Annotated in this window: 105 protein-coding genes, 1 pseudogene and 1 other annotated feature (2 of these 107 cut by a window edge); of the genes and pseudogenes, 40 read left to right on the top strand and 66 right to left on the bottom strand. The window is 40.3% G+C overall.

The features are described 5' to 3' along the window. Nucleotides 1-247: the final stretch of a murein transglycosylase A gene (gene mltA, locus EXH44_RS10600; RefSeq protein ID WP_162857443.1), read on the top strand. The gene continues 857 nt to the left of window position 1, outside the view; 247 of the gene's 1,104 nt are visible here — the last part of the coding sequence; its start codon lies beyond the left edge, outside the window; its stop codon occupies nt 245-247. 32 nt (nt 248-279) lie between these two features. On the opposite strand, the gene mnmC is transcribed toward mltA, so the two are convergent. Beyond that, nucleotides 280-2,280, bottom strand: coding sequence for a bifunctional tRNA (5-methylaminomethyl-2-thiouridine)(34)-methyltransferase MnmC2/FAD-dependent 5-carboxymethylaminomethyl-2-thiouridine(34) oxidoreductase MnmC1 (gene mnmC / locus EXH44_RS10595; RefSeq protein WP_162857442.1), 2,001 nt, complete (start codon nt 2,278-2,280; stop codon nt 280-282). A 287-nt stretch (nt 2,281-2,567) separates the two neighbouring features. Between mnmC and purR the strand changes: the two genes are divergently transcribed. Both purR and EXH44_RS10585 read left to right on the top strand, forming a co-directional pair. Continuing rightward, nucleotides 2,568-3,578: an HTH-type transcriptional repressor PurR gene (gene purR, locus EXH44_RS10590; RefSeq protein ID WP_162857441.1), complete on the top strand. Its 1,011-nt coding sequence runs from the start codon at nt 2,568-2,570 to the stop codon at nt 3,576-3,578. Nucleotides 3,579-3,590: 12 nt separating this feature from the next. Continuing rightward, nucleotides 3,591-4,187 carry a DedA family protein gene (locus tag EXH44_RS10585; RefSeq protein WP_162857440.1) on the top strand — a complete coding sequence of 199 codons (597 nt, stop codon included), beginning with the start codon at nt 3,591-3,593 and terminating at the stop codon, nt 4,185-4,187. Between the two features lie 181 nt (nt 4,188-4,368). Here the strand turns inward: EXH44_RS10585 and EXH44_RS10580 are convergent, their stop codons facing one another. The 4 genes from EXH44_RS10580 to pheS all read right to left on the bottom strand — a co-directional run bounded on the left by EXH44_RS10580 (nt 4,369) and on the right by pheS (nt 8,807). Further along, nucleotides 4,369-4,899: a C40 family peptidase gene (locus EXH44_RS10580; RefSeq protein ID WP_162857439.1), complete on the bottom strand. Its 531-nt coding sequence runs from the start codon at nt 4,897-4,899 to the stop codon at nt 4,369-4,371. 53 nt (nt 4,900-4,952) lie between these two features. Then, on the bottom strand, nt 4,953-5,249 hold the full coding sequence (locus EXH44_RS10575; RefSeq protein WP_135675390.1) for an integration host factor subunit alpha: 297 nt from the start codon (nt 5,247-5,249) through the stop codon (nt 4,953-4,955). A gap of 15 nt (nt 5,250-5,264) precedes the next feature. Then, the gene (gene pheT, locus EXH44_RS10570; protein ID WP_162857438.1) at nt 5,265-7,652 is read right to left on the bottom strand and encodes a phenylalanine--tRNA ligase subunit beta; all 2,388 of its coding nucleotides are present in this window, start codon (nt 7,650-7,652) and stop codon (nt 5,265-5,267) included. A 165-nt stretch (nt 7,653-7,817) separates the two neighbouring features. Next, a complete protein-coding gene (gene pheS / locus EXH44_RS10565; protein ID WP_162857437.1) occupies nt 7,818-8,807 on the bottom strand; it encodes a phenylalanine--tRNA ligase subunit alpha in 990 nt (329 codons plus the stop codon). A gap of 307 nt (nt 8,808-9,114) precedes the next feature. Here pheS and EXH44_RS10560 point away from each other — a divergent pair, with 307 nt between their 5' ends. From EXH44_RS10560 to EXH44_RS10540, 5 genes are all read left to right on the top strand, one after another. Then, complete coding sequence (locus EXH44_RS10560) at nt 9,115-9,795, top strand: TIGR00153 family protein (RefSeq protein ID WP_162857436.1); 681 nt, start codon at nt 9,115-9,117, stop codon at nt 9,793-9,795. Nucleotides 9,796-9,807: 12 nt separating this feature from the next. Next, complete coding sequence (locus tag EXH44_RS10555) at nt 9,808-11,070, top strand: inorganic phosphate transporter (protein ID WP_162857435.1); 1,263 nt, start codon at nt 9,808-9,810, stop codon at nt 11,068-11,070. A 73-nt stretch (nt 11,071-11,143) separates the two neighbouring features. After that, complete coding sequence (locus EXH44_RS10550; protein WP_162857434.1) at nt 11,144-11,752, top strand: TIGR04211 family SH3 domain-containing protein; 609 nt, start codon at nt 11,144-11,146, stop codon at nt 11,750-11,752. A 151-nt stretch (nt 11,753-11,903) separates the two neighbouring features. Beyond that, nucleotides 11,904-12,407 (top strand): IS256 family transposase, variant Zn-binding type, encoded by a 504-nt coding sequence (locus tag EXH44_RS10545; RefSeq protein WP_244238729.1) that lies wholly within the window; start codon nt 11,904-11,906, stop codon nt 12,405-12,407. Between the two features lie 27 nt (nt 12,408-12,434). Beyond that, the gene (locus EXH44_RS10540) at nt 12,435-12,839 is read left to right on the top strand and encodes a hypothetical protein (protein ID WP_162857433.1); all 405 of its coding nucleotides are present in this window, start codon (nt 12,435-12,437) and stop codon (nt 12,837-12,839) included. A gap of 59 nt (nt 12,840-12,898) precedes the next feature. Here EXH44_RS10540 and EXH44_RS10535 read toward each other — a convergent pair whose 3' ends face one another. The 4 genes from EXH44_RS10535 to udk form a co-directional block, all read right to left on the bottom strand. Continuing rightward, nucleotides 12,899-14,074 carry a sugar transporter gene (locus EXH44_RS10535; protein WP_162857432.1) on the bottom strand — a complete coding sequence of 392 codons (1,176 nt, stop codon included), beginning with the start codon at nt 14,072-14,074 and terminating at the stop codon, nt 12,899-12,901. Between the two features lie 115 nt (nt 14,075-14,189). Further along, a complete protein-coding gene (locus EXH44_RS10530; protein WP_135673731.1) occupies nt 14,190-15,398 on the bottom strand; it encodes an aromatic amino acid transport family protein in 1,209 nt (402 codons plus the stop codon). A gap of 165 nt (nt 15,399-15,563) precedes the next feature. Beyond that, on the bottom strand, nt 15,564-16,148 hold the full coding sequence (gene dcd, locus EXH44_RS10525; RefSeq protein ID WP_162857431.1) for a dCTP deaminase: 585 nt from the start codon (nt 16,146-16,148) through the stop codon (nt 15,564-15,566). An 8-nt stretch (nt 16,149-16,156) separates the two neighbouring features. Continuing rightward, nucleotides 16,157-16,810: a uridine kinase gene (gene udk, locus EXH44_RS10520; protein WP_162857430.1), complete on the bottom strand. Its 654-nt coding sequence runs from the start codon at nt 16,808-16,810 to the stop codon at nt 16,157-16,159. A gap of 101 nt (nt 16,811-16,911) precedes the next feature. Between udk and EXH44_RS10515 the strand changes: the two genes are divergently transcribed. From EXH44_RS10515 to sucD, 5 genes are all read left to right on the top strand, one after another. Beyond that, on the top strand, nt 16,912-17,541 hold the full coding sequence (locus EXH44_RS10515; protein WP_162857429.1) for a LysE/ArgO family amino acid transporter: 630 nt from the start codon (nt 16,912-16,914) through the stop codon (nt 17,539-17,541). Nucleotides 17,542-17,795: 254 nt separating this feature from the next. Further along, a complete protein-coding gene (sucA, locus tag EXH44_RS10510; protein WP_162857428.1) occupies nt 17,796-20,603 on the top strand; it encodes a 2-oxoglutarate dehydrogenase E1 component in 2,808 nt (935 codons plus the stop codon). Nucleotides 20,604-20,666: 63 nt separating this feature from the next. Further along, on the top strand, nt 20,667-21,887 hold the full coding sequence (gene odhB, locus EXH44_RS10505) for a 2-oxoglutarate dehydrogenase complex dihydrolipoyllysine-residue succinyltransferase (RefSeq protein WP_162857427.1): 1,221 nt from the start codon (nt 20,667-20,669) through the stop codon (nt 21,885-21,887). Nucleotides 21,888-21,979: 92 nt separating this feature from the next. Beyond that, nucleotides 21,980-23,146, top strand: a complete 1,167-nt coding sequence (sucC, locus tag EXH44_RS10500) for an ADP-forming succinate--CoA ligase subunit beta (RefSeq protein WP_162857426.1) — start codon at nt 21,980-21,982, stop codon at nt 23,144-23,146. Continuing rightward, entirely contained in the window at nt 23,146-24,018 is an 873-nt protein-coding gene (gene sucD, locus EXH44_RS10495) for a succinate--CoA ligase subunit alpha (RefSeq protein ID WP_162857425.1), read from the top strand. The genes sucC and sucD overlap by 1 nt, the downstream gene beginning before the upstream one ends. A 65-nt stretch (nt 24,019-24,083) precedes the next feature. Here sucD and EXH44_RS10490 read toward each other — a convergent pair whose 3' ends face one another. The 11 genes from EXH44_RS10490 to EXH44_RS11150 form a co-directional block, all read right to left on the bottom strand. Beyond that, the gene (locus tag EXH44_RS10490) at nt 24,084-25,193 is read right to left on the bottom strand and encodes a methionine biosynthesis PLP-dependent protein (RefSeq protein WP_162857424.1); all 1,110 of its coding nucleotides are present in this window, start codon (nt 25,191-25,193) and stop codon (nt 24,084-24,086) included. Nucleotides 25,194-25,247: 54 nt separating this feature from the next. Continuing rightward, nucleotides 25,248-26,060 carry a 4-hydroxy-tetrahydrodipicolinate reductase gene (dapB, locus tag EXH44_RS10485; RefSeq protein ID WP_162857423.1) on the bottom strand — a complete coding sequence of 271 codons (813 nt, stop codon included), beginning with the start codon at nt 26,058-26,060 and terminating at the stop codon, nt 25,248-25,250. 158 nt (nt 26,061-26,218) lie between these two features. Beyond that, nucleotides 26,219-30,703, bottom strand: coding sequence for a chromosome partition protein MukB (mukB, locus tag EXH44_RS10480; protein WP_162857422.1), 4,485 nt, complete (start codon nt 30,701-30,703; stop codon nt 26,219-26,221). Continuing rightward, nucleotides 30,703-31,416, bottom strand: coding sequence for a chromosome partition protein MukE (gene mukE, locus EXH44_RS10475; RefSeq protein ID WP_162857421.1), 714 nt, complete (start codon nt 31,414-31,416; stop codon nt 30,703-30,705). The genes mukB and mukE overlap by 1 nt, the downstream gene beginning before the upstream one ends. Before the next feature lie 48 nt (nt 31,417-31,464). Then, the gene (gene mukF, locus EXH44_RS10470) at nt 31,465-32,796 is read right to left on the bottom strand and encodes a chromosome partition protein MukF (protein ID WP_162857420.1); all 1,332 of its coding nucleotides are present in this window, start codon (nt 32,794-32,796) and stop codon (nt 31,465-31,467) included. A gap of 121 nt (nt 32,797-32,917) precedes the next feature. Continuing rightward, nucleotides 32,918-33,820, bottom strand: coding sequence for an ATP-grasp domain-containing protein (locus EXH44_RS10465; RefSeq protein WP_162857419.1), 903 nt, complete (start codon nt 33,818-33,820; stop codon nt 32,918-32,920). Next, nucleotides 33,817-34,539, bottom strand: a complete 723-nt coding sequence (gene nfsA / locus EXH44_RS10460) for an oxygen-insensitive NADPH nitroreductase (protein WP_162857418.1) — start codon at nt 34,537-34,539, stop codon at nt 33,817-33,819. Before nfsA ends, EXH44_RS10465 begins: the two co-directional genes overlap by 4 nt. Nucleotides 34,540-34,603: 64 nt before the next feature. Next, a complete protein-coding gene (gene mtgA, locus EXH44_RS10455; RefSeq protein WP_162857417.1) occupies nt 34,604-35,371 on the bottom strand; it encodes a monofunctional biosynthetic peptidoglycan transglycosylase in 768 nt (255 codons plus the stop codon). Further along, nucleotides 35,358-35,666, bottom strand: a complete 309-nt coding sequence (gene trpR / locus EXH44_RS10450; protein ID WP_135673566.1) for a trp operon repressor — start codon at nt 35,664-35,666, stop codon at nt 35,358-35,360. Before trpR ends, mtgA begins: the two co-directional genes overlap by 14 nt. Before the next feature lie 88 nt (nt 35,667-35,754). Beyond that, nucleotides 35,755-36,393: an outer membrane lipoprotein periplasmic chaperone LolA gene (lolA, locus tag EXH44_RS10445; protein ID WP_162857416.1), complete on the bottom strand. Its 639-nt coding sequence runs from the start codon at nt 36,391-36,393 to the stop codon at nt 35,755-35,757. Between the two features lie 73 nt (nt 36,394-36,466). Further along, nucleotides 36,467-36,598: a hypothetical protein gene (locus EXH44_RS11150; protein ID WP_279638095.1), complete on the bottom strand. Its 132-nt coding sequence runs from the start codon at nt 36,596-36,598 to the stop codon at nt 36,467-36,469. A 105-nt stretch (nt 36,599-36,703) separates the two neighbouring features. Here EXH44_RS11150 and EXH44_RS10440 point away from each other — a divergent pair, with 105 nt between their 5' ends. From EXH44_RS10440 to can, 3 genes are all read left to right on the top strand, one after another. Continuing rightward, on the top strand, nt 36,704-37,273 hold the full coding sequence (locus EXH44_RS10440) for a YceB family lipoprotein (RefSeq protein ID WP_135673570.1): 570 nt from the start codon (nt 36,704-36,706) through the stop codon (nt 37,271-37,273). A 110-nt stretch (nt 37,274-37,383) separates the two neighbouring features. Further along, nucleotides 37,384-37,593: a cold shock domain-containing protein gene (locus tag EXH44_RS10435; RefSeq protein WP_135673572.1), complete on the top strand. Its 210-nt coding sequence runs from the start codon at nt 37,384-37,386 to the stop codon at nt 37,591-37,593. A 136-nt stretch (nt 37,594-37,729) separates the two neighbouring features. Then, on the top strand, nt 37,730-38,425 hold the full coding sequence (can, locus tag EXH44_RS10430) for a carbonate dehydratase (RefSeq protein WP_162857415.1): 696 nt from the start codon (nt 37,730-37,732) through the stop codon (nt 38,423-38,425). A gap of 36 nt (nt 38,426-38,461) precedes the next feature. On the opposite strand, the gene lpcA is transcribed toward can, so the two are convergent. Then, nucleotides 38,462-39,046, bottom strand: coding sequence for a D-sedoheptulose 7-phosphate isomerase (lpcA, locus tag EXH44_RS10425; RefSeq protein ID WP_162857414.1), 585 nt, complete (start codon nt 39,044-39,046; stop codon nt 38,462-38,464). A gap of 152 nt (nt 39,047-39,198) precedes the next feature. On the opposite strand from lpcA, the gene frr reads away from it, so the two are divergent. After that, a complete protein-coding gene (gene frr / locus EXH44_RS10420) occupies nt 39,199-39,756 on the top strand; it encodes a ribosome recycling factor (protein WP_135673599.1) in 558 nt (185 codons plus the stop codon). An 80-nt stretch (nt 39,757-39,836) separates the two neighbouring features. On the opposite strand, the gene xseA is transcribed toward frr, so the two are convergent. The 9 genes from xseA to EXH44_RS10375 all read right to left on the bottom strand — a co-directional run bounded on the left by xseA (nt 39,837) and on the right by EXH44_RS10375 (nt 53,711). Beyond that, entirely contained in the window at nt 39,837-41,300 is a 1,464-nt protein-coding gene (gene xseA, locus EXH44_RS10415; protein WP_162857413.1) for an exodeoxyribonuclease VII large subunit, read from the bottom strand. A 93-nt stretch (nt 41,301-41,393) separates the two neighbouring features. After that, on the bottom strand, nt 41,394-44,414 hold the full coding sequence (locus tag EXH44_RS10410) for a type I restriction endonuclease subunit R (protein WP_162857412.1): 3,021 nt from the start codon (nt 44,412-44,414) through the stop codon (nt 41,394-41,396). A 99-nt stretch (nt 44,415-44,513) separates the two neighbouring features. Continuing rightward, a complete protein-coding gene (locus EXH44_RS10405; protein WP_208717145.1) occupies nt 44,514-46,082 on the bottom strand; it encodes a Fic family protein in 1,569 nt (522 codons plus the stop codon). Between the two features lie 180 nt (nt 46,083-46,262). Beyond that, on the bottom strand, nt 46,263-47,546 hold the full coding sequence (locus EXH44_RS10400; RefSeq protein WP_162857410.1) for a restriction endonuclease subunit S: 1,284 nt from the start codon (nt 47,544-47,546) through the stop codon (nt 46,263-46,265). 13 nt (nt 47,547-47,559) lie between these two features. After that, nucleotides 47,560-49,923: a type I restriction-modification system subunit M gene (locus EXH44_RS10395; RefSeq protein WP_162857409.1), complete on the bottom strand. Its 2,364-nt coding sequence runs from the start codon at nt 49,921-49,923 to the stop codon at nt 47,560-47,562. 498 nt (nt 49,924-50,421) lie between these two features. Then, a complete protein-coding gene (locus tag EXH44_RS10390; RefSeq protein WP_162857408.1) occupies nt 50,422-50,634 on the bottom strand; it encodes a Gfo/Idh/MocA family oxidoreductase in 213 nt (70 codons plus the stop codon). A gap of 238 nt (nt 50,635-50,872) precedes the next feature. After that, the gene (locus EXH44_RS10385) at nt 50,873-51,271 is read right to left on the bottom strand and encodes an alpha/beta hydrolase family protein (protein WP_244238728.1); all 399 of its coding nucleotides are present in this window, start codon (nt 51,269-51,271) and stop codon (nt 50,873-50,875) included. Nucleotides 51,272-51,640: 369 nt separating this feature from the next. After that, the gene (locus EXH44_RS10380; protein ID WP_162857407.1) at nt 51,641-53,023 is read right to left on the bottom strand and encodes a heavy metal sensor histidine kinase; all 1,383 of its coding nucleotides are present in this window, start codon (nt 53,021-53,023) and stop codon (nt 51,641-51,643) included. After that, the gene (locus tag EXH44_RS10375) at nt 53,013-53,711 is read right to left on the bottom strand and encodes a heavy metal response regulator transcription factor (RefSeq protein ID WP_162857406.1); all 699 of its coding nucleotides are present in this window, start codon (nt 53,709-53,711) and stop codon (nt 53,013-53,015) included. The genes EXH44_RS10380 and EXH44_RS10375 overlap by 11 nt, the downstream gene beginning before the upstream one ends. Before the next feature lie 190 nt (nt 53,712-53,901). On the opposite strand from EXH44_RS10375, the gene EXH44_RS11140 reads away from it, so the two are divergent. The 3 genes from EXH44_RS11140 to EXH44_RS10360 all read left to right on the top strand — a co-directional run bounded on the left by EXH44_RS11140 (nt 53,902) and on the right by EXH44_RS10360 (nt 56,736). Further along, nucleotides 53,902-54,540, top strand: coding sequence for a DUF6803 family protein (locus EXH44_RS11140; RefSeq protein WP_238398854.1), 639 nt, complete (start codon nt 53,902-53,904; stop codon nt 54,538-54,540). A gap of 179 nt (nt 54,541-54,719) precedes the next feature. Beyond that, nucleotides 54,720-55,175: a DUF411 domain-containing protein gene (locus EXH44_RS10365; RefSeq protein ID WP_162857405.1), complete on the top strand. Its 456-nt coding sequence runs from the start codon at nt 54,720-54,722 to the stop codon at nt 55,173-55,175. A gap of 13 nt (nt 55,176-55,188) precedes the next feature. Beyond that, nucleotides 55,189-56,736, top strand: a complete 1,548-nt coding sequence (locus EXH44_RS10360; RefSeq protein ID WP_162857404.1) for a multicopper oxidase family protein — start codon at nt 55,189-55,191, stop codon at nt 56,734-56,736. A gap of 319 nt (nt 56,737-57,055) precedes the next feature. On the opposite strand, the gene EXH44_RS10355 is transcribed toward EXH44_RS10360, so the two are convergent. The 5 genes from EXH44_RS10355 to EXH44_RS10335 all read right to left on the bottom strand — a co-directional run bounded on the left by EXH44_RS10355 (nt 57,056) and on the right by EXH44_RS10335 (nt 62,526). After that, nucleotides 57,056-58,392 (bottom strand): IS3 family transposase gene (locus EXH44_RS10355; RefSeq protein ID WP_162857403.1). Its coding sequence is split into 2 segments (ribosomal slippage): nt 57,056-57,939 and nt 57,939-58,392, totalling 1,338 coding nucleotides; the frame shifts between segments, so codons are not numbered across the junction. 53 nt (nt 58,393-58,445) lie between these two features. Then, nucleotides 58,446-58,610 carry an alcohol dehydrogenase catalytic domain-containing protein gene (locus EXH44_RS10350; RefSeq protein ID WP_013746103.1) on the bottom strand — a complete coding sequence of 55 codons (165 nt, stop codon included), beginning with the start codon at nt 58,608-58,610 and terminating at the stop codon, nt 58,446-58,448. Between the two features lie 452 nt (nt 58,611-59,062). Then, nucleotides 59,063-61,255, bottom strand: coding sequence for a copper-transporting P-type ATPase (locus tag EXH44_RS10345; RefSeq protein ID WP_425266844.1), 2,193 nt, complete (start codon nt 61,253-61,255; stop codon nt 59,063-59,065). Between the two features lie 307 nt (nt 61,256-61,562). Beyond that, nucleotides 61,563-62,309, bottom strand: a complete 747-nt coding sequence (gene copM, locus EXH44_RS10340; RefSeq protein ID WP_005612070.1) for a CopM family metallochaperone — start codon at nt 62,307-62,309, stop codon at nt 61,563-61,565. Nucleotides 62,310-62,379: 70 nt separating this feature from the next. Then, on the bottom strand, nt 62,380-62,526 hold the full coding sequence (locus tag EXH44_RS10335) for a hypothetical protein (RefSeq protein ID WP_005823944.1): 147 nt from the start codon (nt 62,524-62,526) through the stop codon (nt 62,380-62,382). A gap of 190 nt (nt 62,527-62,716) precedes the next feature. On the opposite strand from EXH44_RS10335, the gene EXH44_RS10330 reads away from it, so the two are divergent. Continuing rightward, a complete protein-coding gene (locus EXH44_RS10330; protein WP_005823942.1) occupies nt 62,717-63,103 on the top strand; it encodes a Cu(I)-responsive transcriptional regulator in 387 nt (128 codons plus the stop codon). Between the two features lie 85 nt (nt 63,104-63,188). Here EXH44_RS10330 and EXH44_RS10325 read toward each other — a convergent pair whose 3' ends face one another. Beyond that, entirely contained in the window at nt 63,189-63,803 is a 615-nt protein-coding gene (locus EXH44_RS10325) for a cation diffusion facilitator family transporter (RefSeq protein ID WP_039195096.1), read from the bottom strand. A gap of 71 nt (nt 63,804-63,874) precedes the next feature. On the opposite strand from EXH44_RS10325, the gene EXH44_RS10320 reads away from it, so the two are divergent. Both EXH44_RS10320 and EXH44_RS11135 read left to right on the top strand, forming a co-directional pair. After that, nucleotides 63,875-64,273: a Cd(II)/Pb(II)-responsive transcriptional regulator gene (locus EXH44_RS10320; RefSeq protein WP_162857402.1), complete on the top strand. Its 399-nt coding sequence runs from the start codon at nt 63,875-63,877 to the stop codon at nt 64,271-64,273. A gap of 14 nt (nt 64,274-64,287) precedes the next feature. Next, nucleotides 64,288-64,653, top strand: a pseudogene (locus EXH44_RS11135) (arsenic resistance protein); the annotation flags it as partial. A 52-nt stretch (nt 64,654-64,705) separates the two neighbouring features. Here EXH44_RS11135 and EXH44_RS10310 read toward each other — a convergent pair. Further along, nucleotides 64,706-65,527, bottom strand: coding sequence for a zinc-dependent alcohol dehydrogenase family protein (locus tag EXH44_RS10310; protein ID WP_162857401.1), 822 nt, complete (start codon nt 65,525-65,527; stop codon nt 64,706-64,708). Between EXH44_RS10310 and EXH44_RS11130 the strand changes: the two genes are divergently transcribed. Further along, nucleotides 65,433-65,678, top strand: coding sequence for an efflux RND transporter permease subunit (locus tag EXH44_RS11130; protein ID WP_005653491.1), 246 nt, complete (start codon nt 65,433-65,435; stop codon nt 65,676-65,678). The genes EXH44_RS10310 and EXH44_RS11130 overlap by 95 nt on opposite strands. A 49-nt stretch (nt 65,679-65,727) precedes the next feature. On the opposite strand, the gene EXH44_RS10305 is transcribed toward EXH44_RS11130, so the two are convergent. The 6 genes from EXH44_RS10305 to EXH44_RS10280 all read right to left on the bottom strand — a co-directional run bounded on the left by EXH44_RS10305 (nt 65,728) and on the right by EXH44_RS10280 (nt 70,582). After that, nucleotides 65,728-66,138, bottom strand: coding sequence for a hypothetical protein (locus EXH44_RS10305; protein WP_005631033.1), 411 nt, complete (start codon nt 66,136-66,138; stop codon nt 65,728-65,730). A 1-nt stretch (nt 66,139) separates the two neighbouring features. Further along, nucleotides 66,140-67,087, bottom strand: a complete 948-nt coding sequence (locus EXH44_RS10300; protein ID WP_231965573.1) for a hypothetical protein — start codon at nt 67,085-67,087, stop codon at nt 66,140-66,142. A 483-nt stretch (nt 67,088-67,570) separates the two neighbouring features. Further along, the gene (locus EXH44_RS10295) at nt 67,571-68,464 is read right to left on the bottom strand and encodes an aminoglycoside O-phosphotransferase APH(2'')-If (RefSeq protein ID WP_021424053.1); all 894 of its coding nucleotides are present in this window, start codon (nt 68,462-68,464) and stop codon (nt 67,571-67,573) included. After that, a complete protein-coding gene (locus tag EXH44_RS10290; protein ID WP_162857400.1) occupies nt 68,464-68,628 on the bottom strand; it encodes a hypothetical protein in 165 nt (54 codons plus the stop codon). The genes EXH44_RS10295 and EXH44_RS10290 overlap by 1 nt, the downstream gene beginning before the upstream one ends. Beyond that, on the bottom strand, nt 68,615-69,895 hold the full coding sequence (locus EXH44_RS10285; RefSeq protein WP_162857399.1) for a site-specific integrase: 1,281 nt from the start codon (nt 69,893-69,895) through the stop codon (nt 68,615-68,617). The genes EXH44_RS10290 and EXH44_RS10285 overlap by 14 nt, the downstream gene beginning before the upstream one ends. 150 nt (nt 69,896-70,045) lie before the next feature. Then, complete coding sequence (locus EXH44_RS10280; RefSeq protein WP_162857398.1) at nt 70,046-70,582, bottom strand: single-stranded DNA-binding protein; 537 nt, start codon at nt 70,580-70,582, stop codon at nt 70,046-70,048. A 163-nt stretch (nt 70,583-70,745) separates the two neighbouring features. On the opposite strand from EXH44_RS10280, the gene uvrA reads away from it, so the two are divergent. Together uvrA and EXH44_RS10270 are read left to right on the top strand one after the other, a co-directional pair. Further along, nucleotides 70,746-73,574: an excinuclease ABC subunit UvrA gene (gene uvrA / locus EXH44_RS10275; RefSeq protein WP_162857397.1), complete on the top strand. Its 2,829-nt coding sequence runs from the start codon at nt 70,746-70,748 to the stop codon at nt 73,572-73,574. A gap of 85 nt (nt 73,575-73,659) precedes the next feature. Further along, nucleotides 73,660-74,040 (top strand): YacL family protein, encoded by a 381-nt coding sequence (locus EXH44_RS10270; protein WP_010786782.1) that lies wholly within the window; start codon nt 73,660-73,662, stop codon nt 74,038-74,040. A gap of 89 nt (nt 74,041-74,129) precedes the next feature. Here EXH44_RS10270 and EXH44_RS10265 read toward each other — a convergent pair whose 3' ends face one another. Next, nucleotides 74,130-74,507, bottom strand: a complete 378-nt coding sequence (locus EXH44_RS10265) for a hypothetical protein (RefSeq protein ID WP_162857396.1) — start codon at nt 74,505-74,507, stop codon at nt 74,130-74,132. An 18-nt stretch (nt 74,508-74,525) separates the two neighbouring features. Between EXH44_RS10265 and EXH44_RS10260 the strand changes: the two genes are divergently transcribed. After that, nucleotides 74,526-75,179, top strand: coding sequence for an IS1595 family transposase (locus EXH44_RS10260; protein WP_162856388.1), 654 nt, complete (start codon nt 74,526-74,528; stop codon nt 75,177-75,179). Here EXH44_RS10260 and EXH44_RS10255 read toward each other — a convergent pair. Further along, nucleotides 75,176-75,787 carry an IS256 family transposase, variant Zn-binding type gene (locus tag EXH44_RS10255; protein ID WP_244238727.1) on the bottom strand — a complete coding sequence of 204 codons (612 nt, stop codon included), beginning with the start codon at nt 75,785-75,787 and terminating at the stop codon, nt 75,176-75,178. The two genes, EXH44_RS10260 and EXH44_RS10255, sit on opposite strands and share 4 nt — an antisense overlap. Before the next feature lie 146 nt (nt 75,788-75,933). Then, entirely contained in the window at nt 75,934-77,532 is a 1,599-nt protein-coding gene (purH, locus tag EXH44_RS10250; RefSeq protein WP_162857395.1) for a bifunctional phosphoribosylaminoimidazolecarboxamide formyltransferase/IMP cyclohydrolase, read from the bottom strand. 160 nt (nt 77,533-77,692) lie between these two features. Here purH and EXH44_RS10245 point away from each other — a divergent pair, with 160 nt between their 5' ends. The 6 genes from EXH44_RS10245 to tsf all read left to right on the top strand — a co-directional run bounded on the left by EXH44_RS10245 (nt 77,693) and on the right by tsf (nt 86,147). Continuing rightward, nucleotides 77,693-78,274 (top strand): TetR/AcrR family transcriptional regulator, encoded by a 582-nt coding sequence (locus EXH44_RS10245; RefSeq protein ID WP_162857394.1) that lies wholly within the window; start codon nt 77,693-77,695, stop codon nt 78,272-78,274. Nucleotides 78,275-78,295: 21 nt separating this feature from the next. Next, entirely contained in the window at nt 78,296-79,501 is a 1,206-nt protein-coding gene (locus EXH44_RS10240) for an efflux RND transporter periplasmic adaptor subunit (RefSeq protein WP_162857393.1), read from the top strand. A gap of 11 nt (nt 79,502-79,512) precedes the next feature. Continuing rightward, entirely contained in the window at nt 79,513-82,617 is a 3,105-nt protein-coding gene (locus EXH44_RS10235) for an efflux RND transporter permease subunit (RefSeq protein WP_162857392.1), read from the top strand. Between the two features lie 159 nt (nt 82,618-82,776). Next, on the top strand, nt 82,777-84,141 hold the full coding sequence (gene glmU, locus EXH44_RS10230) for a bifunctional UDP-N-acetylglucosamine diphosphorylase/glucosamine-1-phosphate N-acetyltransferase GlmU (protein ID WP_162857391.1): 1,365 nt from the start codon (nt 82,777-82,779) through the stop codon (nt 84,139-84,141). Nucleotides 84,142-84,472: 331 nt separating this feature from the next. Then, nucleotides 84,473-85,195, top strand: coding sequence for a 30S ribosomal protein S2 (gene rpsB / locus EXH44_RS10225; protein WP_135673184.1), 723 nt, complete (start codon nt 84,473-84,475; stop codon nt 85,193-85,195). 100 nt (nt 85,196-85,295) lie between these two features. Beyond that, nucleotides 85,296-86,147 carry a translation elongation factor Ts gene (gene tsf, locus EXH44_RS10220; protein WP_135673182.1) on the top strand — a complete coding sequence of 284 codons (852 nt, stop codon included), beginning with the start codon at nt 85,296-85,298 and terminating at the stop codon, nt 86,145-86,147. 62 nt (nt 86,148-86,209) lie between these two features. On the opposite strand, the gene tsaB is transcribed toward tsf, so the two are convergent. The 9 genes from tsaB to ttcA all read right to left on the bottom strand — a co-directional run bounded on the left by tsaB (nt 86,210) and on the right by ttcA (nt 97,321). After that, nucleotides 86,210-86,905: a tRNA (adenosine(37)-N6)-threonylcarbamoyltransferase complex dimerization subunit type 1 TsaB gene (gene tsaB / locus EXH44_RS10215; protein ID WP_162857390.1), complete on the bottom strand. Its 696-nt coding sequence runs from the start codon at nt 86,903-86,905 to the stop codon at nt 86,210-86,212. 52 nt (nt 86,906-86,957) lie between these two features. Further along, nucleotides 86,958-88,028, bottom strand: coding sequence for a 3-deoxy-7-phosphoheptulonate synthase AroG (gene aroG, locus EXH44_RS10210; protein ID WP_162857578.1), 1,071 nt, complete (start codon nt 88,026-88,028; stop codon nt 86,958-86,960). Nucleotides 88,029-88,169: 141 nt separating this feature from the next. Further along, on the bottom strand, nt 88,170-89,030 hold the full coding sequence (gene ypfJ, locus EXH44_RS10205; RefSeq protein WP_162857389.1) for a KPN_02809 family neutral zinc metallopeptidase: 861 nt from the start codon (nt 89,028-89,030) through the stop codon (nt 88,170-88,172). A gap of 49 nt (nt 89,031-89,079) precedes the next feature. Continuing rightward, nucleotides 89,080-91,785, bottom strand: coding sequence for a DNA translocase FtsK (locus tag EXH44_RS10200; RefSeq protein ID WP_162857388.1), 2,706 nt, complete (start codon nt 91,783-91,785; stop codon nt 89,080-89,082). A gap of 9 nt (nt 91,786-91,794) precedes the next feature. Beyond that, complete coding sequence (gene lrp / locus EXH44_RS10195; RefSeq protein ID WP_111750773.1) at nt 91,795-92,277, bottom strand: leucine-responsive transcriptional regulator Lrp; 483 nt, start codon at nt 92,275-92,277, stop codon at nt 91,795-91,797. 150 nt (nt 92,278-92,427) lie between these two features. After that, entirely contained in the window at nt 92,428-93,642 is a 1,215-nt protein-coding gene (locus tag EXH44_RS10190; protein WP_162857387.1) for an aromatic amino acid transport family protein, read from the bottom strand. Between the two features lie 170 nt (nt 93,643-93,812). After that, a complete protein-coding gene (gene xthA / locus EXH44_RS10185) occupies nt 93,813-94,616 on the bottom strand; it encodes an exodeoxyribonuclease III (RefSeq protein ID WP_162857386.1) in 804 nt (267 codons plus the stop codon). Nucleotides 94,617-94,686: 70 nt separating this feature from the next. Further along, on the bottom strand, nt 94,687-96,063 hold the full coding sequence (locus EXH44_RS10180; RefSeq protein ID WP_162857385.1) for a Na+/H+ antiporter family protein: 1,377 nt from the start codon (nt 96,061-96,063) through the stop codon (nt 94,687-94,689). A gap of 58 nt (nt 96,064-96,121) precedes the next feature. Further along, nucleotides 96,122-96,257, bottom strand: a sequence feature (His leader region). Nucleotides 96,258-96,370: 113 nt separating this feature from the next. Then, nucleotides 96,371-97,321: a tRNA 2-thiocytidine(32) synthetase TtcA gene (gene ttcA, locus EXH44_RS10175; protein ID WP_162857384.1), complete on the bottom strand. Its 951-nt coding sequence runs from the start codon at nt 97,319-97,321 to the stop codon at nt 96,371-96,373. Nucleotides 97,322-97,487: 166 nt separating this feature from the next. On the opposite strand from ttcA, the gene EXH44_RS10170 reads away from it, so the two are divergent. Together EXH44_RS10170 and EXH44_RS10165 are read left to right on the top strand one after the other, a co-directional pair. Continuing rightward, entirely contained in the window at nt 97,488-98,054 is a 567-nt protein-coding gene (locus tag EXH44_RS10170; protein ID WP_162857383.1) for a UbiX family flavin prenyltransferase, read from the top strand. Further along, nucleotides 98,055-98,510, top strand: coding sequence for a PNPOx family protein (locus EXH44_RS10165; protein ID WP_162857382.1), 456 nt, complete (start codon nt 98,055-98,057; stop codon nt 98,508-98,510). Between the two features lie 7 nt (nt 98,511-98,517). On the opposite strand, the gene apbC is transcribed toward EXH44_RS10165, so the two are convergent. Genes apbC through EXH44_RS10150 form a run of 3 tightly spaced genes read right to left on the bottom strand, consistent with a single transcriptional unit; the run spans nt 98,518 to nt 101,839 of the window. Continuing rightward, the gene (gene apbC / locus EXH44_RS10160) at nt 98,518-99,615 is read right to left on the bottom strand and encodes an iron-sulfur cluster carrier protein ApbC (RefSeq protein ID WP_162857381.1); all 1,098 of its coding nucleotides are present in this window, start codon (nt 99,613-99,615) and stop codon (nt 98,518-98,520) included. Nucleotides 99,616-99,626: 11 nt separating this feature from the next. Next, nucleotides 99,627-101,177, bottom strand: a complete 1,551-nt coding sequence (locus EXH44_RS10155; RefSeq protein ID WP_162857380.1) for a peptide ABC transporter substrate-binding protein — start codon at nt 101,175-101,177, stop codon at nt 99,627-99,629. A gap of 8 nt (nt 101,178-101,185) precedes the next feature. Next, nucleotides 101,186-101,839, bottom strand: coding sequence for a YchE family NAAT transporter (locus EXH44_RS10150; RefSeq protein ID WP_162857379.1), 654 nt, complete (start codon nt 101,837-101,839; stop codon nt 101,186-101,188). Between the two features lie 133 nt (nt 101,840-101,972). Between EXH44_RS10150 and rsuA the strand changes: the two genes are divergently transcribed. The 4 genes from rsuA to leuD all read left to right on the top strand — a co-directional run bounded on the left by rsuA (nt 101,973) and on the right by leuD (nt 106,220). Beyond that, nucleotides 101,973-102,665 carry a 16S rRNA pseudouridine(516) synthase RsuA gene (gene rsuA, locus EXH44_RS10145; protein WP_162857378.1) on the top strand — a complete coding sequence of 231 codons (693 nt, stop codon included), beginning with the start codon at nt 101,973-101,975 and terminating at the stop codon, nt 102,663-102,665. After that, nucleotides 102,665-103,858 (top strand): Bcr/CflA family multidrug efflux MFS transporter, encoded by a 1,194-nt coding sequence (locus tag EXH44_RS10140; protein WP_162857377.1) that lies wholly within the window; start codon nt 102,665-102,667, stop codon nt 103,856-103,858. Before rsuA ends, EXH44_RS10140 begins: the two co-directional genes overlap by 1 nt. A 338-nt stretch (nt 103,859-104,196) precedes the next feature. Next, nucleotides 104,197-105,603, top strand: coding sequence for a 3-isopropylmalate dehydratase large subunit (gene leuC / locus EXH44_RS10135; protein WP_135673155.1), 1,407 nt, complete (start codon nt 104,197-104,199; stop codon nt 105,601-105,603). Between the two features lie 11 nt (nt 105,604-105,614). Continuing rightward, nucleotides 105,615-106,220 (top strand): 3-isopropylmalate dehydratase small subunit, encoded by a 606-nt coding sequence (leuD, locus tag EXH44_RS10130; RefSeq protein WP_135673153.1) that lies wholly within the window; start codon nt 105,615-105,617, stop codon nt 106,218-106,220. A 110-nt stretch (nt 106,221-106,330) separates the two neighbouring features. Here leuD and tyrA read toward each other — a convergent pair whose 3' ends face one another. The 8 genes from tyrA to EXH44_RS10090 all read right to left on the bottom strand — a co-directional run bounded on the left by tyrA (nt 106,331) and on the right by EXH44_RS10090 (nt 114,474). Then, complete coding sequence (tyrA, locus tag EXH44_RS10125) at nt 106,331-107,449, bottom strand: bifunctional chorismate mutase/prephenate dehydrogenase (RefSeq protein ID WP_162857376.1); 1,119 nt, start codon at nt 107,447-107,449, stop codon at nt 106,331-106,333. 1 nt (nt 107,450) lies between these two features. Further along, entirely contained in the window at nt 107,451-108,512 is a 1,062-nt protein-coding gene (locus tag EXH44_RS10120; RefSeq protein WP_162857375.1) for a 3-deoxy-7-phosphoheptulonate synthase, read from the bottom strand. A gap of 73 nt (nt 108,513-108,585) precedes the next feature. Next, nucleotides 108,586-109,608 carry a glycosyltransferase family 9 protein gene (locus EXH44_RS10115; protein ID WP_162857374.1) on the bottom strand — a complete coding sequence of 341 codons (1,023 nt, stop codon included), beginning with the start codon at nt 109,606-109,608 and terminating at the stop codon, nt 108,586-108,588. A gap of 8 nt (nt 109,609-109,616) precedes the next feature. Continuing rightward, on the bottom strand, nt 109,617-109,955 hold the full coding sequence (locus tag EXH44_RS10110; RefSeq protein WP_162857577.1) for a TusE/DsrC/DsvC family sulfur relay protein: 339 nt from the start codon (nt 109,953-109,955) through the stop codon (nt 109,617-109,619). A 53-nt stretch (nt 109,956-110,008) separates the two neighbouring features. Beyond that, the gene (locus tag EXH44_RS10105) at nt 110,009-110,671 is read right to left on the bottom strand and encodes a Bax inhibitor-1 family protein (RefSeq protein ID WP_162857373.1); all 663 of its coding nucleotides are present in this window, start codon (nt 110,669-110,671) and stop codon (nt 110,009-110,011) included. A gap of 81 nt (nt 110,672-110,752) precedes the next feature. Then, the gene (locus tag EXH44_RS10100) at nt 110,753-112,984 is read right to left on the bottom strand and encodes an NADP-dependent isocitrate dehydrogenase (RefSeq protein ID WP_162857372.1); all 2,232 of its coding nucleotides are present in this window, start codon (nt 112,982-112,984) and stop codon (nt 110,753-110,755) included. 153 nt (nt 112,985-113,137) lie between these two features. Continuing rightward, the gene (locus tag EXH44_RS10095) at nt 113,138-114,031 is read right to left on the bottom strand and encodes an ABC transporter six-transmembrane domain-containing protein (protein WP_162857371.1); all 894 of its coding nucleotides are present in this window, start codon (nt 114,029-114,031) and stop codon (nt 113,138-113,140) included. Next, complete coding sequence (locus tag EXH44_RS10090) at nt 114,031-114,474, bottom strand: MarR family winged helix-turn-helix transcriptional regulator (RefSeq protein ID WP_162857370.1); 444 nt, start codon at nt 114,472-114,474, stop codon at nt 114,031-114,033. The genes EXH44_RS10095 and EXH44_RS10090 overlap by 1 nt, the downstream gene beginning before the upstream one ends. A gap of 147 nt (nt 114,475-114,621) precedes the next feature. Here EXH44_RS10090 and EXH44_RS10085 point away from each other — a divergent pair, with 147 nt between their 5' ends. Further along, nucleotides 114,622-115,343: the 5' portion of an efflux RND transporter periplasmic adaptor subunit gene (locus tag EXH44_RS10085; protein ID WP_162857369.1), read on the top strand. The gene runs 382 nt beyond the window's last position; the window shows 722 of its 1,104 coding nt (coding positions 1-722); it begins with the start codon at nt 114,622-114,624; its stop codon lies beyond the right edge, outside the window.

Raw genomic sequence — 115,343 nt, 5'->3', positions numbered from 1 at the left:
TGCTCTTGCTTCTGTTGCATCAGATAAACGTATTGTACCGACGGGAAGTACGCTTTTAGTGGAAATGCCATTAATTGATAGTAATGGAAACTGGACGGGTCGTCACGAATTACGTTTAATGGTTGCTCTTGATGTCGGCGGTGCGGTAAAAGGACAACACTTTGACCTTTACCAAGGTATTGGCGATAAAGCAGGTCACCAAGCAGGACATATGAAACATTACGGACGTGTTTGGGTACTCAACTAATTGATGAAGATCCCCGCAGTTGCGGGGATTTTTTATACCGTTCTTCCCTTCAATAAGTTCCGTATCCACGTTCGATTTGTGCTTAACCCTTGCAAAATATCTTGGCTAAGGGGAAGCGGTTCACCACAAATTTGGCTCGCTAACAGTTCGCCCAATAAAAAAGCGGTGGTTAAACCTCGTGAGCCAAGCCCTGCGACTAAATAGAGATTTGGATAGCAGTTGGCAGTTTCAATCGGCTCTCGACGGCGAAGTTGATTATATAAGTTAGCATATTGCGTTTTTTGTGCTTCAAAATCCGGCACAGCCCCCACCATCGGCACACGATCTCGAAATGCTGCCCGAATGCCGACTTTGGCAAGATTTCCAGAAAAATCAAGCTGTTGCGTCCATTCACAAGCGGTCAGATTTTGCTGAAGTTTTGCAATGTTTTGCTCGTGTTCCACTAAACTGAACTGTTCATCGGCATTATCTCTTAAATGGCTTGCTCCGATACAATGGGTCTGTTGAGCTGAGATCGGCGTTAAATAGCCATCATAACAAACCACGCATTTTAACTTCGACAAGGCTTCTGTCGTTGGGATTTGGCTGACTTGTCCTCGTACGGGATAAAGGGGAATGCCGTGGCTCTGAGCAAAATCGGTTAATAAATGCCCGTTTGCCAACACTAAGGTTTGATGGGCGAAGGTTTGCTCTTGATGTTGCCATTGCCATTTTCCTGCAAGCCACACAGGATTTTCCACCTGATGATTTAACACCACCTTCAAGCCTCGTTGTTGCAATAAAGCAAAGGCATTTTGCACAAACTGCACAGGCGAAAGCCAACCGCCCTGAGCAATAAAAGCACCGCCATTTTGCACCGCTAAGCCCATTTTTTCGCTCAAATCTTGAGCTGAGCAGAGTTGATAAAGTTCGCTATCCCAACCTTGCTCCGCCATTTTTTGCAGTTTGTGTGCGGTCTTATCGTTATAAGCATACAACGCCACCCCTGAAAAATCGTGTTCAAATGTGACCGCTTGAGCCAACTGCTTAAAACGTTGCAACGCATAATCGAAACTATGCACATAAAAACGGACATTGCGTTCATCATCGTCGCTGAGTTGTGGGTAAATCGCCCCCTGTAAATTGCCAGACGCATTTTTTGCCAGCTGTTCATCTTTACAATAAAGCGTGACCTGTTTACCCCGTTCCAGCAAAGACAAGGCAACAGCAAGGCTTGCAATACCGCCACCGACAATCGCCACATCATCGCTCTCTGTTTGGTTAGATTGATAAAAATAAGGAAAGCGAATGCGGTTTTCCGTTTGATTGTCAGGCTTCTCGCCCCAAAGCATTTCACGTTTTTTGCTGAAACCTTTGCGTTTTTTCACCTCAAAACTGACCGCTTGCAAACCACGGCGGACATTGCTTGATGCGGTAAAAGTCGCAAAAGATCCGCCCGCTTGTGTTAGGCGGAACATTTGCTGATAAAGGCTTTCGTTCCACATTTCAGGGTTTTTGTCGGGCGAAAAGCCATCTAAAAACCAGCAATCGATCAGGTTGTTATAATAGTCGCCCAGTTGTGGCAAATTCTCTAATAGGTCGCCAAACCAAATATCAAGGTAAATCTGTTCAAAATGGTAACGCTGACACCCAACCTGTCTAGGCTGCCAACAAGCGATAAGTTTCATTGAAAAATCTGCAAATTGCGGATAATGTTGGTGAATTTGCTGTAATTGTTCGGCTTTTATCGGAAATTTTTCAAAAGAGATAAAATAGAGCCGTTTAAGTGGTGAAGTCGGATATTCCGCTAAAAATGCATTAAACTTTTCTGCCACAGCAAAAAAATTCAGCCCTGTCCCAAAGCCTGTTTCGGCAATCACAAAGGAAGAGCGAGTGTGTCGTTGCCATTTTTCCCAAAGTTGATTACCCTCTTGAAAGACATAATGGCTCTCCGCCAGCCCATCTTGCGTAGAAAAATAAATATCATCAAACTGTGCTGAAACAGGGGTATTGGATTGATTAAAATTTAAAGAAGCAAAGGTAATTTTTGACATAGCTTATCCCATAAATAAAAATGGTGAGTTAGTTACCTAGCTCACCATTATACAAAATAGAAACTAATTAAAAGATGTTGTAGGCAAAAAGCACAATCATTCCTAAAGCCCCAACTACTGTCATCATTGCATAGCCAAAAGTACCCATTTTTCTGCTCCTAAAATAAAATAAGTCTGGTTATTCTAAAACTATTTGCTAAAAATGCAATGCAAGCGGTTATTTTATTTAAAAGTTTTGCAAATTTTTCGCTATAATGGCGTAATTTTTTTTATCACGAGGAAGAAAAATGGCTACGATTAAAGATGTTGCCAAATTAGCAGGTGTTTCTACGACAACCGTTTCTCATGTTATCAATAAAACTCGTTTTGTCGCAGAAGATACTGCAAAAGCGGTATGGGATGCCGTTTCTGAATTAAACTACTCTCCAAGTGCAGTAGCACGTAGTTTAAAAGTCAACACAACCAAATCGATCGGAATGATCATTACGACTAGTGAAGCGCCTTACTTTGCTGAAATTGTCCTAGCCGTAGAAGAATATTGTTATCGTCAGGGCTACTCGTTATTTTTATGTAATACTCAAAATGAAGCCGAAAAAGTGCAAAACCATCTTGATATGTTAATCAAAAAACGTGTTGATGGCATTTTAGTGATGTGTTCTGAATACACAGAAAATTCTCTTGCACTCTTTAATGGTATCAATGTACCAATGGTTGTCATGGATTGGGGGCCGAATGACGATAAAAGTGATCGTATTTTAGATCACAGCTTTGATGGTGGTTATATGGCTACTCGTCACCTAATTGAAAAAGGGCATAGAGATATTGCTATTATTGCAGGATATCTTTACAAAACCACAGCAAAAGCACGCTATGAGGGCTTTGTAAAAGCCATGACAGAAGCTGGGCTGTTGATTCGAAAAGAATGGATTTTTGAAACAGACTTTCAGCCTGAAGGCGGTTATGAATGTATGAATAACTTATTAAAACAAGATAAGTTACCTACTGCTGTTATTTGTGGCTGTGATGCGATGGCATTAGGTGTGATTTCAGCGATTACTGAAAAAGGACTCTCTGTCCCGCAAGATATTTCGGTAATCGGTTATGATAACATTCATAGCTCTCGTTTTTATGCCCCACCATTGACTACTGTACATCAATCAAAAACACGCTTAGGTCAAATGGCGATTGATGTATTGTTAGAGCGAATCCAAAGTGAAGAAAAAGTCCATGCACCAAGGGTACTTGAGTTTTATCCTGAACTTGTTATCCGTAGTTCTGTGCGTGATCTTAATCAATAATAAGGAGAATTAATGGAATTATTAATTGAATTTTTTAGCAGTTACGGTTATTGGGCTGTATTTTTTGTATTGCTTGCCTGTGGATTTGGACTACCTATTCCAGAAGATATTACACTCGTGTCTGGTGGTGTAATTTCAGGTCTTGGCTATACTAATGTCCATTGGATGCTTGTCGTCAGTATGCTTGGTGTGTTAATTGGTGACAGTACAATGTATTGGTTAGGCAGAATTTATGGCGAAAGAATATTACAATTTCCATTAATTAGACGTATTGCTACACCTGAACGTTTTGCTACAGTTCAAGAACGTTTTGAAAAACAAGGTTGGAAACTATTATTCGTTGCTCGTTTTTTACCGGGTCTTCGTGCTGTCGTTTATCTTGTTTCAGGCATTACTCGACGTGTGACTTTTACCCGCTTCGTTTTAGTTGATTTTTTTGCTGCGATCATCTCTGTTCCAATTTGGGTTTACTTAGGTGATTTTGGTGCGAAAAATTTAGACTGGTTACATCACCAAATTCAGAAAGGGCAAATAGCTATTTGGGTTATTTTACTCATTGGTGGTGCTATTGTGTTTTGGAAGTGGAAAAAATCCCGCAACGCAAACTAAAGGCATAAAAAAAAGCCCCTATATCAGGGGCTACTCGGAAAGCAAATTTATGAATTTGGTTGTTGGACACAACACTTGTTGTTTGGTGTATGTAGATTACGTCAAGTAAGTCAACTTTTCAAATATTTTTAAAGAAAAACGTAAACTTTATCTCATTTTTGTGATCTACTTCATATTTTTCTTATAAACGGCGTGCTTGCCAAAATGTTTTAGACCAATAAGGTGAGTTCATATCAGAATAAATAACCCCACCTTTTGTTGAAGCATGTAAAAACTGACCATCTTTTACATATACGCCAACGTGTTTTCCATTAGGTCCTCTTCCTGTGTTAAAAAACACTAAATCACCCGTTTGTAAGTCACTTTTAGATACTCGAGTCCCTTCTTTTGATTGTTCCGTTGTCGTTCTTGGCAAATCGATTCCAAATAAATCTCGGAATGTAATTTGCATAAATCCAGAACAATCTACGCCACTACGACTTGTTCCGCCTAAACGATAACGTGTTCCTTTCCACTCTCTTTGATGCTCGCTAAGGCTACTGATCACAAAAATAGGATCATTAAGACTTCCTTTATTTGTTCTATAAATTTTTGATGTCTGAGATTTTCTCGGTTTATCTACATCAGGAGAACTACTACAAGCAGTTAAAACTAATGCACTTGCTAAAAGCGAACAAAATAGTAATCGTTTTTTCTGTTTGATAGAAAACATCTTTAACTCCTTAAAAAATATTCTGCCATAAAATGGCAGAATATTTAATTATGTTAGGCTTTTACCTTCGCAGTTTCGACACGCTCACGCAATTTTTGCCCTGGCTTAAAAACAACGACTCGACGTGCAGAGACTGCAACATCTTCCCCTGTTTTCGGATTACGACCTGGACGGGCTTTCTTATCACGAACAGTAAAATTACCAAACCCTGATAATTTTACTTCTTCGCCTTTTTCAAGAGATTGGCGAATTTCTTCAAAAAAATCCTCGACAAATTGCTTTGCAATACGTTTATCTAACCCAAATTTTTCAACTAGGTTTTCTGCGATTTCAATTTTGGTAAGTGCCATAATTTATCCTTACATCTAATCTCTTAGATAAGCATTAAAACGTTGTGAAAGTGCTTCTAAAACAGCTTGAATCACCGCATTAATCTCTTCTTCTTCAAGGGTTTTTTCTGTATCTTGAATCGTTAAGCTGATGGCTAAACTTTTCTTACCTTCGGCTAAATTAGTACCTTGGTAAACATCAAATAAATTGACTCCAACAAGTTTAACACCTCCAGCTTGTCGTACAGTATCTAATACATCACCAGCTGGAATTGTGCTGTCTACAACAATTGCGATATCACGTTTATTCGCAGGGAAGCGTGAAATTTCTTTTGCATTTGGAACTTGACGTTCAGAAATTGCAGAAGCCAAAATTTCAAACGCCACAGGTTTACCCGAAAGACCGAGTTTTTGTACGATTTTAGGGTGAATTGTACCAATAAAGCCAATTTCTTTACCATCTAACATAATAGCAGCCGATTGTCCCGGATGGAATGCAGGAAATGCTTTTGCGACAAATCGTAAATCATTTCTCACACGAGTTAAAGAGAGAACGCGCTCTAAATCCCCTTTTAAATCAAAGAAATCAACATTTTCTGCTTTATGTTCCCAATGAGCGGGGCGTTTATCTCCTGCAATCACACCGCCAATCACAAATTCTTGGCGAACACTATTTTCCGCATTGGTATCTGGAATGAAACGTAAACCGCTTTCAAAAATACGCACTCGATTTTGCTGGCGGTTTTGGTTATACGCCACAGTTTCAAGCAAGCCAGTTAAAAGCGATAAACGCATTGCCGACATTTCACTTGAAATCGGATTTGGCAGAATTAACGCTTCTTGGCTTGGGTGTAACAACTCTTGGATTTTAGGATCAACAAAGCTATAAGTGATAACCTCTTGGTAATCACTATCAATCAATGCCGTACGGACACGAATCGCTTCCAAGACTTTTTCTGGGACACCTTTCATTTGTAAATGAGCAAGTGGTGCATTATTTGGAATACTGTTATAGCCGTAAATACGTGCGACTTCTTCTACAAGATCTTCTTCGATCTCAATATCAAAACGCCAGCTTGGTGATTGAACCGTCCAGCTCTCGTTTGCATAGCTTGGGTTTAAACCTAAGCGAGCTAAAATATCGGTTACGGTTTCGCTATCAATATGGTGACCGAGTAAGCTATCTAATTTGCTACGGCGTAAAACCACTTGTTTAGATGTTGGTAAATGAGCTGAACTCACCGCTTCCACGATTTCCCCTGCTTCACCGCCACAAATTTCAAGTAATAACGCTGTTGCTCTTTCCATTGCTTTACGCGTTAATTCTGGATCGACGCCACGCTCAAAGCGGTGCGATGCGTCTGTGTGTAAGCCATATTGTCTTGCGCGCCCTGTAATTGCAAGCGGTGCGAAGAATGCAGCTTCTAACACCACATCTTTAGTTTCAGCGCTTACACCACTCGCTTCGCCACCAAAAATACCAGCCATTGCAAGCGGTCCGTTTTGGTCTGCAATTAACAAGGTATTTGGCTGAAGTTTTGCCGTCGTACCATCAAGTAACACGAGTTCTTCGCCCTCTTTTGCCATACGCACTTGGATTACACCGTTGATTTTTGCCGCATCAAAAGCGTGCATTGGCTGACCAAGTTCAAGTAAGCTCAGATTGGTAATATCCACAATCGGATCGATAGAACGAATACCACAACGGCGTAATTTTTCCTGTAACCATAATGGTGACTGTGCTTTGACATTCACATTTTTCACCACACGACCTAAATAGCGTGGGCAGGCTTCAGGGGCTTGAAGTTCAATCGCCACTTTATCTGCAATGGTTGCAGGCACAGCTTGAATTTCAGGTGCATTTACCGCTAATTGATTCACTACCCCAACTTCACGAGCGATCCCTGCAATGCTTAAACAGTCCGCACGGTTTGGCGTTAAGCTGATTTCAATCGCACGGTCGTTTAATTTGAGATAGTCACGGAAATCTACACCCACTGGTGCGTCCGCAGGTAACTCAATAATACCGCTATGATCTTCTTTAATCCCTAATTCTGAGAATGAACAAAGCATTCCCTCTGACGGCTGACCACGCAATTTGGTTTTCTTAATTTTAAAATCACCTGGTAACACCGCCCCTTCTGTTGCACAAGCTACTTTCAAACCTTGACGGCAGTTTGGTGCGCCACAAACAATGTCTAATAAACGTTCGCCACCCACATTTACTTTGGTGACACGCAATTTATCGGCATCAGGGTGTTGAGCACATTCAACCACTTCGCCGATAACAACACCGTTAAATTCACCTGCAACCGCTTCAACGGCATCGACTTCTAACCCTAACATAGTAATTTGGTCACATAACTGTTCGGTGGTAATCGCTGGATTCACCCACTCACGCAACCAACTTTCACTGAATTTCATTATTTATTCCTCATTAATTCTTTTCTCTTCCCCCGTTTACGGGGGAGGGCAAAGGAGGGGGAGCCTTTAAGGCAATTACAAGCGGTCAGATTTAAGTAACATTTTGCAATCCCCCCTTCCGCCTTCGGCACCTTCCCCCGCAAGCGGGGGAAGGGAATGTATCAATTACTTAAACTGCTTTAAGAAACGCAGATCATTTTCAAAGAATGAACGTAAATCGGTCACGTTATAACGCAACATCGTCAAACGCTCAACTCCCATTCCCACCGCAAAACCTGTGTATTCATCAGGATCAATGCCCACATTGCGAAGTACATTCGGGTGAACCATTCCGCAACCTAACACCTCAAGCCATTTGCCGTTTTTGCCCATTACATCGACTTCCGCTGACGGCTCAGTGAATGGGAAATAAGACGGACGGAAACGCACTTGCAAATCTTCTTCAAAGAAAGCTCTTAAGAAATCGTGTAATAAGCCTTTTAACTCAGTGAAGTTCGCTTTTTTATCCACATAAAGTAGCTCAATTTGGTGGAACATTGGCGTATGAGTTTGATCGTAGTCGTTACGATAAACACGGCCTGGTGCCATAATACGAATAGGCGGTTGCATTTTTTCCATCGTACGAATTTGAACGCCTGACGTTTGGGTACGCAACAAACGCTCTGCATCAAACCAGAATGTATCGTGATCTGCACGAGCTGGGTGATGAGCAGGGATATTTAACGCATCAAAGTTATAATAATCCGTTTCAATTTCAGGGCCTTTTTCTACACTAAAGCCGAGTTCAGAGAAGAATTTCACCACACGTTCAATCGTAATTGATACAGGGTGTAAGCCACCTAACTCTGTTTTACGACCAGGTAAACTGACATCCACTTTTTCCTTTTCTAATTGAGCATTCAGTGCAGCTTGCTCCCACTCTTCTTTTTTTGCATTTAATGCATCTTGAATAAGTTGTTTTGCTTCATTGATTTTTGCACCAATCGCCGGACGCTCTTCTGCTGCAACGTTACGTAACTCTTGCATTAATTGAGTAAAATGCCCTTTTTTTCCAAAATACTCTACTCGGAATGTTTCTAATGCATCTAATCCTTTATCATGTAAAGCTTTTAGCTCTGCTTGCGCTTTTTCTGTGATTTCTTTTAGGTGTTGCATACCTACCCTCTAAAATTTTTAGTCAAAATAAAGCCCATTTATTTATGGACAAAGTGTTCCGAATGATAATATGTATAAGAAATATTGTAAATTTAAAAGTGTAGTTAAAAGCAGATTAACTTATTGATTTCCATATATTAGAAAACAAACCATGTATATTTTTCACACAAAACTTGCAAAAAAATCACCAAATCTTACCGCTTGTAAGAGATTAATCCGTGATCTTCTTAAAAACATCCTGTAAAATTCACCTCGGTTTGTTCATAAGCAAACCACTTACTGTTAAATTTTTTTGGAGAGATACAATATGGCAATGAATAATATTTTAGGATTATTCGCACAATCGCCACTCAAACCCCTACAACAGCACTCAAAAAAAGTGACTGAATGTTGTGGACTACTTGTTCCATTTTTTGAATCTACATTTAAAAATGAATGGAATGACGCAGAAGAAATCCGTCGTAAAATCATTGATTTAGAACACCGTGCTGATACTTTAAAACGTGAAATTCGCTTAAAGTCTCCGCGCGGTTTATTTATGCCTGTAGAACGTACAGACCTACTTGAATTAGTCACTCAATTAGATAAGTTAGCAAACTATTCAAAAGATATTTCTGGCCGAGTTATTGGACGTCAATTAATTATTCCAACAGAAATTCAAGGTGTATTCCAACAATTCTTAAGTCGAAGCTTAGATGCAACAATTCATGTTGATAAAGTCATTAATGAAATGGATCACTTACTTGAAACAGGTTTTCGTGGTCGTGAATTGAATTTCGTAAATAACATGATTCTTGAATTAGATACTATCGAAGATGATACTGATCAACTTCAAATCGTATTGCGCAAAGCAATGTTAGGGATTGAAAGTCAATATAATCCTATTGATATTATGTTCTTATATAAAATTATTGAATGGGTCGGTGTTCTTGCAGATCAGGCACAACGTATCGGCTCACGTATTGAGTTGATGCTAGCTCGTTCATAAGAGGTTTTAATTATGGAACTCATCCAAAATTATGGTTTTATCATTATTCTAATTACGGCTGTTTTTGGTTTTTTAATGGCATTTGGTATCGGTGCAAATGATGTAGCAAATGCAATGGGAACATCTGTTGGTTCAGGTACAATTACAGCAAGACAAGCTATTTATATTGCACTAGTCTTTGAATTTGCTGGTGCTTATTTAGCTGGTGGTGAAGTGGCAGAAACCATCAAGAGTGGAATTATTGCTTCAGATGCTTTCTTTGGAAAACCTGAAGTGCTCATTTTAGGGATGATGGCATCACTATTTGCAGCAGGTGCTTGGTTGCTTATTGCATCAGAAATGGCTTGGCCTGTATCAACAACACACTCTATTATTGGTGCTATTGTTGGATTCGCTTGTGTAACCGTAGGTACCGAAGCAGTACAATGGTCCCAATTTAGTGGAATTGTAGGTAGTTGGTTTATTACGCCTGTAATTGCAGGGATTGTTGCATATCTCATCTTTATTTCGACCCAAAAACTTATTTTTGATACTGAAGAACCATTAAAAAACGCACAAAAGTATGCGCCTTATTATGCGGGACTTACAGTATTAATTATCTGTGTGGTAACGTTAGACAAAGGTTTTAAACATTTAGGTTTAGAGCTTACTTATGCCCAAACAGTAATGATTGGTTTTGTTCTTGCGATTATCTCAACTGTAGCTTGTTACTTCTACTTACGCAGCAATGCCTTTATCTCTCGTTTGAAGAAAGGTGGCTTTAGTGGTGTAGAAAAGGTATTTAGCATATTAATGTTGATTACCGCTTGTGCAATGGCTTTCGCCCACGGTTCAAATGATGTAGCGAATGCGATTGGACCTCTAGCAGCCGTTGTTTCTATCGTAGAGCACGGTGGTGTTATTGAAGGCAAAACTATTATGGCTCCTTGGATTCTTCCTCTTGGTGCTATTGGTATTGCAGTCGGTCTAGCTGTGATGGGACATAAAGTAATGGGTACGATTGGTACTGGTATTACTGATTTAACGCCTAGTCGCGGTTTTGCTGCACAGTTTGCTTGTGCAATCACCGTTGTTTTAGCATCAGGAACAGGTTTACCAATTTCAACAACACAAACCTTAGTAGGTGCAGTATTAGGGGTTGGTTTTGCACGTGGTATTGCAGCCTTAAATTTAGGTGTAATTCGCAATATTGTTGCTTCTTGGGTGATCACCTTACCTGCTGGTGCTATTTTATCAATTATTATTTACTACATTCTTGCTGCATTCTTCCTATAATAATGTGGCATTGTTGACAATTCAGAAAAGTGCGACTCTCGCACTTTTCTTTTATTTTTTATTAAGGACTTTTATGCAAAAACGACTTCCGGCATTACTTGCAACTTTACTTTTTAGTGTCTCACTTCCTACATTTGCTCAAACTCAGTATGTTACAGAAAACCTCAGTACCTATTTACGTAAGGGACCAGGCGATCAATTTAAAATTTCTGGAGCGATTCAAGCAGGAGAGAAAGTCACATTAATTGATAAAAAAGAACGTTATTCACTCGTTCGTGACAGTAAAAACCGTGAAGCCTGGATTCTGAATAATGAGCTAACTTCTACGCCAAGCTCAAAAGAATTAACCCCACAATTGCAACAAAAAGTTCAAGAATTAACCACAAAATTAAATAGTATTGATAAAGACTGGCAACAACGCACTGCTGAAATGCAACGCCGTACACAACAAGCAGATCAGCAAAGTAATGAATTATTAGAACAAAATGCTCAACTAAAACGTGAATTAGATATACTGAAAAATAAAAATCGGGATTTAGAAGCAATTCAGGATGCATCATCTCGTGAGATAATGATTCAATATTTCATTTATGGCGGATCTGTTCTAGGTGTGGGTTTATTACTTGGTTTATTAATCCCTGTTCTACTTCCAAGACGAAAACGTAACAACGGCTGGGCATAACTCAGAAAAACAAAGTGTTGATTCTTTTCTTTAAGAATCAACACTTTTTTATATCCTAGGCAATTTTCCCCTAACAAAAATCGGCATAGTAGACAAAATGGTTGCTAAAAAGTGGCTTAAAGCCTTATATTACGGGCTTTAAGCCACTTTTTTGAATTATGAACCAAAAAAATGTCATTTTTGCCACAGTAGCGACATTTGCAAACATGGTATAAGAAATAATATTCAACGCTATAAATGTAATGCCTGTAATAAAACATTTACCCTTAAAAAGAAATTAAATCCAATAAATATTTGGAATGATTATTCAATAGGAAAACAAACCTATAAACAACTTGCCGAAAAATATCATTGTTCAATTAGAACAATTCAAAGATATCTCGAAAAAGCCCCTAAAACAGCATTAAATCCACCACTATCACGTTATTTGAATATTATTGCGGATACCACCTTCTTTGGTCGTGAATTTGGTATTTTAGTCCTGATGGATTCGCTTTCTAAAAAAGTGGTTTACCATCGTGTCATCAAAACGGAAAAAGATGTTTATTACAGGATAGCATTTAATTCACTTCGTATGAAAGGCTATAAAATTCAATCAATTACCCGTGACGGTAGACGGGGTTTATTGAAAGATTTATTGAATACACCGACATAAATGTGCCATTTTCATATGGTAGCCATTATGATGAGAGCACTACGAAAAAAGCATCAGCCTATGGCTGGAAAAGAATTAAAAATCATTGCATTGACACTTAAACAGAGCTCTAAAAAAGACTTCTATTTACGATTACATCATTGGTATTTAAAACATAAAGCATTTTTAGAAGAACGGTCAGATAAACCGAATGAGAAGGGCTATTATCCTTATAAACATAGAAATGTAAGAAGTGCTTATCATAGTTTTAAACGTTATATGGATTATTTATTTACCTATGAAAAGTATGGCGATTTAAATATCGAAAAAACGACAAATAGACTTGAAAACTTATTTGGACAACTAAAGGAAAAATTATCGCATCATGCAGGATTAACGAAAAGGCATAAGATTATGTTTATAAAGGATTTTTTAAATAAAAAGAGTTGCTAAGAATAATTAAAAATATTCATTAGCAACCACTTTGTCATATAGGCATAGTTTTCACGAAATTAGCAACCATTTTGTCTACTATGCCCAAAAATCAATACCAACATCCCTACAATCACCAATAGTGCGCCTATAAAACCTATATTGTTTAGGCCTAAATAAGCCATTACTTGATTTCCGATTAAGGCTCCTCCGCCAATACCAATATTATAAATGCCAGAATAAATCGCCGTGGCAACATCTGTTGCATCTGGGGCTAGTTGTAAGACTCGCATTTGTAAGGCTAAACTGATTCCCGAAATACCTATTCCCCAAAAGAAAACGATCCCAAACATCAAGGCAGAATTTTCATTTAATGGTAATAATAGTAACTGGGCAAAAATAATGAATAATAAGCCTGAAAGTAAAAAGAGATTTGGATGTTTAGGGTGAATCCGTCCAAATAAAAAACTAGCAACTACACCAGATAATCCAAAAATCAATAATAACAGTGTTGCAGTATGCGCACTCATTTTCGCAATTTGAACCATAAATGGTTCAATATAACTATAACTCGTAAAATGCCCTGCAATCACGATAGCCATTGCTATATAAAGACCAATGAGTGCTGGACGTTTTACTAATATTGGTAAACTCGCAAGGGAACCTGCATTTTTACTTGGTAAGTTCGGCAGTAATTTCCAAATCATGAGCATTACAATAAAAGCAATAAATCCAATAATTGCAAAAGTTATACGCCAACCGACCGCTTGTCCTATCATTCTCCCTAGAGGCAACCCCAACACCATTGCCAAAGCACTACCTAATGCAAGTAACCCTAATGCTTGTTGCTTTTTATCTTTAGGTGCAACCCTAATCACTAAAGAAGCAGTAATAGCCCAAAAAATAGCATGAGTAAACGCAATACCTATACGAGAAATGAGGAGTACCCAAAAATCCCAAGCAAATACAGACAAAATATGACTGATAATAAATACTAAAAATAACTTAATTAACAACTCTTTACGCTCTAGGTTTGCGGTCAGCAACATAAACGGTAAAGACATTAGAGAGACAATCCATGCATATACCGTTATCATCAATCCAGTGTGAGAAACATCCATACCAAAACCTTGAGCAATATCAGATAATAAAGCGACTGGAATAAATTCGGTGGTGTTAAAAATAAAAGCAGCAAGTGCAAAAGCAAAAACTCTCAAAAATGAGAGCTTTCTATATATTTGTTTCGTTATCTTCATAGGAGCGATTTCATGCTAAATTTGTTGTCTTTTATTATAATTCTATTTGTAATGAAATAAAAAAATCCTCATAAAAAATTTATGAGGATTTTTCTGGATAACGTGTAACAATTAATTAACCAACTACTTTTGGCAATACACCACTTTCAATTAAGAATGGGACATTCATAATTAATAAACCAAGCACGAGTGCAAGAAGTAAACCTAAATTCCCCCCAATCACACGATAAGGTAAATCTGGGAATTTACGTCTTAACATCCAAACGATCCCGACTGGTAATACTAAACCATAGAAGGTAAACATTTGTCCTGCATAAGTTAATACGGATAAGAAATCGCGGTAGAACAATGCAAATAAAAGTACTGGTGCAAAGGTGAGTAAACTTAAAGAAAGGCGATTTGCCGTAATATTTACACGTTTAAGTAAATCATCTAAGCAATCTACAAGTGCTAACGACACGCCTAAGAACGAAGTTACTAACGCCAAAGCAGAGAAAAGGCGGACTGCACCACTAATAAATTCGCTACCCGTCGCTTGATAAGTCGCCACCACTAAACCATTTAGTGTTGGATCTTGACGAATAATTTCAACAAACTGTACTTGGCTAAATACACCATGTGTTGCCATTTGCCATAATACATATGCCACTAATGGAATTGCTGTACCTAAAATGATGGCGATACGTAAACGACGAATATCCCCATCTAAGTAACTATTAATACTTGGAATCACAACATGGAAACCAAATGAAGTAAAGAATACAGGGCTTGCTGAAATAATTAAAAGATACTGTAGTGGCATTGCACCTAAGTTTTCTAAAGTAACTTTTGGCAACATCATGAAAAGTACAAAGCAGAATGCCACAATTTTAATCATGAAAAGTAAACGTGTGAATGCATCTACTGCAGATGTACCTACTGTCACCGAGATAGCAAGGAGCAAAACAAAAAGCAGAATCGCTGCAGTTTCTGCATTTTCTCCCATAAAACTAAGGAAAGGAGCCAAAAGACTGCCACCACCTAAGGAATACACGGTTAAAATCGCATACATGAAAATCACTAGAGAAAGTGTTGCAAGTACACGACCAATCATTCCAAAATGTTGCTCAGCTAATGTTGCAATCCCTGCATCTTTGCGTTCTGCTTTTTGATAAGCTTCAACAAACAACAAAGCACTATAAGAAAGTAATGCCCATAGTGCAAATAATAAAATTAATGTATAGCCAAACCCCATTTCCGCCGATGTGAGTGGCATAGCCAACATACCCGCACCAATTGTTGTCCCCGCGACAATTAGCGCACTACCAAATGTTTTATTTTTCATAATTAACCTCAATAGATACAGAGAAGTCCGCATTCTAACAAAGAAAAAATAAAATTGTAAAACATTTATTACCTTGTAAAATTTTCATTACATCACTATTTTTTAGAACAAAAAAGAGCTAGCTCTGTATTGGACCAGCTCTTTTATTCTACTATTAAAATAAATTTATACGTCTTGATTAATTCGGCTTGAAATCACACTTTGCTGATTTTTGTATTTTGCATCCTTGCGAGCATTATATGGATGTGCAGCATGACCACTTAAAATCTCAAAGCTCAAAGCACCAATCGCCATATTAGGACGTAATGCAAGCGGTAACTTCCCTGCATTAAAAAACTCAAGCACAATACGCCCTTCCCAACCTGGATCAATACGATGTGCGGTGACATGAACCATTAATCCCAAACGAGCTAAAGATGATCGCCCATCTAACCATCCAACAATATTTGCAGGTAACGTCACAGATTCTAAGGTCGTTGCTAAGGCTAATTCACCTGGATGTAGGAAAAATGCTTCATCATCTGCAATGATGATTTCATCACTCATCACTCGATTTAATTGTGCCGTCATCTCTTCTCTTGGACCACTTAAATCAATATAAGGAGTTGAATGTTCACGAAAAACACGAAAAGAGTTTCCCAATCGGACATCAATCGTTGCGCCATTGATTTTTTCGTTTGATGGACGAGGTGTTATGCTAATAATACCTTCATCTAAATAGCGTTCAATATCAGTGTCACATAAACGCATAACGCCTCCTAATTATGACCAAGTAACTCTTTAATTTGTGCTTTTAAAATATTAATCGCAATGCGATTTTTACCGCCTTTAGGAATAATAATATCCGCATATTGTTTAGAGGGCTCAACAAATTGTAAGAACATTGGACGAACGGTTTTACGATATTGGTTCACGACAGATTCCATCGTTCTTCCACGCTCTTCCATATCACGCTGTAAACGACGAATAAAACAGATATCTAAAGGTGCATCGACGAAAATAGACACATTGAGCTCATTACGAATTTTTTCATCGGTGAGAAGTAAAATACCTTCTAAGATAATAATTTTTTTCGGAGTGAAATGGGTGACGGTTTTTTTGCGGTTATGCTCTGCATAATCATATTCGGGAATATCAACAGCATGACCTTGTTTTAAGTGCTGTAAATGAGAAACTAAGAGTTCATGATCCATCGAATTCGGATGGTCGTAGTTCGTTTTCACACGCTCTTCCATTGCAAGATGACTTTGATCTCGATAGTAAGCATCTTCGGAAATAATGCCGATATCATCTTCCCCTAATTCCGCTTTAAGTTCTTTATAAATCGTTGATGCAATGAGGCTTTTACCCGATGCTGATGCGCCAGCAATCGCAATAACAATACAAGATTCATTTTCTTTGGTTTGTGACATAAATAATCCTTAAGGAGAAGGGGAAAAATTTCGGAGATTATAACGCAATATTTGCAAAATTTTGAGTATAATCGACCGCTTGTTACGATAGGAGTGAACTTATGGATAGTTTTTTACACGGTTTTATTGTTTGTTTTGGTTTGATTGTCTCTATCGGCGCTCAAAATGCCTTTTTATTAAAACAGGGCATTTTAAAACAACATGTTTTTTGGATTGCCCTCATCTGCTTTGTGTGTGATGTATTGTTGATGGGTATTGGTGTACTCGGATTAGGATCATTAATCGCACAATCACCTCTCTTTAGTTTTATCCTTGCCGTTATCGGTGCGCTCTTTTTATTTACTTATGGTAGCCGTTCCTTTATTGCTGCCTACCAAGGTTCTTCACAGCTTTTAATGCAAGGTGATAAATCTAAAAGCTCATTGAAAAAAGCCGTGCTTGTGACACTGGCGATTACACTCCTTAATCCACATGTCTATATTGATACCGTTGTGATTGTCGGTGGTATCGGTGGAACACTGAGTTTTGATCAAAAAATCCAATTTCTAACAGGAGCCTTAATCTGCTCTTTCCTTTGGTTCTTTGGTGTTGGGTATGGAGCCGGATTACTTTCACCTTATTTTGAAAAACGAAGAACTTGGCAAATTCTTGATTCGATTACAGGTTTAATCATGTATGGTATCGCATTTAGCCTTATCATTTATGCGATTGGTGTATTTAATCAACTTTAAGTGAATTTTAGGTGATAATTTGAGTTATCACCTTCCCTTTTCTCTTACCTCTAACTTTTACAAAAAAAATGTTAATTTTTTGTAAAAAATCAGACTTATATCACAGTTTTTTACCTCATATTCAGGCATAATAATTCATATAATTATGCTTTATAAATAAGCGATTAATGTGGAGTAACACTCCATGGCTTACTGAAAAGTATATAATGTCGGACATATCATTTCTGTAAACACATAAATAAGGTTAGGTCTATATGCAACATAAAAATTTTGATGATTGGATTTCATCTACCGCATTAGGTGGAGCAAACCAGTCTTATGTTGAAGAAATCTATGAGCAGTATCTTGAAGATCCTAATAGCGTTGATGAAAGTTGGAAAACCATCTTTGCTCAACTCCCAAAAACAACCGCTGTCGAGCAACCTCACTCATCTGTTCGTGATTATTTTCGCCGTTTAACACGTGAGAATAGAGCAGAAGCAATCACAGTAATCGATCCTGAAGCAAGTGCAAAGCTTGTCAAAGTATTACAATTCATCAATGCTTTCCGCTTTCGTGGTCATTTAGAAGCTAATTTAGACCCGCTTAACTACTACCGCTGGAAAACCTCTCAAGTTCCTGAATTAGATTACCGTTATCACGGCTTAACTGAAAAAGATTTAGAAGAAACCTTTAACATTGGTCGCTATGTTTACAACAAAGAGACAATTAAGCTTGGGGAGCTTTCAGAAGCATTAAAAGAAACCTATTGTGGCACTATTGGCTTAGAGTTCATGCATGTTCAAGATATGGAACAAAAAAATTGGCTCCAAGCTAAAATGGAATCGGTGCTAAATAAACCCCTTTTCACTAAAGAAGAAAAAGTCAATTTATTAACGGAACTCACTGCTGCAGATGGCTTAGAGCGTTACTTAGGAGCAAAATTCCCAGGAGCAAAACGTTTCTCATTAGAAGGCTCTGATGCTTTCATTCCAATGATGAAAGAGATTATCCGCCATGCTGGCCGTCAAGGAATGACTGATGTGGTAATGGGCATGGCACACCGTGGACGTTTAAATATGTTAGTGAACGTACTCGGTAAAAAACCAGCTGATTTATTCGATGAATTTGCGGGTAAGCACGCAGATGACAACCGTGCGGGTGACGTAAAATACCACCAAGGTTATTCTTCTGATTTTGATGTGGATGGCAAACACGTCCACTTAGCACTAGCCTTTAACCCATCTCACTTAGAAATTGTAAGCCCTGTGGTAATTGGTTCTGTACGTGCAAGACAAACTCGAGTTCATGACACCGAACATAATAAAGTGTTAGCCATTACCGTCCACGGTGACTCTGCTGTTGCAGGTCAAGGTGTTGTTCAAGAAACCTTAAATATGTCTAATGCTCGTGGTTATAAAGTGGGCGGAACCATTCGTATCGTCATCAATAACCAAATCGGCTTTACTACTTCTAACCCAAATGACACTCGCTCAACTGAATACTGTACCGACATTGCGAAAATGATTCAGGCGCCGATTATTCACGTTAACGGTGACGATCCTGAAGCAGTAGCATTTGCGGCAAGAATGGCGGTGGAATACCGTTGCTTATTTAAGCGTGATATTTTTATCGACTTAATCTCTTACCGCCGTCACGGCCACAATGAAGCTGATGAACCGTTAGCCACACAGCCAATGATGTATAGCATCATCAAAAAACATCCGACACCACGTAAAGTATATGCCGATCGCTTAATTGCAGAAGGCGTGATTACTGGTGATGATGAAATCGAAATGATGAATGGCTATCGTGATGCTTTAGACAACGGCAATCGTGTTGTACCAGAATGGCGTGAAATGGATACAGCATCTATGGATTGGTTGCAATATCTTAACTATGAATGGACATCACCATACGAAAGTAAATTCCCTGCGACACGTTTTACTGAAATTGCTAAACGAGTTTGTGAATATCCAGAATCATTACGCCCGCACCCACGCGTTGAAAAGATCTACAACGATCGCCGTGAAATGTACCAAGGCACTAAGTTACTTGACTGGGGTATGGCAGAAACCATGGCTTATGCCACACTGCTTGATGACGGTACTCACGTGCGTCTATCTGGCGAAGATGCAGGACGAGGAACCTTCTTCCACCGTCATGCCGTGATTCACAACCAAAATGACGGTACCGGTTATGTCCCATTAACACATCTCCATGCAAATCAAGGGCGTTTTGAAGTTTGGGATTCTGTACTCTCTGAAGAAGCAGTTCTTGCCTTTGAATACGGCTATGCAACGACTGATCCGAAAACTTTAACTATTTGGGAAGCACAATTTGGTGACTTCGCGAACGGTGCACAAATTGTGATCGACCAGTTTATCAGCTCAGGCGAACAAAAATGGGGTCGTATGTGCGGTTTAGTGATGTTACTTCCGCACGGCTATGAAGGACAAGGTCCGGAACACTCATCTGCCCGTTTAGAACGTTATTTACAACTTTGTGCGGAACAGAACATGCAAGTCTGTATTCCTTCTACACCAGCACAGGTTTACCACATGTTACGTCGCCAAGCGATTCGCAAAATGCGTCGTCCGTTGGTTGCCATTTCGCCTAAATCACTACTTCGCCATCCGTTAGCGGTTTCAACCTTAGATGAACTCATTAATGGCGAATTCCAAAATGTGATTGGTGAAATCGATAACCTTGATCCAAAACAAGTGAAACGTGTTGTGATGTGCTCAGGTAAAGTTTACTACGATCTCCTTGAAGAACGCCGTAAACGTGAGCAAACCAATGTTGCGATTATTCGTATTGAACAGCTCTACCCTTATCCACATGATGAAGTGAAAAAAGTCCTTGAGCAATACGCTCATGTCACTGACTTTGTATGGTGTCAAGAAGAGCCACTAAACCAAGGTGCATGGTACTGTAGTAAACATAACTTTGAAGCATCTATTCCAGAACATGCGAAACTCAAATATGCAGGTCGAGCTGCTTCAGCATCACCAGCAGCGGGTTATATGTCACTCCATGTGAAACAACAAAAACAACTGGTTGATGACGCGTTAACACTCTAGTTTTATAACTTCCCTTCCTTAAAATTATGTAGGAAGGGAACTAAATTAAAGAAGGAAAATATTATGACAATCGAAATTCTTGTTCCAGATCTTCCCGAATCTGTTGCGGATGCAACGGTAGCCACTTGGCATAAAAAAGTGGGTGATAGCGTAAAACGCGATGAAGTTATCGTCGAAATTGAAACAGACAAAGTGGTACTTGAAGTCCCTGCAACTAGCGACGGTGTCATTACCGAGATTCAACAAGGCGAAGGTTCAACAGTTGTGAGCAAGCAAGTTCTTGGTATCTTAGTTGCACAACAAGCAGGTGATGTTTCTGTGGCAACGATTAAACCAGCAAATGAATCTACGCCATCCGATCGCCAAACAGCATCTTTAGAGCCTGATAACAGCGCATCAGATGTCTTAACTCCAAGTGTACGTCGCTTACTGGCAGAACATGGTTTAGAAGCAAGCCAAATTAAAGGTACTGGCGTAGGTGGTCGTTTAACCCGTGAAGACATTGAAGCAGCAATCAGTAAACAGACGGCAAAACAAGCAGCTGAAAATGTAGAGAATACCATTAGTACCGTCGCTTACTCAGCACGCAGTGAAAAACGTGTACCAATGACTCGCTTGCGTAAACGTATCGCAGAACGCTTATTAGAAGCGAAAAATACCACAGCAATGCTTACCACCTTTAATGAAGTGGATATGCAGCCAATCATGAACTTACGCAAACAATATGGCGAAAAATTTGAAAAACAACATGGCGTACGTTTAGGCTTTATGTCGTTCTACATCAAAGCGGTAGTTGAAGCATTAAAACGTTATCCAGAAGTCAATGCTTCGATTGATGGCGACGATGTGGTGTATCACAACTATTTTGATGTCAGTATCGCGGTATCAACTCCACGTGGCTTAGTGACACCTGTTTTACGTGACTGCGACAAACTTTCTATGGCAGATATTGAAAAAGCAATTAAAGTCTTAGCAGAGAAAGGCCGTGACGGTAAACTCACCGTTGAAGATTTAACGGGCGGTAACTTCACGATTACTAACGGCGGTGTCTTTGGCTCATTAATGTCAACGCCAATCATCAACCCACCACAAAGTGCCATTTTAGGCATGCATGCAATTAAAGATCGTCCTGTTGCCCTAAACGGTCAAGTGGTGATTCGCCCGATGATGTACTTAGCACTCAGCTATGATCACCGATTAATTGACGGCCGTGAATCTGTCGGCTTCTTAGTGGCAATCAAAGACTTGCTAGAAGATCCAACACGCTTATTATTGGAAATTTAACGCCTAATCTGACCGCTTGTATTCTCAACAAGCGGTCAGATTTCATTAAAAATTTACAAATTTGAGTAACACAACATAGGAAGCTAAATGCTATGAATCTACATGAATACCAAGGCAAGCAGATTTTTGCCAAATACAAACTTCCTGTCAGCCAAGGCGTTGCCTGTAAAACAGCTGATGAAGCGGTGGATGCAATCAAACAATTAAAAGGCGATGCATGGGCGATTAAATGCCAAGTCCACGCAGGCGGACGTGGTAAAGCTGGTGGTGTAAAATTAGTGCGTAACGAAGCGGAAGTCCGTGAATTTGCAGACAAATGGCTAGGCAAACGCTTAGTCACTTTCCAAACTGATGCAAACGGTCAACCAGTTAATACGCTTTATGTTGAAGAAACCGCAGGTATTGCCCGTGAACTTTATTTAGGTGCGGTCATTGATCGTTCATCACAAAAAGTCGTCTTTATGGCATCTAGCGCAGGCGGAATGAATATCGAAGAAGTTGCCGAAAAAACACCTGAACTGTTACATAAATTAGCCATTGATCCTCTCACAGGCGGTATGCCGTACCAAGGACGTGAACTCGCATTTAAACTTGGTTTAGAAGGCGATCAAATCAAACAATTCAGCTTTATCTTCACCCAACTAGCTAAACTATTTGTTGAAAAAGATCTCTCATTACTTGAAATCAACCCATTAGTTGTTACCACAGAAGGTAATCTACTCTGCTTAGATGCCAAAATGGTGGTGGACGGCAATGCGTTGTATCGCCAACCTGAATTAGCGGCAATGCACGACCCAAGCCAAGATGACCCGCGTGAAGCCCTTGCGGAATCGCATCAACTCAACTATGTTGCCTTAGACGGAAACATCGGCTGTATGGTTAACGGTGCAGGTCTTGCAATGGGAACTATGGATATCGTTAAACTTCACGGCGGTTTCCCTGCAAACTTCTTGGATGTAGGTGGCGGTGCAACCAAAGAACGTGTTGCAGAAGCATTCAAAATTATCTTATCCGATAAAGCTGTGAAAGCCGTATTAGTCAATATTTTCGGTGGCATCGTCCGCTGTGATTTAATTGCAGAAGGCATCATTGCCGCAGTAAACGAAGTGGGTGTCAATGTGCCTGTGGTTGTTCGTTTAGAAGGTAACAATGCTGAATTAGGACGTGAAATTTTAGCGAAAAGCGGATTAAATATCATTGCAGCTGCAACCTTAACCGATGCGGCAGTACAAGCCGTGAAAGCTGCGGAGGGTAAATAATGTCTATTTTAATTAATAAAGATACTAAAGTGATCTGCCAAGGCTTTACTGGTGGACAAGGCACATTCCATTCTCAACAAGCCTTAGATTACGGTACACAACTTGTCGGTGGCGTTTCCCCAGGTAAAGGTGGTACAACTCACTTAGGTTTACCAGTATTTAATACCGTGCGTGAAGCGGTGGAAACCACAGGCGCAACAGCAACGGTGATTTATGTTCCTGCTCCAGGCTGTAAAGATGCCATTTTAGAAGCAATTGATGCAGGTATTCAGTTAATTATCTGCATTACCGAAGGCATTCCAACCTTAGATATGCTCCAAGTTAAACAACGCCTAAATCAAACTGGCGTGCGTATGATCGGTCCAAACTGTCCGGGTGTAATTACACCAGATGAATGCAAAATCGGCATTATGCCAGGTAGTATTCATAAAAAAGGCAAAATCGGGATTGTTTCTCGTTCTGGTACTTTAACCTATGAAGCGGTAAAACAAACAACGGATTATGGCTTTGGTCAATCTACTTGCGTTGGTATCGGTGGCGACCCAATTCCAGGTTCAAACTTCATTGATATTTTGAAACTGTTCCAAAACGACCCTGAAACCGAAGCCATTGTAATGATCGGTGAAATCGGTGGTTCAGCGGAAGAAGAAGCAGCTGCATTCATTAAAGCCAATGTGACTAAACCTGTGGTCAGTTATATTGCGGGTGTTACTGCACCGAAAGGTAAGCGTATGGGACACGCAGGCGCAATCATTTCAGGTGGGAAAGGCACTGCTGATGAAAAATTCGCAGCCCTTGAAGCAGCTGGCGTAAAAACGGTACGTAGCTTGGCAGATATCGGTTCTGCATTACAAAGTATTCTAAATAAATAATTTTAATATAAAGGGCTAAATTTTAATATTTAGCCCTTTATGTTCTATCTGCTACACCTATTTAACTATTTCAGTAGTGCAAAAGCTTGTAATAAGTCTGCTTTAATATCTTCTACGTGTTCAATCCCGACAGAGAAACGTAACAATTTATTACATACACCACGTGCAATACGTTCTGCTTCAGGAATATCCATATGGGTTTGGGTTGCAGGGTAAGTAATAAAACTTTCCGTACCGCCTAAACTTTCCGCAAAAGTAATCATCTTAATTGCTTTCAAGAATTTAGGTACCCAAGTTTCATCTTTTAAACGAAATGACAACATGCCGCCTTTGTTTGGATAAAGCACATCTTGAACTTGTGGCTGTTCCGCTAAGAATTTGGCTAATTCCGTTGCATTTGCTTGATGACGCTCCATACGTAACGCTAATGTTTTTAATCCACGTACTACTAAGTATGAATCAAACGGCGATAACACAGCACCTGCACCATTTTGCATATAGCCAATACGTTCGCAAAGTTGCTGACCTTTTGCCACAATTAAACCCGCTAAAACATCATTATGACCCGCAATATATTTGGTTGCACTATGGAACACAATATCAGCACCTAATTCTAATGGGCGAGATAGAATCGGGGTTAAGAACGTATTATCTACAATAAAGAGCAAATTATGTTTTTTCGCAATTTTCGCAATCGCAGCAACATCACACTCTTCCATTAACGGATTTGATGGCGTTTCAATAAAAATCGCCTTTGTATTTGGTGTAATAGCTTTTTCGATAGCATCCAAATCTGCGGTATTCACATAAACAGGTTTTACCGTATGATGATTTTTATAGCTAAAATCTAACAAGCGGTAAGTTCCACCGTAAACATCGCTTGAAATAATCCATTCATCTGGTGCTTTAAATAGCGACATAATTAACTGAATTGCAGCCATACCCGATGAACAAGCAAAACCTGCATCTCCACCCTCTAAGTCAGCAATGCCCTGCTCTAATACGCTACGGGTCGGGTTTTTGGTTCGAGTATAATCAAACCCCGTCGATTCGCCTAAACCATCACGTCCGTAAGCGGTAGATAAAACAATGGGTGTCGCTACCGCACCAGTACGTGAATCACTACGGTTACCGATCTGGACTAATGTTGTTTCTATATGGTTAAATTTAGTCATAATTATCCTTTTGCAAATTTTTTATCAAATCTGATCGCTTGTGGCTGTCTATCACTATAAATTATTTAAATCCAATACATCAGTCATATCAAATAGACCACTTTGTTTGGTTTGAAGCCATTTTGCTGCACGCACAGCGCCATTAGCAAAGGTCATTCGGCTTGAAGCTTTATGTGCAATTTCAACACGTTCACCCTCATCGGCAAACCAAACACTGTGTTCACCGACCACATCACCAGCACGGATCGTCGCAAAGCCGATTTCATCACGCTTACGTTCACCTGTGATCCCTTCACGCGCAAATACGCCGTGTGTTTTTAAATCACGACCTAAAGTCTTGGCAATATGTTCGCCCATTGAAAGTGCCGTGCCAGATGGAGCATCCACTTTGTGGCGGTGGTGAGCTTCAATCACTTCAATATCGCAATAATCGCCCATGACTTTTGCCGCTTTCTCTAACAGTTTAAATACTAAGTTCACCCCAACGCTGTAATTTGAAGCAAAGACGATACTGATTTTTTCTGACGCAGATTTAATCGCCTGTTTGCCAGCATCATCAAAACCTGTTGTGCCGATCACCATTTTTTTATTATGTGCGACGCAAAAAGCGATATGTTCCAACGTTCCCTCAGGGCGAGTAAAATCAATTAACAGGTCAAAATGATTAGCTTGTGAAGCCAAATCGTCCGTGACAGTCACGCCTAAATGTCCAATACCAGCCAACTCGCCAGCATCTGCCCCGACTAATGATGATCCTTTACGTTCAAACGCTGCACCTAGTTCCACGCCGTCTGCGTTATTTACCGCTTGGATTAACTGACGCCCCATTCTACCGCCTGCGCCAACAATCCCAATTTTTAATGTCATGTTTACCTCTAAATTCTGTTGTTATAAGCTCTCGGATTCTACAAGAAAGCAACTAAAATGAGAACCTTTAAACAAAAAAAAGCGGGCTGATTTAACTGCCCGCCTCTCTCTTATTTAAAAGTATTACTTAAATTCTTATAGAAGATGTTATTACTTAACTATCCGTTCCCAAACCCCTTCAATCCAACAACGTGTACATACTCTTGGTTATTCGTGATCTTACGCACTAACTTGTAGGTTGTACCACGTTCTGGGCTGATGTTTTCTGGGGCTGCGATCAGCAATTGCATATCCAAACGCTCGCAGAGTTCAAACAAGGTATTGATAGAAGTTGCGTCCAAACGTGCCGCTTCGTCGAGGAAGAGCAAGCGAGCAGGCAGAATATCTTTAGCACGCATACGACGAGACTCTTCTTCCCAACTTTGCACTACCATTAACAAGATCGACATACCTGTACCAATCGCTTCCCCTGTGGATAACGCACTACTTTCCGCACGCATCCAACCGTCTGCACCACGGAAGGTTTCGACTTCCAGATCGAGATAATTACGGTAGTCCAATAGCTCTTCGCCAATAGTTTGCGGTGTACGTTGTCCCAGTTCAATATGTGGATTAACACGTTTATAGAGCATTGCCAATGCTTCTGAGAAACTGAGTTTTTGGTTCTCAAACAGATCGCTATGTTGCTCACGGTCGTTGGATAAAGCGTTGAGTAGAATCGCGTGTGTATCACGAATGTTTACCACCAAACGCACCCCTTTCACCTGACCGAAGGCAATATTTTGCAAGCCTTGGTTCAGTTGTAAAATACGGTTTTGTTCACGCTGAATGGTTTTACGCAAGATATTTGCCACGCTTTCTGAGCTGATCGCCAATTTTTTCTCACGGCTGGTGAGTTCGTTGGTTAAGCGAGATAGCTCAATTTCCATCTGCTCAATCGCATCAATCGGATCGTCCGTTTTGATGATGTCTTGGCGAATACGCTCACGCAAATGCTGATAAACCGAAATAAAGAACGCCACTTTATTTTCAGGTTTACGGCTATCTTCTGACGCACGCAAGCTATCACGCAAGTATTCGTTATCCGCCACAGCGGTTCGCAACGCACCAAGGGCTTTATCCGAAATCGAACGCAACTCCTCCGCCGATTGATAAGCAAGCTCACGACGATTTAAGCGTTTTTCTACATCACTATTGCGAGAAAGTTTCAGCACCAAACACCAGCTCACTTTTGCCTGTACCACAATTTCACGTTGAGTATGGTAATCACGCTCTGCTTTACGCACCGCTTTATTGAGATTATCCATTTCTGCTTCGATCACCGCTAATTGTTTATCTAAGTAAGATTTACGCATACGATGCTGGCTTAAGCGTTGTTGGAGCTCTTCACGGCGAGTCGTTGCACGCTCTACTGCTCCTTCATCATTGCGAATACCATACTCGTCCATTTCACGTAATAGCTCTTGTAGCATTTGATTTTTTGCATCATAAGAACTACGTAAAGAAGTCAGGACTTGATTGTAGTCTGCAAATTGTGTTTGCGCTTGACGTAACTGAGCTTTTGCCTGCTCACGCTCACGTTGTGCTGTCTCTAAACGTTGACGAAGTTGCTCATTTAATGCTGAACCTTCTGTCCCTACGGTTTCTTGATAGCTGAAATGCAAACGGCGGTTCATCACATCAGCAAGGGCAAAGACTTTCTGCTGTTGCAATTTTTGTTGCTCAACAGACCGCTTGTAATCCGCTTGTAGCTGTTCAAATTGGGTCGGATCGCTCTTTAACGCCACTGCAATCGGCTCAAGTTGTGCTAATGCATTGCCAAATTGACGAATAAATTGTTCATCTTCCTGTGCTTCCAGTAGCTGTTCACGGCACTCTTCCACACGATCTTGCAAAGTTTCATCGGCAAGAATGTTGAGTTGTGGCAACACTTTATTCAGCAGTTGCAACTGGGCTTTGCTGTTTTCCAGTTGGTGACGCAATTGCTGTTCCGTACCGCTTGCTTGATTGAGTTCACGCTCAATTTCAGCCCGTTTTTGTGCAATCTCTTGCATTGCCACTTCAGGATCAGGCTGGAAAGCTAAAGCTAAATGCGTGCCGACAAACTGGCTCAAATGTTGGTGTAAACGTTGGCATTTCTGCACGTCAAAGGCACGTTCTGCGTGTTTTTCCGTCGTTTCATCACGTTCGGCTTTCACTTTTTCAAGCTGTTTCTCACGAGAAGCTCGTCCAAAGACCGCAAATTCAGAGAACTTAGAGTAACGCCATTGACGGTCAGACAGTTGCACCACTACACCATCGCCCAATTCTTCCGATTTAAAGACATTATCATCAAAGGCATTCGGATCACCTTCGATCAAATAGAGATTTTCAGGGCAATCATCAAGTTGCTGTAACTGTGCTTTAACCGCTTCCAAATCACGCACCACAATGGCGTGACGAGCATCGCCATAAAGTGCCGAGAAATAAGGTGCATCTTCAATCGACACATCTTCATATAACTCTGAAATCAGCACACCGCCAAATTTTTCCGCCAGTTGATTTAAGCGAATATCTTCCGCACCGTCAGGCTGGCTTAAACGTGAAATTTGCTCATCTAATAGCTGTTCACGGCGAGCAAGCTCATCACGTTCAAGGGTTGCTTCACGTTCACGGCTTAAGGTATTTTGCATAAACTGCATTACCGCTTGGCTACTGTCAAAGGTTTCGCCACATTGCTCTTGCAAGCGAGCTAATGCCGATTGTGCCGTATGCCACGCCGGTGCGGTTTGTGCAAGCTGTTGATATTGCTGATTTAATTGCTCACGTTGCTGGCGTTGTGTTGAACGTACTTCAACAAACTCAGCGAGTTCCGCTTCCAAATCTTCAAGGCGAGCTTGTTGCTCTTCGTAATAGCTTTCGAGATCTTCTGCGTTTTCTAGTTCTGCTTGTGCTTTTTGATTAAACTCAGCAAGCAAACGTTCTGCGTTGTGTTGTTGATGTAAACGCTGTTCTAATTCCGTTAATTTTTGACGCAAAGCCACCGCTTGTTGAGCGTGAGCTTTTTGGCTTGGATACGCACTCAGCAATTCACGGGCAACACTGTCTGCTTGCAAGCGGTCAGTTTCCCCTGCAATTTTGCAAACGAGTTCATAGGCTTTGTCAAACTGGCTTTTCGCCATATCAGACACGGACAAACGCTGTTCAAGCTCAAACACTTTATCGGTAATTTCGTCGGCTTGAGCCACAAACTCAGCGTGATAATCTTCGACATTGTGCAAATCTAAATTAGCCAGTCCGCTGATCTGTTTGGCTTTTTCTAACGCATTCACCGCTTGCTGATATTGCAATGCACGGGTTTGCTGTGCATCTAACGCCTGTTGATAATCCGCCATTTGAGAACGCAGATCTTCGACTACCTCGTCAGCTTCTTCTGCGCGAGATTGCGCCATCTCTTGACGCTCAATAATTTCCTCGAGCGCTAATTGTTGCTCTTCTAAACGCTCACTCAATTCTGCAACATCATCTTGATAACGATCAACTTTCTCTTGATGACGAACAGCATTCATCACTAAGTTTAATTGATTTGTCGCATGGTTATATTCTTCTTCAAGACTCCCTTCCACTTGACTCAATTCGTGGGTTTCTCGGCTGAATTCAACTAAACGTTGTTGTTCAAGTGCCAATTTAGATTTTGATTGATACCACTCTTGACGCTTTTCAATCGCCTGTTGCACATTGCCACGGCGTTCATTGGCATGGCGCATATAGTCCGCAGACACATAGTTCGTCGATTCTGTAATCAGTTTTCTAAACATATCGCGATCAGATTGTGTCACGCGAATTGCCTCAAGGGTCATACGGTTTTCACGCAATGCCGACTCCATATCCTGAAAGGCTTGGCGAACCCCTGTATTTTCAGGTAAGAGATAATCACGCAAAGATTTGGTAATAACGCTAGAAATACCGCCGTAAAGGGAAGCTTCGATCAACTTATAAAACTTGCTACGGTCGCCCGATGTGCGTAAACGTTTTGGAATAACGCCAAGATCAAAGAGAAAACTATGATAATCGGTAATCGAATGGTACTGTTTAAATTGCACCTCACTGCCGTCAAACTTCTCTTTTAGATCGTTTAACGCCAGCACTCGTGCATTTTTCTCACCGACTTGCTCGGTTAAAATAGAGATAACCGATTGATTTTCATTGATATTTTGTAATGAAAACGAACGAATATCGACTTTCTTATCACGCCCTGCGATCTGCTGTAAACGCACACCACTGATCACACGTTGCCCACGGGAATTTTCGCTTTCTAACACCGCATAACAAACACCTGCTTTCAATTTACCGTACAAGCCTTTATCACGAGAGCTAGACGTTGAGCCTGCTTCGGTGGTATTACGGAAGTTAAGCAAGGTAAGATCAGGAATTAACGCCGTCACAAACCCTGCCATTGTGGTCGATTTACCTGCACCGTTACCGCCTGAAAGGGTGGTTACCAGTTCGTCCAAATCAAAGGTTCGAGCAAAAAAACCGTTCCAGTTGATTAGGGTTAGGGAACGGAATTTGCCACGGCTCACCGACTCTGCACGAACAAGCGGTAGGTTTTGTGAATTTTTTTGCAAATCCTGTAGATCGTTTTGTAATTCAAACTCTTGCATTATTCTTCCTCACCATTCAATTCTTCTTCATTTGCAAATTCTTCGTAAAAACTCACCGCTTGCTCTTTCGCAGTCGTAGGTTTTGTCGCTTCACCGTCACGGATTAAGCGAAGTTGTGCTTCGCGAGGATCATCTCCAGCTCTCACATCTGCACCAAAACGGAACACTGACTCCGAAATCACAAATTTTTTGCTGTTTTGGTCACCAACACGGGTAATCATTCCCAAACGCCCTAAACGGCGTAATGCACCACCTACTTTCTCGGCTAACTTCGCCTTATCTAAATCTGATCCAGTTGAACGAGGGTTTACCGCCTTGAGGAGTTTTGTTTCATCGGCTAAATTTAAAAGTTCTTCATAAACATCATCTTGGCTAAAAATACCTTGTTGTGCCAAACGCTCTGGGCTTAAATAGAGATAACAAAGCACCTTCCCCACCAACATTTCCATTTCAGACATCGCCGAACGGGCAATCAAGGTACTTGCCTTCGGGCGAAGGTAGAAAAAGCCTTCTGGCGCACGAATAAGCTCAACGTGATAACGGCGATAAAACTGTTCAAGATCGCTTTGGTAATCCATCAAAAAAGCGTGTTCATCAAGGGCTTCTAAACTAATGTGTCGCCCTGCTCTTAATTGACTGTCAAGTTGCGGAAAAATCGGGTTAGCAATCGCTTCAGCCAATTTGGTTGAGATAAGTTCTTGAGTATCTGTCATTCTGCATTTCTCTATTTTTGTAAAACGTTGATTAAAACTGACCGCTTGTTATTTATTGTATTGGTCAATCACATTCGCCTGCACTTCCGCACCATTATCGTTAATCGACTGCCATTCTGGGTAAATCGCTTGGCTGTCTTGGCTTGCCATACCGAGTTTAACGGCTTGATCGACGATAATTCGGGCTACATCAAAATGGCGGGAAAACGGGTACATTGCCAACTGTTCACGCAAAATCGCACCGAGATCAATCGGTTTGCCTTGTTCACGGAATGGGGCGAGATGGGCTTGCATTGTCGCAATAATCTGCTCTTGCACCTGGGTGAGTGACTCATATTCTAGCTCGGTCGGTAACTCGCCTACGGCTTCCGCTTCATTTAATTCGGTTTCATCATCACGTAGATCCAGTAACGGCTCAGCTTTAGCAATGTAAAGTTGCCACGGGCTTTCAAAATAATCTTGAATAGACTGGCGTAAACGTTGCCCAAAGACACGATTTTTATCCATATCAATGGCGGTACGGATAAATTTATGGATGTGGCGGTCATAACCGATCCAAAGGTCAATCGCCTGCTGTCCCCAGCTGATAATGCGGTCAAGTTTATTCTGTAAATTCACAATCAGCTGATCGACAAAATCCAAATCATCACGCCCAATCAAACAACTTTGAATACGCAATAGTTGTGATTGCAACTTATCCCCTGACGCATTTAACACATCTTGTAGCTCACGCAAATTTCCTGAAGTTTCATCTAACAACTGCTGACAAGTCGCAATGGCTTCGTGCCAATTTTGGCTTAATAACATTGCAATACGTTCACGGATCTGCTGTTGATTTTCGTCCATCATACGCTGGGAAAGATCGATGCTGTCAAAAATTTCTGCAACCGAAAATTTTAATGGGGCAAACACTTGATTACGCCAAAAACGTTCATCACCGCCTTCTTCCGCTGCGTTAGACGCACGCTGAATTTCATCGGCAACAATAGAAAGCTGGATTGATAAACGTAAGGTCGAAAATTCACGTTGGCGGATGTAATACTCTGAAACCCCTACGCCAAGTGGCGTTAAGCGATAAATCGCCAAACCTTCGGTAAATTCACTGGAAAAACGGTTTAAAAAACGTTGTTTGACAAGATCGTTGATCGCATTATTCGCACGCTGTGTTTGTGTTGCTTCAGACTGCTCAAAGGCGTTTGAAACGTGACGGAAAATATCTTGTAAATCGCTTTCAAGCAATTCACCGTCAGTGCGTTCGTTATTATACAGGGCTATCGCCAATAAAAATGCCAAGCGGTCGGAAGAAAGGGAAAGCGAAAATTCTCGCTCTTTTGTCCATGAGATCAGTTCTGGGATCGTTTGTGCTAATTCGTGTTGCATAGGCGATGTTAGTTGAATATAAAAATAGGGGTTATTGTACCTTAATCGGAACATAATGGAAAAGACAAGCGGTAAGATTTGTAAAATTTTTTGCAAATCTTACCGCTTGTCTTTCATTTTCCTAGCATTTCTTTAATAACTGTTCAATCATCATCCCTGCAATATCCACTTTAGTTACCTGTTCAATCATTTCAAGCCCTGGGCTTGCATTGACTTCTAACACCATTATGCCTTGTTGAGAACGGATAAGATCGACACCTGCTACATCTAAGCCGATGGCTTTTGCTGCTTGAACTGCGATTTTTTGTTCTGCATCAGACAGTTGAATGGCTTGAGCTGTGCCGCCTCTGTGAATATTGGCTCTAAACTCACCGCTTGCACCAGTGCGTTCCATTGCTGCAACAACTTGATCGCCAATCACAAAGGCTCGAATATCTTGCCCTTTGGATTCCGCAATAAACCGCTGTAATAAACAAGGGACTTTAGCATTTTTTAATGTTTCCAATAAACTCAAAGCACTCGGCTGGCTTTCAACTAACATTACGCCAACGCCTTGAGAACCCGATAAGGTTTTCATAATCATTGGTAATCCAAAGTGCTTTACACTTTCTGTCGTGGCATAAAGTTCACCATGAATTAAGGTATCGGGGATAGGAATACCGTGGGAAGTCAGTATTTGCAGACTTTGCCATTTATCACGTGCAAGCGTGAAAGCTTGCGCATTATTTAAAACAGGAATCTGCTTTTGTTCAAAATGCCGTAATACGTTACACCCCATTTCCGTGCTTGTTGTGCCGAATCGGGGCAAAACCCCTTGATACAATCCTACTTTTTCAGGACGTAGACGATGTTTATCGTAGCTTTCGCCGTCTTGATAATAAAGCTCAAATTGCCCTTGCTCTAACTTCAATAAAAAGCGATTCGGATCGAGAATATCTAGCTGATAGCCATATTTTTCCGTTGCTTGTTTCAACCGTTGACAACTATATAAACGTGGCTCTCGGCAGAGCATCAATAATTTCATTTTTTCAACAATCCTTGCTGTTGGAAATAAGGCAAAATATGAGGTCTTACGGGTGCGTTTAGCGCTTTTCTAATGTTATCTAACCAATTTAATGATTGCCCCGAGCGTTGTTCATAGTAAGCGGTCAGTTCTTGCTGATAATTTGCAAAAGCCTCTTGATCTAATTCCGTTGGATAGCGATTTTCATAGCACATTAAGGCTTGGGATAAACGGGGTTTCAGTGGCGGATCTTGCGCAGGATAGCCTAAACACAATCCAACAAGGGGAACACAATACGGTGGCAAATTCACTAGCTCTGAAACCTGCTGAATATGATTACGCAATGCGCCAATATAAAAACCGCCAATCCCGAGGGATTCTGCTGCTAACAACACATTTTGCGCCATAATGCCTGAATCTACCGCACCAATTAAACTCACTTCTGCCCAATCTAATTGAGATTCAGGATTGAGCTGTTTCTGTTTATGGAAATCAATACAAAATAATAGGAACTCTGCACATTCGGTAATGTATGCCATGCCCGATGCCTGTTTCAAGCCTTCTCGAATTTGGGCATCAGTTACACGAATAATGGAAACACATTGTAAGTTATTGGAGGTTGACGCTCGTCTGCCCGCATCAATCAGGGTGGTGAGTATCTCTTGTGAAATGGGTTGATCGGTAAATTTACGAATAGATCGATGAGATAAAATGGTTTCTAAGGTTGGTCTGCTTTGCATAAATCTTCCTTTATTTTCATTAAAATAAAGATGATATAGCCAAAGCTATATCACCATTAATGCACTACAATTTTTCTAAATAACTTCTGCCACCTAAATTATTGACTTGGCGAATTATCCATTGCTGACGACTGCGCATCGTTTGGCTTGGCATTTTGACACGATAAATAATCGGATTAGGTAGCGCAGCCGCTAATAAAGAGGCTTCTTGTAAGGTTAACTGGCTCGCTGATTTTTTAAAATAATACTTCGCTGCCGCTTCTACCCCAAAAATACCGTCGCCAAATTCAGCAATATTCAGGTACACTTCCAATACACGTTGCTTATCCCAAACCGATTCCACTAAGAAAGTCAGCGGTACTTCAATCCCTTTTCTGATCCAACTTGTGCCATGCCAAAGATAGAGATTTTTGACCGTTTGCTGCGAAATGGTTGATGCGCCACGTGGTTTTTTCTTCGACTTACTGTTACGTTCAATCGCTGCTTCAATCGCATCAAAATCAATACCAAAATGCATTGGAAAACGTTGATCTTCCCCTGCAATCACCGCCATTTGCATTTGCCAAGAAATACGGTCAAGGCTGACCCAATCATATTGGATTTTATAATTATCACCTTGCAACAAATGTTCCACTTTTTTTTGCACCATATAGGCGGAAAATGGCACAGGAATCACAGAGAAAATCAACGTAAGCGATAAATAAAAACTTGCCACCGCAAGTCCAATACGGCTAAAGCTAAACCATAGCCATGATTTTACCGATTTAATTTGCTTTGGTATAAAAAAGTGAGATAGTTTTTGTATTAGAGTTTTTTTCTTACGCTTCGCCATTCAATTTTGTACTTACCCAATGCAAGATGTCAGGCTCAACGGTTTTGAGCATATTAGAACCGCGTGTAATTGTTGCCGCACTTGTACCGAGTTGTTGCTGAATCTCTCGTTGTGAAATTTTGCTATCGAGTAACGCGCGGACAATTTGTACCCGTAGTCCTAAAGAACTACGCTCATCTGGCGTTAATAACATGGAGAGTAATGCTTCTGTTTTATCTTCTGCAACCGCTTGATTCAATAATTGAATAAACTGTTGCCATTCATTTGGATCACGTTGGTTATAAAGTGGTTTCATAGATAATTATCCTATTAGTATAATAGTACGGTGAGATTAGCAAATTTTTTGCAAAATCTCACCGCTTTTTACATTACCACTTTAAAAATTATTTTTTCGCTTTTTTACCACGTTGATCGTCTAACTCTGCGCCTTTAGGTACGCTGAATTTAAACAAATCGTTTGGTAAATTTGCCGTCGTGATGTTACGTAATACATAAAGATTACTTTGTCCATCACGTTCAATGGTACTAAAACCTTTCAGTAAACCGTTAGCATCAATACGCACATCAAACTGTTTAATACTGCTCTTCTTTGATTTTGGCTTTAATACGAAGTTATCCATACTTTGTGTGACATCATATTGTTCCCAGTTGCCTTTATCATTGCTTGTCAATAACACAAATGGCGTATTGCTTACCGCATCTTTTACCCAATTTGCTGTAACCTGAGAAACAAAGGGATCGTAAAACCATAGGGTTTCACCATCTGACACAATTAAATTTTCTTGTGGGCTTTTGGTATCCATACGGAATAAATTAGGGCGTTTAACTTGGAACTTCCCTTTGCCCGTTTGGATCTGTTTACCTTTACTTGAACGTACAGTCTGATCGAAGTCTGCACTATATTGGCTCGCTTTCTCTAAACGTTGTTGTAATTCTGCAACCGCCTTGTCATCTGCAACGGCAAAAGCACTCAAAGAGACAAACATCACGCCAAGTAACGATTTTTTAAACATTGATTTCATTGATTATCCTTTGTTATATAGACAATAAAAGTATGCTATTGGACAGCAAAACCTAAAAAAGTTCCCAGACCGCTTAGAATCTAATCCCTGTCCCTAATCCGATACCAAGCCCAACGCCGTTCGAACCGCCACCTGCGCTCACGCCACCGCTAAAAGAGCAACCTGCTAACAATAATACACAAACTGCCAATGCAATTTTTTTCATCTTTTTATTCCTTACGACATAAAATTTGTTATACACTCTCAAAAGAGATTGGGGTGCGAATTCTACTCTGTTTATTTGCTGAAACCAATTTGAAAAGGAGACTTTATGAAATTTTTACATAAACTTAGCTTATCGCTCTTATTTGCCTTACCACAATTTACTTTAGCCAACCCGTTAAGTATTTCAGAGCAAGAAATTAACCAATATCTTTCCACGCGTTTAGCGGAAAAAGTCCCCCTTGAAGATAGCGTAGGTGTACCAGGGTTATTCCAGCTTGATTATAAATTATCTGATTTATTTACACGTATTGGTCAAACGGAAGAAAAACGCGTGGATATTTCAGGCGTTGTTGACAGTTTATTACGCCTAAAAGGCAAACAATATCAGGTTAAATTGCAACTGAATATGGACACTACCCCTTATTACGATGCCGAAAAAGGCGCGCTCTATCTAAAAGATGTTCGTTTAAAAAATTGGATGGCTGAACCACAAAAATATCAAAATGAATTACAGATGTTCTTGCCAATGATTGCAGATGGGTTGTCATCTTTGTTAAATAATCATCCTGTCTATACGTTGGATGAAACAAAAACCAAAGAAGCCCTTGTGAAGAAATTTGGTAAACAGATTATCGTTGAAAAAGGGCAAATTCGCCTAGAAACGAATATTTTTTAACAGAATTATAATAATTTTGTGATCTATGTCGTAATTCTGAATATTTTTTGTTGAGCCTTTTACATTTTTGACTAAGATTTACATGGTATGAAAACCAAAGGAGAAATATAATGGAAGTTGGAATTGTCAAATGGTTTAACAACGCAAAAGGATTCGGTTTTATCACCTCTGATATTTTTGATGGTGATATTTTTGCTCACTTTTCAGTGATTGAAGGGGAAGGTTACCGTTCGCTTAAAATGGGGCAAAAAGTACATTTCGAATTTACGAATGGTGATAAAGGTGCGTCTGCTTCTCGCATCGTTCCTATTGTCGATTAACCTTTCGTCTTACCTAACTGATCTCAAGCGGTCAGATTTGCAAATTTTTTTGCTGATCTGACCGCTTGTTATTTCGCAAGCTAAACTCTACTTTTATGCTAGAATGCTAAAACATCTACAAGAAAGAGTTTATCCTATGAAAAAAATCGAACGCCTATTTGCTAATAATCATGCATGGGCAACCCAAATGAAAGATGAGCAATCAGATTATTTCAAGCAATTAGCTGAACATCAAAAACCTAATTTTTTATGGATTGGTTGCTCTGACAGCCGAGTCCCTGCGGAAAAATTGACGGGTTTAGAACCTGGGGAATTATTTGTACACCGTAATGTGGCTAATTTAGTGATCCACACCGATCTAAATTGCCTTTCTGTTGTTCAATATGCCGTTGATGTTCTTGATATTGAACATATCATCATTTGTGGACATACCAACTGTGGTGGTATCAAAGCGGCGATTGGCATGGAAGATCATGGATTAATTAGTAACTGGCTACTACATATTCGTGATTTATGGTTCAAACATAGCCATTTACTTGGCAAATTATCTTCTGAACAGCGTGCCGATATGCTTGTTCGTTTGAATGTTGCAGAACAAGTTTATAATTTAGGTCGCTCAACTATTGTAAAAGCCGCATGGGAAAGAGGAAAAAAACTCTCAATTCATGGTTGGGTATATGATGTAAATGATGGTTTCTTAAATGATCAAGGTGTGATTGCAACGAGCCGAGAAAGTTTAGAAATTACCTATCGCAATGCCATTGCCAAATTGATGTCTGAAGCAGATGAAATGTCAGCTCAATATGAGTCACAAGCAAGCAATGAGCAATAAGCAACAAAGGTTGGTCAATAGACCAACCTTTATTTTTTACTCTGCCTTCGCCATTTCAAATTCAATTAACATCATTAAAATATGAATTACTTTGATATGAATTTCTTGGATACGATCTGCATAACGGAAATGGGGCACACGAATTTCAACATCGGCTAAACCAGCCATTTGTCCGCCATCTTTTCCTGTCATGGCAATCACTTTCATCCCTTTTTCTTTCGCAGCTTTGATCGCATTTAATACATTTTTTGAACCACCCGATGTTGATAATCCAAAGAGTACGTCACCTTTCTGCCCTACGGCTTCCACATAACGCGAAAAGACATATTCATAGCCAAAATCATTACTCACACAGCTTAAATGGCTGACATCCGAAATTGCAATCGCAGGATAGCCTGGACGATTTTCACGATAGCGACCAGTCAGTTCTTCTGCAAAATGCATGGCATCACAATGAGAACCGCCATTACCGCAAGAAAGCACTTTACCGCCCTGTTTGAAGCTCTCTGAAATCAGCAAAGCCGCTTGCTGAATAAGGGCTAAATTCTGTTTATCGTTGATAAAATCATTTAATACTTGCTGTGCTTCTTGTAACTCTGCGAGAATTTGTTGTTGGTACATAATCTGATCCTTTTGAAAAATGATTGATTCATCTTACCGCTTGTTCGGCAACTTTTAAAAAGTCTATCATAATCCCCCACACTTAACACTAGGAAAAGCACAAGAAATTAGGTAAAATTCACCTGTTTTATTGTTTAATAAAGGACAACACAATGATCAACGAAATTAAAAAAGATACCCAAGATCGTATGGAAAAAAGCCTTGAAGCTTTAAAAGGACATATCGCTAAAATCCGTACAGGTCGTGCACAGCCAAGCCTATTAGATGGCATTCAAGTTGAATATTACGGTTCAGCAACGCCACTTCGCCAATTAGCGAACGTGGTAGCAGAAGATGCTCGTACATTAGCGGTAACCGTGTTTGACCGTTCATTAATTAGCGCCGTAGAAAAAGCGATTTTAACGTCTGATTTAGGTCTAAACCCATCTTCAGCAGGCACAACGATCCGTGTTCCACTTCCGCCATTAACAGAAGAACGCCGTCGTGACTTAATCAAAATTGTAAAAGGCGAAGGTGAGCAAGGTAAAGTGGCTATTCGTAACGTGCGCCGTGATGCAAATGATAAAATCAAAGCATTAGAAAAAGATAAGCAAATCAGTGAAAACGATGAGCGTAAAGCACAAGAAGATATTCAAAAAATCACCGATACTTATATCAAGAAAGTCGATGAAATTTTAGCGGATAAAGAAAAAGAATTAATGGATTTCTAATCCGTTCTCGCTTAATGAAGAAAGAGACCATAAGGTCTCTTTCTTTTTTGCAAATTTTTCTACATATCTTACCGCTTGTATCACTGAATTTCCACAACCTGACTAATCACTTTTCCTTCTGCAAAACGTGTCACTAACTTCTCGCCAATCTTAATATCTCTGCTAGACATTAATGCTCTGCCCTGTTGATTTTGTGTCACGGAATAGCCTCTGGCTAAAATAGCAAGTGGGCTTAAACCGTCTAACTGAGTGCAAAGGGTTTGAAATTGCTGGCGACGCTGGCTGATATTTTTCTCAATGGCATAGCTTAAACGTTGCTCTAGCTTGTGCCAATGTTGCATTTGAGCTGAAATACGGTAAGGAAGCGGATTACGCTCCATGCGTTGTACCGCATTTTTCCAACGCTGTTGTTTACGCAACAATAGCTGTTCCATCTGCTGTTTCAGCTGTTTTTCTAAGTGTGAAAGCTGTTGAAAACGTTGCTGTAATTGACGCTGTGGGTGTTGCAGTTGAAGCCTTTGGTTAAGCTGAGCTAACTGCTGTTGCTGCTGTTGAGAACGGTGAGAAATCGCACGAATAAGGCGTTTTTCTAACTGTTGTAACTGATATTGCTGTTGCTGCAACTGTTTCGCAGGGTGTTGAGCTTGTAAACGAAGTTGCAAACGGTCAAATTGGGTTAATTTTTCACTCCATAAACGATCAAAGGCTAAACTCACTCTATCGGCATGATGTTGTAACTGTCGTAACAACTCTTGCTGATCACGGCTGACCAACTCTGCCGCAGCCGACGGCGTTGGTGCACGCAAATCTGCCACAAAATCCGCAATAGTCACATCGGTTTCGTGTCCAACGGCACTGATAATTGGGATCTGAGAATGATAAATCGCCCAAGCAACAGCCTCTTCATTAAAGCACCATAAATCTTCCAGCGAGCCACCACCACGCCCAACAATCAGCATATCACACTCTTGACGGCGGTTCGCCAGTTCGATCATCTGCACAATATCGGCTGTCGCTTCTTTGCCTTGTACTAAGGTGGGATAAATCACCACTTCAAGACTTGGATCACGGCGTTGTAAAATATGCAAAATATCTTGCAATGCCGCACCACTTGATGAAGTCACAATACCAACACGTTTGACGAACGTAGGAATAGGCTTTTTATGTTCTTGAGCAAATAACCCTAACCCTGCCAATTTCATTTTGAGCTGTTCAAATTGCTGTTGTAACAAGCCATCGCCAGCAGGCTGCATCGTTTCAATGATAACTTGATAATCACCTCGTGGTTCATACAAGCTCACATTCGCTCTCACCAATACTTGCATTCCATTTTGCGGACGGAAATTCACTCGCATATTTTTCATACGAAACATTGCACAACGCACCTGTGCTTGTTCGTCTTTCAGGGTTAAATACCAATGCCCAGAAACAGGTTGTGAAAAGTTTGAAATTTCGCCAATAAGCCAAACACTGCCAAATTCGACTTCCAGCATCTGTTTAACGGAATAATTGAGCTGACTGATGGTTAGGATATTATTTTGCATAATCTCTCTTTAAAAATGGCGATATTACAAGCGGTCGGATTGTATCAAAAATTTGCAAAAAATGCTTTGGATCTGCCCGCTTGTAATCTCCTATTAAACCCCTAACGCCCTCTGTAAGCTCTGGGTCCAAGCGGTTTTGAAAGAGGGATCTTTAGCAAATAGCTTATACAACTCCAATTCATCGCGATGACGTTCGCTCATCACATCACGTAAAATCTGCTCAAAAGCGATGCCTCTTGTATGAATATCGGGATTATTTTTATATTTCTGCTCAAAATCTTTATGGTTACGAATACGATCGGCAATGTTTAAGAACTTCACTCGTTGCTCTTCTGGTGTCGCACCCCAACCTTGAAACCATTTTTCATTGAAGTTATGGATAATTTCATCAATCGGATCTTTGGTTTTATCGTCTTGATGCGCCCCTCGCGGATTAGCATTTTGCGGATCAAGTTCCGTTTCTTCATCATCTAAACGAATACGATGATTTAACTTCGTTCTCGCTAAACCATAAGAACTCAAATCCACCGCATTGAGAATTTCATCCATTTCATCGCTCGGATCTTGCACTTTGAGTTTAGGCACTAAAAATTTTAAGAACCAAAACAATTTTTCCCACGCAAGCTGTTCAAAAGGAATAATCGCTGCCATTTGTCCATAAATTTTTAAGAACTGTTTTGCCTTAACTTTAAAATCGATTTTTTCTGCTTGCTCTAAGCCTAATTCCAGATCAAAACGATTTACTGCCACATCAATGATACTACTTAACTGTTGAACATCCAGATTGGTAAAATACCCTTCCGTAAAACGATTGACTTCCTCTTGTTCATAAACGCCCACTTCATCTAGCTGCATTTTCAATTCGTGTAACACATTGACATCTGTGGCTTGAGAAAGAGAGGTAGAAGTATAGAACGGATCAAACGCCGCTTTAATTTCTTCCGTATCATTAAAGAAATCCAACACAAACAGATCTTCGGTTCGTTTGCCTAATTTATCCGCACTACGATTTAAACGAGATAGCGCCTGCACGCACAACACTCCCGTTAGTTTCTTATCCACATACATAGTGCATAACTTCGGCTGGTCAAAGCCTGTTAAGTATTTATTCGCCACCACCAATAAGCGATACTCATCTTTATCAAAATAATCTTTGGTATCACTTTCGGCAAAACCGTTCATTTCCGCTTCGGTATATTCCACCCCGTCCACCACTTTACTGCCGGAAAACGCAATAACGATTTTAAACGGATTACCTCGCTCATTTAGCAAGCGGTTTAACGCTTTAAAATAGCGAATTGCCGTTTCAATATTTTGCGTCACCACCATACCTTTAGCTTTGCCTTTTAATTTTTTACGGTTAAAGACTTGGATAATAAAATGCTCCAGCATCACTTCCGCTTTAATATCAATGGTTTGCTGAGAACGCTCCACATAGGCTTTTAAGCGTTTTTGTGCTTTTTTACTATCAAATTCAGGATTATCTTCAATAGATTTTTGAATTTCATAGAAACTGCGATAGGTGGTGTAGTTGGCAATCACATCTAAAATAAAGCCTTCTTCAATCGCTTGTTTCATAGAATACAGATGAAACGGTTTAAATTTGCCGTCTGCCTGCTGTTCACCAAATTTTTCCAACGTAGTATTTTTCGGTGTTGCGGTGAAGGCAAAATAAGAGGCATTGCCACGCATTTTACGCGCTTGCATCGTTTTTAAAATCAAATCTTGCGCATCCTCAAGATCATCAATTTCTTTGCCCATCGCTTTATTCATATTATCGTGCGCGGAGCCTGATTGTGAACTGTGCGCCTCATCAATAATAACCGCAAACTGTTTATCGCTTAAATCCGCAATGCCGTCCACAATAAACGGGAATTTTTGAATGGTTGTGATGATGATTTTCTTACCTTTTTCTAAGGATTCCCGCAATTCTGCCGAACTCATTGCCGGCGCAATAATATCTTTTACTTCCGAGAACTCTTTAATATTGTCGCGAATCTGTTTATCTAGCAAACGGCGGTCAGTGACCACAATCACGCTATCAAAGATCGGGCGATCCAAGGCTCTGCCGTTAGCGGAAGTTTGATTTTGTGGGTAGGCTTCAATTAACTGATAGGCAAGCCAAGTAATTGAATTGGATTTGCCTGAACCCGCCGAATGTTGAATTAAATAACGTTTGCCCACGCCGTTTTGCCCTGCGTGTTCAATTAAACGGCGAACGACTTCCAACTGATGATAGCGTGGGAAAAAGAGCGTGCGTTTTTCTAACGGATCTTTGCTTGAACCATCTAAACGGACAAAATGTTGAATAATATTGGCAAGGCTTTGTTTGGTAAAAATCTCTTGCCAAAGATACGCGGTGCGATGCCCGTTTGGATTCGGCGGATTGCCTTTGCCCTGATTATGCCCTTTATTAAACGGCAAAAAGAAAGTATTTGCCCCAGCAAGCTTGGTTGCCATAAAGGCCTCTTCGGTATCCAAAGTAAAATGCACCAAACAACGCCCAAATTGCAATAAGGTTTGTGATAAATCACGGTTGCGATATTGTTTTTGTCCGTCATAGCGAGCGGTTTGCCCTGTCCAATGATTTTTTAATTCAAGGGTAACAATCGGCAAGCCATTAACAAACAACACCATATCAATGGTTTCACCACTGCTACGAGAGTAAGGCACTTGACGCATACAGCTAAATATATTCTGCTCAAAACGCTGTTTTACTTTTTCACCACTGCTGGCAAGGGGAACAGGATAAAGCAAATCAAAATGGGCATTATCAATATCCAAGCCTTTTTTCAACAGTTGCAACACGCCATATTTTTTCAAGCTACGATCTAAGCGTTCTAAAATTTTCCGCTCCCAATCGTTTGGATTCAGTTGCTGAAAACGCGCCAGCTCCTCTTTTTGACTGCTTCGCAAAAAAGCCCAAAACAGACGCATATCCAATGCAAAGTGCGGATCAAAATCTTGCGAAAATCCTAACTGAAAGCCGTGATGTTTGGTTAAATAGCTCCCAGCAGGTTCATTTAGCTGATTAACCGCTTGCTCCCGACAAGTGCCTGTTAATGCTTGTTCAATGGCAATTTCTAAATCTTTTTCTTTCGTACTTGTTACCATTTTGATTATCCTTATTTGCAAAAAATGGATTAAATCCGACCGCTTGTGTATAAAATCAATTACGACTGTTTAAAATCGATTATTTTGGGCTATTTTTGCTTAAAATCGATTATTGAATGCCTGGGTAATCGCACTAAGTAATTGTTGCCATAAGTCTTCATTGTTCTCCAAAAAATCAAATTCTTTGACCAATTTATTGGTTAATTTTCCCCGATTTTGTCTCGCACTTCGAATAATACGGTCAGCATAATCATTAGGCATTTCCATAATCTCTTTAATCGCCTCGCGGGCTTGTTCGTGATGTAACAAATATAATGATTCTTCTCGCATATCACGATTAACGACTTGTTCTAACAATCGCGCCAAATAAATAACATGATGGCTTAAATCGAGATAAGACCAAATCGGGTTAGCTTTGCTTTCCGCATCAAAAATCAAGTTGGAGCGAATACCATCAGCATACACTTTTTGTTGCTTACTAAAAGAATAATCATTGCCAATGCTTTGCATCAGTGGTTTAGAAACTTCATCCAGTAATGCAAAATAGCGTTGTCGCTCGTGAGCAGATTCTGCAATCACACCAGAAATAGGCAAAATTACATTTTCAGGCAACACGCCATCTCGTCGCAGTACATCATTAAATAAAAAACGATGAACTCGCCCATTTCCATCTGCCAATGGATGAATATAAACAAAGCCAAATGCCAATACGGCGCTTCGCATAATGGGTGATTGCCCCTGTGTTTTTTGCCAAAAAGCTTTCAACCCTGCTAATTTGGCAGAAACAAGCGGATAAGAAGGAGCAATATAATGTACAATTTCCTGAAAATGGTGGGTTTGACCTACAAAAACGGGAGATAAACGGACGCCATAATGATGAAACGGCACTTTATCGCCTAAAATTTCTTTTTGCAGGTGGCTTAAACTCATTTCATCAAGGGGAATTTCGCCTTTCCCTGTATAACGAGCAATCACATCAGCAAAACGAGCAATACGGGTTGTTTGATTACCTTCCCCTTCGATTTTAAAACTGGCTTTGCTTTCTCTTAACGTCAGCCAAACTGAAGAACGCATTAGCAACTCTTCGCCAAACTCATCAATTAAACCGTTCAATAACGTTTGAACATTCAAATTCATCGCTTGTTCAAACTGTGGTGTTTTGACCAAGGTTGGGCAAAAGTCACGATTCCCTGCTAAATTGTTATTCACTCGCCAACGAGGACATTTTTCAATTTGCGCTTGAGATGCGGTAATCAGATATTTATCTGACAACACATCTACATAACTTCCGCCGATATTATCTGGCGCGGACAATTGCTTATCAGTGAGCCATTCATATAAAAATGCAACACGCCGTGCATATTGCCCTGTAGGTTCAGTATTGATCCAATCTTGAATAATTTGTTTATCTATTATTTGAAATAAGCGTTGTAAAAATTCCAAATGGACAATTTCATTACGCAAATGAAATTGCAGATGAGCAATGTATGAATTAGCTGGGCGGTAACTTTCTGGATACAACTCTTTACGAAAGCCCGTTTCACTTTCGACTTCTGTTTTTCGACGAGCCGCCATACCACTCACAACAGGCAAACGAGCAAAAGGCTCTACCTTTGCTTGTTGAATTAACCACAATGCCCCAATTGGGTCGTTTATTAGATGACTCATGATAGATACCAACCCCATTATGTTTGTTCAAAATTAATTATTTTAGGCTTATTGTGCTTAAAATCAATTATAACTGCACAAAATCGATTATTTTTGGCTGTTTTTGCTTAAAATCGATTTTTATACCCGTTTAAAATGGATGATTTTGATATTGTTGTAGGGGCAAATTACATTTTTTTATTATGCCACCTTAACTTTTCCTGTGACCACATCGTTAATCAACACGGTTTTATACTCTTTAAGCTTATTAATTTGTTGCTGTTTGAGTTGAATCGCGAGATCGATTTTTGCAGTTTGTTCGTCAAGGTATTGCACGATTTTTTGTTGTTCGGAGAGTGGGGCAAATGGTAATCGCAAGCTTTTAATTTTGTCTTGACTAATGTTAGGCTGCCCACCGCCATAAGACATTGCAATTAAGTTATCTTTTATTCCTTTAAATAAATAGAAAGCAAACTCTATGACAGCGTTATGAGTTGTTGCCAATACACAACAAGCTTGATTAGTTGCTGTTTCTATTTGAAGTAATCCAACTTTTCCTATCGTTGCACCATACATTGCAATTACAAGACTATTTTTGGGGTAAATTTTCAATGTTGAATAATTTTTTAAAGCTTTATATGTAATCGTCTTGCTTGTTGTGAAAATTTTTCCATCAGTAAGGTCACCAGTTTGTAACCAGTTAATTTGCCCATCGTAATAACTAGTGTCGCTTGAGTTTGGTGTTGTTCCACTACCAATTCTTTCAAATACATGGCTAATTTTTTTCACCTCCCAATGCTCAGGCACTTCACCAATCCATTCCACACCTGAATGTTTGAATTTAACGTGCGGATTAAGCCCTTTGGTTACGGCATCTTGGATCAAAATTTGTTTATGCTCTTTGAGTAACTCAATCTGTTTTTCTTCGAGCATAATCGCTTGATCGATTTTAGCGGTTTTATTGTCTAAATATTGGGCAATAGCGGTTTGTTCTGCTTTAGGAATAGATAATAAACAAGAATTTTTTATTAAATCTTGATTTAATATATCTGCACCATAAATATTTTTATTAGCATTTTTTGCGATAAAAATTGGTAACATATAAAAATAATAATTTAGATTGTTATTATTTGTTGCTAAAAAAGATGCTATAGCTTCATTTGTATATAGATCTTGATGAGCAAATGCAACTTGACCAACAGATAGTTTAAAACTATACAATAAACTCCCTTTTGGTGTTAAAGGGATATTAGCTGATTTTTGTCCATGTCTTGAAATAAAATGAGTTTGGTTTGTATATTTCCCATTTAAATCAGCAATTGTTATCCAAGGTAAATCCCCATCATAAAAAAGAGCATGTCCTGATGATGGTGTACCACCTGTTTGAAAATTTAAAAGATGTTTTAGCTTTTTAATATCCCAATGACTAGGCACGTCCCCCAACCACTCAACCCCTGAATCTTTATAACTTTCATATCTGTTCATTTGCAAAAAATCCTTAAAATCTGACCGCTTGTAAATCTCCCAAAATCTCACCAATCAAGCCATCGGCTTGTTTTTCTAGGGCGAGAATATCTTGTGCCACTTCGGCAAGGCTACGGAGCGGTTTATGGCGGTAGAAGTATTTGTTAAAGCTGATTTCATAGCCGATTTTAACACTCTCTAAATTGATCCACGCTTCACTCACGTGCGGTTGTACTTCGGCTTTAAAATAGTCATGAATAGCTTGTTTGAGCGGTATGCTTTCACTGTCGCGTAAATCGCTACTGCTTTCATATTGGATAAATTCGCCCGCTTTTTCCGTTGGGAAATAGCCAAAATCCGCCAATTCAGACGGTTGGCATTGGTAACGTTGGCAAAGGGTTTCCAACTCGTTCGGTTTTAATTTCACGGTTTTCGCCATCACTTTTTCTGCCGTTTCGTTATACCAACTTACAGCATTAAAGATGGCATTCTTTTCTGTGGCTGAAAGCTTGATTTGTTTGGCTTTTAAGGCGTTTTCCACCTGTTGTTTAAATAGGTTGAAATCGTCAAATTGCTGTTCGCCAAACTGCTCAAGCAGTTGCGTTGCGGTATGAAAAAGTGCGGTGGATTTTTCCCACGTTTTTATATCCAACAATTTCGCCTTGGTTTTGTTATTTAAGGCAATGCCCTGTTCCTCACACCAAGCGGTGATTTCTTTGTCGGTTTTTGCTAACACGTCCGCTTGATAAATTTGCTCACCGTATTGTTGGTATAAATATTGCATTGGCTCAAGCAAGCTTTTATCAAAACGTAAAGCGGCGATATTGTCGGCAGTAAATTGTGCACTACGGCGATCCGGGCGTTCAATGGTAACTTTGTAATAGCCGAAATCTTGGTTATCAAAAATTTTCGCCGCAAATTCACCCTCTTGTTCCGTAAAATCTAAATAGGTTTGCGTGATTTGGGCGATATGCTCAGGGGAAAATTCACAGTTTTTGTCGCCTAAATTTTTGCGCAATTTGCGGAATAATTGGCTTGCCTCAATCAGTTGCACTTTGCCTTTACGCTGTTCAGGTTTATTGTTATTGAGCAACCAAATGTAAGTGGTAATGCCGGTGTTATAGAATAGGTTATTCGGCAGTTGCACAATGGCATCAAGTAGGTCATTTTCAATGATGTAACGACGGATATTGCTTTCCCCCGAACCCGCATCGCCTGTAAATAGGCTGGAACCGTTATGTACGGAAGCAATTCGGCTACCGATTAAGTTATCTTTCGGCGATTTCATTTTATTGACCATTTCCATTAAAAACAGTAATTGTCCATCACTGGAACGTGGCGTGGCATCTACGGTTTCTACAGCTCCCCAATAATCAGGTAAGCTGACTTTAAAACGGTCGTCAATGACGCTATTGCCGTCTTTGATATAACTTTGGTCGCTACTCCAACTTTTTCCATAAGGCGGGTTGGAAAGCATAAAATCGAAATATTTGCCTTGGAAGGTGTCTGTTGAAAGGGTTGAACCGACTTTGATGTTTTGTGGGTCGTTGCCCTTAATCATCATATCGGATTTACAGATGGCGTAGGTTTCGTCGTTGATCTCTTTACCAAAGAGAATAATACTACGTTGTCCTTGACTTTCAGGTAATGGATATTTTTCTTCAATAAAATTTTGTGATTCAGTCAGCATTCCACCACTGCCGCAAGCGGGGTCATAAATCGTAATGATGGCTGGAATCGCCTGTTTGAGTGGGTCAAACACAAGATGCGTCATCAATTCAATCACTTCACGAGGGGTAAAATGTTCTCCTGCTTCTTCGTTGTTTTCTTCGTTAAATTTGCGGATTAACTCTTCAAACACATAGCCCATACCCAAATTGGTTAATGCTGGCAATTTATTGCCTTCGGGATCGGTTTGCACTTGTGGTGTGAGGTTGATATAAGGCGAAACAAATTTTTCCAATACACCAAGCAACACATTTTTATTCGACATATGACGAATTTGCTCACGTAATTTAAAGCAGTTGATAATCTCTTGAACGTTGTTGCTAAAACCGTCTAAATACTCTTCAAAATTAGCCAGCATATATTGCGGTGTGTTGCTGGCGGTTTGATACAGGGTTTTAAGCGTCCATTTTGATGTGTTATAAAAAACATAACCCGTTGCATTTTCAAGGGGCTGGCTATCTAGCTCGGTAAATTCCAACTCTTCTTTTTGAAAGCGGACTTCTTCCAATACTTTAGCTTTGGTCGGCTCTAATAGCGTATCCAAACGGCGTAATACTACCATTGGCAAAATCACATCACGGTATTTGCCTCGAACATACACATCGCGCAAACAATCGTCCGCAATGCTCCAAATAAAAGACACTAATTTGTTGTGAACAGAATGATCCATAAGTTAATCCTACATAAAATCTTTATTTGTGATTATGCCTTATTATAAATCTGAAATAACACTAATTAGTAGCTAGCAACGAGAATATATTTATCCTTTTATATTTCTTGAATTCTATTCACAATCCTATTCGTTTTTTCTACCTTCTCAGAAGCCAAGGGTTATTAATGTTTTGTGCTTGTAAAATATACGATTTTATACCTTCGAAGCATCAACAAGCCTTAGATAAACAAAAAACCCAGCAAACTGCTGGGCTTTCATCTCTAATATAAGATTAAAATGGTTGTTTCTATATCACATTAGGAATGTAAATTATAAAATTCTTTTAAATCAATTAATTAAATATTAAGTTTCCCAGATTGAAGTATGAGTACGTAAAAATAAAGTATAAAAAGACTAAATTTCAGATTTTATTTTTACACAATGTACTTACTATAAAATACCAAACAGATAATATTTGTCCATAAATTCATTGAGTTGATTATGCCATTTTTACACTTATTGACTAATCACGATTAAATCCACCTTATCAGTCAGTAACTTTTCAAAATTTGACACAATATCAATGTTGGGGAACCATGCTAATGCCCGAGTGGTTGAACGCTCAAAAAATTTTATCACGTTAAACCGATGATCATTTTTAAAAAAGGGAACATGGAAAATACGGGTAGAATACCCACTCCCCACAATGACAACATTAATTTTCTTCATATTTGGCTATCCTTAATTAATAAAATTGTGGCGAGTATAAGATCGTTTCTATCTATCCGCCATTTAGGTTATTTATACAGAATATCTAAATAGATTTAACTTTTGACATCTTTTTTCCTAAATAAAATTAACCAAACCAAAAATCTTGTGCTGTAAGCCACTGCAATTAAAATCGCAAAAAAGTCAAAATAAAAGACCGCTTGTGGTTCATCATAATTAAAATAGGCAAAATCCACTTTCAGCAATAAACAGGGTAGTTTTTGCGTAAAAAGATATTTTGGAAACCTTCACGTCCGTCTGGCGTGGTCTGCCAAGTCCGCATAGATTGCCCTGCGCTGTGTAAAAACACCAATGGATAAGGGCGTGGGTTGGTTGGAATTTGGTAGAACACGGTAGCGTGGTCGCCGTGCAAGGTTTGCCCGCCAGCTTGAATAGACGCACTAAATACGTCCATAAAGTTGTTGCTGGTTTTGCCTTTGGCGATTTCAGGTAGCGGCTGATAAGTGCCTTCGCTGGTTTTCACCGTGCCACCCACGGCAAAACTGCCTTGTTGTTCAATAGAAAGCGGCGTAGCGAAACTTTGCACCGCCATCGCACAAGCGGTCAAAATTAGGGATAATTTTGCAGATTTTTTCATTGGATTATTCCTTAAAAGTTATAATTCGGGGCTAATAAGCGTTCCATTGCGGTAAAATAGTCTAATGCCAGTTTCTGCTGAGTAAGACATGGTTGCCATGGAAATTGAGGTAGAAAGCAGTAAAAGTGGAAAAAAGTTTAGATTTTGTTGGTTTCATGATTTGCTCCTTTGGAGTAAAAGTGCGGTCGATTTTTGCAACGTTTTTACAGTTGCGATTTTCTCTATTATAGAGCAGAAAATTTTTTTGATTAGCTAGGAAATATTGAATAGGGTGTTGAGTTATTTTCAATAATAAGCGTGATATGACATGCTATATTTGGGCAAAATGAGAGCTTTAGTCTGTGCAAGAATTTGCCCAAATATTACCGCTTACGCCTTATAAAAAGACATTGTTATTTTTGTCCCTGTTTGATCTGACATAATGCTGACTTCGCCATTGTGGGCATTAACAATAGATTTGGTAATCGCAAGTCCTAAACCTGTGCCATTGTCTTTGGCAGATTGTCGGGTTCGGGACTTTTCAACACGATAAAAACGATTAAATAAATGTGGTAAATCTTCAGCTGGAATGGGTTCGCCTTGATTGTAAACAGATAGAATGAGTTGTTGTTTTTGCTCTTGAATTTCTACCACAATTTCACTTTGGCGATTGGCATATTGTAATGCATTTGAGAGTAGATTACTGATTGCACGGCGTAGCATTAAGGCATTACCGTATAATTCGCCTGAACCTTTTAAAAGCAATTTAACCTGTTTTTCTTCTGCAACAAATTCAAAAAAAGCAAAAAGAGCGGTAATTTCTTGAGAAAGATTAACTAATTGTTTTTCTTTAATATATTGTCCATTTTCATTTTTTGCGAGAAATAGCATATCGGAAATAGTACGAGCAAGTCGTTCTAGTTCTTCGGCATTAGAAGAAAGAATATCAATATATTGTTTGTTTTCTCGTTTTTGACTTAACGTAACTTGCGTTTGGGTCAACATATTATTAATGGGTGTACGGAATTCGTGGGCTAAATCAGATGAAAATACGGATAAACGTTGAAATTCATCATTTAACTTTGCCAACATTTGATTAATACCTTCTACAACGGATTGTAATTCTATGGGAATATCTGTGAGTTCTAATCGAAGATTTAATTTTTTGCCCGTGATTTTATTGGCTAATGCTTGTACTTTTTGGAGTGGTTTAAGTGTACTCCTGACGCTTAAATATCCTAAAATTGAGCCTATTCCACTTAAAATGAGTACAAAAATAACAAAACTGATTTTGATATTTTGCATAAAAAGAAGATGATGTCCTGTCGATGAAAATAAGATACCTTGTAAGACAATTTTATCTAATGTAGTTGCTGAAAATGCGACACCACGCAAAGTATGTGCGTCCTTCTCCCATTCTAATAGCATTGAAATGTCTTGAGTTTGCTGAATATCTTTTTGAATATTGGCGGGAATTGATGAGACATTTTTTGAGTGAGCAAATTCAGCTTGATTATAGTAAATGACTAAATCTGATGTTGAAGTATAGCGAGCGATCTGTTTATTTAAAACGGTCATTAGTTCATCAACGGCTGTATGACTAATTTCTTGTTGAATTAACCGCACTTTATTATTTAACTCGTTTTGATCGAGTTGTTGAAAATGTTGTTCAAGTGCAGAGAAACCGAAAAAACCGAGTAGGCTCAATAGGCTTACCATCACGATAGCAAATAAGGCTGAAAGGCGAAAAGTGAGAGATCGTTTATACATCATCTTCTTCCCTTAGATCTAAAACATATCCCACGCCACGTACTGTGTGAATAAGCTTGGGGATATAACCATCATCAATTTTATTGCGTAAACGACGAATCGCTACATCAATCACATTAGTATCGCTATCAAAATTCATATCCCAAACATGAGAGGCAATGAGCATACGAGGTAATACTTCTCCCTGCCGTTGAATGAGTAGCTCCAGTAAAGCAAATTCTTTGGTAGTTAAATCAATGCGATGACCTGCTCGACTTACTTTCCGTTTCAGTAAATCTAATTCTAAGTCTGCTATTTTTAATGATGTTGTCTGAATCTTTTTTTCTTCATTTGGAATACGGCGAAGTAATGTACGAACGCGCGCCAACAGTTCTGCAAAGGCAAAAGGTTTCACTAAATAATCATCTGCACCTAACTCTAATCCTTTCACTTTATCTTCTACTTGATCTTTTGCAGTCAGTAACAAAATAGGGAATTTTTTCTCAGCCTGACGTAACATTTGTAACACTTGCCAGCCATCTAATTTTGGCAACATTACATCTAAAATGATCAATTGATAATCTTCAGTTAAAGCAAAATGTAAACCATCTACGCCATTGCGTGCGATATCAACCATAAAACCGGCTTCACTTAAACCTTGTTTTAAGTAATCTCCGGCTTTGATTTCATCTTCTACAACTAAAATTTTCACAATGTCTCCTTATGTGTTTCAGAATTATAACAAGTTATTAAATCAAAAAGCGAAGATGACAAAATTGTAATGTTGCCGTCATCTTTATGTTGAGAAAGAAACGATATAGTGTACTTATAAAAATGAATATGCATTTCATCACAAATTCATTTTTTATGTTAGACAATTAATCAAACTTAGGAGTAAAAAAATGATTATGACACATTATATGGAGCTATTAGCTGCCTCGCCTTGGAACCTTATTTTATTTATGGTCATTCCAATGATTATTGGAGAATTGCTTGTTGCAACGGAATTTTTTGCCTTATTCTATAAAGACAACACTAATAATCATTGGAAACATTGGAATAAAATTTTAAGTGTTGTGCTCGGTGTTTATTACACGATTGTAGCCGCTTATGTTGGTTTTATTATCGTACCGACTATTACTGAATGGCGTGGTTGGGTAGATATCGCATCAATTGCATCACTATTATTAGCTACCTTTCCTATTTTTATTATTTTACTCATGGAATTAAAAGTTATTCATAAAAATCTCGTGGATAGTGCAAAAATTAAATTACATGCGGTTTATCTTGTGATTTTCTTATTTGTGAGTCACTTTGCTATGATCTTTGGCATGGCAGATCCTATTTCAGCAGGCTATCAACCCACTACACCAGCAATGACTCATTCAATGCAAATGGATGCTAAACAAATGACAGAAATGCACAACCAAATGATGACGGGCGAAATAACGCCTGAAGAAATGATGAAGATGCATCAAGAAATGAACCCTAATATGAATATGCCGAATACTCAAGGTGGTCATTCAGAACATCATAAATAATAATTCTGATCACATTTTAAAAAATAATAGTGGATGGTACGTTGGCATATCTCTACTACAAGCAGTAGGATTTTGAGAAAAATTTTCAAATGATAGAATTTTTTCAGATTACTTGACCTTAACCCTAGGTCAAGCTTTAACATTGCGCCATTCCATCTCAATAAAAATAAGGACATCTTATGAAATTACATAAATTCACCCGCTCATTGTTGCTTTTAAGTTTAGGGATAACCGCTTGTGCTCAAGCACAAACACTTTCTATGGAAGTGTGGAAAAGCCCGACTTGTGGCTGTTGTAATGAATGGATCAGCTATATGCAGAAAAACGGTTTTGAGATTAAAGTCAACGAAACAGGCAATTATGATGCTCATAAGCGCTTTAACATTAAAAATGAACACGCCTCTTGCCACACGGCAGTGATTGATGGCTATGTGATTGAAGGACATGTACCTGCTGAGGATATCAAACGTTTACTCGCAGAAAAACCCGATGCAATTGGCTTGTCCGCACCTGGCATGCCGATTGGTTCACCAGGTATGGACGGTGAAGCATACGGCGGACGCAAAGATCCTTATGATGTTGTTTTAATTAAGAAAAACGGTGAAAGTGAAGTGTTCAAATCCTATAACCAATAGGGGGGGTGAAAGAATGAAACGTCGAGATTTTTTACGTTATGGAATTGGAATTAGCTTAGCCAGTAGCTCGCTTTATAGCCTTGCGAATATGATGAACCACGCACAACATGGCAATATGGCGATGATGCATTCAGTACCTACTGGCCTAATGCCAACTGAGGCAATGCCTTCAGGTTTATCGCTTAATGGGATATTGCCAAAACTTGCTAATCAATCGACTCAAGCTGGGCTATTCAAAGCCACTTTAAAAGCAGAGCCAATTAAAATTCGCCTCGCAGACAATAAAGAAACGGAATTTTGGGCTTATAACGGACAACTACCAGGGCCACAAATTGAAGTATTTGAAGGCGACACCGTAGAAATTGAATTTATCAATCACCTACCACAACCCTCAACAGTACATTGGCACGGCTTAGATGTACCAAATGAAGCGGATGGTAACCCGATGGATATGGTTGAACCGCAAAGGAAAAAAGTCTATCGCTTTACGCTACCTCAAGGCAGTGCTGGGACATATTGGTACCACCCTCATCCACATGACCATGTTTCCGAACAAGTCTATAAAGGCTTAGCAGGCACTTTCGTTGTTAAAGCGAAAAATGATCCGCTTGCACACCTTCCTGAACAACATTGGGTGATTTCCGATCTGCGTTTAAATGCCGATGGCACCATTCCAGCAAACACGATGTTAGATTGGATGAACGGCCGTGAGGGTGAATTTGTGTTAATCAACGGTCAATATCAGCCCCAGATTCAAGTGAAAACGAATGAACGAATCCGTCTTTGGAATGCCACTAGCGCTCGTTATTTTCGTTTAAACATTCCAGGGGTGAAATGGATTGTGGTGGGTACCGAAGGTGGTTTACTTGAAAAACCTCGCTCGCCTGTTGATGAACTGCTACTTACACCAGCCGAACGCGTTGAAGTGATTATGGTGGGTGAAACGCAAGGAACAGTCAATTTACAAAGCGGTTATTATGATCGCCGTAAGATGATGGTGCAAGAACAGCCTAAAGATATCACTTTAGCCACAATTCAGGTGAAATCAGAACCTGTTCAGTTACCTGAAAGCTTAAGGTCCTTGCCTAACTGGGATGAGCCAAAGCAGGTTCGCCAAATTCGCTTTAGTGAAAAAATGATGAACCATACGAATATGCCAATGATGAATCACGGTACACATCACGCTACTACAACACCAACGGACAACCCTATTCCACCAATGATGAATGGTATGTTCTTAATCAACGGTCAAACCTTTGATATGAACCGTATTGATTTTGTTACCAAATTGAATGAAGTGGAACAGTGGGAAATCTTCAATGAAAGCCATATGGATCATCCATTCCATTTACACGGCACTCAATTTGAAGTAATTCAACATACGTTAAACGGTAAAACCTTTAAGCCAGAAGGCAGAGCGTTAAAAGATGTGGTTAATTTACGCCCTTATGAAAAAGTGATTATTCGCTTTAAGCAAGGACATACTGGGTTGAAAATGTACCATTGCCATATTTTAGAACATGAAAATCTCGGTATGATGGGGATGTTTAAAGTGGAATAGTGGTATCTAACTATAAAAATAGAGGGATTTTCGTGAAAATTTGTAAATTGCGAAAATCCCTCTGCTTGTCATTATTTATTCCAACGGTTTAACAACGCAACAAGTGAGAGCATCACAGGCACTTCAACCAATACACCGATAACAGTGGCTACATATGAACTTATTTAATAACCTATCTGGTAATTCACTTTCCGGTTATATAGATAATATTTTATGGTCTTGATGCTTTAATAAAAGTGAGTATTTTCTTCTCTTGGTTTTTTATGATTTATTTTTACAAAATTTAATTATTGATCTGCCCCCAAAAAGTTAGACTACGTTAATTCAAGGACTGAGTTCTGTATTGCACAGGGCTTAGCCCTTTTAGTCTCACTTGAATACGCTCGTGATTGTAATAATGAATATATTTGTGAATAATAGTTTGTTCGAGTTGCTCAAATGTTTCAAATCGTTTACCAAAATAACATTCCGTCTTCAATCGCCCGAAAAAGCTTTCCATCGCACTGTTATCCAAGCAATTTCCTTTTCTTGACATACTTTGCACGATGCCATTTTGTTTCAATATCGCCTGATAACCTGCCATCTGATATTGCCATCCTTGGTCGGAATGTAAAATCGGGCTTGCTCCTTGCGGGAGCTTTGCGACAGATTGTTTCATCATTCGCATTATTTGCTCAAAGTTTGGGCTTCGGGCAAGGTCATAGGCGATAATTTCGCCATTAAATAAGTCCTTAATCGGCGAAAGATAAAGTTTGCCTTCCGCACATTTAAACTCGGTAATATCCGTGACGAGCTTTTCATTTGGAGCGTTTGTGTGAAAATCCTGTCGCAATAAATTCTCGGCAATTTTACCCACTTCGCCTTTGTAAGAACGATATTTTCTCTGCTTACATTTTCCTTTTAAATCAAGCTGTTGCATTATCGCTTGCACACGCTTATGGTTAATTGCACCGAACATTTTTCGCAATGCTAACGTAATACGACGATAGCCATAATTGCCGTCATTTTTGCGATAAATCTCAACAATTTCCTGCCTAATTGCCACATTTTTATCAATTTTAAGCTGTAAATGATAAAAGAATGAACAGCGTTTTAAACCTGTCAAATGGAGTAATATTTCCAAGGAAAAATTTACCCTCAACATTTTCATGATGGCTACTTTTTCCGCATTTTTGCTTGGTTGAGTTCCCGCAACTTTTTTAGGTAAGCATTCTCCGCTTCCAGTTCCAAAATCCGATAACGCAAGCGTTCTTCTTCGGTTTTGGGTGGGGGAGGCATTTTCGGGTATTTCGGTTTCATTGCTGGTCGTCCTTTCGGCTTTGGAAATAAGCCGTTTATACCTTGTTTTTCAAAGGATTGCAACCACTGGCTAATCACCTCTGAATTAGCAATACCAAAATGCAGACAAGCACTTTCTGCAGAAAATTGCCCCTTTTTGACCGCTTGTATGACGGTTAATTTAAATTCTGGGGAATATTTTTGCTTCTTACCCAGTACGGCTAAACTATTGATTCCATTATAGTTATATTGCGAAATCCAACGACGTAGCGTGGAGGCTTTAAGCTGAAATTGCTGGCGAGTGAGTGAGCAATTTTTCCCGTTTTGGAGAAAAAATGCGATCACTTCTTGTTTGAAAGATTGGTTGTATTTCGTCATAAAAAATCTGCACCTTAATCAGTTGGTTTTTAGTCCAACTTTTGGGGTGCAGATCAGACGCTCACTTTGTCGCCGATTTGAAATTCGCCAGCGTCATCGCCCACCGCCACGACCACGCCTGCCCCTGCATAACCCAAAGTCGCAGGGAACACAGGGTCAATCACATACGCCCCTTCCCGATACATCATCTCGGCACGGTTTAGTCCCAAAGCGTGCATTTGGATTTGCACTTCGCCCGATTTTGGGCGGGGATTTGTACATCAACGATTTGCAGGACATCAGGCGAACCTGTTTTTGTAAATTGGATTTGTTTGCTCATTGTTTTGACCTATATTAAAAATGGGCGTATTTTAGCGTTTTAAAATAACAATAAGAATGGCGAAAAATGGGAAGTTGGTTTTTAAAAATGGAAAGATTGGGCGTTTTAGTCCGTCTGAAAAAAATGCCGTCTTAAAAAAGCATCAAAGATGTAGGGTGCAACTTGTTGCACCATTTTCCTGATGAAATATTGGGTTGGTGCAATGACGCACACTGCGAAACTGTTTGAAAAACACAATGGCGTCTGAAAAAGTATTAAAGACCTTTTCAGACGGCATAAAAAACACCGCTTTATCAAAAGCGGTGTTTTTGAGGTAGTTTTGTCATTGGAAGAAGCCTGCGGGGCTGTGGTCTACAACTTGCTTTTGCGCAGCCGCAGTGCGTTGCCGACAACGGATGCCGAGCTTAGGCTCATCGCCAGTGCGGCAATCATCGGCGAGAGCAGCCAGCCGGTAAAGGGGTACAGCACGCCGGCGGCAACGGGAACCCCCAGGCCGTTGTATAAGAAGGCAAATAACAGGTTTTCCTTCATATTGCGCACGGTGGCCTCAGACAATTTGCGTGCGGTGGCAATACCCCGCAAATCGCCTTTGACCAGCGTGATTTGCGCACTGCTCATTGCCACATCGGTGCCGGTACCCATTGCGATGCCGACATCGGCTTTGGCCAGTGCGGGGGCATCGTTGATGCCGTCGCCTGCCATTGCGACCACCCGCCCTTCGTTCTGAAGCCGCTCGATCAGTGCCAGTTTGTCGGCGGGCTTGACTTCGCCGTGCACTTCGTCGATGCCCAGTTTTGCGCCCACGGCGTTTGCCGTGGTCAATCCGTCGCCGGTTGCCATAATGATGCGCAGGCCGGCTGCTTTGAGCGAGGCCAATGCTTCGGGGGTGCTGTCTTTTACAGGATCGGAGACGGCAAGCAGTCCCGCAAGATGTCCGTCCGCAGCCAGATATATCACGCTGGCACCTTCACTGCGCAGGGATTCGGCCTGCTCGATCAGTGGTTCGACGCTAAGCCCGTTCTGCTGCATAAACGCCGTGTTGCCCAGTGCCAGCGCACGCCCTTCAACCACGCCGCTCACGCCGATGCCGCTGCCTGAATCAAACTGTTCGGGTTTGCTCAGCTTCAGCTGTTGTGCCCGTGCGGCCTGCACAATGGCGTCGGCCAGAGGGTGTTCGCTGCCCTGATCCAAGCTGGCGGCCAAACGCAGCACTTCTTCGGCGGAAAAGCCTGCTGCCGCAACGGCACGGTCAAAGGCAGGTCGGCCTTCGGTGAGTGTGCCGGTTTTATCAATCACCAAAGTGTCTACTCGCCGCAAGTTTTCGATAGCGGCGGCATCACGGAACAATATGCCCCTGCCTGCCCCGCGTCCTGTGGCGACCATCACCGACATCGGAGTGGCCAGTCCCAGTGCACAGGGGCAGGCGATAATCAAGACCGCAACGGCGTTGATCAACCCGAACACCCAAGACGGTTGCGGGCCGAACACGCCCCAGACAAAGAAAGTGGCAACGGCAACGGCGACAACCGCCAGTACGAAATAGCCTGCCACCCCGTCGGCCATACGCTGCATCGGTGCTTTGGAGCGCTGCGCCTGGGCCACCATCTGGACAATCTGCGAAAGCACGGTTTCCGAACCGATGCGCTCGGAGCGGATGACGAGCGCACCGCCGGTGTTGAGCGTGGCGCCGATGACTTTGTCGCCGGTGGCTTTGCGCACCGGCAGCGGTTCGCCGGTCAGCATCGATTCATCTACCGAGCTTGCGCCCTCAACCACCACGCCATCGACAGGCACTTTTTCGCCGGGGCGCACACGCAGAAGGTCGCCGATGTGGATGTGGCTGAGCGGCACATCTTCTTCAGCACCGCCCGGGCCGATACGCCGTGCGGTTTTGGGCGCCAGTCCGAGCAGGGTCTTGATTGCCGCCGAAGTCTGCGACCGGGCTTTGAGTTCGAGCATCTGGCCGAGCAAGGTCAGCGAGATGATGACGGCCGCCGCCTCAAAATACACGCCGACCCGCCCCATCGATACAAACGATGCCGGAAAAATGCCGGGTGCAGCGGTGGCAACAACGCTGTAAACGAAGGCTGCACCCGTTCCCAGTGCAATCAGCGTCCACATATTGGGACTACGGTTTGCCAGCGACTGCCAACCCCGTGAGAAAAACGGCAGCCCCGCCCACAGCACGATCGGCAGCGACAGCACCAGCTCTATCCAGCTTTGTGCGGCCATATCCATCAGGTTCAGACGCTCGCCGAACATCGCCAGCACCAGCACTGCCGCCGTCAGGGGCAGCGTGTACCAAAAGCGTCGGGAAAAATCACGCAGCTCCGGATTGTCGTCGTCCAATTCAGGCATCAGCGGCTCCAATGCCATACCGCAAAGAGGGCAGTTGCCGGGGCGGTCTTGCCGGATTTCCGGATGCATCGGGCAGGTGTAGCCCGAAGCAGCCGCTGCATCGGACGGTGTCTGCACAGGGCGGTGCTGTCCGTGTCCGTGTCGGCACTCGTGGTGTTTGGGCGGTTTGTGTGTTTCTTGCTTCATCACAATTTCTCCTGTTGGGTTCATAGGGTCATCACCGGTCGTTTACCGAAAAAGCAGGTACGGATTGGGCCAGTCAGAATGACGGTTTTTTTCAGGCTGCCTGCAAATACCGATGCCGTCTGAAAAAGCAGAAGGTTCAGAACATCGCTTGCCGATGTGTCCGACAAGTCGGCATCATCATTTCCTTGGGGCTTGTTTTAAAGGCTGCCTGAAAACCCCAAATGCCGTCTGAAAAAGCCTTAAACCTGTTTTCAGACGACCTCAAAAACACCGCTTTATCAAAAACGGTGTTTTTGCCTTATTGCCCCTACTGTTTTAGCCAGTCTTGCATCAGCTTGATTTCAGGTTCTTGGGCTTTGATGATGTCTTGAGCGAGCTTTTTCATTGTTTCGTCTTTGCCGTATTGCAGCTCGATTTTCGCCATCTTGACCGCCCCTTGATGATGCGGAATCATTGCTTTGGCAAAGGCAATATCAGGGTTTGGCTCATTGATTGCCGCCATCATCGCCTCGTGCTGCGCCTTGCCTGCGGCATAGGCCTTGGCGTGCGGGGCTTGCGGGTTTTGGGTTGCGGTGTCTTTACCCGCCAGCCAAGCGTTCATCAGTTCGATTTCACTTTGTTGCCCATCAATAATCGCTTGGGCAAGTTTTCTCATTGTTTCGTCTTTGCCAAATTCAAGCTGTACTTTTGCCATCTCAACTGCTCCGATATGGTGCGGAATCATACCTTTGGCAAAAGCGGTATCAGCATCGGCAAGATTACCCGCTTTGCTCATCTCATCGCCCATCTTGTTCATCATTGCAAGATAGGCTTGGGTATGGGGCGGAGCATTTTGAGTGTCCATCGCCATAGCAGAGTGGTTCATATTGGCGTGGTTCATCTCTGCGTGCCCGTTTTGGTTATTTGAGCAGTCGTGGGTGGTTTGGGTGTAGTTATTGTCGCACGCCATCGAGTGCGTCGGCACTTCGTTTTTGCCGTCGGCAAAAGCGGTTGAAGTCGCCAAAACAACAGCGGCAGCGACAAGATGTACGGCACGGTTTTTGATGAATGTCATTGGATTCTCCTTGTCAAAATGGGCATTGATAACATTGGGCAAATGACAGATTCGCTCAATGTCCATTTCACTATTTGGTTTTACGATTCACACGCACAGCCGTTGCAAGTGCAGTCATCACAAATGCAGGGCTTGCCGTTTTGGCATTGGCAGTCCGGATGGCAGTTTTGCCCCGTGCAAGACTGGCAGCCGCAATGGGCGTGTCGGTTTTGAACAAAATCAGCGTTCATAACAGTTTCTCCGAATGTTAAGTTAAAGTGGATTATCAAAACAAAGTGCTTTTAAGCGATTAAAAGCATTGCTTTTTTGTTTTGATGAGCGCATCATAAAGCCTAACCTTATGTTAGGGTCAAGGATTATTTTTACGGATTGACAATTTTTTACAAACGCCAAAACAAGGAGCAACAATGAACATCGGTCAAGCGTCCAAAGCCACAGGGCTATCCATCAAGCAAATCCGTGATTATGAAAAGTTGGGTTTGTTATCAAACACTTCACGCACATCATCAGGCTATCGCATTTATGATAATGAGACACTAATCCGCCTAAAATTCATCGCCAAAGCAAGGGGCGTGGGCTTTTCGCTTGCCCAAATTGGCGAGCTTTTGGCACTGCAAGACAATCCATACCGCAAAAGCTGTGAAGTCAAAGCGTTGGCAAATACGCACATTGAATTTTTATCAAATAAAATCAAGGAATTAGAAGAAATGAAAACTGCTCTTGGGGCGTGGTGTGATGCCTGTCGTGGCGATGATATGCCAGAATGTCCGATTTTACAGGGGCTTGGGGGATAGGTTTTTTTCAGGCAGCCTGAAAGTTATTTTGCAAAATTTAAAAATAAAAACACCGCTTGAACATCAATCCAAACGGTGTTTTAAATTAGCTGACTTTTAATTCCGCCCAAGCCCTTTTGATGATTTCTTGGCTGGCTTGTAACGCCAAAAATGCCAAAACAAACGCCACAATTAAATCAGGATATTTTGATTGAAAAAAATAAACTGCCATACCCGCTAAAATTACCGCCACATTACCAATCGCATCGTTTCGGGAACACACCCACACACTGCGGACATTGCTGTCGCCATCACGAAATTTTAATAATATCAACAATGCCGACACATTGACCAATAACGCCAAAAATCCCACAATGCTCATTTCTGAATAACTGGGCATTTCCCCATAAAACACACGATAAATGGTCGTCATTAAAATAAATAAACCAAAACCGCCCATCGTTAGCCCCTTAACCATAGATGCTTTGGCTCGGTAACTTAACGCCATTGGCAAAACAATCAAACTTATCAAATAATTGGCACTGTCGCCCAAGAAATCCAAACTGTCCGACAACAGCGAAGTTGAACCCGATTTAACCCCCATCACAATTTCCACAAAAAACATTGATAAATTTAATATCAAGACAATCCACAAGGCTTTTTTGTACTTGGGCGATTGATGAATGGGCTGATTTGAACCACAACAATTTTGGCACGCCATTTTTTTGCTCCTGTTTTAAGATAAAATTTGCTATACTATAAACTCCGTAGTCATTACAGGGTCAAGCCAAAATGTCAAAATTTTTTAAAATAAAACAAGCCAGTGAACAAACAGGCGTACATTTGGAAACCATTCGTTATTATGAAAAACAAGGCTTAATCACCCCCACACATCAACAAAATGGCTATCGTGTGTTTGATGACAATCAGTTAGAACAATTACGCTTTATTAAAACTTGCCGTAACATCGGTTTTTCTTTAAGTAACATCAAAACGCTGTTGCAATTACAACAAACGCCTAACAAACAATGCAATGAAATCAATGCACTTGCCGAACAACATTTGGCATATTTGAACGAACAAATCACAGAACTACAACAAGTTAAAACTTTTCTAATGCAATTTGTGGGTTGTGAAAATAAAACGGTTGATAAGTGTCAGATTATTCAAGGTATTAAAGAAAAAGAATAGCGGAATATTTTTCAGGCAGCCTGAAACCTTTTTCCATTATGGGTTTGATTTTGACGGTGGTGTTGCTGTTTGCCTTTCAAACCCAAACCATTATTGCCAATCCCTTGATTATTTTGCTGATTGCCATTCCCTTGCTGGCACAGACTTACGGCATTTTTGCCTTGGCTCACGTTTTGGCAAAATAGCTCAAATTACCACACGAAATTTCCGCCCCTGCGTGCTTGATTGGCACGAGTAATTTTTTTGAATTAGCGGTGGCGGTGGCAATTTCTTTGTTCGGTTTGCACTCGGGGGCGGCATTGGCAACGGAGGTCGGTGTGCTGGTGGAAGTGCCTGTGATGCTCTCGCTAGTGTGGTGGCTTAATCGGCAGGTAAAATAACGATGTGCCGTCTGAAACTTATTTTTCAGACGGCATATTTACCTTAAAACAATCAAACCTTTACCAAAATCTTCCCAATCTGTGCATTGCTTTCCATATAACGGTGAGCTTCCGCCATTTCATCAAAAGCAAAAACTTTGTCAATTTCTGGTTTTAATTGACCGCTTGCTAAGCCGTCAAACACGAATTTTTTCGCTTGAGCGAGTTTTTCTGGTACGGTAGTGATTTCAAACAATTCATAGCCTCGCACGGTTAAGTGTTTGCCTAAAATTGGGAACACAGGCACGGCGATATCATCGTGGCTTAATGCACCGTAGATGATGTATTTGCCGTCTTGTGTCATTGCGTTGATAATTTTTGCTGCTTCTTTGTCACCCAAAGGGTCGAACACCAAATTCACGCCTTTGCCGTTTGTAATTTCTAGTAATTTAGCCGTAACGTCATCTTCTTTGGTGGCAATCACAAAATCCGCCCCTTTCTGTAAAAGCACATCGCCTTTGGCGTGCGTGCGAGACAGAGTAATCACGTTTGCCCCTTGCATTTTGGCGATTTGAATGGCGGCAATGCCTACCGAGCTGGTCGCTCCGCCCAATACAACAAAATCGCCTTTTTGCACCTTGCCAAATTCAATCAAACCGCCGTATGCGGTTACAAACATCATCCAACTTGCCGCAGCTTGTTCCATTGTGAGGTTTTCAGGGTGTTTTACCACAGCGTGAACGGGCATATTTACGATTTCGCCATAAGTGCCGTATTCGGAACGTGTCCGCCCGATTTTAATGACCACCATTGCAATGGTAGCGGGAATGATCCCGGCCGTGTTTGCCAGCGGTGCAGGCGCGGCATTTAGAGCACCTATGGCAATCGCTGTCATTTGTGGTTTAATCGCCTCAACCTTGTTGAGCCTAGTATTTGTGCCTGTAGTTTATTCCTTAATGGATGACCTCAGAGAATGGCTAGCCCCGAAATTAGCCAAATTAACATCAGTAACACCGGAGGATAGAATCCCAAGAAGAGAAGGATAATCTTTTTGAAAAAATACTGTTTGAAATTTAAATTTCAAACGGTATCTCTTTATCGATGCTGGCGATTAACTGCAATAAGTGGCTTATTTAGCTTATCTTCTGTCATTCCATGCATATATGCATTATACTGCCATACAATGAATTTTTGCTTGTATTGCTCATTAATTTCTTCCAATCGTTGTACTTGAGCCTTTAAATTATTTACTTGTTTTTGCAAATAATCTATCGTTACATTTGGTTGAGGATTAGCTTTAGAGTTTTCTTTTATTCTTTGTTTCCGTGTACTAAAAGCCTTTTGTATATCACTATAATTAGCTAGTGATTGTCTTTCAATGCTTTTAATATTCAATAGTTGTGAAACTTCAGAACAAAGTAAATCCCATGTTAATTTACCCTCCCAAGTATTAATCAACATGATTATATCTTCTAAATTTTCTTCTGTAATAAGAATTTTAGGCATACTATAACTCCATTAGTCTATATAAATCATCGTCTAACTTAGCTGTTTCTTTCTTCTGTATATCTAGATCCATTCCTCTTTCCAACAAAGCTAATTTAATAGGGGAAGGATCATACTCATCAGGCATCCTTAATAAGGAACCATTTGGGATGCTCTCATTTTCTAAGAATTTAATTTTAGTTTTTATGTGAGTTAGTCTCCATCCTAAATTACTTATCCAGCGATCTGCACCAAAAACACCTATTTTATGGTGTTCTTTAGCTTTATTAAATTGTTCGGTTATCTGGGCTTCACGCACCTTTAAGATTTCTAAGGAGTGCTCTAAACCTTTAATACAAACAAGCTCTTTACATGTTTCACAATCTCCATGACGAGAACATGGAGACATTGCATAATCATGTTCACAGATCCCTATTTCTGTTACCGTTGCGATTCCAATTCTATCTTTCCCTAAGTCTTCATAGGTAATAGGAAGATTCAAATGAATTTTATCTAAGATAGAAATATCTTCGGGAATGAGTAAATTCCTAACTGATTCACTTTTTTCTTCTTCTGTTCTGTGATCATAAGCCTTGTTATCTGCAACTCTTGCTCGTCCTGCCCAATTAGCTAAAGTTAACTCATCCATTCCTCCTCGTTCAGCTTTTGTACTTAACCAATGTCTTGCATTGTGTGATGGTAATCTTATGAATTCTCCTTTGGATGTGCCTATACAATGTTTTTCCCATAATGATGTTTTAGGACGAGTTTCAGAATAGCAAAACCTATCATTAATTTGATTCACCGTTGGTAACACAAAAGAAAAACTTTTAGGGGAAAAGTCATCATGAAATTCATTTTCTCTAAATAATAATAAAGCTTCAGAAACCTTAACATTTTTATGTTTATCAACATAAGGCCAATTATGAAATTTTGATGTATATTTTTTATATAAAAATTTTCCTAACACCTCATAAGTTATAATTCCATCATTTTCACTTATTAAATTTTTAAACCATTTAGTATTAGTGCTATTTTTGTCAATATCTAGTACTTCAACAATTTCACTTTTAGTTAAAGGCTTTTGGTATAAAGAACGGGATGGCGCAGCCTCTTTATTGTGTAGTGGTTCTTTCCAAAGGCATTGTAGGTCTTGCAGGAGTAAATCTGCTGGGGATATTTTGCGTTTGTGTAGCGTACCGTCAGCGACTTCCCAAATCCCATCATTTATCTTATCAGCACCTGCAACTCCTATAACTTTTCCATCTTTAAATGCACAATATGCAATATCTGATACACACTTACCATTTTCAAAAGTTATAATATTTCTTTAACCCACTCATTAACTTGTTTCATTAAATCATATATATCCATTTGTACCACCATTTATAAAACTTTCTTTATTTTATCAACTTGTTCTTCTACTTCTTCCGGATAGTTTTTAACCATATCATCACTTCCTTAATTTTTCATCTTTGCGAGTTCTTATATAAATCTCTTTTCTACCTTTTTCTATAAAATCAGGTCTATTATTTTTAATACCATATACAATAGTTTCTATTGGATAATATTGTTCTACAACATCTTGATATTCCTTTGCTTTTGAAATATCAATATTTCCGTATAATCTTAATATATCTTCTCCAAAAGACACGCCAATTTCTTCTTCACTATCTTCTAGCAAATATATGAAATCACAGTATTCATCTATAATTCCAGAATCTCCAAAATCTATTACACCACATAATCTATTTTCATCATCAAGTAATAAATGATTACAACTAAAATCATTATGGCATAAGCATTTTTTACCATCAAATATAGTTGTACTATTTAATCTTTGCATAAATTCTTCTACATATTGTTTTTCAATATCAGTAAGACTATCATATATTGTTTCTTTAAGTAATTGATATTCTTCTAAAACATTTTGTTTATTGTCTATCGTATATGAACTTATTTCACTATAATCTAAATCGTGCATTTGTCTTAAAAACATAGCAATATCTTGCTTTAATAATTCTTGCTTTTCTTTTGATAAGGCAAAATATATTTCTGGTGTTAAAAAAGTTCCTTTAATTTCTTTATATCCTAAAATAGATAATTCTTCACTTATATATGAATATTCTATATTTGGTATTTTAATATTTGTATTTAATTTTTTGTTTAGAAAATCATATATTGCTTTTTCTTTTTCATACCCTTTTTTCTTATTAGCACTAAATTTGATTTTGAAAACATATTCATTATTTACAATGTATGCTTTGCTGTCATAACCCTCACCAATCAACTTTATACTATCAACAACTATATTGCATTTTTCTTCTATTATCTTTTTTATATCCATTAGTTTTTCTCCTTAAAATCATACACATAAATAATTTCATCATCTACTTTATTTATTCCTCCTGCTTTTTCATAACATTTACAAGCAGAAATATGCCAAGAGTTTTCATTTTCATCAAATACATACCCATCTCTTGACTGTCTAAGACGTTTATTCTGATTCATAATTATCAACCTTTTTTTGAAACTCAATCTGAAGATCTAATAATATCTTGTTAGCTTTTTCTCTTATATAACGTTGATTATAAATATTTCCTGATTTCTCGGATGTATGTCCCATAAGATGTTGTCTCATCTTTGCTTCTTTTTCAGGAGAAATAAAATCTTTATGAGAAGAATCATGATTTACATTTTGATTATTTTTATCCACCTTTCGTGAAAAATCTAAGTTCCATTCATGACGAAAAATATGTGGATGAATAATTGAAAATTTAGAATCTATCTTTTTCATCGTTGGTACAATAACATTATCAAAAGAACTGGTACTAATTGGGTTTCCTTGCGTTTTTCCTTTTCGATGGGTTACAAATAAATATGGATGTTTATTAGCGTTAGGAATCTTAGAGCGATAGTTCATAATATAGTCATTGATAAGTTGAGCTATATTTTGTGAAATAGGAAGTCGCCTTTCTTTCGTTTTACTTACAGCTTGCTTCTTCCTTGTGTCAAATTTATCATCATGTGTTCGTCTAATTGTAATTGAGGATTTAGCTGTTCCTATATCAATAAATGGGATTTGAATTGATAATAGCTCTCCTCTTCTAATCCCTAATTCCTTTAATAAGATAAACATCAAATGGTTTCTTTTTCTAATTCCAATATCTTGAAATGGATTATTAGGATTAGAAAAGTTCGCAATAGACATAAACTCATCTAACAATCCATCAGGTAGCTCACTTTCTGGTTTGATAGATAATGTTTTATGATTTTTAGGTCTTGACTCTTTAATTAACGTAATTAGTTTCGTCAATTTTTCAATATATTCATTAGATACATTAATTACTTTAGATAGAAATAATATGTATTCTGAAAGCGTTGTTAGTCTATTATATTGATGACTAAGAGATACGGCAGAATAAATATCAATAAATTGAGTCCTACCTTTCATTAACACACTTTTTTTTGTATTGATTACATTCTTTCGCTTTTTTACATTTATTCTCATATGTTGGATAAGAGATTCTAATTGGTTTTCTGTTAAGAGTGCTTTGTTATGAATTAGATCGCTAATAACAAGATTATTCTGTTTTTCCCAATTCATTACCCACTGTATAGTTCCCAGCTTATTTCTAATTGTGTTTACTGCGGATTGATTACGTAGTTCTACAGTTACCCATAAGGTTGAATAAAAATCAGGGATACCAGTTTTAACATTAACCAATATAGGAAAACGTTCTCCATTTGAAAAAAGGACTGTTTCTAATCTATGCATAATCATTTAATTTACAAAAATATCATATATAAATACTATCAAATTAAAGATGTTGTGTCAAAATTAATGTAAAAAAAGAGAACCCTTTTAAAATAAAGGGTTCTCTATATTTATATGGGTTTTATTTTACAGTTTTAAATTATATGTAACTCAGAACGGAATATCATCATCAAAATTATCCATTGGCGGTTCCGCTTGCGGTGCTGGTTTTGCAGGTGCTTTTGCAGTTTGTGGTTGAGCATTGCCAAAGTTATTTTGTGCGTAATTATCGTTGCTGTAGCCTTGATTATAGTTTTGCGGAGTAGGTGCTTGGTTCCAGCCACCACCTTGATTTCCACCGAAATCACCACCGCTACGGCTGTCTAACATTTGTAGTACATCGCCTTGAATTTCTGTAGTGTAACGATCTTGACCGTTTTGATCTTGCCATTTGCGTGTTTTGAGTTTGCCTTCTACATAGACTTTTGAGCCTTTGCGTAAGTATTGTCCTGCCACTTCTGCTTGACGGCGGAAGAATACGATACGGTGCCATTCGGTGACTTCACGGCGCTCGCCTGTCATTTTATCGTTCCAACTTTCACTGGTTGCTACACTTAATGTTGCCACTGCGTCGCCGTTTGGCATTGTACGCATATCAGGGTCGTTACCGAGATTGCCGACAATAATTACTTTATTTACACCTGCCATATCAAATCCTCTTAAATGAATTATCTGTAAAATTTGCGCTATTCTGCCTGAAAATAAAAAAAAAATCATCTACTAAAACTGATATTTTGTACAGTTAATCAATTTATGCGATAATGATCGAAAATTTGAAAATTTTTGCTTTACATTTGTTTAGAAGGCAGTTATGCAACATATTGATATTCGTGGGGCGAGAACCCACAATTTAAAAAACGTGAATTTGGTTCTTCCGAGAGATAAATTTATTGTGATTACGGGGTTATCAGGGTCGGGCAAATCGTCTTTGGCTTTTGATACCCTTTATGCTGAAGGGCAACGTCGTTATGTAGAAAGTTTATCCGCCTATGCTCGTCAGTTCTTATCTTTGATGGAAAAGCCTGATGTCGATCACATTGAAGGGCTTTCCCCTGCGATTTCAATTGAGCAGAAATCTACCTCGCACAATCCTCGTTCTACGGTGGGAACGGTGACGGAAATCCACGATTATTTACGTTTGTTGTTTGCCCGTGTGGGTGAGCCTCGCTGTCCTGATCACGATGTGCCGTTAGCGGCTCAGACAATTTCACAAATGGTGGATAGAGTTCTGGAAGAACCTGAAGGTAAGCGTTTGATGTTGCTTTCCCCTGTGGTGAAAGAGCGTAAAGGCGAACACGCAAAATTATTAGAAAATCTGACCGCTAATGGTTATATCCGTGCCAGAATTGATGGGGAAATTTGCGATCTATCCGATCCGCCCAAATTAGAGTTACAGAAAAAACATACGATTGAAGTGGTAATTGATCGCTTTAAAGTACGTAGCGATATTGCGACCCGTTTAGCGGAGTCCTTTGAAACAGCATTGGAGCTTTCTGGCTCAACGGCGATTATTGCTGATATGGACGATCCGAATGCAGAAGAGTTAGTGTTTTCGTCAAGTTTTGCTTGTTCTCACTGTGGCTATTCGCTGACGGAACTAGAACCACGTCTTTTCTCATTTAATAATCCTGCCGGAGCTTGTCCAACTTGTGATGGCTTAGGGGTTCAGCAATATTTTGATGAACGTAAAGTGGTGCAAAATCCTGATGTGTCTTTAGCAAGCGGTGCGATTAAGGGCTGGGATCGCCGTAGTTTCTACTATTTCGGTTTATTGAAATCCGTGGCGAAGCATTATGATTTTGATATTGAAATGCCGTTTAACCAGTTGCCGAAGAAAATTCAAAACATCATTTTAAATGGCTCGAAAGATGAAATTGAATTTGTCTATGTGAATGATCGGGGTGATAGTGTTAAGCGAGTTCACGCTTTTGAAGGGGTGTTGAACAATATGGCTCGTCGTTATAAGGAAACCGAGTCAAATGCAGTGCGTGAAGAGCTGGCAAAATATATCAATAACCGTGCTTGTACCGATTGTGAAGGCTCTCGTTTACGCCGTGAAGCCCGTTATGTCTTTTTAGAGAAAACCAACTTGCCGATGGTGTCGGAAAAGAGTATCGGTGAAGCCTTGGAATTTTTTGAAGGTTTACATCTTTCAGGGCAGAAAGCTCAAATTGCAGAAAAAATTCTCAAAGAGATCCGTGAGCGTTTGTCTTTCCTTGTCAATGTAGGGTTGAACTACCTTTCGCTCTCTCGTTCAGCAGAAACCTTATCAGGCGGTGAAGCTCAACGTATTCGCCTTGCCAGCCAAATCGGTGCTGGGTTAGTGGGGGTGATGTATGTGCTTGATGAGCCATCTATTGGCTTGCACCAACGAGATAATGAACGTTTGCTAAACACGCTTATTCATCTTCGGAATTTGGGTAACACCGTGATTGTGGTTGAACACGATGAAGATGCGATTATGGCGGCAGATTATATTGTTGATATTGGACCTGGTGCTGGGGTACACGGTGGGCAGATTATTGCTCAAGGTACAGCTCAAGAAATTATGCAAAATGAAGCGTCGATTACGGGTAAATTCTTATCGGGTAAGGAAAAAATCGAGATCCCGAAACAGCGTACCCCACGAGATGAAAGCAAACAGCTGGTGTTAAAAGGGGCAAGTGGTAACAACTTGAAAGAAGTCGATTTAGCTATTCCTGTTGGCTTGTTTACTTGTATCACAGGGGTATCTGGGTCGGGCAAATCTACCTTAATTAACGATACCTTATTCCCGATTGCTCAAAATGCGTTAAATCGTGCAGAAAACAGAGATGTCGCCCCTTATAAGAGCATTGATGGCTTGGCACATTTTGACAAAGTAATCGACATCAATCAAAGCCCGATTGGACGTACTCCACGTTCAAACCCTGCGACTTACACAGGATTATTTACCCCGATCCGTGAACTCTTTGCCGGCACACAGGAAGCAAGGGCGAGGGGATATACAGTCGGACGTTTCAGCTTTAACGTGCGTGGCGGACGTTGTGAAGCCTGCCAAGGTGACGGGGTGATCAAAGTTGAAATGCACTTCTTACCTGATGTATATGTACCGTGTGATCACTGTAAAGGCAAACGCTATAACCGTGAAACCCTTGAAATTCGCTATAAAGGCAAAACTATTCATCAGGTGTTAGATATGACTGTGGAAGAAGCTCGTGAGTTTTTTGATGCCGTGCCGATGATTGCTCGTAAGTTACAGACTTTGATGGACGTAGGCTTATCCTATATCCGTTTAGGGCAATCTTCTACCACCCTATCAGGTGGTGAAGCTCAACGGGTGAAACTGGCGGCGGAACTATCTAAACGTGATACGGGCAAAACCCTCTATATTCTTGATGAACCAACGACAGGATTGCACTTCGCCGACATTAAACAATTATTGACCGTATTGCACCGCTTGCGTGATCAAGGAAATACCATTGTGGTGATCGAGCATAACTTAGATGTGATCAAAACCGCAGACTGGATTGTCGATTTAGGCCCAGAAGGCGGTAGTGGTGGCGGACAGATTATCGCTGAAGGTACACCTGAAGACGTAGCAAAAGATAAGAAATCCCATACGGCAAGATTTTTAAAAGAGATTTTGAAGAAAGGGTAAGATTGTAGTGACAAGCGGTTACTTCGTTATAAAATTTTGCAAAAATTCAAACGAATCCGACCGCTTGTTTAAAAAGGAGAAAATGATGGAATACCAATTTACACATACCATGCACGGCGTTATCGCCAAATGTTCAATGGATCACGAAGCGTTTGCTCGTTGGTTAAATACTGAGATTGTTCCAAATCCAAAAGAGTTAACCGCTATTTTTGCTGAAATTGAGCATTGTCGCCAAACCAAAGATCAAAACTACGAATGGATTTTTGAAGGTAAAGAATATAGCCTTTATATCAACATTGAAGAAGTGATGGTGAAAGCCAATAATCTGGATATGACATTTGAGGAAATTGAGGATGTCGAAAACGGTTTTAGTTTCTATGATGAAGAAAGCATCGCTTTTTGCGGATTAGAAGATTTTGAAATGTTTTTGAATGCTTATCAAAAATTTATTCAAACTTATCATTAATTTAGGCATAGTAGACAAAATGGTTGCTAATTTCGTGAAAACTATGCCTATATGACAAAGTGGTTGCTAATGAATATTTTTAATTATTCTTAACAACTCTTTTTATTTAAAAAATCCTTTATAAACATAATCTTATGTCTTTTCGTTAAGCCTGTATGATGCGATAATTTCTTCTTTAGTTGTCCAAATAAGTTTTCAAGTCTATTTGTCGTTTTTTCGATATTTAAATCGCCATACTTTTCATAGGTAAATAAATAATCCATATAACGTTTAAAACTATGATAAGCACTTCTTACATTCCGATGTTTATAAGGATAATAGCCCTTTTCATTCGGCTTATCTGACCGTTCTTCTAAAAATGCTTTATGTTTTAAATACCAATGATGTAATCGTAAATAGAAGTCTTTTTTAGAACTTTGCTTAAGTGTCAATGCAATAATTTTTAAGGGGCTGTAGTAGATTAGCACTTATGCTATACTACAAACATGAAGATAACTCGTTGTAAATTAAGTAAAAAAGTTCAAATAAAACTGCTTGAATTTTTTGTTGCACAAGTTACTGCTAGAACAGCAAGTGATTTGCTTGGCATTCAGCACAATTCAGCAGCTTTATTTTACCGCAAAATCAGACTTGTGATAGAATATAATCTCAACCTTGAAGCTCACACTTTGTTTGATGGCGAAGTAGAGCTTGATGAAAGCTACTTCGGTGGCATTCGCAAAGGCAAGCGAGGTCGTGGAGCTGGTGGCAAAACAGCTGTATTTGGTCTTTTGAAGCGTAATGGCAAGGTTTATACTGTTGTTGTAAAAGATACCAAGCAAAGTACCTTAATGCCTATCATCTCAAGCAAAATCAAGCCAGATAGCATCGTTTACACAGATGGTTACAGAAGCTATAATGCTCTTGATGTGAGTGAGTTTAAACACTTTCGCATCAATCATTCCAAAGAGTTTGTCAAAGATCACAACCACATCAATGGCATTGAAAATTTCTGGTCTCAAGCCAAACGAGTACTTAGAAAATACAATGGCATTGACAAGAAAAACTTCCATCTTTTTATCAAAGAATGTGAGTTTAGATTTAACTACAGCACACCATCTAATCAGCTTAAAATATTGAGAAAATGGTGTGGGATTTAGACCTTATCTACTACAGCCCCATTTTTTAATTCTTTTCCTGCCATAGACTGATGCTTTTTTCGTAATGCTCTCATCACAATAGCTACCATATGAAAGTGGCACATTTGTGTCGGTGTATTCAATAAATCTTTCAATAAACCCCGTCTACCGTCACGGGTAATTGATTGAATTCTATAGCCTTTCATACGAAGTGAATTGAATGCTATCCTGTAATAAACATCTTTTTCCGTTTTGATGACACGATGGTAAACCTCTTTTTTAGAAAGCGAATCTATCAAGACTAAAATACCAAATTCACGACCAAAGAAGGTGGTATCCGCAATAATATTCAAATAACGTGATAGTGGTGGATTTAATGCTGTTTTAGGGGCTTTTTCGAGATATCTTTGAATTGTTCTAATTGAACAATGATATTTTTCGGCAAGTTGTTTATAGGTTTGTTTTCCTATTGAATAATCATTCCAAATATTTATTGGATTTAATTTCTTTTTAAGGGTAAATGTTTTATTACAGGCATTACATTTATAGCGTTGAATATTATTTCTTATACCATGTTTGCAAATGTCGCTACTGTGGCAAAAATGACATTTTTTTGGTTCATAATTCAAAAAAGTGGCTTAAAGCCCGTAATATAAGGCTTTAAGCCACTTTTTAGCAACCATTTTGTCTACTATGCCAAAATAAAGGCTCTCGATATCATTAACATCGAGAGCCTTGTTATTTGCAAAAAATTTATCGGATCTGACCGCTTGTATTAATGGCGGAAGTGACGCATTCCCGTTAATACCATCGCCATTCCGTGTTCGTTGGCGGCGTCGATCACTTCTTGATCTCGCATTGAACCGCCTGGGTGGATAACGCAAGTAATGCCAACTTTTGCCGCTGCATCAATGCCGTCACGGAATGGGAAGAAGGCATCAGATGCCATGACACAGCCTGCCACTTGTAAGCCTTCGTCTTCCGCTTTGATCCCTGCGATTTTCGCTGAATATACTCGGCTCATTTGTCCTGCACCGATACCAATCGTCTGTTTGTTTTTCGCATAGACAATCGCATTGGATTTAACGTATTTCGCTACTTTCCAGCAGAAGAGTAAATCGTCTAATTCTTCTTGGGTTGGTTTGCGTTCAGACACAAATTGTAAATCTTCAACAGACACTTTTCCTTGATCGGCATCTTGGACTAATAAACCACCATTGACACGTTTAAAGTCTAAACGTGGTTGTGCTTCGCTAAATTCGCCACACTCTAATACACGAACGTTTTTCTTTTTCGCTAAGGCTTCTTTGGCAGCTTCAGAGATAGTTGGGGCGATGATCACTTCGACAAATTGACGATCTGCGATAGTTTGTGCCGTTTCGCCGTCTAATTCACGGTTAAAGGCGATAATGCCACCAAAGGCAGAAGTCGGGTCGGTTTGGTAAGCTCGGTTATAGGCTTCTAAAATATCTTTGCCAAGAGCAACACCGCAAGGGTTAGCGTGTTTAACGATCACACAAGCCGGTTCATTAAATTCTTTAACACATTCAAGGGCTGCATCAGTGTCGGCAATGTTGTTGTAAGAAAGGGCTTTGCCTTGCAGTTGAACTGCAGTTGCCACAGACGCTTCTTTGAGTTCGTTTTCAACATAGAATGCGGCGTTTTGGTGGCTGTTTTCACCGTAACGCATTGTCTGTTTACGGGTGAAATTTAAGTTTAATGTGCGAGGGAACTGTCCGCAGACTTGGGTAATATCTTCTTCCTCAGCACCTTGATATGGCGGTACTTTTTGTCCGAAGTAGTTGGCAATCATTGAGTCGTATTGAGCGGTGTGTTCAAAGGCTTTGATTGCAAGGTTGAAACGGGTTTCTAAGGTGAGTGAGTTTTGGTTTTGATCCATTTCAGCAAGAATAGCGTTAAAGTCGTTGTTATTGACGACAATCGCAACATCTTTATGGTTTTTCGCCGCAGAACGCACCATTGTAGGTCCGCCAATGTCGATATTTTCTACTGCATCTTCAAGGGTGCAGTTTGGTTTAGCAACGGTTGCAGCAAATGGGTAGAGATTAACTACAACCATATCAATACGTTCAATGCCGTGTTGTGCCATCACTTCATCGTCTGTGCCTCGGCGACCTAAGATCCCACCATGAACTTTCGGATGTAAGGTTTTAACACGTCCGTCCATCATTTCTGGGAAGCCTGTGTAATCCGATACTTCTGTCACGGGTAAACCGCTGTCTGCAAGTAATTTTGCTGTTCCGCCGGTTGAGAGTAGTTTTACACCACGTTGAACTAAGCCTTGAGCAAATTCGACAATGCCTGTTTTGTCAGACACACTTAATAATGCTTGTTGGATTGGACGATGAGCCATTGATTTTTCCTTTATAAGAATGAAATAAAAAACGAAATAATTATAACGCAACCGTTTGCGTAAATCTATTATTTACAAAACCTTAAATTTAAAGTTTTGCGAAAATCTAAATTTATCAGTAAAATGAACGAACGTTCAGTAACTTTTAAACAGGACATTCATGTTTAAACAAAATGTGCCACAAAATGAAGTGGCACTTCGTATTTTAAAAGCGGCTGATGTGCTGATGGCAAGGGAAGGTGTGCAAAACCTTTCAACCCATAAAATTGCAAAAGAAGCGGGGGTTTCTGTGGGGACTATCTATCTCTATTTTAAGGATAAAGACCACTTACTAAACCAACTTGTTTTGTATTTATTTGACGCTTTTCAAACCGCAATTGATCAAGAATATCATGCTGATTTACCGCTGTTTGAACAGTATCAAAAACTATGGCATGCCAGCTGGCAATTTATGTTGGATAATCCCAATATTGTCAAAAATATGCATCAGTATGAATCGCTACTGCAATTCCAAACTACGATGAAAAATTGTATGTCAGTTGAAGAATTGCCATGGAATACGTTCATTAAGCGAGGTCAATCGCAAAAAATTATTGCTAGCCTACCGCCTTTCGTTCTTTATGCTATCAGTATGAGAACAGCTTGGGAACTAATGTACCAGCAAATGATGTTAGAACAGTCTTATTCAAGCGAAATGATTGATGAAGTCATTCTTCGCACTTGGAAAGCCATTACAATTTAATTTTATTTTTACGGAGAAACTATGACAACCGAAACGAATAAACCTGGTAAAGGGAGAAAGTTTTTAATTGTGCTGACATTGTTGATCGTCCTGATTGCCTTTGGTGGTGTGGTCGGCATGCAGCAGTTTATTGCAGGTAAAAAAGCGGAAGCCGCTGCCAATATGCCTGAAACCGTCAGCCAAATCACCGCAATGACGGTTAAAGGTCAAGAATGGACCCCTGTTATTACTGCTGTGGGTTCGATTCGTCCAAATCAAGGGGCGATGATTAGTGCACAAGCAGCTGGAACAGTGACTAAAGTGTTAGTCAAATCAGGCGATAAAGTGAAAAAAGGTCAGCTATTAGTTGAAATTGATAGCAGTGCGGAACGCGCCAGTTTAAAAGCAACCGAAGCGCAATTACCTGCTGCACAAGCAAACTATAACCGCTACCGTAACCTTGTTGCATCAAACAGTGCTTCAAAAGCAGAATTAGACAATGCACACTCGACTTATAATCAACTGTTAGCAACGATTGAGGCAACGAAAGCACAAATTGAACGCCGTCAAATTTATGCGCCGTTTGATGGTGAAGCGGGTATCGTGAATGTCAATGTAGGGCAATATGTGACTGTGGGAACAGAAATTGTTCGTGTTGAAGATCAAAGCGTTATGAAAATTCGCTTTACCTTACCACAAACTAACCTAGAAGATATTTTTGTTGGTCAAAAAGTCACAGCAACTATTGATGCACTTCCTGCTCGTACTTTCCCTGCCAAGATTACTGCAATTGATCCTGCAGTAGATACCGCAACAGGTTTGATTAATATCGAAGCTATCGTTACAGAAGGACAAGATAAACTACTTTCAGGTATGTTTGCTCGTCTGAATGTTGCATTACCAACCCTACAAGATCAAATTGTTGTGCCACAAATTGCTGTTACTTATACCATGTATGGTGAAACCGTTTATGTGCTTCAACCATTATCTGATGAAGACAAAGCTAAAGTCACAAAAATGGCTGCAATGAATAAGAGCTTAGATGTCAATAAAATCTACCGTGCAAAACAGATGGAAGTCACGACGGCTGAACGCAGCGGTGTCTATTCTCACCTAAGCAAAGGATTAAAAGCGGGTGATATGATTGTCACAGGTGGATTACAACGCTTAAAAAATAACGCTTTAATTCAAATTTCTGATGTACAACCTGTTGGGGTTATTGCACCAGCGACAAAAACAAAACTGTAATGGGGTAAGCTGTGAAATTTACCGACATTTTTATTAAACGCCCCGTACTTGCTATCTGTATTAGCCTTTTGATTACGATCTTAGGCTTACAGTCTATTAGCAAGCTACAAGTACGTGAATATCCTGAAATGACGATCTCCATTGTGACTGTCAGCGTTAACTACGCGGGTGCAGATGCAAGCTTAATGCAGGCACTTGTTACATCACAAATTGAAGAAGCCGTTGCACAGGCAGACAATATCGACTATATGACTTCATCTAGCTCACCAAGTACCACAACGGTGACAGCAAAAATGAAGTTAAATACCAATCCGCAAGAAGCATTATCGGATATTTCATCTAAAGTAAATGCGATCCGTGGTAATTTACCAAGTGGTATTGATGACCCTGCAATCAGCGTATCATCAGGTTCAAACGATGCATTTATGTATATTCGTTTTATGTCTGATGAGTTGTCATCACCACAAGTAACGGATTACCTAAACCGTGTAGTAAAACCACAATTCTTTACGGTGAATGGTGTATCTAGCGTAAATATTTTTGGTGGCTCAACCTTTGGTTTACGCATTTGGTTAGATCCAGACAAAATGGCTGGACATAACTTATCTGGTGCAAGCGTATTATCGGCATTAAGTGCTAATAACCTATCTACTGCGGCAGGTAGCGCTAACGGTTATTACACAGTGTATAAAAACAAAGTGTTATCAACCACACCTTCGGTAGAAGAGTTGGAAAATATCACCGTTTCAACCACCAGCGCTGGCTTACAAATCAAATTAAAAGATATTGCTACGGTAGAATTGAATAAATCGTCAGATACCGCTCGAGCAACTGCAAACGGTAAAGATGCCGTGGTAATGGCCGTTGAATCTGCGGCAACCGCAAACAAATTAACCGTTGCAAAAAATATCTACCCGTTATTTGCACAAATTGAGAAGAATCTACCCGCTTCTATCAAAGCTGAGATTCTCTATGACAGTACCATTGCAATCAATAGTTCAATTAATGAAGTAATCAAAACCATCGGTGAAGCAACACTTATCGTACTTGTGGTGATTATCCTATTCTTAGGCTCACTCCGTGCGATGATTATCCCTGTTATCACCATTCCTATCTCTTTAATCGGCGTATTGTTCTTATTACAGATGTTAGATTTCTCGATCAACTTGCTTACCCTACTCGGTTTGATCTTAGCGATCGGCTTGGTGGTTGATGATGCGATTGTGGTTTTAGAGAACGTTGAACGCCATGTAAAAGAAGGGAAAAATCCGTTTGATGCGGCAATTATTGGTACACGAGAAATTGCACTCCCAGTTATTTCAATGACAATCACCCTCGCTGCCGTTTATTCTCCAATGGCATTAATGGACGGTATCACAGGCTCATTATTTAAAGAGTTTGCCTTAACACTTGCGGGTGCAGTATTCATCTCAGGTGTCGCCGCATTGACGCTTTCGCCAATGATGTCTAGCCGCGTGCTTAAAGAGCATAAAGAAGGGGAAGAAGGTCGTTTAGTGAAATGTATCCACGGTATGTTAGATAAAATGACAAGCTGCTACCAAAATATGTTAGCAGGGGTTATGGCAGTTCGTGGATTTATGCTGTTCTTTGCGATTGCTATTTTTGCGAGCTTACCATTCTTGTTTACTTCATTGTCTAGTGAGGTTGCACCTTCTGAAGACCGTGGTGTTGTGGTTGCTTTTGGATCTGGTCCTGCAAATACTAACTTGGATTATACGCAGGAAGTGATGAAACCTTTTAATGAGAAAGTGGTTAAATTGCCTGAAGTTCACGGTGCAATGTCGATTGCAGGCTTTAACGGTGGCAACAGTTCATTGTCGATTATCTCTTTAAAAGATTGGTCTGAACGTAGCAAATCGCAGTTTGAAGTGAAAGACATTGTTGCAGGTATGGCAGAACAAGTGGTTGGTATGGATATTAACGCCGTTGCTTTCCCTGAAATTCAGACAGGTGAAAGTGGGCTGCCGTTCTCACTGGTTATTACGACTGCAGATAGCTATGAAAAACTTGCAGAAGTCGCTAGTGAAATTTTAGCCAAAGCACAAGCGTCAGGGCAATTTTTCTTCGCTAACTTAGACCTTGAATTTAACACGGCAACGATGAAGATGAAGTTTGACCGTGAGAAAATGGGGACTTATGGCGTGACCATGCAACAAGTCAGCGGTACATTAGGCGCATTCTTATCAGGTGCAACCATTACACGTGTTGATATTGACTCTCGAGCTTACCCGATTGTCTCGCAAGCCGCTCGTAGTGATCGCCTAAATCCAGAAGATTTGATGAACTACTTTGTGACGACATCAAGTGGCGAATCCATTCCGCTTGGTTCTTTCGTAACAATGGAACTCACCACTGAGCCAGCATCATTAAGCCGTATGAATCAGCTTAATGCAGCAACCATCGGCGGTGTTGTGTCAGGTTCAATCGGCGATGCCGTAAAATGGACACAAGCCGAATTAGATCGTACGTTACCAGCAGGTTATCAATACGACTTTAAAGCAGAATCTCGCCAATATATTCAAGAAGGTAATGCTTTAATGTTCACCTTTGCCTTGGCGGTAGTAATTATCTACATCGTACTTGCGATTCAGTTTGAATCATGGCGCGATCCGTTGGTGATCTTAGTTTCTGTTCCGCTAGCAATCAGTGGGGCATTATTGGTGATGAATGTCCTTGGTATCATGAAAGTCTCTGGTGCAACGTTAAATATTTACTCGCAAGTAGGCTTAATTACCTTAGTTGGTTTAATTACCAAACACGGTATCTTGATGTGTGAAGTAGCGAAAGAAGAACAACTTCTACACGGTAAATCACGCAATGAAGCGATTTTTCATGCAGCAACCATTCGTTTACGTCCAATCATGATGACAACGGCTGCGATGATTGCAGGTCTTATCCCACTACTCTACGCTTCGGGCGCTGGTGCAGTGGCGCGTTTCAGTATTGGTATGGTTATTGTTGCGGGACTTGGTATCGGAACCCTCTTTACCTTGTTCGTACTTCCTGTCATTTATACTTTCTTAGGTAGTGAACATAAACCATTGAAAGAATTTGACGAAAGCAAATATGCGTTAGAAAGTAAGGCACACGAATAATCTGACTACCACTCCAAGCGGATAGATTGGTAAAAAATTTTGCAAATCTACCCGCTTGTTTATGACTAAGAAAGGATAACTTCACGGTTATCCTTTCTTTTTTGGTAAAAAATTCGGTAAAATATACCGATTTTTATTTATTCAAATGAAGGATTTCCTATGACTCAACTAAGCGTTGTCATTTTAGCGGCGGGTAAAGGTACTCGTATGTACTCGGATTTACCAAAAGTGTTACACCCTATTGCAGGTAAACCTATGGTGAAACACGTTATTGATACAGCAAAACAGCTCTCTGCTAAGCAAATTCATTTAATTTATGGTCACGGCGGTGATTTATTACAACAACGTTTATCATCTGAACCTGTGAACTGGGTTTTACAAGCTGAACAATTAGGAACTGGGCATGCTATGCAACAAGCAGCGCCTTTTTTTGCAGACGATGAAAATATTTTAATGCTATATGGCGATGCGCCATTAATTACTCCAGCAACCTTAGAAAAACTAATTGTTGCCAAACCAGAAAATGGCATTGCATTATTAACTGTTGTTTTAGATAACCCGACAGGCTATGGACGTATTATTCGTGAAAATGGTTCTGTGGTGGCGATTGTTGAGCAAAAAGATGCTAACCCTGAACAACTTAAGATCCAAGAGATCAATACAGGTGTTATGGTTGCAAGTGGCACAAGTTTCAAAAAATGGTTATCACAATTAGACAATAACAATGCGCAAGGCGAGTATTACATTACCGATGTAATTGCAATGGCAAACCGTGATGGCTATAAAGTGGAAGCGGTACAAGCAAGCGATTTAATGGAAGTGGAAGGGGCAAATAATCGCTTACAGCTTGCTGCACTAGAGCGTTATTATCAAAAAACACAAGCAGAAAAATTGTTACTTGCAGGAGTAACATTGATTGACCCTGCTCGTTTTGATTTACGTGGTACTGTCACTCATGGTAAAGATGTAGTGATTGATGTGAACGTAATTTTAGAAGGCGACATCAAACTTGGTAACAACGTTAAAATTGGCGCAGGAGCTATCCTGAAAAATGTCGTACTGGGCGACAATGTTGAAATTAAGCCTTACTCTGTACTTGAAGATAGCGTTATTGGTGAAAGTGCGGATGTCGGCCCATTTGCTCGTTTACGCCCAGGCACAGAACTTGCGGCTAAAGCACACGTGGGTAACTTCGTTGAAATCAAAAAATCAACCATTGGCGTAGGCTCGAAAGTAGGTCACTTAACCTATATCGGCGACAGCGAAATCGGTACTAATGTGAATATCGGTGCAGGCACTATTACTTGTAACTATGATGGGGCAAATAAATTCAAAACCATCATTGGCGATAATGTGTTTGTCGGTTCAGATACCCAACTCGTTGCGCCTGTAACGGTAGCTAATGGTGCAACGATTGGCGCTGGTTCAACCATTACAAAAGATGTGGCAGCCGATGAACTTGTTATTACCCGTGTACCACAACGCCATATTCAAGGCTGGCAACGTCCAACAAAGAAAAAATAATCTACATAAGTAATGAGATTTGCAAAATTTCAGCAAAATCTCACCGCTTGTATTGAAAAATATCGTAGGGTGGGCAGGATGCCCCCCCACATAATATCGAAAAAAAGCTAGCCTTCTCTGCTAATTTCCTGTAAAATCCGCCCGTTTTTTGTGCTTAGAAATTTAAGTAACAAAAAACATTTATTTTTTATTTACACTAAATCACACACATATCGCAAACTAAACATCGGGGTGCTGTTTTATTCTATTAAGAAAAACGGTCGATGGCTTAGGGTATGTGGAGGCAAAACCCTTCTGCAACAGCAGAAACAACAAAAAGGAAACTATTCTTATGGCACAAGTATCTATGCGCGATATGCTTAACGCAGGCGTTCACTTCGGTCACCAAACTCGTTACTGGAACCCACAAATGAAACCTTTCATCTTCGGTGCTCGTAACGGTGTTCACATCATCAACTTAGAGAAAACATTACCATTATTCAACGATGCATTAGCTGAATTAACTCGCATTGCAAGCAACAACGGTAAAATTCTTTTCGTTGGTACAAAACGTGCAGCATCTGACGCAGTTAAAGCAGCAGCAGTAGAAAGCCAACAATTCTATGTAAACCACCGTTGGTTAGGTGGTATGTTGACTAACTGGAAAACAGTTCGTCAATCAATCAAACGCTTAAAAGATTTAGAAGCGCAAACTCAAGACGGTACTTTCGATAAAATCACGAAAAAAGAAGCATTAATGCGTACTCGTGAATTAGAGAAATTAGAGTTAAGCTTAGGCGGTATCAAAGATATGGCTGGTCTTCCTGATGCAATTTTCGTTATCGGTGCAGACTACGAACATATCGCAATCAAAGAAGCAAACAACTTAGGTATTCCAGTATTTGCTATCGTTGATACTAACGCAAGCCCAGCTGGCGTAAACTACGTTATCCCAGGTAACGATGACGCAGCACGAGCGATCCAACTTTACTTAGATGCAGCAGTTGCAGCAATCAAAGAAGGTCGTGGTCAAGAAGCTACTGCTGAATTCGTTGCAGAAGAAGCAGCTGAGTAATTGTCTTTAAGGCAAGCCCTTAAAACACATTCAACATTGTGAAGCAGGGGCACTAAAACCCCTGCTTTTCTTATATATCTACACAAAAGAGGAATAAAAAATGGCTGAAATTACAGCAGCACTCGTAAAAGAGCTACGTGAGCGTACTGGCGCAGGTATGATGGAATGTAAAAAAGCGTTAGTAGAAGCAAATGGTGATATCGAATTAGCAATCGACAATATGCGTAAATCTGGCCAAGCGAAAGCAGCTAAAAAAGCAGGTCGTGTAGCAGCTGAAGGTGTTATCCTTGCTCGTATCGGTGCAGGTTTCGGTGTATTAGTTGAAATGAACTGCGAAACTGACTTCGTAGCAAAAGACTCTGGCTTCGTTGGTTTAGCGAACGAAGTTGCAGACTATGCACTTGCAAACAAAGGTACATCAATTGAAGCATTACAAGCACAATTCGAAGAAAAACGTGCTGCATTAGTTGCTAAAATTGGTGAGAACATGAACATCCGTCGTGTTCAATACTTAGAAGGTCAAGTAATTGCACAATACTTACACGGTGCCAAAATCGGTGTATTAGTTGCTGGTCAAGGTTCTGAAGATGAACTTAAGAAAGTGGCAATGCACGTTGCTGCATCTAAACCAGATTTCGTAAACCCAGAAGACGTTTCTGCAGAAGTGGTTGCAAAAGAGCGTGAAATCCAAATCGAAATCGCAATGAACTCTGGTAAACCAAAAGAAATCGCAGAGAAAATGGTTGAAGGTCGTATGGCGAAATTCACAGGCGAAGTTTCATTAACTGGCCAACCATTCGTTATGGATCCATCACAATCTGTGGGTGCATACTTAAAATCAGTAAATACCTCTGTATCAGGCTTCGTTCGTTTAGAAGTAGGTGAAGGTATTGAGAAAGTAGAAGAAGATTTCGCGGCAGAAGTAGCGAAAATCACTGGCGGTAACGCATAATTTCTACTGAAAGAATGTAAAAACAAGCGGGCAGATTTGCCCGCTTTTTTACATTTATGGATTTACTTTTGCTTATGTGGCAATTTTTGCCAAGTCACTTCATTACGTAAATAAACTGGCTCAATATCAAGTGCTGATTGTGTACTTCCCTGTGCTATCGCTTGTATAGCGAAAGGCAACATATATTGTGCTGACGGTAAAGTAATTTCACTGATGTGAAGCCCTAAGTTTGCTTGCTCAAATTGTGGATAGGCATTCCAGCCTGTACCAACCACCACAATATCTTCATCAAGCTTAATCTGTGCAATTGCTTTTTCTGGAGAACAGACTTGCTCTGCCACAATTTCTTTCCAGCTCTGCTCATCTCGTTCAAATTGTGCAAAATAAACTTCATTCATTCTTGCATCAATTAAAGCGACAACCTTTGTTGCGTTTTGTTGCTGATATGCGGCTTCTGCCATTGCCAATAAGTTAGAAACAGGGACAACTGGCAATTCAGCTCCTAATGCTAATCCTTGAGCAATACCGACACCCACACGAACGCCTGTAAAACTCCCCGGTCCTCGACCAAAGGCAAGTACATCGACCTGTTGGACCGAAATACCCGCTTGTGTTAATAACTCATCAACCATAGGCAAAATACGTTGAGTATGTGTTCTTGGGCTTAATTCTTCTAAAAAAGTGGTATTGCCCTGATGAAATAAAGCCACTGAGCAAGCCTCAGTGGCTGTATCTAATACTAAAACAGTTTTATTCATAGTCTAAAAATAAATGTGGATAATATTGCTATTATCCACTATTTTACCTTAATTATCCATTCACCTTACGGCGTTGTTCTACGGCTTCTGCTAATTGGAATAGCACTTTTTCACTGTCTTCCCAACCAATACAAGCATCGGTAATACTTTGTCCATAAGTGAGTTCTTTGCCTTCCACTAAATCTTGACGACCTTCTACTAAGTGGCTTTCAATCATCACCCCTGAAATAAAGTTTGAACCACTTGCAATTTGCTCTGCCACAGAATCACAAACATCTAATTGGCGTTTAAATTGTTTTTGGCTGTTTGCATGGCTGAAATCCACCATTACATGCGGACGTCGACCTGATTTCTCGATATCCGCACACACTTTAGTCACCGATTCTGCATCGTAGTTTGTGCCATTATCGCCACCACGTAAAATAATATGGCAGTCTGGGTTACCCGCAGTAGAAACAATCGCTGAATGACCAAATTTTGTCACCGATAAGAAGTGGTGTGGCGCTTCTGCCGCACCAATCGCATCTAATGCAATTTTAACACCGCCATTCGTTGCGTTTTTAAAACCAACCGCACAAGATAAACCTGATGCTAACTCACGGTGTACTTGAGATTCTGTTGTTCTTGCCCCAATCGCTCCCCAGCTCATAAAATCTGCAACATATTGTGGGGTAATCATATCTAAAAACTCACCTGCAGCAGGCACGGTTAAATCGTTAATGTCTGAAAGCACTTTACGTGCAATGCGCAAACCATCGTTTAAGGCGAAAGTTTCATTCAAATAAGGATCATTAATTAACCCTTTCCAACCCACAGTTGTACGAGGTTTTTCAAAGTAAACACGCATTACCACTTCTAAATTTTGATTAATTTTAGGATTTGCACGCATCTCTTTAATTTTTTTCGCATATTCTAATGCAGCCACAGGATCGTGGATTGAACAAGGACCAATCACCACTAACAAGCGGTCATCTGCACCATGTAAAATACGGTGAATTGCACTACGTGATTTTGCCACCGTTTCTGCAGCAACATCGCTTGCAGGGAAACGCTCTAATAGCGCCACAGGAGGAAGAAGCTCTTCAATTTTATTAATACGCACGTCGTCATTTTTATACATGATGTTGTGTTCGTTACTACTCATTTTTATAGGTCCTTTTTGTTTTTCCGAAAAATTTATTGCTAAATTAAAAGAATGTTACTCAGTTGTCAAATTATTTGCACTACTTTAATAGTATAAAAGTACAAACCAATCATTTACATACTAATTAAAAGTGTTACACACATTTGGATTACCCGTTTGTAACCCTTTTCTAAACCACGCTAAACGTTGTGCAGAAGATCCGTGTGTAAAACTATCTGGGATTACTCTGCCTTGGCTTTGCTGTTGTAAACGATCATCCCCCACGGCTTCCGCTGCTAAAAAAGCTTCTTCTACATCGCCAGCATCTAATTTACCTTCTTTTTGAATTTGGTATCCCCAAACACCTGCAAAGCAGTCTGCCTGTAATTCGACATTTACCGAAATTTGATTGGCTTCTTTTTGGCTACGAGCATTACGTTGCGCTAGTTGTGTTTGTCTGCTAATACCCAGTTTATTTTGAACGTGGTGTCCCACTTCATGTGCAATCACATAAGCAAACGCAAAATCGCCAGCAGCTCTTAATTTGGTTTTCATATCATCATAGAAAGAAAGATCTAAATAGATTTTTTCATCTGCTGGACAATAAAAAGGTCCCATTACTGATTGTCCTGTTCCGCAAGCCGTTGATGTTGCACCACGATAAAGCACCAAAGTTGGCTCGCGATAAGTCATTCCATTTTGACGAAAATATTCTCCCCAAACACGTTCCGTCGTATAAAGCACTTTACGAGAAAGGGTGTTAAGTTCTGCTTCTTCTTGGCTTGATACCGTAGTAGATTGCGTCTGTGAATAGTTTTGATCATCACCAAGACTAATAATACCTGAGAGATCTACTCCGTAATACGCCCCAACAAGTAAGATGATAAACCCTAAAATACCGCCCTTCCCTCGTCCAACAGAAACTCGACGACCTGAACCAAACCCCGATTGTCCACGGCGATCTTCTACATTGCGACTTTCTCTCTCATTTTCTAAACGCATAATAACCTTCTCTGATTTGCAAATTTTTTATGTTATCTGACCGCTTGCATTATCTCGCAAGTACTTCTCGCTTACCGCGACTATCTGGTGCAGACAAAATGCCCTGTTCTTCTAATTGATCGATAATTCTCGCTGCACGGTTAAAGCCAAGTGAGAATCGACGTTGAACTCCACTGATCGATGTTGATCCACCATCAATCATAAACTGGGCAATTTCATCAAATAGCGGATCTAAATCGCCACCACTACGTTCGTAACCCTCGCCATTTTCATCACCGTCAGGAGATGTCACGATACTTTCAATATATTCCGGTTTTCCACGTGCACGCCAGTTATCTGCCACACGTTGAACATCATCGTCTGTCATAAATGCCCCGTGAATACGAATAATATCTGGACTACCTGCCCCTGAATAGAGCATATCGCCTCGCCCTAATAATGCTTCTGCGCCACCTTTATCCAAAATGGTACGAGAATCAATTTGGCTTGCCACAGTAAAGGCAATACGGCTTGGAATATTCGCTTTAATCACCCCTGTAATCACATCGGTTGATGGACGTTGTGTTGCTAAAATTAAGTGAATTCCCACCGCACGTGCTTTTTGGGCAATCCGCATAATATGATCTTCTACTTGCTTACCTGCTGACATCATTAAGTCCGCAAATTCGTCCACAATCAACACAATGTAGGTTAATTTTTCTAACGGTGGTGGTAGTTGATCCATAGAATCACCTGGACGCCATAATGGATTCGGAATCGGTAAATTCATTTCCGCCGCCTGATCGATTTTGGCATTAAAGCCTTCGATATTACGCACATTTAAGCTACTTACAAGCAGATAACGGCGTTCCATTTCTTCGACTGCCCAACGTAGTGCATTTTCGGCTTTTTTCATATCCGTCACGACTGGAGTCAATAAATGTGGAATATCATTATAAATAGAAAGCTCCACTACTTTCGGATCAATCATGATAAATCTCACTTGCTCAGGGGTCAGTTTAAAAAGCAAGCTTAAAATCATAGTATTCACCCCAACAGATTTACCGCCCCCTGTTTGACCTGCAACCAATAAATGTGGCATTTTAGCCATATCAACCACAATCGGTTTACCGCTAATATCTTTACCCAATGCCATTGGTAATGTCGCACGGCTATCACGGAATGCATTACTATCTAACACATCACGTAACCAAACCGTTTCACGATGTCGATTAGGTGTTTCAATACCCATAAATGGCTTACCTGGTACAACATCAGTGATTCGAATAGCTTCAAAAATCAGCGAACGTGCAAGATCTGACGCTAAATTTGTGATTTTTGCTGCTTTTACCCCTGCTGCTGGCTTAATTTCATAGCGCGTAACCACAGGTCCGACTAACACATCTTCTACCGTAGCTTTTACCCCAAAGTTCGCTAACTCTTGTTCAATACGCGCTGATGTTTCAAGAATTTCCTGCTCTGTAATTTGCTGTTCTTCTGCTTTACCTGCGGTTAATAGATCAATCGTTGGCAAAGGGGTTGTCGGTTTTTCAACCTGCTTTTTTGTCTGTAACAAAGGATGAATTAAGGTATCGCCATAGCCTTTAGGGTAGGTTGGCGTCGTTACTTTAGGTTCTGTTTTTTCAGCTTGCTCTACTGCAACATTTGTTTTTACAGGAACAATTTCATCTACAAGCGGTTGGTTTCCTGTCATTTTTTGCACAAAGCTAGGCTCTTTAACTTCCGTATTCACCGTTTCAACATTCACAGAAACAGGATCTTCCGCATGGCTGACACTTTTATTGACCGATAATGGCGATGGCTCATCCTTTACAGATTCAATCGGATTAAGGCGAATACTTGGCATCACAGGCTTATCTATTTCAACAGGCATCTCCTCTTCTGCAAGAACGGCTGGGGATTCTACAGTAATTGGAGGGATCACTGCATTTTCCGCTACTCGTACTGTTGGAAGAGGTGTACTGCTTTCTACTTTAAACATAGAAATATCGGTTAAATTCTCCTTTTCACCTAATGGCTGAATAGGTATTTCAATGAATTCTTCTTGAACCGTAGTTTTCAATCCCGTAATGTTTGGACGGCTAAAAATCGATAAATCCGTCAGCTGCGAATCTGCTGATTTTTCTTGTGTTTCTTCTGTTTTATCCAAACTTAACGAAGTTTCTTGCCCATCTACTGCATCTTCTTGTGTTTTATTCTCTTCTTTATCCTCTAAAACCCAATGATATAATTGATTAAACAGTTGGATAATGATTTGCCCTGAACAGAAATAAAAGCCAACCGCCGTCAATAGTACCGAGATAACAAGCACAATAATCTGAGAGCCAAGCATATCCGTTAGCATTCCGCCAACAAAACCTCCCGAAAGGTAGTAGGCTGAATTTGATAATACCACGCTAACTAAACCTGCAAGCCCAACGAGCAAAACACTAAAACTCAACAACCAAAGTGTAATATGCTTCCACTCCATCTCTTCGGTAAGCTTCATTGCCAATGCATACGCTGCAGTAAATGTTAACCCAAATGGAAAAACAAAAGCCACTTTACCAAACAATGAAAACAGCACATCCATTAACCATGCCCCTAACAGACCTGCTTTATTTAAGGTTGAATGCGTTAATGAGCTTGCACTACTCCAAGCATTATCCAAAGGACTAAAACTTGCCCAAGCTAAAATCAAATATGCTCCCAAAAGAATGGAAAGCAATAAGACAAATTTCACTAAATTTTCTTTGCCTTTTAAACGTTCAATCACAACAAATCCTTATTTTAAAAGTAGATAGTTAGTTTGTTTCACTTCTTCCATCACCACATAAGTACGGGTGTCGTTCACTCCCGGTAAACGTAATAGTGTAGTGCCAAGTAATTTACGATAAGCTGCCATATCTGCCACGCGGGTTTTGAGTAAGTAGTCAAAATCCCCTGACACCAAGTGGCACTCTTGAATTTCATCTAGTTGTTGAACCGCACGATTAAACTCTTCAAATACATCGGGTTTACCGCGGACAAGGGTAATTTCAACAATCACTAATAATGGCGCTTCCAGTAATTCAGGGTTTAGCAACGCACGATAGCCCATAATAACATTCTGTTTTTCTAAACGTTTTACACGCTCTAAACAAGGTGTTGGAGAAAGTCCAACACGTTTAGACAACTCAATATTGGAAATTTTCCCATTTCGTTGCAATTCATTGAGAATTTTTAAATCGATCGCATCAAGCGCTTTAGGTAGTTTTTTATTTTCCATTTTTTCACCTTTCTAGCGAATTGTTCTATAGCCGAACATTCTAACATCTCTCTTTCTTCATCCCAACCTATTTGCATAAAAAATAAAAAAACGGCTAGAAAATTGCAAAATATTGCAACGATCTAACCGCTTGTCAGAAAAATATAAAGCTTAGCCAACCACTTGTGGTAACCATCCTTTCTCAATTAAGAATGGAACAATCACAATAAATACCCCGATGACTAATGCTATCCACAAAGAAAGATTTCCCCCTTTTACACGATACGGCAATGCCAAATTTTGACGGCGTAATTTCCACGCCATCGCAATCGGCAACACAATCGCATAGAACGCAAACATTTGCCCTGCATAGCCTAATGCGGTAATAAAACCTTTTGGATAGAAAAACGCAAATAACATCGGTGGAATAAAGGTTAATAAGCCTAAACTGATTCGCCCTGCTTGGATATTGATACGTTTTAACAGATCTTCCAATGCTTCAAATAAGCCTAACGCTACCCCTAAGAAAGAGGTAATTAACGCTAACGCTGAGAAAATGCGCACCATTGCCCCAATGATTGAGCTACCTGTAATTTGGCGAGCCGCTTCCGCTAAACCATTCAAGGTTGGATCTTTTTCTAGAATTTGTAAAAACTCCGTTTGGCTCAACACACCATGGGTCGCCAACTGCCATAAAATATAGGCAACCAACGGAATAGAAGTCCCCACCACAATCGAAATACGTAGCGCCTTCACATTCCCTTCTAAATATTTATTTAAACTTGGAATAGAGCCATGGAAACCAAAAGAAGTAAAGAAAATCGGGCTTGCCGAAATCAATAAGAAATTATTAATCGGCATGGCTAACAGATTATCGACCGACACTTTTGGTAATAAGAGAAAAAGCACTAAAACAAAGGCAAGAAGCTTGGTGGTAAACAGAATACGGTTAATCGCATCAACACTGGTTGTCCCTAAAATGATAAAAGCGCCGAACACAACCGTGAAAATCACCCCAGCAATACGCGTTGTGGTTTCTGCATCAATAATAGTCGGTAAAAATGCCCCTAAAATAGAGCTACCGCCAGAAACATAAGCAGAAAGAATCGCATACAGAAAAACAATCAATACCGTCGTCGAGACAACTCGTCCGAATGTGCCATAATATTTTTCTGCTAATGTGCCTAACCCAGCATCACTGTCAACAGTTTGATACACTTCAACAAATAGCAATGCACAAAAACAGAGTAATAACCAAAGACCAATTAATAATGCCACGGTAAAGCCAAAGCCGATACCTGCTGAAGTTAACGGCATCGCAAGCATACCTGCCCCAATCGTTGTCCCTGCGACAATCAGGGTACTGCCTAACGTTTTATTTTTCATACAATCATCCGTCAATAAAAATGAACGCAATAATTGTAATGAAAATTCAAGATATTGCGAGAAAATGTCGTGAAAAAACGCGAAATAAATTTAAAATGGAAAGAGTTGTTTACAAACTTGTTTTATCTATAAAAAAGGCGACTAAATTGTCGCCTCTCATTCAGATTTTATTACTTAAACACCGCCCACACAGGTGCATGGTCAGAAGGTTTGTCCATTGCTCGAATTTCTAGGTCAATGCCTGTTTCGACACAGCGTGTAGCCAAAGGGTTTGAAGCAAGCACTAAGTCAATGCGTAAGCCTCGGTTATCATCAAACCCTTTTGAACGATAATCAAACCACGAGAATTTGTCTTCTGCTGTTGGGTTCATTGCTCGGAAAGTATCGACTAAACCGTATCCGTGTAAACGCCCTAGCCATTCTCTTTCTTCGGGTAAAAATGAACATTTGCCGTCACGCAACCAGCGTTTGCGGTTTACTTCGCCAATCCCGATGTCTAAATCTGTTGGGCTGATGTTCATATCGCCCATAATGATAATCGGGTTTTCAGGCTTGAGTTCTGTTTCTAAATAACGTTGTAAATCCGCATAAAATTTTTCTTTAGCAGGGAATTTGGTTTCGTGGCTACGGTTTTCGCCTTGTGGGAAATAGCCGTTTAAGACGGTCAGCGTTCCGAACGGGGTTTCAAGATCCGCCATGATCATACGCTTTTGTGCATCTGCGTTATCCGTTGGGAAACCTTTACGCACGGCAAGCGGTTGGTTTTTGGTTAAAAGTGCAACGCCATAATGCCCTTTTTGTCCGTGATGAAAAATGTGATAGCCAAAATGATTCACTAAGTCGTAAGGGAAATCTTCATCTGCCACTTTGATTTCTTGTAAGCCGATCACATCAGGTTGATGCTTTTCAATCAGTGCTTCAAGTTGATGGGGTCTTGCTCTCAACCCATTAATGTTAAAAGAGATAAATTTCATATAATCCTCTAAATAAAAATCAGACCGTACAAGCGGTCTGATCTTAACATTTTTTTGCAAATTTCTGCGACTATAAAATCATCGCAGCAATCCAACCAAACACTAATAATGGGATATTGTAGTGGATAAAGGTTGGAACCACAGAATCCCAAATGTGATCGTGTTTGCCATCTGCATTCAAACCTGATGTTGGGCCTAAGGTTGAGTCAGAAGCTGGTGAACCTGCATCACCTAAGGCTGCTGCAACGCCGACGATTGATACTGTTGCAAGTGGAGAGAAACCGAATGAAATACAAAGCGGAACATAGATTGATGCAATGATTGGCACCGTTGAGAAGGAAGAACCAATCCCCATTGTTACCAATAATCCCACTAACAACATTAAAAATGCCGCCATTTCTTTGCTTCCGATAGAGCCTTTTAGACCTTCAACTAATTCAGCCACGCCACCCGTTGAGTTTACAACGCTTGCATAACCTGAAGCAGCAATCATCACAAAGCCAATCATCGCCATTAAACGTAAGCCATCTTGGAAAATATCGTTACTTTGTTTCAGTTTGAATACACCACCCGCCGCGAAGATAATTAAACCAACTAAACCACCTAATACCGTTGAGTTTGTAGATAATTGCACAAAACAGGTTGCAATGATAGCAGCAATGCTTACGCCGATATGGAATGATTTCACATTGGCTACACGCGCTTCAATATCATCTGCCGTTGGCTCTGGGCGATCTTCAACATAAGAACGTGGTTTACGATACGTCACAAATAAGGCTAACAAAAGCCCTGCAATCATCCCTAAAACAGGGATAAACATTGCTTGTGTTACCTCTGCTGTATTCGTCACTAAATTAAAGGACTGTCCAGCTTGGTTAATATTTTTCACCAAAATATTTTCGATAAAGATTTGACCGAAACCTGCTGGAATTAACATATAAGTTGCAGTTAAACCAAAGGTTAATGCACACGCCACTGCACGGCGGTCAATTTTAAGCTGGTTCATCACGCTAAGTAATGGTGGAACAACGATTGGGATAAACGCAATGTGAACTGGAATGACGTTTTGTGATGCCATTGCGAAGGCAACTAAGGTAAATAAGACTAAGTATTTAAACCAAAATACTGAGCGACCTGATGGGCGTTTACCAAAGGCATGAATAACTTTATAAGCTAATAAATCTGTCACGCCAGATTTTGATAATGCCACAGCGAAAGCACCAAGAACTGCATAGTTCATTGCAGTTTCAGCCCCGCCACCTAAACCGCCCGTAAAACTTTTTATGGTTGCAGTTAACGCTTCGCCTAATGCCATTCCGTTGCCAGAATTACCTAAAATACCACAGGTTAAGGCGGCAATAATCAATGCAATCACCACGTTAATTCGCATTAAACTTAATGCGAGTAACACGATGATCGAAATGACTACTTCATTTGATAGTAACATTGTGTTTTCCTCTTAATATAATAAACAATAAAACGGATTATCCAATTCCAAGAGATAAAAAATAACCCCTTCGAAAACATCTTCCGAAGGGGTGGAAATCGTATTTTAGATCTACTCTCATTTTGCACCGCTCGGAAGTTTCTTCCGAACACGCCAAATGCCCGAAAGATTATTCAGGTAAATGGTGATGATGGTGACGAATAATTGAGAAAGTATTCATAGTAGCTCCAAAATTGAATGTGCCGAAATATATCCTAGGCAAAAATGAAAAGCAAACGTTTATTTCATTTTTTGTAAATTTTTTCGACTAACTCACCGCTTTAATCTGAATTAAACCGCTTTCAGCATAATCTGTCGCATCATCTTCATCTTGCACAACAGGCACGGACGGAATTTCTGCTTTATCAAATGCAATATCGCCTTCAACGCCCTCAATTAGCTGACCACGTTTAATCCCTTTAAAATCAAAGAGATTTGGATCGCATAGATGTGACGGGGCAACATTCTGCAAGGCACTAAACATCGTTTCAATACGTCCTGGATATTGACGATCCCAAGTCTGCAACATCTCTTTGACCACTTGACGCTGTAAATTAGGCTGTGAACCACACAAATTACACGGAATGATTGGGAACTGTTTTGCCACCGCATATTTTTCAATGTCTTTCTCTTTGCAATAGGCAAGCGGTCGGATCACGATCTGTTTTCCATCATCACTAATCAGCTTTGGTGGCATAGATTTGAGTTTGCCACCATAGAACATATTTAAAAACAGCGTTTCAAGCATATCATCACGATGATGTCCTAACGCAATTTTGGTTGCACCTAGTTCTGTGGCGGTACGATATAAAATCCCACGACGCAGGCGAGAACAGAGCGAACAAGTCGTTTTCCCTTCAGGAATTTTCTCTTTCACAATGCCATAGGTGTTTTCTTCGACAATTTTATACTCTACGCCGATACTCTCAAGATACTCAGGCAAAACGTGTTCTGGAAAGCCCGGCTGTTTTTGATCTAAATTCACCGCCACAATATCGAAATGAATAGGGGCGTTGAGCCTTAAATTGAGCAGAATATCCAACAAAGTATAGCTATCTTTCCCCCCCGATAAACAAACCATTACTTTGTCGCCATCTTCAATCATATTAAAATCCGCAATCGCATTGCCTACATTTCGGCGTAAGCGTTTTTGCAATTTATTGAAGTTATAGGCAATTTTTTTCTCTTTTTGCGTGTCTTGAACAGCGTCTTGGTGCATAATTTAACAAATTCGGATTAAATAAAATAAAGTGGCACATAGTAACCACTTCGCGATTTTTTTCAAGTATTTCTGAAGATCGGGCATAAATGCCCGACAATTATTACAATCCATAAAACCAATTACACAAACGTCGGGCATAAATGCCCGACCTACAAGGAAAAATATGGCTAAAAAACGCATTATTATCGGCATTAGCGGTGCAAGTGGCTTTCAATATGGCTACAAAGCCCTTGAACTGCTTAAACCGCTAGACAATATCGAAACCCACTTGGTGATTTCAAAAGGAGCGGAACTTACTCGCCAATATGAAACCAACATCAGCGAAGAACAGTTATTATCCCTTGCCGATGTGGTTCACCCTATCCACAACTTAGGGGCTTCTATTTCAAGCGGTTCATTTAAGACTATTGGAATGCTTATCGCCCCTTGCTCAATGCGAACCCTAGCGTCAGTCGCCCACGGTTTTAGCGATAATTTATTGGCTCGTGCCGCCGATGTGGTGTTAAAAGAACGACGTAAATTGGTGTTAATGGTGAGAGAAACGCCGTTGCACTTAACCCATTTGGATAATATGCGTAAAGTCACGGAAATGGGGGGCATTATTTTTCCGCCCGTGCCAGCACTTTATCATCAGCCTAAAACGGTCGATGAGATTGTGACACACAGCGTTGCTCGTGCTTTAGATATGTTTGATCTTGAGATTGATATTCCACGCTGGACAGGAAAGTAGATGAATAATCCAATTCCTACACATATTGTGCAATTTATCTTGAAAAATCACGTTGTGAGCCTTGCTTGCCACCATCAACATCAGCTTTGGTCAGCCAGTTGCTTTTACGCTTTTGATGAAGCATCTCACCGCTTGATCGTGCTGTCAAAGCAAACTACCGAACACGGCAAATTGATGTTGGCTAACCCCAATATTGCAGGCACCATTGCAGGACAACCTGAGAATATTCGAGAAATTGAAGGCATTCAATTTCAAGCTGTTGCTCGTTGTCTTGAGAATGAACAAGAGAAACAAACTGCTTTGCAAATTTATTGGCAAAAGCACCCGCTTGCAAAATTAATGAGTAGTGATGTATGGGAAATTGTTTTTACCCGAATTAAGCATACGGAAAACAGAGTGGCGTTTGCGAAAAAGAGTTTGTGGGAATGTCGGGGCGAATCATCTTCGCCCCAATAAATGTTGATTACTTCACTTCACGAATCATAATTTCTGACGGGATTACACTACCCTGCCAATATAATTCAGTCGAAACTTTTAAGGCTAAATCAAGGTAGGCTTGGCTGATTTCGTGGTTAGGATCTGCCGCCACCGTTGGTGTACCTTTATCTAGGTCTTCACGTAAACGAATGTGCAATGGCATTTGTCCTAATACTTGCGTTTGGTATTTTTCTGCCACTTTATTTGCTCCACCAGTGCCGAAAATGGTTTCGTGGTGTCCGCAATTTGCACAGATATGTACGCTCATATTTTCAATGATACCTAACACAGGCACAGATACTCTTTGGAACATTGAGATCCCTTTGATTGCATCAAGCAACGCAATATCTTGTGGCGTAGTCACCACCACTGCCCCTGTCACTGGAATTTGTTGTGAAAGGGTGAGTTGGATATCGCCTGTACCTGGTGGCATATCAATGACTAAATAGTCTAAATCAGGCCACCACGTTTCTTGGAGTAACTGGCTTAATGCACTGCTTGCCATTGGCCCACGCCAAATAGTTGCGTTATCAGGATCCATTAAATAGCCGATAGAATTAGAGTATAAACCATGTGCTTCAATCGGGGTAATATGTTTATTGTCTGGTGACACTGGACGCTGGTTCGCCGCCCCTAACATATGTGGGATAGATGGACCATAAATATCTGCATCTAAAATACCCACCCTTGCCCCTTGTGCTTTAAGAGCTAACGCAAGATTGACCGATGTGGTAGATTTACCCACGCCACCTTTACCCGATGTGACTGCAATAATGTTTTTCACACCATTGACCGCTGGATGATTATTGGCACGTTTTAAGGTTGCAATTTGGTAATTTAACACCCATTTCACACCGCTTGCACCACTGACTTCTTTCAGTTTTGCTTCCGTTGTTGCCTTTAATTGTTCAAATCCGCTGTTCCACGCAAATGGTAGCGTAAATTCAAGACGTAAAATCCCACCGCCTAATTCGGCTTTTTTTAACGCATTTAATGCGATTAAATCTTTTTGCAAGGTTGAATGTTGAAAACCTTGTAAAACACTTTTAATGTCAATGAGTTGTTGTTCTGTAAGCTGATTCATCTTACTTATCCTTATTGATTGTATTGTCGATATAAATCTTTACTATAAATGACTTCACTTGGATTATCCACATCAAATCCCTGAATACTTGGATCAATGCTGACTCGTCGTTGATACTGGAATAATGGCAAAATAGCAACATCTTGTTCTAACTGATGAACGACATTTACAATAAGCTGCGAACGCTGTTCTGAACTGAGATTCTCTATATTAAGTTGTGTTAATAATTGATCTACTCGCTCATTTTTATAGCCACTTTTATTATCTAGGCTTGCTGAGTGGAATTGATTTAAAAATGCCACAGGATCATTATAATCTGCACACCAGCCCGAACGAATCAGTTGAAAGTCATGTTGCTCACGTTTCGTTAAAAATTGTTCCCAATTTAAACCTTGTAATTCTACTCTAAACATATCCGAACGGCTTAACATTAATGCCATTTTATTGGCAATTTCACTATGTATTCCGCTATTGTCATAACTTATTTTAAGCTTCAGTGGCTGTGATGCCGTAATCCCAATCTGATTTAATAATTGTTCTGAACTCATTGTGGAAAGAATACGATCTTGTTGAGGCAAGAGTGTTTTTGGTATTGCTAAATGATTAGGAATACCAAAACCACGACTAATTTCAGCTGGTGAAATCATTGCTCTAATCGCTTGTCTTGCTTCTAATTTTTGTAAAATGGGATCGTTAAAATTAAATTCATAAAAATAATTACATAAACGAGGAAAGGCCACAATATCTTTACTATAACCCGCTAACGGGTTTTCAATAATATCGAATTTATTTGGGTTTTGAACCGTGGTAATTAACTGATATTTTACTGTCTGAAAAGGGAGATCTATATTTCGTGCCTGTAAATGCAAGTGATCTTTGGTGATGCCTACTAATTGATAAGCCCCATTCGTAACGAGCTCTTTATCACCCGTTGGTTTTTTCCCCTGATACGTAGGTAAAAGTGCTGAATGTGCCAACATTTTTGGAAGTTGTCTATTTACTTGATGTAACGTAATTTGTAGCGTATGTGGATTAAGCGCTTTTACACCTAACTGTTCTATATTAATTCTTCCTTGTAAAATCTCTTTAGCGTTGCTCACTCCCATATAAACGAGATAATTCGCTAATGGTGATTGATTTTCAGGGTTAATCAAGCGTTGCCAGCTCGCAATAAAATCCATTGCGGTAACGGGCTCGCCATTTGACCATACTTTTTTATCATCTAAGATAAAAAGCCAATTTTTCCCATCGTCACTAAAGCATTCTCTAGCCACTGCAGGGATAGTTTCACCTTTAGGATTAAATGACATTAATCCCACAAAAAGATCTCTAACTAAGGTAGCATCCGCTGAAACTTTGGCAAAGTGTGGATCTAACTGCAAATGCGCAGAATAGATTGCTCTCGTTAATTCAGATATTGACCGGGGTGGTTCTGTTTCTACGACAGGTACAAGCTTCGACTGAGAATTCTCCTCACATCCTGTGAGTAGCCAAAAACAGAGCATCACTTTTGCAAAGTTTTTGACAGATCGTACCGCTTGTAATAGAAATGGTATCTTCATGATAAATTCTAGTTAATTGAGGTTAACCCTGGAAATAAATTGCTTAACCCTGCGACAATAATTTCAATACCTAATGCCATCAGAATTAAACCCATAATACGAGTAACAACGTTTGAACCTGTTTTACCCAAGCGTTTGACTAAGGGTGCAGAAAAGCGGAAAAGAATGTAACAAATCCCTGCAAATAAGATAATTGCAATACTAAAACCAACTAAATCAACCCAAGTATGATAACGTGTTCCCCAAACGATTGTCGAGCCAATCGCACCAGGTCCTGCCATAATTGGCATAGCCAAAGGCACAACCCCAATATTTTCATATTCAGACAGGTCTGCATTTTTTTCTTCCTTATTCTGCTTATGTTCACCCAATTTACCGCTAATCATCGTCATCGCAATACTCACAATCAAAATTCCCCCTGCAACACGGAAAGAGTTTAGGGAAATACTGAAAGCATCTAAAATCACTTTTCCAAAGAATAAGCTCACTAATAAAATCACACCTACAGAAATAGAAGTAATTAAATTCGTTTTATTACGATCCGCTTCATATTGGTGAGCCGTCATACTAAAGAAAATCGGCAAGGTACCAAAAGGGTTCACAATCGCAAAGAGACCAATAAAAAATTGAAGATAGATAGCAAAATTGATAACAATATCCACGGGGTTCTCATAGGCTAGTCACAAGTGTTCGCTATTATAATCAGGAATAATAGAAAAGGCTTGCAAAAATTTGCAACCTATTAGAATAAAATAGGTCTATAATCCCCACTTTATTTTTATACCTTCAAAAAATATGCGTTTAGATAAATTTATAGCAGAAAATACAGGGCTAACACGCTCTCAAGCCACCAAAGCCTTACGTTCAGGACAAGTTACAGTCAACGGTGAAATAGAAAAAAATAGTGCAAGAAAAATCAGTGAACAAGATGAAATCTGTTTTGATGGAGAACCACTTGCTTGGGTGGATGAAGGGCAATATTTTATGCTATATAAACCTCAAAATTGCGTCTGTTCCCACGATGATGGCGACTACCCGACCGTATTCCAATTTTTTGACTATCCACTGACCACAAAACTGCATTGTGCAGGACGTTTAGATGCCGATACAACAGGGCTCGTGTTATTAACCGATGATGGACAATGGTCACACCGTATTACCTCCCCAAAACATCATTGTGAAAAAACCTACTTAGTTACCCTTGCTGATCCCGTAGAAGATTTCTATGCCACACAATTTGCCGAGGGCATTTTATTGCGAGGTGAAAAAACCGTAACAAAACCGGCTCAACTTGAGATTTTAGATGACTACAATGTTAATTTGACTATTAGTGAAGGACGTTATCATCAAGTTAAACGGATGTTTGCCGCATTAGGTAATAAAGTCGTTGCATTACATCGTTGGCGTATTGGTGATGTCATCTTAGATGAAAATCTTGCAGAAGGGGAATTTAGAGCCTTAACAACAGAAGAAATAGAGAGTTTTTAATGAGTAAAATAATGAAAAACAACGGCATTTTTATCATTATCATGGGGTTGCTATCTATGCTTCCTCCCCTTGCTATTGATATGTATCTTCCTTCATTTTTAGATATAGCCAAAGATTTAGATGTCTCTCAGGAAAAAGTCCAAACGACACTTGCTATTTTTACCTTTGGCTTTGCGGTTGGACAACTGTTTTGGGGGCCGATCGCTGATAGTTTTGGGCGTAAACCGATTATTCTATTAGGATTATCGGGCGGTGCGGTGGCCTCCTTTTTCTTAACGCAAGTCTTTGATATTGAACATTTCTATTTATTACGTTTAATTCAAGGCTTATTTGGTGCCGCACCTGCAGTGGTGTTAGGGGCATTAGTACGTGATCTCTTTGATCGCAATCAGTTCGCAAAAATGATGTCCACAATCATGATTATTACCATGGTCGCGCCACTTGTTGCCCCTATTGTTGGTGGCTATGTGGCTAAATGGTTTCATTGGCATGCTATTTTTTATATTTTAATGATCATGGGGATCATCTGTACTTGCCTTGTCGCTATCCAGGTACCTGAAACCTTAATCAAAGAAAATCGAATGCCTCTCAGCTTCAAAAAAGTATTACAAAATTTTGCTGCATTAATTTCCCATAAAGCCACGCTCGGTTATGTTCTAGCTGGTGGTTTTTCGTTTGCTGGTATGTTCTGTTTTCTTACCTCAGGCTCACTCGTTTATATTGGTTTATTTGGCATTTCTTCTGAGCATTTTGGCTACTTTTTTATGCTAAACGTTGGTGTACTCATTATTATGACTTTTATTAATGGTCGCCTCGTATCCAAAATTGGCTCAGAAAAAATGTTACAAATCGGCTTAGGTCTACAATTATTAGCAGGAATTTGGCTGGCAATTTCCGCAACACTTCAACTCGGATTATGGCCTATGGCTATCGGTGTAGCCGTCTTTGTTGGTATGCTTTCAACTATCGGTAGCAATGCTACGGCAGCCATTTTAGATCGCTATCCGCAAATGGCTGGAACTGCAAACGCTGTGGCTGGTACTGCCCGCTTTGGTATCGGTTCATTAATTGGTGCGGGGTTATCCCATATTCCTTTAACGAGCGAACGCCCGATGCTCTATACCATGGCTAGCTGTATTATTATTGGTTGTATCGCTTACTACTTTTTATCTTGTCAAAGACGTGATAACTAATTTCAATGGGGCTAAGGCCCCTTTTTTAATATTTTTTATCTATTAATACATAAAATTTATTCTTTTGGTTTTAATGATAAAAATCCTTATAAATGAAAACCAATAAAGCTAAACCCCATAAAAAACCAATAATAAAGCATAATATGCTATACCATTGCAATAAATAGTAATTTTAAGCTTATCTTACAGCATAAAAATAGGTGTTTTACGAAGAAATAGCATTTTACTTTTATAGGGAGTGAAGTTATATTCCCTTTTACTTATTTACAAGCGGTCGCATTTGCAAAAAATTTTGTAAATCCTACCGCTTGTATCACCTTGAATTGAGAGTTGGACTTATGAAAAAAACCTTATACGAAAAATTATTTGATGCCCACGTTGTTCACGAAGCTGAAGGTGAAACTCCTCTAATTTATATCAACCGCCATTTAGTCCACGAAGTGACTTCACCGCAAGCCTTTGACGGTTTGCGTGCGATGGGGCGTGAAGTGCGTCAGCCGACCAAAACAGTGGCAACCATGGATCATAACGTACCTACCGATAGCCGTGATTTAGGCGGTTCAGGCGAAATGGGGCGGATTCAGATGGTTGAGCTGGCAAAAAATACCGAACAGTTTGGCGTAACCCTTTATGACATTAACCATATTAATCAAGGGATCGTTCACGTTATGGGGCCGGAGCAAGGTTTAACCCTTCCTGGTATGACGATTGTATGTGGCGACTCTCATACGGCAACACACGGTGCATTTGGTGCTTTAGCCTTTGGTATCGGTACATCAGAAGTTGAACACGTGCTTGCAACCCAAACAGTAAAACAAGCCCGTGCGAAAAAAATGAAAATCGAAGTACGTGGTAAAGTGCGTGAAGGTATTACAGCAAAAGATATTGTACTTGCAATTATCGGTAAAACCACGATGGCTGGCGGTACAGGACACGTTGTTGAGTTCTGTGGTGAAGCGATCCGTGATTTATCTATGGAAGGTCGTATGACCGTGTGTAATATGGCGATTGAGCTTGGTGCAAAATCAGGTTTAATTGCACCAGATGAAACGACTTTTGCTTATTTAAAAGGTCGTCCGTCCGCACCAAAAGGCAAAGATTGGGACGACGCCGTTGCCTATTGGAAAACCTTGCATACAGACGAAGGGGCAGAATTTGATACGGTGGTCACTTTAGAAGCCAGCGAGATTGAGCCACAAGTTACTTGGGGAACAAACCCAGGACACGTTATCGGTATCAATGAAACGATCCCGAACCCTGCCGATATGGCAGATCCGATTGAGCGTCAATCGGCGGAAAAAGCCTTAGCTTATATGGGCTTACCGCACAGTATTAAATTGACTGATGTGGCTATCGATAAAGTGTTTATCGGCTCTTGCACTAACTCTCGAATCGAAGATTTGCGTGCAGCAGCCGCTGTGGCAAAAGGACGCAAAGTCGCTGACGGTGTTCAAGCCTTAGTGGTACCAGGTTCAGGCTTAGTGCGTGAACAAGCGGAAAAAGAAGGTTTAGATAAAATCTTTATTGAAGCGGGCTTTGAGTGGCGACAACCTGGTTGCTCAATGTGTTTGGCAATGAACAATGACCGTTTAGAGCCGGGCGAACGCTGTGCTTCAACCAGTAACCGTAACTTTGAAGGTCGTCAAGGTCGTGGCGGACGTACTCACTTGGTTAGCCCTGCAATGGCAGCAGCTGCAGCCGTTCACGGTAAATTCGTCGATATTCGTAACGTAGAATTACACTAAGGAATAAGAAAATGGCAAAAGAATTTAAACAACACACCGGTTTAGCTGTTCCGCTTGATGCTTCGCACGTCGATACCGATGCAATTATTCCAAAACAGTTCTTACAAAAAGTAACGCGTGTTGGCTTTGGCGCCCACTTATTCCACGAGTGGCGTTTCTTAGATGATGAAGGTAAACAGCCAAATCCTGATTTCGTATTGAATTTCCCACGTTATCAAGGGGCGAGTATTCTATTGGCTCGTGAAAACTTTGGTTGTGGTTCTTCTCGTGAACACGCACCTTGGGCGTTAGATGATTACGGCATTCGAGCTATTATCGCCCCAAGTTTTGCCGATATTTTCTATGGTAACAGTTTAAATAACCAAATGTTGCCTGTGCGTTTAAGCGAAGAAGAAGTCGATGAGCTTTTCAAATATGTTGAAGCGAATGAAGGTGCGACCATTACCGTCGATTTAGAAGCTCAAACGGTTTCGGCAAACGGCAAAACCTACTCTTTTGAAATTGACAGTTTCCGTCGTCACTGTTTGTTAAACGGTTTAGACAATATCGGTTTAACTTTGCAACACGAAGCGAAAATCGCCGAATACGAAAGTAAAATTCCAGCATTTTTACGCTAAAGAATTTATCATTTACATCAAGGACTCAACTTTGTTTCCACATAGTTGAGTCCTTTTATTTTGTCTATTACACCTATAAATAACAATATTATCCACGTAGCTAATAGGAACTATCTTAAATCATTCGCCTGTTGCAATAAATTACGGCTCTCTTTAAGGAATTGTTCAGAATAATCGCCAAACCAACAATGCACTTTTTCAAAGGCATCAATAAAGCCTTGTTTATCATTTTGCTGAAAGAATGCTAAACTCTTTTCAAAGCTCTGTTGTAGTGAAGCAATGACATCTAAATTTTCAGGCTTATCGGCAATAATTTCTGCATATAGCTTCGCATCTTGAGCAAATAGACGACCGATCATCGCCAGCTCTAAACGGTAAATTGGCGAAGAAAGTGCAAGTAATTGCGGTAATTTGACCGCTTGTTGCGATAAATGTAACCCATAAGCAAAGGTGGAAAAGTGGCGTAGTGCTTGAATGTAGGTCATTGCGTGATCGTGTTCTGTGGCATCGATCTCTTCAATCTTCGCCCCCCAAATCCGCATCTGGTCAAGCAACCATTGATAACGTTCGGCAAAACGCCCGTGACAACAAGCGATCACTTGTTTAGCAAAACTTGCAATATCAGGTCCAAACATTGGGTGAAGTCCGACAACGGCTCCAGAATGTACTTCTAACATCTTCGCTAACGGCTGTGCTTTGACTGAGGTGAGATCAGCTAAGATCATCTGTTCGTTCAAATACGGCTGTAAACGCTCAAGGGTATCTAAGGTGTTGGCAATCGGCACACAAACCACCACTAAATCCGCTCCGTGCATAATCTGTTCTGCCTGCTCCCAGTCATCTCGATCAAGGCGTTCCACCGAATAGCCCGATAATTCAAAATAACGAGCAAACAGTCCGCCTAGCTTGCCTCGACCGCCAACAACCACGATTTTTCGCACTTGCTCATTTGTCGCTTTAAAGCCGTGTTTATTTTCGTTGGCATAAGATTCTCGCATTAGACGACGCAACACATCTTCAATCAAATCAGCAGGAACGCCCTGACTTTCCGCTTCTTGACGGCGAGCGGCGATCATTGAAGCTTCACGTTCAGGGGCATAAATCGGCAAACCGTGCTGGTGCTTAATTTTGCCAACTTCTGCCACCAGTGAAAGACGTTTTGACAATAATTCAATTAACTGTTGATCGACTTGATCGATCTGTTCACGGATAGGATTTAATGGGTTCATACTACTTTCTTAGGGTTTCTGCAAAATCGGTTAGTAAGGTTTCCGTTGTCTGCCAATCAATACAAGCATCTGTAATAGATACGCCATATTGCATCTGTTCAAAAGGTTGTTCAGATGATTGATTGCCTGCAAACAAATGGCTTTCAATCATTAAGCCGATAATAGATTGATTGCCTGCGACAAGCTGTTGTAGCACATTTTCCGCCACCAACGGCTGACGGCGGTAATCTTTATTAGAGTTGCCGTGGCTACAGTCGATCATAATCGCTTCAGGCAAGCCTGCTTTGCGTAATGCTTGTTCACACTCTTGCACATATTGTGCTTCAAAATTCGGGGATTTTCCACCACGTAAAATAACGTGACCGTCAGGATTGCCTTTGGTTTGCAATACTGTCACTTGCCCCTGTTGGTTAATCCCAATAAAGCTATGCCCCATTGCAGAAGCCTGCATTGCATTAATCGCCACGCCCAAATTTCCGTCCGTGCCGTTTTTAAATCCCACCGCCATTGATAAGCCTGATGCCATTTCTCTATGGGTTTGAGATTCTGTCGTTCTTGCCCCAATCGCTGACCAACTAAACAGATCAGCAAGATATTGTGGGCTAATCGGATCTAAGGCTTCCGTTGCAAGCGGCAAGCCAAGTTCAGCTAAATCCAACAATAATTTACGCGCAATACGTAACCCTTTTTCAACATCGAAGGTGCCGTTTAAATTTGGGTCATTAATTAAGCCTTTCCACCCCACCGTAGTACGTGGTTTTTCAAAGTACACTCGCATCACAATGTAAAGTTTATCTGACACTTTATCTGCTAATACTTTTAATTTTTTGGCATACTCTAATGCAGATACAGGATCGTGAATGGAACAAGGACCGATAACAATAAGCTGGCGTTTATCACGTTTATGAATAATATCTGAGATAACTTTTCTTGATTCTTCAATCTGTTTACACAGATGCTCCGACAACGGAAACTCTTGTTTTAATCCTTTTGGGGTCAGCAAAACTTTTTCATCACAAATGTTTACATTGTGTAAACTATCCTGATTAAATACAGTGTTCATTTTTATTTCCTATAATTGTAAAAAAATCAATACAAAACTAATTTACAACGTAATTGGCAAAGTTTCAATGATTTTATAAATAATCTTGAATTTTCTGTTTCACCTGCTCTACTGAAATTCGATCCATCAGCCCATCACCTTTCGCACTTGTCGCCCAAGGCAACTGTTCCCAAGGTTTTCCACGACTTTCTAATACCGCCTGATCATAAACAGACACCACTTTATCTAAATCTAAATAAGGACCTGTACGGCGTGGGTTATGAATGGCGTATAGACCAATCACCGTCGTATTTTGAGTTGTTGCAATATGGGCTGGACCTGAATCCGACGATAGCACCAAATCCGCTTGGCGAATTAATGCAGCAAGTTGTTTTAAATTGGTTTTGCCTGCAAGATTAAGACTGTTCGGTACAAGTTGTTGAATTTTTGCAGCCACATCCATCTCATAAGCCGATGGAGAGCCTGCAATAATCACATTGATGTTTTGTGCTAATGCAAACTGTGCAATTTGCCCATAATTTTCAGGCGACCAATCTTTCTCTTTTTTGCTAGAACAGGGGGCAATGACTAAATTTTTTCTTTGTTTATCAATAAATTGTGACGTATAGGCTAAATCTGCTTCACTCACAGGCAAGTTCCAAGTTGGGCGGAGATCTTGCACACCTATCGCTTTAGCAAACATCATCTGACCGTCTAAAACGTGGGGGGAAGCGGTCTGTTCCACCTTTTTATTTGTAAATAACCACTGTCCTTCTCTTGCCCGATCTCGATTAAATCCCACTTTCTGTTTTGCTCGAATACCTAACGATAAAATAGACGCACGCAATGCCGTTTGCATATTTAACAGATAATCGAACCGCTTGTCACGAAGCTGTTTCCATAACGCCAAAATCCCTTTCCACCCCGTTTTCTTATCATAAGGCACAAGGGTTACATTCGGGATACCTTGCATCAACATCGACTCCGTTTTACCAATAATCCAAGTGATTTCAGCTTGCGGATATTGGCGTTGAATGGCTTGCACGACAGCAAGGGTATGGCAAACATCACCAATCGCAGAAAGGCGTAAAATACAAATTGATTGTGGGCTGTTCATCTTCATTCCTATAAACATTTCGCAGGTTTTGGCAAGCCTGCAATTTTGGTTGCCTGTTTTGCAGGGCCTTCGGGGAATAAACGTTGTAGATAACGGCTGCTGCCTTTTTCTTCGCCAAATTTCTGTGACAAGGCTTTTACCAGCATTCGAATTGCTGGGGATGTTTTATATTCTTGATAAAATTCTCGCACAAAATAGACGATCTCCCAATGGGCTTCGCTAAGTTCAAGATTATCTTTTTGAGCAATAATCACGGCAAGTTCAGGCGACCAGTCGTCTAAATTTTTTAAATAGCCGTGTTCGTCTGTGGGGTATTGTTGATGATTGAGTTCGATAAAATAGGTCATACTATAAATAGAAAATGCCACAATCATGTGGCATTTAAAGGTCAATTAAAAAATTAATCGTCGCTACCAAACACACCTAAAAGTTGTAATAAGCTTACAAATAGGTTGTAGATAGACACATATAAATCAACGGTTGCACGGATATAGTTGGTTTCACCGCCATGGATAATGTTGCTAGTCGAATATAAAATTGCAGCCGTTGAGAACACCACAAATAATGCACTGATCGCTAAACTTAACGCAGGCATAGCTAAGAAGATATTCGCTACAATGCCAACTAATAACACCACAAACAATGCAATCATCATGCCCGATAAGAAAGACATATCACGTTTAGTAGTTAATACATAAGCAGAACAGCTAAAGAACACTAACGCAGTCGCCCCTAAAGCCAATGCAACCACATCGCCTAAGCCGTTGCTGATATAGGCATTCAAAATTGGACCTAAGCTATAACCTAAGAAGCCTGTTAACGCAAAAACACTTGCTAACCCTGCTGCGCTGTTTGCCGTTGCATTGGTTAAGAAAAGTAAGCCATAAAAACCGACTAACATTCCCCACCAAGGCAAGCGAGGTAAGTTCAGAGCCATTGTGACAGACGCAACAACCGCAGAAAATGCGAGCGTTAACGCAAGTAAAAAGTAAGTATTACGTAATACTTTATGTGTGCTAAGAAGGGATTCACCTCTTGCGGAAGTGACTAAACGATCTTGCATAAAATCTCCTATAAATAACGCATTGTTTTTGTACTAAAAACATCCACAAATTAGCGATAAATGATAAAAAAGTCAATGAATTTACGGATGTATATGACGAATAATCTCATTTAATGTTTGAGATGGTCTCATTGCTTGTGATGTCGCACTAAAATCAGGTTGATAGTAACCTTTAATTGCCTGTGCTTTACCTTGTGCGCCAATCAATTCCGCATTGATTTGCGCTTCTGAGGCTTGCATTGCAGTTACAATCGGTTGGAATTTTGCTGCAAGTTCCGCATCTTTGCTTTGATTGGCTAAGGCTTCCGCCCAGTACATAGCAAGGTAGAAGTGAGAACCACGGTTATCAATCGTACCTAATTTACGCCCCGGTGATTTATCGTTATCAAGGAACTTTGCATTTGCTTCATCCAACGCATCCGCCAATACTTGTGCTTTAGCGTTATTTTGAGTTTGGGCGATATGCTCAAGAGAGGCTTGTAATGCTAAGAATTCACCTAAAGAGTCCCAACGTAAATAACCTTCTTCAATAAATTGTTCGATATGTTTTGGTGCTGAACCGCCCGCACCGGTTTCAAACAAACCGCCACCATTCATCAATGGCACAATCGAAAGCATTTTTGCTGATGTGCCTAATTCTAAAATCGGAAATAAGTCGGTTAAATAGTCGCGCAATACATTACCTGTGGCAGAAATGGTGTCTTTCCCCTCACGAATGCGTTGAATCGAGAATTTACACGCTTCAACCGGTGAAAGAATGCTGATGTCTAACCCCTCAGGATTAAACTCAGGTAAATAGGCTTTTACTTTTTTGATGATTTCACGATCGTGAGCACGGTTTTCATCAAGCCAGAAAACCACTGGTGTTTCTGATAAACGAGCACGAGTGACGGCAAGTTTGACCCAATCTTTAATCGGCGCATCTTTGGTTTGGCACATACGGAAAATATCACCGGCTTCCACCTGATGTTTCATATACACATTGCCGTTAGCATCCACCACTCGAATTTCCCCATCAGCTTCAGCTTGGAAAGTTTTATCGTGCGAGCCATATTCTTCCGCTTTCTGTGCCATAAGTCCCACATTCGGAACAGATCCCATCGTTTTCGGATCAAATGCGCCATTTTCTTTACAATCTTCAATCACGGCGGTATATACGCCGGCATAGCAACGATCCGGAATCAGCGCAAAAGTATCTTGTTGTTTGCCCTCTTTATTCCACATTTGACCTGAAGTCCGGATCATCGCAGGCATTGAAGCGTCAACAATGACATCAGACGGAACATGCAAATTGGTAATACCTTTATCTGAATTCACCATCGCAATCAAAGGACCGTTTTCAATCGCAGAATCAATCGCCGCTTTTACTTCGGCTTCTTGCGGATGACCTGCGATCTTGGCATACAACTCACCCAAGCCGTTATTCGGATTCACGCCTAATTGCGCAAAGAGATCTGCATATTTGCCGAATACCTCTTCAAAATAGACCGAAACAATAGCCCCAAAAATAATCGGATCAGACACCTTCATCATCGTTGCTTTTAAATGTGCAGAAAATAACACACCCGCAGCTTTCGCATCTGCTTTTGTCTGTTTAACAAAGGTTTTTAAGGCTGATAAACTCATTACTGACGAATCAATCACCTCGCCGGCTTTCAACGCTGACAAGCCTTTCAACTCTTTTACCGAACCGTCTTTTGCAACAAATTCAATTTTAAATTGTGCATTTACTGCATCCATCGGTAAGGTAACGGATTGTTCTGAACCGTAAAAATCCCCTGATTCCATATGAGCGACTTTCGTTTTAGACTCTTTTGACCAAGCACCCATTGAGTGCGGATTTTTCTTTGCATAATTTTTAACCGCTTTTGGTGCTCGGCGGTCGGAGTTCCCCTCACGCAATACAGGATTTACCGCAGAGCCTAATACTTTGGCATAGGCTGCTTTGATCGCTTTTTCTTCTTCTGTTTTCGGATCAGCTGGATAATTCGGTACGGCAAAACCTTGGGATTGTAATTCAGCAATGGCAGCATTTAATTGAGGAATAGAGGCGGAGATATTTGGCAGTTTGATGATGTTAGCTTCAGGCTTTTTAGCGAGCTCGCCCAGTTCAGCCAAAGCATCTGCCGTTTTTTGCTCCTCTTTTAAATAGGCAGATAAATTGGCAAGAATACGGCCTGCAAGCGAAATATCTTTCGTTTCAACATCAATATCCGCCGCCGCAGTAAAGGCTTGAACAATCGGAAGAAAAGAATAAGTCGCCAGCATCGGTGCTTCATCGGTGAGTGTATAAGTGATTTTTGCGTTTGACATAGTAAGCCCTCTTGGTAAAGGTGAAGAATAATCAATGGGTTAAAATAACTTTTTCTTAACCTATTGATACCTTATTCTACATGGAAAAGAGGACAACTCAAGATGAACAAAATTATTTTTTAACAAAAAATTAACGAAAAAGCACCGCTTGTATTACTCCACTTCTACCCTTTTCCCAATATCCTTCAACTTCGACAATTCTTCCACCAATCTTGGTGCATCATCAAGGCTGATGGCGAAGGTCCAAAGATAAGTAATCACCGCATAAATATGCCCTGCGGTAACGCCTTGTTTTAGGGTTAAAACCGTGAGCGTTACGCCAAACAGCACACACATTGCCACGCCGATACACAAAAAACTGAACGCTTCTCGGTTGGAAATTAGCACACGGAAACGTTCCACCAAGCGATAATGTTTAATCAGTTCGCTGTTTTTGGCACGTTCCACCCGATCCACTTCTTTTTCAAGGCGGTTGTTGAGCTTGAAATACAGACGGTCATTGACCTTCACATAATGGGGCAACAGCAAGCCAAAGCCAACCACAATCAACAATGCCACCACGCCCGACCAAAATTCAATCAACAGCAACATCAGCACCGCCCCGATAATCGAAAACGCCGAGGTAATCAAGGTCGGCAAATGGTGTTCAAAGAAATTCACAAACTCACGGGACAACGCCACACGAGCGGTGGTGGTTGAAGTATCAATGCCTTTAATCCGCTGGTTCAAAATCACCGGCACGGCAAGTTCCGTGTAAATGCGAGTGAAGGCTCGTGTGTCCACCGCACGGCGAGCCGCCCCCACGCCCCAAATAATCAGCACCATCAAGGCATAAGCGAGAGCGGAAACCAGTTGCCCGTTTAGCACCGCATTCACCGCAAAACTGCCCACCAAAGGATAAATCAACAACAGCAGATTTTCCGCCGCTACCAAGCCGAATGTGGCGAACAGTCGCTTTTTATGTTGCAAAGCAAGGGTTTTGAGCGAACGGAGCATTGTTGGTGCAAGGGTTGGCTCAAAGGTCGGTTCAAGATTTTCTAAGGACATCAAGCCACCGTATCCGCTTTATCGATTTGCTCACGGCAAACCGTGCAAAACTCCGCCAACAAAGCAAACAATTGAGCGGTCTTTTTCTCGCCTAATTTTGCAAAAGTTTTATCCGCCAACTGCTGTGTCGCCTGCCAAACCGGTTCCGCCTTCTCCTTGCCGTCTGCGGTTAAACGCATCATTTTTTCCCGTTTATCCACCGCACTTTCGCTAAATTCAATCCAGCCTTTTTCCTTATACTCCTTGCACACGTTAAACACCGTCTGTTTCGGCAACAGCCATTCATCGCAAATTTGCTTTTGCGTACATTGCCCACTTTCCGCCGCTGCCAACGAATACAACACCGCAAAATGGTTATAACCCAAGCCTAATTTGGAGATCCAAGCGTCCATTGTGGCATCTACTTCACTGATTTGTTTGCCTAGTTTGTCGAAGTTGCTCATTGTTTAAAGTCCTAAAAATGACCAAAAGTGCGGTTATTTTAACGGAAGAAAATAAAAATGCAAGACAAAAACAGTCTTAAAACTTACTTAATTTGGTCTTAAAAATAACGAATAATACTACAAACTAGTAACTTTTGAGACTTTAAAATGAAAAAATTGATTTTATTATCTGCCTTACCCATCTTATTTCTAACCGCTTGCCAAGAGCAAAACAGTGAACAAGCTGAAACAGCATTAATGAAAGTAAATGTGGTTCAGGTGCAACCTGCCACATTAACGCAGACGTTGCGTCTTTCAGGCTCGATTACGGCGAAAGAAGATGTTGCTGTTGGAACGGCGTTGCTTGGTTTGCAAATTCAAACAGTCAATGTAGAAGTGGGCGATGTGGTTAAAAAAGGGCAGGTTTTAGCCACGCTAGAAACAAGTAATGTGCAATCGCAGTTGCGTCAGAATGATGCGAATTTACAGCGAGCTAAGGCGAATTTGGTTTCGCAGCAATCCGCTTTAACCGAGGCGGAAGCTACGCTGAAACGTTATCAAACCTTGATGAAAAGCGATGCCATAAGCCGTCAGGAATTGGAGCAACAACAGGTGAAAGCTCGTGCGGCTCGTGCGGTGGTTCAGGCGGCGAATGCGGAAATCGCTCAGGTGCAGGCACAGCTTGACGATAGCCGTTATCAACACAAAAAAGCCGAGGTGCTTGCCCCCGCAGACGGCATTATCACGCAACGCCGTGCCGAAGTGGGCAATTTAACGGACAGCAATGCCTTGTTTCATCTTGCACGCAATGGCGAGTTAGAAGTTACCGTTGATGCCAGTGCGGAAGACCTATCTTTGCTCAAAACAGGCTTGCAGGCGGAAATTCAAGT

It is taken from the genome of Actinobacillus indolicus, assembly GCF_004519515.1.
GTDB classification, from domain to species: domain Bacteria; phylum Pseudomonadota; class Gammaproteobacteria; order Enterobacterales; family Pasteurellaceae; genus Glaesserella; species Glaesserella indolica_A.
Note: the sequence above shows the minus strand (reverse complement) of the source record. Positions and strands in the feature narration are given on the sequence as shown.

Coding starts and splice junctions, on each gene's coding strand:
- EXH44_RS10410 (WP_162857412.1), bottom strand. CDS start 44,414: ATGGTAACAAGTACGAAAGAAAAAGATTTAGAAATTGCCATTGAACAA.
- trpR (WP_135673566.1), bottom strand. CDS start 35,666: ATGAAACCACTTTATAACCAACGTGATCCAAATGAATGGCAACAGTTT.
- EXH44_RS10405 (WP_208717145.1), bottom strand. CDS start 46,082: ATGAGTCATCTAATAAACGACCCAATTGGGGCATTGTGGTTAATTCAA.
- EXH44_RS10240 (WP_162857393.1), top strand. CDS start 78,296: ATGACAACCGAAACGAATAAACCTGGTAAAGGGAGAAAGTTTTTAATT.
- EXH44_RS10385 (WP_244238728.1), bottom strand. CDS start 51,271: ATGAAAAAATCTGCAAAATTATCCCTAATTTTGACCGCTTGTGCGATG.
- rpsB (WP_135673184.1), top strand. CDS start 84,473: ATGGCACAAGTATCTATGCGCGATATGCTTAACGCAGGCGTTCACTTC.
- xseA (WP_162857413.1), bottom strand. CDS start 41,300: ATGCAAAATAATATCCTAACCATCAGTCAGCTCAATTATTCCGTTAAA.
- EXH44_RS10465 (WP_162857419.1), bottom strand. CDS start 33,820: ATGAAATTATTGATGCTCTGCCGAGAGCCACGTTTATATAGTTGTCAA.
- nfsA (WP_162857418.1), bottom strand. CDS start 34,539: ATGCAAAGCAGACCAACCTTAGAAACCATTTTATCTCATCGATCTATT.
- EXH44_RS10360 (WP_162857404.1), top strand. CDS start 55,189: ATGAAACGTCGAGATTTTTTACGTTATGGAATTGGAATTAGCTTAGCC.
- EXH44_RS10555 (WP_162857435.1), top strand. CDS start 9,808: ATGGAACTCATCCAAAATTATGGTTTTATCATTATTCTAATTACGGCT.
- EXH44_RS10560 (WP_162857436.1), top strand. CDS start 9,115: ATGGCAATGAATAATATTTTAGGATTATTCGCACAATCGCCACTCAAA.
- EXH44_RS10365 (WP_162857405.1), top strand. CDS start 54,720: ATGAAATTACATAAATTCACCCGCTCATTGTTGCTTTTAAGTTTAGGG.
- EXH44_RS10245 (WP_162857394.1), top strand. CDS start 77,693: ATGTTTAAACAAAATGTGCCACAAAATGAAGTGGCACTTCGTATTTTA.
- mukF (WP_162857420.1), bottom strand. CDS start 32,796: ATGCAACACGAATTAGCACAAACGATCCCAGAACTGATCTCATGGACA.
- apbC (WP_162857381.1), bottom strand. CDS start 99,615: ATGAATCAGCTTACAGAACAACAACTCATTGACATTAAAAGTGTTTTA.
- EXH44_RS10105 (WP_162857373.1), bottom strand. CDS start 110,671: ATGCAAGATCGTTTAGTCACTTCCGCAAGAGGTGAATCCCTTCTTAGC.
- purH (WP_162857395.1), bottom strand. CDS start 77,532: ATGGCTCATCGTCCAATCCAACAAGCATTATTAAGTGTGTCTGACAAA.
- ttcA (WP_162857384.1), bottom strand. CDS start 97,321: ATGCACCAAGACGCTGTTCAAGACACGCAAAAAGAGAAAAAAATTGCC.
- pheT (WP_162857438.1), bottom strand. CDS start 7,652: ATGAAATTCAGTGAAAGTTGGTTGCGTGAGTGGGTGAATCCAGCGATT.
- tsaB (WP_162857390.1), bottom strand. CDS start 86,905: ATGAATAAAACTGTTTTAGTATTAGATACAGCCACTGAGGCTTGCTCA.
- EXH44_RS10440 (WP_135673570.1), top strand. CDS start 36,704: ATGAAATTTTTACATAAACTTAGCTTATCGCTCTTATTTGCCTTACCA.
- EXH44_RS10140 (WP_162857377.1), top strand. CDS start 102,665: ATGAGTAAAATAATGAAAAACAACGGCATTTTTATCATTATCATGGGG.
- EXH44_RS10280 (WP_162857398.1), bottom strand. CDS start 70,582: ATGGCAGGTGTAAATAAAGTAATTATTGTCGGCAATCTCGGTAACGAC.
- lpcA (WP_162857414.1), bottom strand. CDS start 39,046: ATGTACCAACAACAAATTCTCGCAGAGTTACAAGAAGCACAGCAAGTA.
- mtgA (WP_162857417.1), bottom strand. CDS start 35,371: ATGGCGAAGCGTAAGAAAAAAACTCTAATACAAAAACTATCTCACTTT.
- rsuA (WP_162857378.1), top strand. CDS start 101,973: ATGCGTTTAGATAAATTTATAGCAGAAAATACAGGGCTAACACGCTCT.
- EXH44_RS10575 (WP_135675390.1), bottom strand. CDS start 5,249: ATGGCACTTACCAAAATTGAAATCGCAGAAAACCTAGTTGAAAAATTT.
- EXH44_RS10380 (WP_162857407.1), bottom strand. CDS start 53,023: ATGATGTATAAACGATCTCTCACTTTTCGCCTTTCAGCCTTATTTGCT.
- purR (WP_162857441.1), top strand. CDS start 2,568: ATGGCTACGATTAAAGATGTTGCCAAATTAGCAGGTGTTTCTACGACA.
- EXH44_RS10330 (WP_005823942.1), top strand. CDS start 62,717: ATGAACATCGGTCAAGCGTCCAAAGCCACAGGGCTATCCATCAAGCAA.
- EXH44_RS10350 (WP_013746103.1), bottom strand. CDS start 58,610: ATGCACGCTTTGGGACTAAACCGTGCCGAGATGATGTATCGGGAAGGG.
- EXH44_RS10395 (WP_162857409.1), bottom strand. CDS start 49,923: ATGGATCATTCTGTTCACAACAAATTAGTGTCTTTTATTTGGAGCATT.
- dapB (WP_162857423.1), bottom strand. CDS start 26,060: ATGACATTAAAAATTGGGATTGTTGGCGCAGGCGGTAGAATGGGGCGT.
- EXH44_RS10400 (WP_162857410.1), bottom strand. CDS start 47,546: ATGAACAGATATGAAAGTTATAAAGATTCAGGGGTTGAGTGGTTGGGG.
- EXH44_RS10260 (WP_162856388.1), top strand. CDS start 74,526: ATGAAGATAACTCGTTGTAAATTAAGTAAAAAAGTTCAAATAAAACTG.
- tyrA (WP_162857376.1), bottom strand. CDS start 107,449: ATGAACCCATTAAATCCTATCCGTGAACAGATCGATCAAGTCGATCAA.
- EXH44_RS10295 (WP_021424053.1), bottom strand. CDS start 68,464: ATGGATATAAAAAAGATAATAGAAGAAAAATGCAATATAGTTGTTGAT.
- sucC (WP_162857426.1), top strand. CDS start 21,980: ATGAATCTACATGAATACCAAGGCAAGCAGATTTTTGCCAAATACAAA.
- EXH44_RS11140 (WP_238398854.1), top strand. CDS start 53,902: ATGATTATGACACATTATATGGAGCTATTAGCTGCCTCGCCTTGGAAC.
- EXH44_RS10100 (WP_162857372.1), bottom strand. CDS start 112,984: ATGTCAAACGCAAAAATCACTTATACACTCACCGATGAAGCACCGATG.
- EXH44_RS10170 (WP_162857383.1), top strand. CDS start 97,488: ATGGCTAAAAAACGCATTATTATCGGCATTAGCGGTGCAAGTGGCTTT.
- leuD (WP_135673153.1), top strand. CDS start 105,615: ATGGCAAAAGAATTTAAACAACACACCGGTTTAGCTGTTCCGCTTGAT.
- EXH44_RS10325 (WP_039195096.1), bottom strand. CDS start 63,803: ATGGCGTGCCAAAATTGTTGTGGTTCAAATCAGCCCATTCATCAATCG.
- mnmC (WP_162857442.1), bottom strand. CDS start 2,280: ATGTCAAAAATTACCTTTGCTTCTTTAAATTTTAATCAATCCAATACC.
- EXH44_RS10305 (WP_005631033.1), bottom strand. CDS start 66,138: ATGCCTAAAATTCTTATTACAGAAGAAAATTTAGAAGATATAATCATG.
- EXH44_RS10515 (WP_162857429.1), top strand. CDS start 16,912: ATGGATAGTTTTTTACACGGTTTTATTGTTTGTTTTGGTTTGATTGTC.
- EXH44_RS10320 (WP_162857402.1), top strand. CDS start 63,875: ATGTCAAAATTTTTTAAAATAAAACAAGCCAGTGAACAAACAGGCGTA.
- EXH44_RS10540 (WP_162857433.1), top strand. CDS start 12,435: ATGATGAGAGCACTACGAAAAAAGCATCAGCCTATGGCTGGAAAAGAA.
- EXH44_RS10435 (WP_135673572.1), top strand. CDS start 37,384: ATGGAAGTTGGAATTGTCAAATGGTTTAACAACGCAAAAGGATTCGGT.
- EXH44_RS10290 (WP_162857400.1), bottom strand. CDS start 68,628: ATGAATCAGAATAAACGTCTTAGACAGTCAAGAGATGGGTATGTATTT.
- EXH44_RS10310 (WP_162857401.1), bottom strand. CDS start 65,527: ATGACAGCGATTGCCATAGGTGCTCTAAATGCCGCGCCTGCACCGCTG.
- EXH44_RS10270 (WP_010786782.1), top strand. CDS start 73,660: ATGGAATACCAATTTACACATACCATGCACGGCGTTATCGCCAAATGT.
- EXH44_RS10535 (WP_162857432.1), bottom strand. CDS start 14,074: ATGAAGATAACGAAACAAATATATAGAAAGCTCTCATTTTTGAGAGTT.
- EXH44_RS10090 (WP_162857370.1), bottom strand. CDS start 114,474: ATGAGCAACTTCGACAAACTAGGCAAACAAATCAGTGAAGTAGATGCC.
- EXH44_RS10550 (WP_162857434.1), top strand. CDS start 11,144: ATGCAAAAACGACTTCCGGCATTACTTGCAACTTTACTTTTTAGTGTC.
- EXH44_RS10120 (WP_162857375.1), bottom strand. CDS start 108,512: ATGAACACTGTATTTAATCAGGATAGTTTACACAATGTAAACATTTGT.
- tsf (WP_135673182.1), top strand. CDS start 85,296: ATGGCTGAAATTACAGCAGCACTCGTAAAAGAGCTACGTGAGCGTACT.
- copM (WP_005612070.1), bottom strand. CDS start 62,309: ATGACATTCATCAAAAACCGTGCCGTACATCTTGTCGCTGCCGCTGTT.
- sucD (WP_162857425.1), top strand. CDS start 23,146: ATGTCTATTTTAATTAATAAAGATACTAAAGTGATCTGCCAAGGCTTT.
- EXH44_RS10180 (WP_162857385.1), bottom strand. CDS start 96,063: ATGTTACTATCAAATGAAGTAGTCATTTCGATCATCGTGTTACTCGCA.
- ypfJ (WP_162857389.1), bottom strand. CDS start 89,030: ATGCGTTTAGAAAATGAGAGAGAAAGTCGCAATGTAGAAGATCGCCGT.
- frr (WP_135673599.1), top strand. CDS start 39,199: ATGATCAACGAAATTAAAAAAGATACCCAAGATCGTATGGAAAAAAGC.
- dcd (WP_162857431.1), bottom strand. CDS start 16,148: ATGCGTTTATGTGACACTGATATTGAACGCTATTTAGATGAAGGTATT.
- EXH44_RS10490 (WP_162857424.1), bottom strand. CDS start 25,193: ATGACTAAATTTAACCATATAGAAACAACATTAGTCCAGATCGGTAAC.
- EXH44_RS11150 (WP_279638095.1), bottom strand. CDS start 36,598: ATGAAAAAAATTGCATTGGCAGTTTGTGTATTATTGTTAGCAGGTTGC.
- EXH44_RS10110 (WP_162857577.1), bottom strand. CDS start 109,955: ATGACCTATTTTATCGAACTCAATCATCAACAATACCCCACAGACGAA.
- udk (WP_162857430.1), bottom strand. CDS start 16,810: ATGTCACAAACCAAAGAAAATGAATCTTGTATTGTTATTGCGATTGCT.
- leuC (WP_135673155.1), top strand. CDS start 104,197: ATGAAAAAAACCTTATACGAAAAATTATTTGATGCCCACGTTGTTCAC.
- pheS (WP_162857437.1), bottom strand. CDS start 8,807: ATGCAACACCTAAAAGAAATCACAGAAAAAGCGCAAGCAGAGCTAAAA.
- uvrA (WP_162857397.1), top strand. CDS start 70,746: ATGCAACATATTGATATTCGTGGGGCGAGAACCCACAATTTAAAAAAC.
- can (WP_162857415.1), top strand. CDS start 37,730: ATGAAAAAAATCGAACGCCTATTTGCTAATAATCATGCATGGGCAACC.
- mukB (WP_162857422.1), bottom strand. CDS start 30,703: ATGCAAGAGTTTGAATTACAAAACGATCTACAGGATTTGCAAAAAAAT.
- sucA (WP_162857428.1), top strand. CDS start 17,796: ATGCAACATAAAAATTTTGATGATTGGATTTCATCTACCGCATTAGGT.
- EXH44_RS10530 (WP_135673731.1), bottom strand. CDS start 15,398: ATGAAAAATAAAACATTTGGTAGTGCGCTAATTGTCGCGGGGACAACA.
- EXH44_RS10095 (WP_162857371.1), bottom strand. CDS start 114,031: ATGTCCTTAGAAAATCTTGAACCGACCTTTGAGCCAACCCTTGCACCA.
- EXH44_RS10285 (WP_162857399.1), bottom strand. CDS start 69,895: ATGCATAGATTAGAAACAGTCCTTTTTTCAAATGGAGAACGTTTTCCT.
- lrp (WP_111750773.1), bottom strand. CDS start 92,277: ATGGAAAATAAAAAACTACCTAAAGCGCTTGATGCGATCGATTTAAAA.
- EXH44_RS10115 (WP_162857374.1), bottom strand. CDS start 109,608: ATGAACAGCCCACAATCAATTTGTATTTTACGCCTTTCTGCGATTGGT.
- EXH44_RS10585 (WP_162857440.1), top strand. CDS start 3,591: ATGGAATTATTAATTGAATTTTTTAGCAGTTACGGTTATTGGGCTGTA.
- glmU (WP_162857391.1), top strand. CDS start 82,777: ATGACTCAACTAAGCGTTGTCATTTTAGCGGCGGGTAAAGGTACTCGT.
- lolA (WP_162857416.1), bottom strand. CDS start 36,393: ATGAAATCAATGTTTAAAAAATCGTTACTTGGCGTGATGTTTGTCTCT.
- mukE (WP_162857421.1), bottom strand. CDS start 31,416: ATGACAGATACTCAAGAACTTATCTCAACCAAATTGGCTGAAGCGATT.
- EXH44_RS10390 (WP_162857408.1), bottom strand. CDS start 50,634: ATGAAGAAAATTAATGTTGTCATTGTGGGGAGTGGGTATTCTACCCGT.
- EXH44_RS10580 (WP_162857439.1), bottom strand. CDS start 4,899: ATGTTTTCTATCAAACAGAAAAAACGATTACTATTTTGTTCGCTTTTA.
- EXH44_RS10345 (WP_425266844.1), bottom strand. CDS start 61,255: ATGAAGCAAGAAACACACAAACCGCCCAAACACCACGAGTGCCGACAC.
- EXH44_RS10190 (WP_162857387.1), bottom strand. CDS start 93,642: ATGAAAAATAAAACGTTAGGCAGTACCCTGATTGTCGCAGGGACAACG.
- xthA (WP_162857386.1), bottom strand. CDS start 94,616: ATGAAATTTATCTCTTTTAACATTAATGGGTTGAGAGCAAGACCCCAT.
- odhB (WP_162857427.1), top strand. CDS start 20,667: ATGACAATCGAAATTCTTGTTCCAGATCTTCCCGAATCTGTTGCGGAT.
- EXH44_RS10155 (WP_162857380.1), bottom strand. CDS start 101,177: ATGAAGATACCATTTCTATTACAAGCGGTACGATCTGTCAAAAACTTT.
- EXH44_RS11130 (WP_005653491.1), top strand. CDS start 65,433: ATGACCACCATTGCAATGGTAGCGGGAATGATCCCGGCCGTGTTTGCC.
- EXH44_RS10165 (WP_162857382.1), top strand. CDS start 98,055: ATGAATAATCCAATTCCTACACATATTGTGCAATTTATCTTGAAAAAT.